The organism is Burkholderia sp. WSM2232 (assembly GCF_000472545.1).
GTDB lineage: Bacteria > Pseudomonadota > Gammaproteobacteria > Burkholderiales > Burkholderiaceae > Paraburkholderia.
Genome location: NZ_AWZV01000021.1, coordinates 1 through 111,103, shown reverse-complemented (window position 1 = coordinate 111,103; position 111,103 = coordinate 1). Strand labels below are relative to the sequence as shown.

The 111,103-nt window shown below is 63.9% G+C and carries 110 protein-coding genes, 1 tRNA gene and 1 riboswitch (1 of these 112 cut by a window edge); of the genes, 65 read left to right on the top strand and 46 right to left on the bottom strand.

The window, feature by feature from the left end; genetic code table 11:
* From F757_RS0120145 to F757_RS0120130, 4 genes are all read left to right on the top strand, one after another.
* Nucleotides 1–1,206, top strand: the 3' portion of a protein-coding gene (locus tag F757_RS0120145) for a type IV pilus secretin PilQ (protein ID WP_027212966.1). The gene continues 618 nt to the left of window position 1, outside the view; 1,206 of the gene's 1,824 nt are visible here — the last part of the coding sequence; the start codon falls outside the window, past its left edge; its stop codon occupies nt 1,204–1,206.
* A 106-nt stretch (nt 1,207–1,312) separates the two neighbouring features.
* Nucleotides 1,313–1,861 carry a shikimate kinase gene (locus F757_RS0120140; RefSeq protein WP_013340712.1) on the top strand — a complete coding sequence of 183 codons (549 nt, stop codon included), beginning with the start codon at nt 1,313–1,315 and terminating at the stop codon, nt 1,859–1,861.
* 11 nt (nt 1,862–1,872) lie between these two features.
* Nucleotides 1,873–2,949, top strand: a complete 1,077-nt coding sequence (gene aroB, locus F757_RS0120135) for a 3-dehydroquinate synthase (RefSeq protein WP_035467241.1) — start codon at nt 1,873–1,875, stop codon at nt 2,947–2,949.
* 67 nt (nt 2,950–3,016) lie between these two features.
* A complete protein-coding gene (locus F757_RS0120130; RefSeq protein WP_027212964.1) occupies nt 3,017–4,222 on the top strand; it encodes a deoxyguanosinetriphosphate triphosphohydrolase in 1,206 nt (401 codons plus the stop codon).
* Between the two features lie 366 nt (nt 4,223–4,588).
* On the opposite strand, the gene F757_RS0120125 is transcribed toward F757_RS0120130, so the two are convergent.
* Together F757_RS0120125 and F757_RS0120120 are read right to left on the bottom strand one after the other, a co-directional pair.
* On the bottom strand, nt 4,589–4,969 hold the full coding sequence (locus F757_RS0120125) for a DUF883 family protein (RefSeq protein WP_025601828.1): 381 nt from the start codon (nt 4,967–4,969) through the stop codon (nt 4,589–4,591).
* Between the two features lie 352 nt (nt 4,970–5,321).
* Nucleotides 5,322–6,047 (bottom strand): OmpW/AlkL family protein, encoded by a 726-nt coding sequence (locus F757_RS0120120; protein WP_027212963.1) that lies wholly within the window; start codon nt 6,045–6,047, stop codon nt 5,322–5,324.
* Between the two features lie 187 nt (nt 6,048–6,234).
* On the opposite strand from F757_RS0120120, the gene F757_RS0120115 reads away from it, so the two are divergent.
* From F757_RS0120115 to F757_RS0120105, 3 genes are all read left to right on the top strand, one after another.
* Nucleotides 6,235–6,942 (top strand): transposase, encoded by a 708-nt coding sequence (locus tag F757_RS0120115; RefSeq protein ID WP_013340707.1) that lies wholly within the window; start codon nt 6,235–6,237, stop codon nt 6,940–6,942.
* Between the two features lie 294 nt (nt 6,943–7,236).
* Complete coding sequence (locus F757_RS0120110) at nt 7,237–11,940, top strand: glutamate synthase-related protein (RefSeq protein WP_027212962.1); 4,704 nt, start codon at nt 7,237–7,239, stop codon at nt 11,938–11,940.
* 106 nt (nt 11,941–12,046) lie between these two features.
* A complete protein-coding gene (locus F757_RS0120105) occupies nt 12,047–13,516 on the top strand; it encodes a glutamate synthase subunit beta (RefSeq protein ID WP_027212961.1) in 1,470 nt (489 codons plus the stop codon).
* Nucleotides 13,517–13,690: 174 nt separating this feature from the next.
* On the opposite strand, the gene F757_RS0120100 is transcribed toward F757_RS0120105, so the two are convergent.
* Nucleotides 13,691–14,971 carry a D-amino acid dehydrogenase gene (locus tag F757_RS0120100; RefSeq protein WP_269660351.1) on the bottom strand — a complete coding sequence of 427 codons (1,281 nt, stop codon included), beginning with the start codon at nt 14,969–14,971 and terminating at the stop codon, nt 13,691–13,693.
* A gap of 399 nt (nt 14,972–15,370) precedes the next feature.
* Here F757_RS0120100 and F757_RS0120095 point away from each other — a divergent pair, with 399 nt between their 5' ends.
* Nucleotides 15,371–16,336 (top strand): tyrosine-protein phosphatase, encoded by a 966-nt coding sequence (locus F757_RS0120095; RefSeq protein ID WP_035467227.1) that lies wholly within the window; start codon nt 15,371–15,373, stop codon nt 16,334–16,336.
* Nucleotides 16,337–16,554: 218 nt separating this feature from the next.
* On the opposite strand, the gene F757_RS0120090 is transcribed toward F757_RS0120095, so the two are convergent.
* Nucleotides 16,555–17,979 carry an ATP-binding protein gene (locus F757_RS0120090; protein ID WP_027212958.1) on the bottom strand — a complete coding sequence of 475 codons (1,425 nt, stop codon included), beginning with the start codon at nt 17,977–17,979 and terminating at the stop codon, nt 16,555–16,557.
* Entirely contained in the window at nt 17,976–18,716 is a 741-nt protein-coding gene (locus F757_RS0120085; protein WP_027212957.1) for a response regulator, read from the bottom strand. The genes F757_RS0120090 and F757_RS0120085 overlap by 4 nt, the downstream gene beginning before the upstream one ends.
* A gap of 437 nt (nt 18,717–19,153) precedes the next feature.
* Here F757_RS0120085 and F757_RS35325 point away from each other — a divergent pair, with 437 nt between their 5' ends.
* From F757_RS35325 to F757_RS0120065, 4 genes are all read left to right on the top strand, one after another.
* Nucleotides 19,154–19,345 (top strand): hypothetical protein, encoded by a 192-nt coding sequence (locus F757_RS35325; protein ID WP_084530978.1) that lies wholly within the window; start codon nt 19,154–19,156, stop codon nt 19,343–19,345.
* A 45-nt stretch (nt 19,346–19,390) separates the two neighbouring features.
* Nucleotides 19,391–19,558 carry a DUF6726 family protein gene (locus tag F757_RS33885; RefSeq protein WP_332258136.1) on the top strand — a complete coding sequence of 56 codons (168 nt, stop codon included), beginning with the start codon at nt 19,391–19,393 and terminating at the stop codon, nt 19,556–19,558.
* Nucleotides 19,559–19,561: 3 nt separating this feature from the next.
* Entirely contained in the window at nt 19,562–20,281 is a 720-nt protein-coding gene (locus tag F757_RS0120070) for a hypothetical protein (RefSeq protein ID WP_027212956.1), read from the top strand.
* A gap of 77 nt (nt 20,282–20,358) precedes the next feature.
* Entirely contained in the window at nt 20,359–21,027 is a 669-nt protein-coding gene (locus F757_RS0120065) for a flagellar basal body L-ring protein FlgH (RefSeq protein ID WP_027212955.1), read from the top strand.
* Nucleotides 21,028–21,081: 54 nt separating this feature from the next.
* Here the strand turns inward: F757_RS0120065 and F757_RS0120060 are convergent, their stop codons facing one another.
* From F757_RS0120060 to F757_RS0120040, 4 genes are all read right to left on the bottom strand, one after another.
* The gene (locus F757_RS0120060; RefSeq protein WP_027212954.1) at nt 21,082–21,825 is read right to left on the bottom strand and encodes a response regulator; all 744 of its coding nucleotides are present in this window, start codon (nt 21,823–21,825) and stop codon (nt 21,082–21,084) included.
* Between the two features lie 89 nt (nt 21,826–21,914).
* Nucleotides 21,915–22,484 carry a hypothetical protein gene (locus F757_RS0120055; protein ID WP_232221432.1) on the bottom strand — a complete coding sequence of 190 codons (570 nt, stop codon included), beginning with the start codon at nt 22,482–22,484 and terminating at the stop codon, nt 21,915–21,917.
* A 164-nt stretch (nt 22,485–22,648) separates the two neighbouring features.
* Nucleotides 22,649–23,110: a hypothetical protein gene (locus F757_RS0120050; RefSeq protein WP_027212952.1), complete on the bottom strand. Its 462-nt coding sequence runs from the start codon at nt 23,108–23,110 to the stop codon at nt 22,649–22,651.
* A gap of 295 nt (nt 23,111–23,405) precedes the next feature.
* A complete protein-coding gene (locus F757_RS0120040; RefSeq protein ID WP_027212951.1) occupies nt 23,406–25,157 on the bottom strand; it encodes an ABC transporter ATP-binding protein/permease in 1,752 nt (583 codons plus the stop codon).
* A 386-nt stretch (nt 25,158–25,543) separates the two neighbouring features.
* Nucleotides 25,544–25,667, top strand: a riboswitch (TPP riboswitch).
* A 219-nt stretch (nt 25,668–25,886) separates the two neighbouring features.
* Between F757_RS0120040 and F757_RS0120035 the strand changes: the two genes are divergently transcribed.
* The 26 genes from F757_RS0120035 (at nt 25,887) to F757_RS0119910 (ending at nt 46,501) form a co-directional block, all read left to right on the top strand.
* Nucleotides 25,887–27,020: an FAD-dependent oxidoreductase gene (locus F757_RS0120035; protein WP_027212950.1), complete on the top strand. Its 1,134-nt coding sequence runs from the start codon at nt 25,887–25,889 to the stop codon at nt 27,018–27,020.
* 68 nt (nt 27,021–27,088) lie between these two features.
* Nucleotides 27,089–27,286 carry a sulfur carrier protein ThiS gene (gene thiS / locus F757_RS0120030; RefSeq protein WP_006052269.1) on the top strand — a complete coding sequence of 66 codons (198 nt, stop codon included), beginning with the start codon at nt 27,089–27,091 and terminating at the stop codon, nt 27,284–27,286.
* Nucleotides 27,287–27,460: 174 nt separating this feature from the next.
* Entirely contained in the window at nt 27,461–28,276 is an 816-nt protein-coding gene (locus F757_RS0120025; RefSeq protein ID WP_027212949.1) for a thiazole synthase, read from the top strand.
* Nucleotides 28,273–29,385 (top strand): thiamine phosphate synthase, encoded by a 1,113-nt coding sequence (gene thiE / locus F757_RS35320; RefSeq protein ID WP_084530976.1) that lies wholly within the window; start codon nt 28,273–28,275, stop codon nt 29,383–29,385. Before F757_RS0120025 ends, thiE begins: the two co-directional genes overlap by 4 nt.
* Before the next feature lie 92 nt (nt 29,386–29,477).
* Nucleotides 29,478–30,299: an ABC transporter ATP-binding protein gene (locus F757_RS0120015; RefSeq protein WP_027212947.1), complete on the top strand. Its 822-nt coding sequence runs from the start codon at nt 29,478–29,480 to the stop codon at nt 30,297–30,299.
* A gap of 8 nt (nt 30,300–30,307) precedes the next feature.
* Nucleotides 30,308–31,075, top strand: a complete 768-nt coding sequence (gene mlaE, locus F757_RS0120010) for a lipid asymmetry maintenance ABC transporter permease subunit MlaE (RefSeq protein ID WP_027212946.1) — start codon at nt 30,308–30,310, stop codon at nt 31,073–31,075.
* Nucleotides 31,076–31,169: 94 nt separating this feature from the next.
* Nucleotides 31,170–31,724, top strand: coding sequence for an outer membrane lipid asymmetry maintenance protein MlaD (gene mlaD, locus F757_RS0120005; RefSeq protein WP_027212945.1), 555 nt, complete (start codon nt 31,170–31,172; stop codon nt 31,722–31,724).
* 11 nt (nt 31,725–31,735) lie between these two features.
* Nucleotides 31,736–32,851 (top strand): MlaA family lipoprotein, encoded by a 1,116-nt coding sequence (locus tag F757_RS0120000; protein WP_027212944.1) that lies wholly within the window; start codon nt 31,736–31,738, stop codon nt 32,849–32,851.
* A gap of 120 nt (nt 32,852–32,971) precedes the next feature.
* A complete protein-coding gene (locus F757_RS0119995) occupies nt 32,972–33,604 on the top strand; it encodes an MlaC/ttg2D family ABC transporter substrate-binding protein (protein ID WP_013340684.1) in 633 nt (210 codons plus the stop codon).
* Entirely contained in the window at nt 33,601–33,912 is a 312-nt protein-coding gene (locus tag F757_RS0119990) for an STAS domain-containing protein (RefSeq protein ID WP_027212943.1), read from the top strand. The genes F757_RS0119995 and F757_RS0119990 overlap by 4 nt, the downstream gene beginning before the upstream one ends.
* A gap of 297 nt (nt 33,913–34,209) precedes the next feature.
* Entirely contained in the window at nt 34,210–35,142 is a 933-nt protein-coding gene (locus F757_RS0119985) for an ABC transporter ATP-binding protein (protein ID WP_027212942.1), read from the top strand.
* Nucleotides 35,139–35,903: an ABC transporter permease gene (locus tag F757_RS0119980; RefSeq protein ID WP_013340681.1), complete on the top strand. Its 765-nt coding sequence runs from the start codon at nt 35,139–35,141 to the stop codon at nt 35,901–35,903. The genes F757_RS0119985 and F757_RS0119980 overlap by 4 nt, the downstream gene beginning before the upstream one ends.
* A gap of 15 nt (nt 35,904–35,918) precedes the next feature.
* The gene (locus F757_RS0119975) at nt 35,919–36,158 is read left to right on the top strand and encodes a BolA family protein (protein WP_006052280.1); all 240 of its coding nucleotides are present in this window, start codon (nt 35,919–35,921) and stop codon (nt 36,156–36,158) included.
* Between the two features lie 111 nt (nt 36,159–36,269).
* On the top strand, nt 36,270–37,532 hold the full coding sequence (murA, locus tag F757_RS0119970) for a UDP-N-acetylglucosamine 1-carboxyvinyltransferase (protein ID WP_027212941.1): 1,263 nt from the start codon (nt 36,270–36,272) through the stop codon (nt 37,530–37,532).
* Nucleotides 37,529–38,227 carry an ATP phosphoribosyltransferase gene (hisG, locus tag F757_RS0119965; RefSeq protein WP_027212940.1) on the top strand — a complete coding sequence of 233 codons (699 nt, stop codon included), beginning with the start codon at nt 37,529–37,531 and terminating at the stop codon, nt 38,225–38,227. Before murA ends, hisG begins: the two co-directional genes overlap by 4 nt.
* 61 nt (nt 38,228–38,288) lie before the next feature.
* Entirely contained in the window at nt 38,289–39,611 is a 1,323-nt protein-coding gene (gene hisD / locus F757_RS0119960; protein ID WP_027212939.1) for a histidinol dehydrogenase, read from the top strand.
* A 149-nt stretch (nt 39,612–39,760) separates the two neighbouring features.
* A complete protein-coding gene (gene hisC, locus F757_RS0119955; protein WP_027212938.1) occupies nt 39,761–40,831 on the top strand; it encodes a histidinol-phosphate transaminase in 1,071 nt (356 codons plus the stop codon).
* A gap of 63 nt (nt 40,832–40,894) precedes the next feature.
* A complete protein-coding gene (hisB, locus tag F757_RS0119950) occupies nt 40,895–41,482 on the top strand; it encodes an imidazoleglycerol-phosphate dehydratase HisB (RefSeq protein ID WP_013340676.1) in 588 nt (195 codons plus the stop codon).
* A gap of 50 nt (nt 41,483–41,532) precedes the next feature.
* Nucleotides 41,533–42,153: a YchE family NAAT transporter gene (locus F757_RS0119945; RefSeq protein WP_027212937.1), complete on the top strand. Its 621-nt coding sequence runs from the start codon at nt 41,533–41,535 to the stop codon at nt 42,151–42,153.
* Entirely contained in the window at nt 42,150–42,791 is a 642-nt protein-coding gene (hisH, locus tag F757_RS0119940) for an imidazole glycerol phosphate synthase subunit HisH (protein WP_027212936.1), read from the top strand. Before F757_RS0119945 ends, hisH begins: the two co-directional genes overlap by 4 nt.
* A gap of 214 nt (nt 42,792–43,005) precedes the next feature.
* Nucleotides 43,006–43,758, top strand: a complete 753-nt coding sequence (gene hisA / locus F757_RS0119935) for a 1-(5-phosphoribosyl)-5-[(5-phosphoribosylamino)methylideneamino]imidazole-4-carboxamide isomerase (protein ID WP_027212935.1) — start codon at nt 43,006–43,008, stop codon at nt 43,756–43,758.
* 192 nt (nt 43,759–43,950) lie between these two features.
* Complete coding sequence (gene hisF / locus F757_RS0119930) at nt 43,951–44,724, top strand: imidazole glycerol phosphate synthase subunit HisF (RefSeq protein ID WP_027212934.1); 774 nt, start codon at nt 43,951–43,953, stop codon at nt 44,722–44,724.
* Between the two features lies 1 nt (nt 44,725).
* On the top strand, nt 44,726–45,136 hold the full coding sequence (hisI, locus tag F757_RS0119925) for a phosphoribosyl-AMP cyclohydrolase (protein WP_027212933.1): 411 nt from the start codon (nt 44,726–44,728) through the stop codon (nt 45,134–45,136).
* The gene (locus F757_RS0119920; protein ID WP_013340670.1) at nt 45,133–45,525 is read left to right on the top strand and encodes a phosphoribosyl-ATP diphosphatase; all 393 of its coding nucleotides are present in this window, start codon (nt 45,133–45,135) and stop codon (nt 45,523–45,525) included. The genes hisI and F757_RS0119920 overlap by 4 nt, the downstream gene beginning before the upstream one ends.
* 123 nt (nt 45,526–45,648) lie before the next feature.
* On the top strand, nt 45,649–46,044 hold the full coding sequence (locus F757_RS0119915; RefSeq protein WP_027212932.1) for a DUF4870 family protein: 396 nt from the start codon (nt 45,649–45,651) through the stop codon (nt 46,042–46,044).
* A gap of 91 nt (nt 46,045–46,135) precedes the next feature.
* On the top strand, nt 46,136–46,501 hold the full coding sequence (locus F757_RS0119910; RefSeq protein ID WP_027212931.1) for a histidine triad nucleotide-binding protein: 366 nt from the start codon (nt 46,136–46,138) through the stop codon (nt 46,499–46,501).
* A 42-nt stretch (nt 46,502–46,543) separates the two neighbouring features.
* Here the strand turns inward: F757_RS0119910 and F757_RS35870 are convergent, their stop codons facing one another.
* Nucleotides 46,544–46,765: a hypothetical protein gene (locus F757_RS35870; protein ID WP_156923680.1), complete on the bottom strand. Its 222-nt coding sequence runs from the start codon at nt 46,763–46,765 to the stop codon at nt 46,544–46,546.
* Between F757_RS35870 and tatA the strand changes: the two genes are divergently transcribed.
* From tatA to tatC, 3 genes are read left to right on the top strand one after another with little or no spacing between them, the layout of a single operon-like run.
* A complete protein-coding gene (gene tatA / locus F757_RS0119905; protein WP_013340667.1) occupies nt 46,764–47,003 on the top strand; it encodes a Sec-independent protein translocase subunit TatA in 240 nt (79 codons plus the stop codon). The two genes, F757_RS35870 and tatA, sit on opposite strands and share 2 nt — an antisense overlap.
* Before the next feature lie 39 nt (nt 47,004–47,042).
* On the top strand, nt 47,043–47,561 hold the full coding sequence (tatB, locus tag F757_RS0119900) for a Sec-independent protein translocase protein TatB (protein WP_027212930.1): 519 nt from the start codon (nt 47,043–47,045) through the stop codon (nt 47,559–47,561).
* 34 nt (nt 47,562–47,595) lie between these two features.
* Nucleotides 47,596–48,375 (top strand): twin-arginine translocase subunit TatC, encoded by a 780-nt coding sequence (gene tatC, locus F757_RS0119895; protein WP_027212929.1) that lies wholly within the window; start codon nt 47,596–47,598, stop codon nt 48,373–48,375.
* A gap of 167 nt (nt 48,376–48,542) precedes the next feature.
* Here tatC and F757_RS0119890 read toward each other — a convergent pair whose 3' ends face one another.
* A complete protein-coding gene (locus F757_RS0119890; protein ID WP_027212928.1) occupies nt 48,543–49,757 on the bottom strand; it encodes a Do family serine endopeptidase in 1,215 nt (404 codons plus the stop codon).
* A gap of 19 nt (nt 49,758–49,776) precedes the next feature.
* Here F757_RS0119890 and F757_RS0119885 point away from each other — a divergent pair, with 19 nt between their 5' ends.
* The 8 genes from F757_RS0119885 to F757_RS0119850 all read left to right on the top strand — a co-directional run bounded on the left by F757_RS0119885 (nt 49,777) and on the right by F757_RS0119850 (nt 56,268).
* Nucleotides 49,777–50,523 carry a Nif3-like dinuclear metal center hexameric protein gene (locus tag F757_RS0119885; RefSeq protein ID WP_027212927.1) on the top strand — a complete coding sequence of 249 codons (747 nt, stop codon included), beginning with the start codon at nt 49,777–49,779 and terminating at the stop codon, nt 50,521–50,523.
* A gap of 228 nt (nt 50,524–50,751) precedes the next feature.
* The gene (petA, locus tag F757_RS0119880) at nt 50,752–51,372 is read left to right on the top strand and encodes a ubiquinol-cytochrome c reductase iron-sulfur subunit (protein WP_027212926.1); all 621 of its coding nucleotides are present in this window, start codon (nt 50,752–50,754) and stop codon (nt 51,370–51,372) included.
* Nucleotides 51,372–52,751, top strand: coding sequence for a cytochrome b (locus F757_RS0119875; RefSeq protein WP_013340661.1), 1,380 nt, complete (start codon nt 51,372–51,374; stop codon nt 52,749–52,751). Before petA ends, F757_RS0119875 begins: the two co-directional genes overlap by 1 nt.
* A 23-nt stretch (nt 52,752–52,774) precedes the next feature.
* The gene (locus F757_RS0119870) at nt 52,775–53,530 is read left to right on the top strand and encodes a cytochrome c1 (protein WP_027212925.1); all 756 of its coding nucleotides are present in this window, start codon (nt 52,775–52,777) and stop codon (nt 53,528–53,530) included.
* Nucleotides 53,531–53,626: 96 nt separating this feature from the next.
* Nucleotides 53,627–54,238, top strand: a complete 612-nt coding sequence (locus tag F757_RS0119865) for a glutathione S-transferase N-terminal domain-containing protein (protein ID WP_006052302.1) — start codon at nt 53,627–53,629, stop codon at nt 54,236–54,238.
* A 69-nt stretch (nt 54,239–54,307) separates the two neighbouring features.
* Nucleotides 54,308–54,835 (top strand): ClpXP protease specificity-enhancing factor, encoded by a 528-nt coding sequence (locus tag F757_RS0119860; protein WP_027212924.1) that lies wholly within the window; start codon nt 54,308–54,310, stop codon nt 54,833–54,835.
* Between the two features lie 19 nt (nt 54,836–54,854).
* Nucleotides 54,855–54,930 (top strand) — tRNA-Thr (locus F757_RS0119855).
* Between the two features lie 210 nt (nt 54,931–55,140).
* Nucleotides 55,141–56,268, top strand: coding sequence for a methyltransferase (locus F757_RS0119850; RefSeq protein WP_027212923.1), 1,128 nt, complete (start codon nt 55,141–55,143; stop codon nt 56,266–56,268).
* Between the two features lie 383 nt (nt 56,269–56,651).
* Here F757_RS0119850 and F757_RS0119845 read toward each other — a convergent pair whose 3' ends face one another.
* Complete coding sequence (locus F757_RS0119845) at nt 56,652–57,944, bottom strand: TIGR03862 family flavoprotein (RefSeq protein WP_027212922.1); 1,293 nt, start codon at nt 57,942–57,944, stop codon at nt 56,652–56,654.
* A 404-nt stretch (nt 57,945–58,348) separates the two neighbouring features.
* Between F757_RS0119845 and F757_RS0119840 the strand changes: the two genes are divergently transcribed.
* Nucleotides 58,349–58,558 carry a DUF1059 domain-containing protein gene (locus tag F757_RS0119840; RefSeq protein WP_013340656.1) on the top strand — a complete coding sequence of 70 codons (210 nt, stop codon included), beginning with the start codon at nt 58,349–58,351 and terminating at the stop codon, nt 58,556–58,558.
* A 167-nt stretch (nt 58,559–58,725) separates the two neighbouring features.
* On the opposite strand, the gene F757_RS0119835 is transcribed toward F757_RS0119840, so the two are convergent.
* The gene (locus tag F757_RS0119835) at nt 58,726–59,046 is read right to left on the bottom strand and encodes a hypothetical protein (RefSeq protein ID WP_013340655.1); all 321 of its coding nucleotides are present in this window, start codon (nt 59,044–59,046) and stop codon (nt 58,726–58,728) included.
* A gap of 382 nt (nt 59,047–59,428) precedes the next feature.
* Between F757_RS0119835 and F757_RS0119830 the strand changes: the two genes are divergently transcribed.
* Nucleotides 59,429–60,271: a class I SAM-dependent methyltransferase gene (locus tag F757_RS0119830; protein ID WP_027212921.1), complete on the top strand. Its 843-nt coding sequence runs from the start codon at nt 59,429–59,431 to the stop codon at nt 60,269–60,271.
* A gap of 18 nt (nt 60,272–60,289) precedes the next feature.
* Here F757_RS0119830 and F757_RS0119825 read toward each other — a convergent pair whose 3' ends face one another.
* On the bottom strand, nt 60,290–60,844 hold the full coding sequence (locus tag F757_RS0119825; protein WP_027212920.1) for a DUF1415 domain-containing protein: 555 nt from the start codon (nt 60,842–60,844) through the stop codon (nt 60,290–60,292).
* A gap of 165 nt (nt 60,845–61,009) precedes the next feature.
* Nucleotides 61,010–61,681, bottom strand: a complete 672-nt coding sequence (locus F757_RS0119815; RefSeq protein WP_027212919.1) for a TetR/AcrR family transcriptional regulator — start codon at nt 61,679–61,681, stop codon at nt 61,010–61,012.
* 162 nt (nt 61,682–61,843) lie between these two features.
* On the opposite strand from F757_RS0119815, the gene F757_RS0119810 reads away from it, so the two are divergent.
* Both F757_RS0119810 and F757_RS0119805 read left to right on the top strand, forming a co-directional pair.
* Nucleotides 61,844–63,127 carry an MFS transporter gene (locus tag F757_RS0119810; RefSeq protein WP_027212918.1) on the top strand — a complete coding sequence of 428 codons (1,284 nt, stop codon included), beginning with the start codon at nt 61,844–61,846 and terminating at the stop codon, nt 63,125–63,127.
* A gap of 158 nt (nt 63,128–63,285) precedes the next feature.
* On the top strand, nt 63,286–63,879 hold the full coding sequence (locus F757_RS0119805) for a nitroreductase family protein (protein WP_027212917.1): 594 nt from the start codon (nt 63,286–63,288) through the stop codon (nt 63,877–63,879).
* A gap of 76 nt (nt 63,880–63,955) precedes the next feature.
* Here F757_RS0119805 and F757_RS0119800 read toward each other — a convergent pair whose 3' ends face one another.
* Entirely contained in the window at nt 63,956–65,434 is a 1,479-nt protein-coding gene (locus F757_RS0119800) for an MFS transporter (RefSeq protein WP_027212916.1), read from the bottom strand.
* A gap of 188 nt (nt 65,435–65,622) precedes the next feature.
* On the opposite strand from F757_RS0119800, the gene F757_RS0119795 reads away from it, so the two are divergent.
* Nucleotides 65,623–66,873: an Hsp70 family protein gene (locus F757_RS0119795; RefSeq protein WP_027212915.1), complete on the top strand. Its 1,251-nt coding sequence runs from the start codon at nt 65,623–65,625 to the stop codon at nt 66,871–66,873.
* Between the two features lie 112 nt (nt 66,874–66,985).
* On the opposite strand, the gene F757_RS0119790 is transcribed toward F757_RS0119795, so the two are convergent.
* Nucleotides 66,986–67,189 carry a cold-shock protein gene (locus F757_RS0119790; RefSeq protein WP_007180251.1) on the bottom strand — a complete coding sequence of 68 codons (204 nt, stop codon included), beginning with the start codon at nt 67,187–67,189 and terminating at the stop codon, nt 66,986–66,988.
* A gap of 428 nt (nt 67,190–67,617) precedes the next feature.
* On the opposite strand from F757_RS0119790, the gene F757_RS0119785 reads away from it, so the two are divergent.
* On the top strand, nt 67,618–69,213 hold the full coding sequence (locus tag F757_RS0119785) for an APC family permease (protein WP_027212914.1): 1,596 nt from the start codon (nt 67,618–67,620) through the stop codon (nt 69,211–69,213).
* A 108-nt stretch (nt 69,214–69,321) separates the two neighbouring features.
* On the opposite strand, the gene F757_RS0119780 is transcribed toward F757_RS0119785, so the two are convergent.
* From F757_RS0119780 to F757_RS0119750, 7 genes are all read right to left on the bottom strand, one after another.
* Nucleotides 69,322–70,107: a DODA-type extradiol aromatic ring-opening family dioxygenase gene (locus F757_RS0119780; protein ID WP_027212913.1), complete on the bottom strand. Its 786-nt coding sequence runs from the start codon at nt 70,105–70,107 to the stop codon at nt 69,322–69,324.
* Nucleotides 70,108–70,289: 182 nt separating this feature from the next.
* Nucleotides 70,290–70,889 carry a UbiX family flavin prenyltransferase gene (locus F757_RS0119775; RefSeq protein ID WP_027212912.1) on the bottom strand — a complete coding sequence of 200 codons (600 nt, stop codon included), beginning with the start codon at nt 70,887–70,889 and terminating at the stop codon, nt 70,290–70,292.
* Nucleotides 70,890–70,937: 48 nt separating this feature from the next.
* On the bottom strand, nt 70,938–71,249 hold the full coding sequence (gene grxD / locus F757_RS0119770; RefSeq protein WP_027212911.1) for a Grx4 family monothiol glutaredoxin: 312 nt from the start codon (nt 71,247–71,249) through the stop codon (nt 70,938–70,940).
* Between the two features lie 154 nt (nt 71,250–71,403).
* A complete protein-coding gene (prmC, locus tag F757_RS0119765) occupies nt 71,404–72,273 on the bottom strand; it encodes a peptide chain release factor N(5)-glutamine methyltransferase (protein ID WP_027212910.1) in 870 nt (289 codons plus the stop codon).
* 6 nt (nt 72,274–72,279) lie between these two features.
* Entirely contained in the window at nt 72,280–73,362 is a 1,083-nt protein-coding gene (gene prfA / locus F757_RS0119760) for a peptide chain release factor 1 (RefSeq protein ID WP_027212909.1), read from the bottom strand.
* A 129-nt stretch (nt 73,363–73,491) separates the two neighbouring features.
* On the bottom strand, nt 73,492–74,778 hold the full coding sequence (gene hemA, locus F757_RS0119755) for a glutamyl-tRNA reductase (RefSeq protein ID WP_027212908.1): 1,287 nt from the start codon (nt 74,776–74,778) through the stop codon (nt 73,492–73,494).
* An 87-nt stretch (nt 74,779–74,865) separates the two neighbouring features.
* Entirely contained in the window at nt 74,866–75,576 is a 711-nt protein-coding gene (locus tag F757_RS0119750; protein WP_027212907.1) for a response regulator transcription factor, read from the bottom strand.
* A 200-nt stretch (nt 75,577–75,776) separates the two neighbouring features.
* Between F757_RS0119750 and F757_RS0119745 the strand changes: the two genes are divergently transcribed.
* Genes F757_RS0119745 through F757_RS0119735 form a run of 3 tightly spaced genes read left to right on the top strand, consistent with a single transcriptional unit; the run spans nt 75,777 to nt 78,526 of the window.
* The gene (locus F757_RS0119745) at nt 75,777–76,040 is read left to right on the top strand and encodes a hypothetical protein (RefSeq protein ID WP_027212906.1); all 264 of its coding nucleotides are present in this window, start codon (nt 75,777–75,779) and stop codon (nt 76,038–76,040) included.
* Nucleotides 76,041–76,059: 19 nt separating this feature from the next.
* On the top strand, nt 76,060–77,874 hold the full coding sequence (locus F757_RS0119740) for an aminopeptidase P family protein (RefSeq protein ID WP_027212905.1): 1,815 nt from the start codon (nt 76,060–76,062) through the stop codon (nt 77,872–77,874).
* A gap of 28 nt (nt 77,875–77,902) precedes the next feature.
* Nucleotides 77,903–78,526, top strand: coding sequence for an HAD family hydrolase (locus F757_RS0119735; protein ID WP_027212904.1), 624 nt, complete (start codon nt 77,903–77,905; stop codon nt 78,524–78,526).
* A gap of 136 nt (nt 78,527–78,662) precedes the next feature.
* On the opposite strand, the gene F757_RS0119730 is transcribed toward F757_RS0119735, so the two are convergent.
* The 8 genes from F757_RS0119730 to ychF form a co-directional block, all read right to left on the bottom strand.
* Nucleotides 78,663–79,787 (bottom strand): DUF748 domain-containing protein, encoded by a 1,125-nt coding sequence (locus F757_RS0119730; protein ID WP_027212903.1) that lies wholly within the window; start codon nt 79,785–79,787, stop codon nt 78,663–78,665.
* Between the two features lie 382 nt (nt 79,788–80,169).
* Nucleotides 80,170–81,837 (bottom strand): energy-dependent translational throttle protein EttA, encoded by a 1,668-nt coding sequence (gene ettA / locus F757_RS0119725; RefSeq protein WP_027212902.1) that lies wholly within the window; start codon nt 81,835–81,837, stop codon nt 80,170–80,172.
* Nucleotides 81,838–82,074: 237 nt separating this feature from the next.
* Nucleotides 82,075–82,386, bottom strand: coding sequence for a DUF3761 domain-containing protein (locus F757_RS0119720; protein ID WP_027212901.1), 312 nt, complete (start codon nt 82,384–82,386; stop codon nt 82,075–82,077).
* Between the two features lie 60 nt (nt 82,387–82,446).
* Nucleotides 82,447–83,535, bottom strand: coding sequence for a sn-glycerol-3-phosphate import ATP-binding protein UgpC (locus tag F757_RS0119715; RefSeq protein WP_027212900.1), 1,089 nt, complete (start codon nt 83,533–83,535; stop codon nt 82,447–82,449).
* Between the two features lie 77 nt (nt 83,536–83,612).
* Nucleotides 83,613–84,458: a sn-glycerol-3-phosphate ABC transporter permease UgpE gene (gene ugpE, locus F757_RS0119710; protein ID WP_027212899.1), complete on the bottom strand. Its 846-nt coding sequence runs from the start codon at nt 84,456–84,458 to the stop codon at nt 83,613–83,615.
* The gene (ugpA, locus tag F757_RS0119705; protein WP_027212898.1) at nt 84,455–85,339 is read right to left on the bottom strand and encodes a sn-glycerol-3-phosphate ABC transporter permease UgpA; all 885 of its coding nucleotides are present in this window, start codon (nt 85,337–85,339) and stop codon (nt 84,455–84,457) included. Before ugpA ends, ugpE begins: the two co-directional genes overlap by 4 nt.
* A 104-nt stretch (nt 85,340–85,443) precedes the next feature.
* A complete protein-coding gene (gene ugpB, locus F757_RS0119700; protein ID WP_027212897.1) occupies nt 85,444–86,778 on the bottom strand; it encodes a sn-glycerol-3-phosphate ABC transporter substrate-binding protein UgpB in 1,335 nt (444 codons plus the stop codon).
* Between the two features lie 362 nt (nt 86,779–87,140).
* Nucleotides 87,141–88,235, bottom strand: coding sequence for a redox-regulated ATPase YchF (gene ychF / locus F757_RS0119690; protein ID WP_027212896.1), 1,095 nt, complete (start codon nt 88,233–88,235; stop codon nt 87,141–87,143).
* Between the two features lie 256 nt (nt 88,236–88,491).
* Here ychF and F757_RS0119685 point away from each other — a divergent pair, with 256 nt between their 5' ends.
* The 4 genes from F757_RS0119685 to F757_RS0119670 all read left to right on the top strand — a co-directional run bounded on the left by F757_RS0119685 (nt 88,492) and on the right by F757_RS0119670 (nt 93,188).
* Entirely contained in the window at nt 88,492–89,664 is a 1,173-nt protein-coding gene (locus F757_RS0119685; RefSeq protein WP_027212895.1) for a UbiH/UbiF family hydroxylase, read from the top strand.
* A gap of 163 nt (nt 89,665–89,827) precedes the next feature.
* Complete coding sequence (locus F757_RS0119680; protein ID WP_027212894.1) at nt 89,828–90,553, top strand: DsbC family protein; 726 nt, start codon at nt 89,828–89,830, stop codon at nt 90,551–90,553.
* Nucleotides 90,554–90,647: 94 nt separating this feature from the next.
* A complete protein-coding gene (locus tag F757_RS0119675; RefSeq protein ID WP_027212893.1) occupies nt 90,648–92,438 on the top strand; it encodes a M61 family metallopeptidase in 1,791 nt (596 codons plus the stop codon).
* A 153-nt stretch (nt 92,439–92,591) separates the two neighbouring features.
* Complete coding sequence (locus tag F757_RS0119670; RefSeq protein ID WP_027212892.1) at nt 92,592–93,188, top strand: FMN-dependent NADH-azoreductase; 597 nt, start codon at nt 92,592–92,594, stop codon at nt 93,186–93,188.
* A gap of 147 nt (nt 93,189–93,335) precedes the next feature.
* Here the strand turns inward: F757_RS0119670 and F757_RS0119665 are convergent, their stop codons facing one another.
* The 8 genes from F757_RS0119665 to rpe all read right to left on the bottom strand — a co-directional run bounded on the left by F757_RS0119665 (nt 93,336) and on the right by rpe (nt 101,141).
* On the bottom strand, nt 93,336–94,193 hold the full coding sequence (locus tag F757_RS0119665; protein ID WP_027212891.1) for a uracil-DNA glycosylase: 858 nt from the start codon (nt 94,191–94,193) through the stop codon (nt 93,336–93,338).
* 490 nt (nt 94,194–94,683) lie between these two features.
* Nucleotides 94,684–95,310 carry a CYTH domain-containing protein gene (locus F757_RS0119660; RefSeq protein ID WP_027212890.1) on the bottom strand — a complete coding sequence of 209 codons (627 nt, stop codon included), beginning with the start codon at nt 95,308–95,310 and terminating at the stop codon, nt 94,684–94,686.
* Between the two features lie 65 nt (nt 95,311–95,375).
* Nucleotides 95,376–96,173, bottom strand: coding sequence for an indole-3-glycerol phosphate synthase TrpC (trpC, locus tag F757_RS0119655; protein ID WP_027212889.1), 798 nt, complete (start codon nt 96,171–96,173; stop codon nt 95,376–95,378).
* A gap of 30 nt (nt 96,174–96,203) precedes the next feature.
* Nucleotides 96,204–97,235: an anthranilate phosphoribosyltransferase gene (trpD, locus tag F757_RS0119650; protein WP_027212888.1), complete on the bottom strand. Its 1,032-nt coding sequence runs from the start codon at nt 97,233–97,235 to the stop codon at nt 96,204–96,206.
* A gap of 16 nt (nt 97,236–97,251) precedes the next feature.
* Nucleotides 97,252–97,845 carry an aminodeoxychorismate/anthranilate synthase component II gene (locus F757_RS0119645; RefSeq protein ID WP_013340605.1) on the bottom strand — a complete coding sequence of 198 codons (594 nt, stop codon included), beginning with the start codon at nt 97,843–97,845 and terminating at the stop codon, nt 97,252–97,254.
* A gap of 13 nt (nt 97,846–97,858) precedes the next feature.
* Nucleotides 97,859–99,352: an anthranilate synthase component I gene (gene trpE / locus F757_RS0119640; protein ID WP_027212887.1), complete on the bottom strand. Its 1,494-nt coding sequence runs from the start codon at nt 99,350–99,352 to the stop codon at nt 97,859–97,861.
* Between the two features lie 375 nt (nt 99,353–99,727).
* Nucleotides 99,728–100,444 (bottom strand): phosphoglycolate phosphatase, encoded by a 717-nt coding sequence (locus tag F757_RS0119635; RefSeq protein WP_027212886.1) that lies wholly within the window; start codon nt 100,442–100,444, stop codon nt 99,728–99,730.
* A 13-nt stretch (nt 100,445–100,457) separates the two neighbouring features.
* A complete protein-coding gene (gene rpe, locus F757_RS0119630) occupies nt 100,458–101,141 on the bottom strand; it encodes a ribulose-phosphate 3-epimerase (RefSeq protein ID WP_013340602.1) in 684 nt (227 codons plus the stop codon).
* A 596-nt stretch (nt 101,142–101,737) separates the two neighbouring features.
* Between rpe and apaG the strand changes: the two genes are divergently transcribed.
* Nucleotides 101,738–102,112: a Co2+/Mg2+ efflux protein ApaG gene (gene apaG / locus F757_RS0119625; RefSeq protein WP_025601966.1), complete on the top strand. Its 375-nt coding sequence runs from the start codon at nt 101,738–101,740 to the stop codon at nt 102,110–102,112.
* A gap of 94 nt (nt 102,113–102,206) precedes the next feature.
* Here apaG and F757_RS0119620 read toward each other — a convergent pair whose 3' ends face one another.
* Nucleotides 102,207–102,395: a hypothetical protein gene (locus F757_RS0119620; protein ID WP_027212885.1), complete on the bottom strand. Its 189-nt coding sequence runs from the start codon at nt 102,393–102,395 to the stop codon at nt 102,207–102,209.
* On the opposite strand from F757_RS0119620, the gene mltA reads away from it, so the two are divergent.
* Entirely contained in the window at nt 102,316–103,548 is a 1,233-nt protein-coding gene (mltA, locus tag F757_RS0119615) for a murein transglycosylase A (protein WP_198021423.1), read from the top strand. The two genes, F757_RS0119620 and mltA, sit on opposite strands and share 80 nt — an antisense overlap.
* Before the next feature lie 267 nt (nt 103,549–103,815).
* Here the strand turns inward: mltA and paaK are convergent, their stop codons facing one another.
* The 5 genes from paaK to paaN form a co-directional block, all read right to left on the bottom strand.
* Nucleotides 103,816–105,120, bottom strand: coding sequence for a phenylacetate--CoA ligase PaaK (gene paaK, locus F757_RS0119610; protein WP_027212883.1), 1,305 nt, complete (start codon nt 105,118–105,120; stop codon nt 103,816–103,818).
* A 214-nt stretch (nt 105,121–105,334) separates the two neighbouring features.
* Nucleotides 105,335–105,823: a hydroxyphenylacetyl-CoA thioesterase PaaI gene (gene paaI, locus F757_RS0119605; protein WP_027212882.1), complete on the bottom strand. Its 489-nt coding sequence runs from the start codon at nt 105,821–105,823 to the stop codon at nt 105,335–105,337.
* A 1-nt stretch (nt 105,824) separates the two neighbouring features.
* Complete coding sequence (gene paaG, locus F757_RS0119600) at nt 105,825–106,616, bottom strand: 2-(1,2-epoxy-1,2-dihydrophenyl)acetyl-CoA isomerase PaaG (RefSeq protein ID WP_027212881.1); 792 nt, start codon at nt 106,614–106,616, stop codon at nt 105,825–105,827.
* Between the two features lie 58 nt (nt 106,617–106,674).
* Nucleotides 106,675–107,877: a 3-oxoadipyl-CoA thiolase gene (gene pcaF / locus F757_RS0119595; protein ID WP_027212880.1), complete on the bottom strand. Its 1,203-nt coding sequence runs from the start codon at nt 107,875–107,877 to the stop codon at nt 106,675–106,677.
* Nucleotides 107,878–108,007: 130 nt separating this feature from the next.
* Complete coding sequence (gene paaN / locus F757_RS0119590) at nt 108,008–109,708, bottom strand: phenylacetic acid degradation protein PaaN (RefSeq protein ID WP_027212879.1); 1,701 nt, start codon at nt 109,706–109,708, stop codon at nt 108,008–108,010.
* 131 nt (nt 109,709–109,839) lie between these two features.
* On the opposite strand from paaN, the gene F757_RS0119585 reads away from it, so the two are divergent.
* Nucleotides 109,840–110,616 carry an enoyl-CoA hydratase gene (locus tag F757_RS0119585; protein WP_027212878.1) on the top strand — a complete coding sequence of 259 codons (777 nt, stop codon included), beginning with the start codon at nt 109,840–109,842 and terminating at the stop codon, nt 110,614–110,616.
* Nucleotides 110,617–111,103: the final 487 nt, after the last annotated feature.

The following is a 111,103-nucleotide window of genomic DNA, read 5'->3' as shown; positions in this document are numbered from 1 at the left end:
GACAAGCCGATCTCGCTGAACTTCCAGCGCGCCGAACTGGGCGCCGTGCTCAATGCGTTCGCGCAATTCACGGGCTTGAACATCGTCGCGAGCGAGAGGGTGCGTGGCTCGGTGTCATTGCGGCTCGACAAGGTGCCGTGGCGCGTCGCCTTCGACACGCTGCTGGACGTTCACGGCCTTGCGATGGAACGCCACGGCAACGTCGTCTGGGTCGCGCCAATCGCGGATCTGGCGGCGCGCGAGCGGCAACGCTTTGAGGCGCACGCGCGGGCGGCCGATCTGGAGCCGCTCGCGAGCCGCACGTTTCAGTTGCACTATGCCCGTGCCGAGGACGTGCGGCGCCTGTTGACCGGCTCCGGCAACCAGCGCGTGCTGTCAAAGCGTGGCGCGGTGACCGCCGATCCGCGCACCAATCTGCTGTTCGTCACTGATCTGGAAGGCCGCCTCGCGCAGATCGCCGCGTTGCTCGATTCTGTCGACCGGCCGACGCGTCAGGTTCTGATCGAGGCGCGCATCGTCGAAGGCGAGCATGGTTTTTCGCGCAACCTCGGCGTGCGGCTTTCGATGGCGGGCACCAGCGCCGACGGCAGCACGCGCGGCCTGAGCGGCGGCAAGGACGGTCTCGTCTACGATCTGTCGGCCCGGCCGATCGCAGGATTCGACGCCGCAACGGCGGGCCTGACGCTGTTTGCGGCGGGCGCCACGCGCCTTCTGAATATCGAACTGAGCGCGCTGGAGGCCGAGGGGCGCGGGCAGGTGGTTTCCAGTCCGCGGGTGGTCACAGCGGACCGGATGAAGGCCGTGGTCGAACAGGGCACCGAGCTGCCGTATCAGGCAAAGGTGGGGCAGGGAGTGTCGGGTGTCCAGTTCCGGCGCGCCACGCTGAAGCTGGAGGTCGAGCCGCAGATCATGCCGGACGGCCGCGTCGTGCTGGATCTCGACGTGGCCAAGGACAGCGTCGGCGAACAGACCGACGCCGGGCCCGCTATCAACACCAAACATGTGCAAACGCGCGTCGAGGTGGAAGATGGTGGTACGGTGTCGATCGGCGGAATCTACGCGACGGACGGCCGCGACGATGTGACCCGGGTGCCGGTCTTAGGCAAAATACCGGTTCTGGGCGCACTTTTCCGCCATCGGGCTCATCGGGACCAGCGCAGCGAACTGGCTGTTTTCATCACGCCGCGCGTCGTTCAGACGAATTAGGGGCACGCTTGCGCGGCGTGAATGCGGCGGCGCGCAGGCTCGACAAGGCAGCCGCTTTGCCAGTAAGCTGCGGCACGAACCATACCGGATTAGCCAGAGGACACCGTTGCAAGCGCGGGACGCACACGCCAATGTATTTTTTGTAGGGCTCATGGGGGCAGGAAAGACCACCGTGGGCCGGGCCATTGCGCGCCGTCTCGACCGCCCGTTCTTCGATTCGGACCATGAAATCGAAGCGCGCACAGGCGCACGCATTCCGGTGATCTTCGAGCTGGAAGGCGAAGCGGGCTTTCGCGAGCGCGAGGCGAGTGTCATTTCGGAGCTGACCGGGCGCGACAATATCGTGCTTGCAACGGGCGGCGGCGCCGTGCTGCGGCCGGAAAACCGCGCGGCGCTGCAAAGCCGCGGTGTGGTGATCTACCTGCGCGCGAATCCGCACGATCTGTGGCTGCGCACCCGGCGCGACAAGAATCGTCCGCTTCTGCAAACCGAAGACCCCAAAGCGCGCCTCGAGGCGCTTTATGAAGTGCGCGACCCGCTCTACCGGGAGTGCGCGCATTTCGTCATAGAAACAGGCCGGCCTTCGGTCAACGGACTCGTCAACATGGTTCTGATGCAGCTCGAGATGGCCGGCGTCGCCAAACATCCTGCGTGATAATGGGTCGTATGATTACCGTCAACGTCGAACTGGGCGAACGCGCCTACCCCATCCATATCGGTGCCGACCTGATCGGCCAGACCGCTTTGTTCGCGCCGCACATCGCCGGCAATTCGGTCACGATCGTCACCAACACCACGGTCGAGCCGCTTTATGGCGACACGCTGCGCGCGGCGCTCGCGCCGCTCGGCAAGCAGGTGTCCACGGTCGTGCTGCCGGACGGCGAGGCCTACAAGAACCTCCAAACGCTGAATCTGATTTTCGACGCGCTGCTCGGCTCGCGCGCCGACCGCAAGACCACGCTGATTGCGCTGGGCGGCGGTGTGATCGGCGACATGACGGGGTTCGCGGCCGCCTGCTACATGCGCGGCGTGCCGTTCATCCAGGTGCCGACCACGCTGCTCTCGCAGGTGGATTCGTCGGTGGGCGGCAAGACCGGCATCAATCATCCGCTCGGCAAGAACATGATCGGCGCGTTCTACCAGCCGCAAGCGGTGATCGCCGACATTGGCGCGCTGCGCACGCTGCCCGCGCGCGAACGGGCGGCGGGCATTGCCGAAGTCATCAAGACCGGCGCGATTGCGGACGCTGGCTTTTTCCGTTGGATAGAAGAAAACGTCGAGGCGCTCAATCGCTGCGAACCTGCGGCGCTTGCGGAGGCCGTCAAGCGCTCGTGCGAGATCAAGGCGTCGGTGGTCGCGCAGGACGAGCGCGAGGGCGGCCTGCGCGCCATTCTCAACTTCGGCCACACGTTCGGCCACGCGATTGAAGCCGGGCTCGGTTACGGCGAGTGGCTGCACGGCGAAGCGGTGGGCTGCGGGATGGTCATGGCGGCGGATCTCTCCGTGCGCTTGGGCTACCTGGACGAAGCGTCGCGCAAGCGGCTCGTCGACGTGATCGCTGCCGCGCATTTGCCGACTCGCGCGCCGGCGCTCGGCGAATCGCGTTACGTCGAACTCATGCAGGTCGACAAGAAAGCGGAAGCCGGAGCAATCAAATTCATTCTGCTGAAGCGTTTCGGTGAGACGCTCATCACCCAGGCGCCCGACGCCGAGGTGCACGCCACGCTGGCCGCCGCCGTCTGACAGGCGGCCCCACCAGCAGGCGCCGCGCACGGCGTCGCGCGGCGCCGCCCATGTTTCGGAGAACCCGGTGACAGACAGGCGCAGCGACGATGTAAATCAGCAACCCGCGGCAGGCACGGCGGCGCTCGGCGTGCCGACCCAAGAAGCGCTCGAAGCGCACCTCGCGCCGTATGCCGCGCATTCGGCGCACTCGCGCGGTCGCCGCTATCCCGAAGCGCCGCCGAGCGCCCGCACCGAATTCCAGCGCGACCGCGACCGCATCGTTCATTCGACGGCGTTCCGTCGGCTCGAATATAAAACGCAGGTGTTCGTGAACCACGAAGGCGACCTGTTTCGCACGCGTCTCACGCATAGCCTGGAAGTCGCGCAGATCGCACGGTCCGTCGCGCGCAATCTGCGTGTGAACGAAGACCTCGTGGAAGCCATTTCGCTCGCTCACGACCTCGGCCATACGCCTTTCGGGCACGCCGGGCAGGACGCGCTGAACGAATGCATGCGCGAGCACGGCGGCTTCGAGCACAATCTGCAAAGCCTTGCGGTGGTTGACGACCTGGAGGAACACTACGGCGCGTACAACGGCCTGAACCTGTGTTTCGAAACGCGCGAAGGCATTCTCAAGCACTGCTCGCGCGAGAATGCGCGGCGGCTCGGCGCATTGGGCGAGCGGTTTCTGGAAGGACGGCAGCCGTCTATCGAAGCGCAGATCGCGAACGTGGCCGATGAAATTGCCTACAACAATCACGACGTGGACGACGGCCTGCGCTCCGGGCTGCTCACGGTCGAGCAACTCGCCGAAGTCGACCTGTGGCAAACACACTACGAAACGGCGCGCCGCGATTTTCCGCACATAGAAGGCCGCAGGCTGATCCACGAGACGGTGCGGCGCATCATCAACACGCTGATCGTCGATCTGATCGGCACCACGCAGGCGAATCTCGTGCGCCATGCGCCCGATTCGCTCGAGGCCGTCCGCGCCGCGCCGGCGCTCGTCGCCCACAGCGAGCCGATTGCGGCTCAGGCGGCGGCTCTGAAACGGTTTCTTTTCAAGAACCTGTACCGCCACTACTGCGTGATGCGCATGGCAAACAAGGCGCGCCGGGTCGTCGTCGGTCTGTTCGACGCGTTCACCGACGATCCGCGGCTATTGCCGCCCAGCTACCAGTCGACCGATCCCGCGCTGCAACCGCGGCTGATCGCGCATTACATCGCTGGCATGACGGACCGGTACGCGCTGAAGGAGTATCAGCGGCTGTTCGTGATCGCCGACAACTGAGCGGAGCGGGGCCCGGGGCACAGTACATGGCGACGCGCATGCGCACCGCCCGCCACGCGCCGAGGCCGACGAGCACCGCCAGCGCGACCCATACGCGAGGCGTCGGCGACGCGCGGCAGCCGCGCACTATGCGCGCCGGCTGTCGAGGTGTCAGGGCAGCCGCCGCGCGTCGAGGCCCAGGGACACGCGCAGAGCCGCCGCACAACAGCCCCGGCGGGCATCCGTCGCGGCGATCGGCAGGCCGCCCGGCGTCGCTACAGTCACGACGCCAGGCAGCCCGATCGAGCTCAGGCCGCGGCGGCCAAACCGCGGCGCATTTTCAGCGCGCGCAAGGCTTACCGCCGTTGCGAACGTCAGCGCATGCGGTCAGCGCATGCGCGAGGCAAACAGCGCGCCTGCGATCAGCGCGACACCGCCGACGATCGCGAGCGTCTGCCACGGATTTTCATGCACGTAATCGTCGGCATCGGAAAGCGCCACGTTGGCGCGCTCGCGCACCGCCTCGCGGGTGTCATTCAAACGGGCGCGCGCGCTGTCCAGCTGCTTGCGCAGCTTGCCGCGCAGCGCAACGGCGTCGGCCTGCGTGCCGTCCGCCAGGGTGGATTCGAGTTCCGCCATCAGCGTGCGCAACTCGCCCGCAATGTCTTCGGCCGCGTGGCGGCCGTGTCGGGCAATACGTCGCGCACGGCGGCTCGTGCTGGTCCAGGATTCGCCGAGGGCGTCTCGCGTGTTTGGAAGTGCTGTCATGGTCGCTCCGTCGATGAGGGTGAAAAGGCCCACGTTCACGGTTGCGTTAAACCCATCGCAACGCAGGAAACACCAGCAGAACGCAACTTCGGTGCCAAACCATGGAGGCCCGGCACACGGCGGTTCGCGCCGGTTTTCCTCAGCGCATATTTGCACGAAGCGCGCTGCGCGTGGGTCAAATTTACAAACGCAGTACGAGGCGGCGCGTCGCATCGGTAAAGCCGGCACGCCGCCGCGTGGCGCGCACAAAAGAAAAAACGCCGCCATTGGATGAATGACGGCGTTGTTCAAGCCACGGAAATTCGACTACCCTAATCGGACGGCATCATTCGATCGCGCACCGGCAAAGGTGTTAGAAGCGGTAACCGATGTTGACGTAGGTAACGATCGGGTTCAGCTTGATCTTGGTTTGCGATTGCACGTTCAGCGTACCCACCGGCGTTCTCGCCTGCGTGTTGAGTTTGGCCGTCGTGCTAAGCGGCAGGTACGAGACCGACACGCCCGCGAACCAGTGCTGGTTGAACGAGTAACTGAAGCCCGCATTAAACACAGGCTCCCACGAACTATCCGTAGTGACGCTGGTCGGACCATGCAGAACGTTAGCTTCGAATGTGCCGTTCGTGATCTTCTCGTCGGTGAACCAGATACGGCTCACGCCGATACCGAGATACGGGCGGAAGGCCGCAGTCGGAGCGTTGAAGTAATACTTGAACAGCAGAGTCGGGCTCCACTGTTTCGCCTGGCCAATCTTGCCGAATTGTTCGAGGCTGCCGGTGCCGTTCAGGTCGAACGAAGGCGGATAGCCAACCACCAGTTCGGCGGCAATATGATCGGTGACAAAGTAGCCCGCTGTGATGCCGATCGTATCGGCGGAACTCAGCGTCGCTCCGGTGTTGGGTTCTACGATGTTGGTCGGGCTTCCGCCGATGCTCGTCACTCGCAGAGGCTGGCTGCTCGATTGAGGCGCAAGATGGAACCAGCCTGTTGAGATGGTAAAGCTACCGGCCGATTGTGCGTATGCTGCCGTTGTCATGCCGGCTAGCATCGCGGTCCCCACGACGGCCTGTTTTAATTTCATATGTGCTCCTCCAGAAAAGGCCCGCTCATTATGACCACAACGTTTGAAACTCACCATACGCGGCGATTAGAGCTTTCTCCCTAAGCTGCGCGCGCTTTCTGGCCTGGCCGCGCCGCGCCGAACCTCCGGCGCATGCGGTTCTTCGGACCTTCGGGTATGTACCAACGCGACTATCGGATACTTCAGCATGGCACGGCTTGCACGTCTTTATGTTCCTGACCAGCCGCAGCACGTCATCCTCCGCGGACTCGATCAGCAGCCTGCGTTCGTCGACGATCAGGACTATGAATTGTTCATCGACTGTTTGAAAGCGGCTTCTCGCGACCATCACTTGTCGATCCACGCTTATGCGCTCATGCCCGGTGCGGTGCAACTGCTCGTCACTCCCACGGAGGAGTCCAGCTTGCCCAAGGCAATGCAGGCAGTGGGGCGCCGCTACGTAGCGCACTTCAACCGCCGCTATGCGCGGCGCGGCACGCTTTGGGAAGGGCGCTATCGCGCGACCGTGATCGAGGGCGAGCGGTATTTTCTGCTGGCAAGCCGCGTCGTCGAAATGTGCCCGGTGCGCATGCAGCTCGTGAGCGCGCCGGAAGACTACCGGTGGTCGAGCTACCGGCACCATATCGGTCTAACGCTCGACAGTCTCATCACCGACCATCCGCTTTACTGGTCGCTCGGCAACACGCCGTTCGAGCGACAGCGCGCTTACCGCGAACTGTGCGAGCAGCCGCTCGACGAACGCGAGGCAAGCCAGCTTCAGCAGGCCACGTTAAAGGGCTGGGTGCTTGGCAGCGACACGTACCGCGAATGGGCGGCGCGCGCGGCGAACCGCCGCGTGTCTCCGCTGCCGCGAGGACGGCCGCGCAAGGTACGCGAGACGCCGCAGGCGCAATAAGCGATTCGAATCAGGAGTTTGTATTTCAAACGGCATTCCGGCATGCCGTTTTATTTTGCCCTTTTATGATATGGAACCAATAAAATGAGGCTGCGATGCACCAAATTGATAATTGGGGATCGAACACAACGTTTTATTTGCTATTCCATTGATTCGTCGCGTATATTCCGGATTCCGGCGTTTTTGATATGCGCTGCTCGCGCATCGGAAAGCGCCTTCGCCGTGGCGGGTGTGCACGTGCGGCAACAAAAAACGGTTTAACGGCCTGTCCGGCCCCTCACAGACGGTGTCCCCATGAACGATCACCAGCAACCGGCTCACCCGGTCCCCGCCGCGCAAGGGTTGTACGACCCGCAAAACGAACATGACGCCTGCGGCGTCGGCTTCGTTGCTCACATCAAGGGCAAGAAGAGCCACGAGATCATCGAGCAGGGCCTGAAGATTCTCGAGAACCTCGACCACCGGGGCGCCGTCGGCGCCGATCCGTTGATGGGCGACGGCGCCGGCATCCTGATTCAGATTCCGGACGGTTTCTATCGCGAGGAAATGGCGAAGCAGGGCGTGACCCTGCCGCCGTTCGGCGAATACGGCGTCGGCATGGTGTTCCTGCCGAAGGAACACGCGTCGCGGCTCGCCTGCGAGCAGGAACTCGAGCGCACGGTGAAGGCCGAAGGCCAGGTCGTGCTCGGCTGGCGCGACGTGCCGGTCGACCACACCATGCCGATCTCGCCCACCGTCAAGGCGAGCGAGCCACTGATCCGGCAGATTTTCATTGGCCGCGGTAAGGACATCATGGTGACCGACGCGCTCGAGCGGAAGCTGTACGTGATCCGCAAGACCGCGAGCCACCGCATCCAGGCGCTCAAGCTGAAGCACGGCAAGGAATACTTCGTGCCGTCCATGTCGGCGCGCACCGTGGTCTACAAGGGGCTGCTGCTGGCGGGCCAGGTTGGCGTGTATTACCGCGATCTGCAGGACGAGCGCACCGTCTCCGCGCTCGCGCTCGTGCACCAGCGCTTCTCGACCAACACGTTCCCTGCATGGGAACTGGCTCACCCGTACCGGATGATCGCCCACAACGGCGAAATCAACACCGTGAAGGGCAACGTGAACTGGCTGAACGCGCGTACCGGCGCGATCGCCTCGCACGTGCTCGGCGACGACCTGCCGAAGCTGTGGCCGCTCATTTATCCGGGCCAATCGGACACTGCCTCGTTCGACAACTGTCTCGAACTGCTGGTGATGGCCGGCTACCCGCTCGTCCACGCAATGATGATGATGATCCCGGAAGCCTGGGAACAGCACACGCTGATGGACGACAACCGCCGCGCGTTCTACGAATACCACGCCGCGATGATGGAGCCGTGGGACGGCCCCGCTGCCATCGCCTTCACCGACGGCCGGCAGATCGGCGCGACGCTCGACCGTAACGGCCTGCGTCCGGCGCGCTACATCGTCACGGACGACGACCTCGTCATCATGGCGTCGGAAGCGGGCACGCTGCCCATTCCGGAGTCGAAGATCGTCAAGAAGTGGCGTCTCCAGCCGGGCAAGATGTTCCTGATCGACATGGAACACGGCCGCATCATCGACGACAAGGAACTGAAGGACAACCTCGCGAACGCCAAGCCGTACAAGAGCTGGATCGACGCCGTGCGCATCAAGCTCGACGAGATCGAGGCGAAGGCCGAAGACGTCGCGACCGAGCGCCGCGAAGCCGCAGCTCTGCTGGATCGTCAGCAGGCGTTCGGCTACACGCAGGAAGACCTCAAGTTCCTGATGGCGCCGATGGCGCAAGCCGGCGAAGAGGCGGTCGGCTCGATGGGCAACGACTCGCCGCTCGCGGTCATGTCCAACAAGAACAAGACGCTCTACCACTACTTCAAGCAGTTGTTCGCGCAGGTCACGAACCCGCCGATCGACCCGATCCGCGAAAACATGGTGATGTCGCTGGTGTCGTTCATCGGCCCGAAGCCGAACCTGCTCGACACCAACAACATCAACCCGCCGATGCGTCTCGAAGTGTCGCAGCCTGTGCTCGACTTCAAGGACATTGCGAAGATCCGCGCAATCGATCAGTACACGGGCGGCAAGTTCAGCTCGTATGAACTGAACATCTGCTATCCGGTCGCCTGGGGCAAGGAAGGCATCGAGGCGCGCCTTGCGTCGCTGTGCGCGGAAGCCGTCGACGCGGTGAAGTCCGGCTACAACATGCTGATCGTGTCGGACCGCAAGACCGACCGCGACAATGTTGCAATTCCGGCGCTGCTCGCCACCGCCGCCATTCACACGCACCTCGTGCAGCAGGGCTTGCGCACGAGCACGGGTCTCGTCGTCGAAACGGGTTCCGCGCGTGAGACGCACCACTTCGCGCTGCTCGCGGGCTACGGCGCGGAAGCCGTGCATCCGTACCTGGCAATGGAAACGCTCGGCCAGCTCGCGGCCGGCCTGAAGGGCGACCTGTCGGCGGAGAAGGCGGTCTACAACTTCACGAAGGCGGTCGGCAAGGGCCTGCAGAAGGTCATGTCGAAGATGGGCATTTCGACCTACATGTCGTACACCGGCGCGCAGATTTTCGAAGCGGTGGGCCTCGCGGAAGACCTCGTGCAGAAGTACTTCAAGGGCACGTCGTCGAAGGTGGGCGGCGTTGGTCTGTTCGACGTGGCGGAAGAAGCGATCCGTCTGCACCGCGACGCGTTCGGCGAGAACCCGATTCTCTCGAACATGCTCGACGCGGGCGGCGAGTACGCCTACCGCGTGCGCGGCGAAGAACACATGTGGACGCCGGACGCAATCGCCAAGCTGCAACACTCGGCGCGCAGCAACTCGTATCAGACCTACAAGGAATACGCGCATCTGATCAACGACCAGACAAAGCGCCACATGACGTTCCGCGGCCTGTTCGAGTTCAGGCTCGACCCGGCCAAAGCGATTCCGCTCGACGAAGTGGAACCGGCGAAGGAAATCGTCAAGCGCTTCGCGACCGGCGCAATGTCGCTCGGCTCGATCAGCACGGAAGCGCACGCCACGCTGGCTGTCGCGATGAACCGCATTGGCGGCAAGTCGAACACCGGCGAAGGCGGCGAGGACGAAAACCGCTATCGCAACGAACTGCGCGGCATTCCGATCAAGAACGGCGACACGATGAAGTCCGTGATCGGCGACGAAGTGATTGTCGACATTCCGTTGAAGGAAGGCGATTCGCTGCGCTCTAAGATCAAGCAGGTTGCGTCCGGCCGCTTCGGCGTGACGGCGGAATACCTCGCCTCGGCCGACCAGATCCAGATCAAGATGGCGCAGGGCGCGAAGCCGGGCGAAGGCGGTCAGTTGCCGGGCCACAAGGTGTCGGACTACATCGGCAAGCTGCGTTACTCGGTGCCGGGCGTCGGTCTGATTTCGCCGCCGCCGCACCACGACATCTACTCGATTGAAGACCTGGCGCAACTGATTCACGACCTGAAGAACGCCAACCCGTCGGCTAGCGTGTCGGTGAAGCTCGTGTCGGAATCGGGCGTCGGCACGGTTGCCGCTGGTGTGGCCAAGGCCAAGGCGGATCACGTGGTAATCGCGGGCCATGACGGCGGCACCGGCGCGTCGCCGCTGTCGTCGATCAAGCATGCCGGCACGCCGTGGGAACTGGGTCTCGCCGAAACACAGCAGACGCTCGTGCTCAACCGGTTGCGCGGCCGTATCCGCGTGCAGGCGGACGGTCAGATGAAGACTGGCCGCGACGTGGTGATCGGCGCGCTGCTCGGCGCGGACGAGTTCGGCTTCGCGACGGCGCCGCTCGTCGTGGAAGGCTGCATCATGATGCGCAAGTGCCACCTGAACACGTGCCCGGTCGGCGTCGCGACGCAAGACCCGGTGCTGCGCGCCAAGTTCAAGGGACAGCCGGAGCACGTGGTGAACTTCTTCTTCTTTGTCGCGGAAGAAGCGCGCGAAATCATGGCGCAACTGGGCATCCGCAAGTTCGACGACCTGATCGGTCACGCCGAACTGCTCGACATGAAGAAGGGCGTGGAGCACTGGAAGGCGAAGGGCCTCGACTTCTCGCGCGTGTTCTATCAGCCGCAAGTGCCGGCCGAAGTGGCGCGCAAGCACGTGGAAGAGCAGGACCACGGTCTGGACCGCGCGCTCGACCATACGTTGATCGAAAAGGCGAAGGCGGCTATCGAGAAGGGCGAGCACGTCTCGTTCATCCAGCCGGTGCGCAACGTCAATCGTACGGTCGGCGCGATGCTGTCCGGCACGATTGCGAAGAAGTACGGCCACGACGGCCTGCCCGACGACACTATCCACATTCAGTTGAAGGGCACGGCGGGCCAGAGCTTCGGCGCGTTCCTCGCGAAGGGCATCACGCTGGATCTGGTCGGCGACGGCAACGACTACGTCGGCAAGGGCCTCTCGGGCGGGCGCATCATCATTCGTCCCACGAACGATTTCCGCGGCAAGTCGGAAGAGAACATCATCTGCGGCAACACGGTAATGTACGGCGCGATCGAAGGCGAGTCGTTCTTCCGCGGCGTGGCAGGCGAGCGCTTCTGCGTGCGTAACTCCGGCGCGACGGCGGTGGTCGAAGGCACAGGCGATCACGGCTGCGAATATATGACGGGCGGCACGGTGGTCGTGCTCGGCGAAACCGGCCGCAACTTCGCGGCGGGCATGTCGGGCGGCGTCGCGTATGTGTACGACCCGGACAACACGTTCGCGGGCAAGTGCAACAAGTCGATGGTCGCACTGGAGCCCGTGCTGCAACAGGCCGAACAGGAACGCACCGTCGACCGTGGCCTGTGGCATACCGGCACCACCGACGAAGCACTGCTCAAGGGTCTCGTCGAACGTCACTTCCAGTTCACGGGTTCGCCGCGTGCGAAAGCGCTGCTCGAAAACTGGGACGCGTCGCGCCGTCAATTCGTGAAGGTGTTCCCGACCGAATACAAGCGCGCGCTGGGCGAAATGGCCGCGAAGAAGGCGAACAAGGAAGTTCTCGCCGCCTGAGCAGTCAGCACGACGCCGCCACCCTTAGCCGTACCCGCCGCCGCTCGGCAATCCGATGCGCGGCGGGTCCAGATCACCCCTAGATACAGATAGAGAAGAGAACCACATGGGCAAGGCAACCGGTTTTCTCGAGTTCGAGCGCCGCCACGAGGCGTACGAAGCTCCGCTCACGCGTGTGAAGCACTACAAGGAATTCGTCGCGGCCCTCACCGACGACGAAGCGAAGATTCAAGGCGCGCGTTGCATGGACTGCGGCATTCCGTTCTGCAACAACGGCTGCCCGGTGAACAACATCATCCCGGACTTCAACGACCTGGTGTTCCATCAGGACTGGAAGAACGCGATCGAAGTGCTGCATTCCACCAACAACTTCCCTGAGTTCACGGGCCGCATCTGCCCGGCGCCGTGCGAAGCGGCGTGTACGCTCGGCATCAATGACGACCCGGTCGGCATCAAGTCGATCGAGCACGCGATCATCGACAAAGCCTGGGCCGAAGGCTGGGTTGCGCCGCAACCGCCGAAGCACAAGACCGGCAAGAAGGTTGCCGTGGTCGGGTCGGGCCCGGCGGGTCTCGCAGTCGCGCAGCAGCTCGCGCGCGCGGGCCACGAGGTGACGGTATTCGAAAAGAACGACCGCATTGGCGGCCTGCTGCGTTACGGTATTCCCGACTTCAAGCTGGAGAAGTGGCTGATCGACCGCCGCATGCGCCAGATGGAAGCGGAAGGCGTGACGTTCCGCGCCAACGTGTTCGTCGGCAAGGCTGATTCGCTGCCGCCCTATATCGGCAACACCGCGAAGGAAACTGTCTCGCCCGAGCAGTTGAAGGAAGATTTCGACGCGGTGGTGATTGCGGGCGGTTCGGAAACGCCGCGCGATCTGCCGGTGCCGGGCCGCGAACTGGAAGGCATCCATTACGCGATGGAATTCCTGCCGCAGCAGAACAAGGTCAATGCCGGCGACAAGGTCCCGCACCAGTTGCTCGCGAAGGGCAAGCACGTGGTGGTGATCGGCGGCGGCGATACCGGCTCGGACTGCGTGGGCACGTCCAACCGTCATGGCGCGAAAAGCGTTACGCAGTTTGAACTGCTGCCGCAGCCGCCCGAAGAAGAAAACAAGCCGCTCGTGTGGCCGTACTGGCCGATCAAGCTGCGCACGTCGTCGTCGCATGAAGAAGGCTGCTCGCGCGATTGGGCGGTCGCCACCAAGCGCCTCGAAGGCAAGAACGGCAAGGTCGAGAAGCTGATCGCGGCGCGCGTCGAATGGAAAGACGGCAAGATGCAGGAAGTGCCGGGCTCCGAATTCGAAATGAAGGCCGACCTCGTGCTGCTCGCCATGGGCTTCACACAGCCGGTGTCGCCGGTACTGGAAGCATTCGGCGTCGACAAGGACGCGCGCGGCAACGTGCGCGCGTCGACGGAAGGCGACAAGGCGTACTACACGTCGGTGGACAAGGTGTTCACCGCCGGCGATATGCGCCGTGGCCAGTCGCTCGTCGTGTGGGCGATTCGCGAAGGCCGCCAGTGCGCGCGTTCGGTGGACGCGTTCCTGATGGGCCATTCGGAGTTGCCGCGCTAACGTCGTCGGCTGCGGGTCAGAGCTTGCAGGAAGAGGTGGAGACGACACGGTGCCGGTCCGGAGCGATATCGGGCGGCACCGTCAAAGCGGTAAGAAGCAGCGGTAAGAAACAGAGCCGGGCACCTCAACAAGGTGACCCGGCTTTTTTGCGCGGGTCGCTATGCGGCGGCGCTGTCACTTGCCGTAACGCGCGAGGGTGAGCCCTTCGAGATCGATCTCGGGCTTGCGCTGTGCGATCAGATCGGCGACCACGCGCGCCGAGCCCATCGACATCGCCCAGCCGGTCGAACCGTGGCCGAGATTGAGCCACAGATTGCCGATGCCCGACGGTCCAAGCAAGGGCGCGCCGTCCGGCGTCATCGGCCGGCGGCCTACCCAGAAGTGCGCGGACGTGGGCGTCGCCGCGTGCGGAAACCAGTCGGCCAGCACTTTCATCAGCGTCTGCAAGGCCTGCTCGCGCAGTGTCGCTTCGCGGTTGCCGAGCTCCGCCGTGCCCGCTACCCGCAGGTTGTCGCCGAAGCGCGTAATGGCTGTCTTTAGCGATTCGTCCATGAGTGCGGCGCGCGGGGCTTTTTCATCGTCGATGATGGGCAGCGTTGCCGAATAGCCTTTGACCGGATAGAGCGGCACCTTCACGCCGAGCGGCGCCAGCAGCGCGGCGCTGTCGACGCCCAGCGCCACCACCACGGTGTCGGCCGGCTCGACCTGCGTGCCGCGCTCGCTTTCGACACGCACGCCGCGCACCGCACCGCCTTCCACGTCGAGCGACGTCACGCGCGTGTCGAAGCAAAAGCGTACCCCGTGGCGCTCGCAGATTGCGCGCAGTTCGCGCGTGAAGCGGGCGCAGTCGCCGGCTTCGTCGTCGGGAAGATGGACGCCCGACACGGGCGTCGCACGCGCCCAGCGCAGGCCCGGCTCGATGTCCACGCATTGCGCGGCGCTCACTTCCCGATACGCGATGCCCGCGTCGCGCAGCACCGTGAGCGCCGGCTGTGCGAGCTCAACGTCGTACTCGCTGCGAAAGAGTTGCAGATAGCCCTGGCTGCGGCCGTAATCGAACGGATGGCGGCTGCGGAATTCGCGCAGGCACTCGCGGCTGTAGTAGGCGATTCGCTGCATACGCTGCTTGTTGACGCGAAAGCGTTCGAGCTCGCATTCGCGCAGCCATTGCGCGATCCAGCGCCATTGAGCCGGGTCCAGCGTCGGGCGAAAAATAAGCGGTGAAGCCTGCTGAAACACGTGTTTGAGAATCTTCCCCGGCATGCCGGGCGCGGCCCACGGCGTCACATAGCTCGGCGCGATCACCCCCGCGTTGCCGAAGCTCGTGCCAAGCGCCACGTCCGGCTCCCGTTCGATCAGCGTGACCTGGCAGCCCTGCTGGCGCAGATAAAAGGCCGTGGCGACACCGATCACGCCGCCTCCGAGAACAATCGTTTTCATGTGCTTTTCTGACAAATCAGCGGCAACGTGGGGTCGCGGTCTCAGGTCGCAATGTGATGCGGGAGGCTGGCGATGCCGCCGAATACCTTGCGCTGCGTTTCATGCAAAAGTGTGGACAGGACTGATGTGCCGGCGGCGCGTGGGACCGTTTTCCATTCTACGGGGACTACGGGTCGTGCGGCCACATCGGGTCAAGTTTGGCAGCAAACGGTAAGCCGGAGATAAGAGAGAGAAAAGGGCTGTTGCAACCCGCATACTGTTAACCCGCGCCCGACAGAGAAGGCAACGTGCAAACATTTGCTTACGAACTAATACGCCGTAACCAGAAGAATTAATGGAAACGTTAAACTGCGCCCGCAGCGTCACGGCTGCACTTATCTACTCAGGCTTGCGCCTGCTACGTCGAATCGCCTGATGCCCACCACCGCCAAAACCTGCCCGCCACGTCGCCGCTATGTTGTGCCCACGGCCACGCCCGCGCACCCGCTTGCCGCGAGCCCGTCGCGACGGTTTTTCCTGAAGCGCTCGGCCAGCGCGCTGCTTGCGTCCGGCATGAGCAGCACGCTGCTCAGCGCATGCGGCGGCAGTCTGGACGACGGGCAGGGCGAGACCCCGCGGCTCGCATCGGTGGACAATTTTCGCGACGTCGCGGGCACTGCTGCCGGCTATCCGACTGTCGACGGCAAGACGATGCGCCGCGGCGCCTTTTTCCGCTCGAATGTGTTGACGCTCAGTGTGGTCGACCAGACCGCGATGGAAAGGCTCGGCATTGTCGGCGTCTTCGATTTGCGCACGCCGGGCGAGATCGAGCGGACGTTGGACGTCCTGCCGCGCGGCGCGGTTTCGCAGGCGCTAAATGTATTGGGCGTGCGCGACTTTGTCCCACCGGCTTTCAACTCGGAGGCGGACGCGGCCGCGTTCATGGAATCGCAGGCGCGCGGCTACGTGACCGGCGCCGCGCAGCGGGCCGGCTTCGGCGCTCTCTTGCGCGAACTCGTGGACGGCACCGGCGCGCAACTGTTCCATTCGACCGCGGGTAAGGATCGAGCCGGCTGGGTCGCGGCGCTTCTGCAGAGCATTGCGAACGTGCCGCTCGACGTGATCATGCAGGACTATCTGCTCAGCAACGTCTACCGCGCGCAGGCCATCAGGTCGATGAAGGAAACGTTGCGTGCGCAGGACGGCGACGCGCTCGCCGCGATTCACGAGCCTTTGCTCGGCGTTCGGGAGAGTTTTCTGCAGGCCGGCTTCGATCAGGTGCAGGCAAGCTACGGGACGATGACGCGCTACCTCACCGAGGGCCTTGGCGTTTCCGATTCGACTATCGACAGCTTGCGCAGCAGGCTCGTGGTTTCAACCACGGAGCGCAGCGGCGTGTAACACACACGCCCGCAAAAAAACGCAGTCAAGAGACCTCTGCACGAGCCGTCGGTCAAACGCGGGCAAAAAAAATCCGCCCCGGATGAGCGGGCGGACTGAGAAGGGCGGCATCGAGGTTGCCAGGGCCAACTATAAGGCCCGCCGCCATCCGACACCCGATCCGGTAAGGCGACGTAAGCACAGGCGCCGCGCCGTCCCGTTGCGGTCTGGCCCGCACGTCACGCCGACGCCGCTGCCGCCAGCGCCGGCACCGGCACCGGCACAACCGGCAACTCGACACATACTTCCAGACCACCTTTCGCATGATTGCGCACGTGGCAAGAGCCACCGCGATCGTGCGCGAGCCGCGCGACGATCGCGAGACCCAGCCCGCAATGGCCTTCGCCGCCGCGCGCGGCATCGAGCCTCACGAAGGGTTTCATCGCGGCGGCAATGCGGTCGTCCGGAATACCGCCGCCGTGGTCGCGCACGCTGATGAGCCAGCGCCCGCCGCGTCGCGCGGTGGAGATTTCGACAGGCGGCGCGCCGTGCTCGAGCGCGTTTTCGACGAGGTTGGTCACGAGCCGGTCAAGCAGCGTGCGTGGCAGCGTGAAAGACGGGCCGGCACGTAGATCGAGTCTGAACAGGCGGGCTTCGTCGGGGTTGTCGCGGGCGCCGTCGTCTGGGGTGGCGCTCGCGCTGTTCGCGCTGTCGCTGTCGGGGTCTTCGGTCTTGTCGCTGTTGCTGGCGTGCGCGCTCTCCTTAGCGCTATCGCTATCGCTGTCCTTGCCGCTGTCGGAAAACTGCTCGCGCAAGAATTCGTCGACTACCACGGGCGGCCCCGCGTCGGCGGATTGACCGGCGAATTCCAGAAACTGCTGGACGATGTTGGTGAGGGAATCCACATCGCGGATCAGCCCGGCCCGCTCGCTTTCCGCCACCAGCACGCTTGCACGCAGCTTCAGCCGGGTGAGCGGCGCTTTCAGGTCATGCGCGACGCCGGCCAGCATGACCGCCTGGTCGTCGCCGGCTTCGTTCAGGCGTCGCATCATGTCGTTGAACGAGCCGATCAGATCGCGCAATTCACGCGGGCCTTGCACCGTCACAGGCTCGGGCCGTCCGCCCGAACCGAAGGCGCGCGCGGCGTCGGCGACGCGCGAGAGCGGGCGCTGCATTTGCCACACCGCGAACAGCGACAGAATGAGTGCCGCGACCAGCATCGAAATGGCTTCGATCAGAAAACGCGGCGGCGGCGGCAGGTGCACCGGCAGCACCACCCAGTTCGACTTGCCCGGAAACAGCACCCACAGTTGCGGCGGCCGCAGATCGTCGACGGCGATCTGGGTGCCTGGCGGCAGCGTCTCGCGCAGATGCCGGGTCAACTGAACGACCAGATGGTCCGTCGGTTCACGCAGGTGAACGCTCGGCGGCATGTTCCAGGTCGGAACGAGATGCACGCGCATGGCGGGAGCGAGCGCCGCGCCCTTGATCGGCTCGCCGTTGACGGCCTGCAAGGCCAGCACGACGCCGCGCGCGAAGCCGTCGATCTCATGACGCGGCGGCTGCATGACAATGAGCACGAACCAACCCGCCTGAATCGCGAGGAGCACCGCTGTGGAAAGCAACGCCATTCGGCCGAATAGCGTGTTGAGCGGGTTTCTCATGCGTCAGGGGCGGCCCCGTCGGCAAACGGTGTGCCGTCGGCGTCGGGCACGAACACGTAGCCCTTGCCGCGCACCGTCTGCACGTAGCGCGGATTGGACGGGTCGTCCTCGATCACGCGGCGCAGACGCCAGATCGGCACGTCCAGGCTGCGGTCGCGAAAGGCAAGGTTGTCGCGGTGCACGAGGTCGTGAATCAGCACGCGCGACAACACCTTGTACGGGTTGTTGACGAAGATTTTCAGTAGTGCGAACTCGCTGTCGCGCAACGGCAGCTTCGCGTCCGCACGCGACAGCGAGCGCGTGGCGAAGTCCAGTTCAAACGGACCGAACCTGTACGGCTTGCGGGCTTCCGGCGCGCTCGTGGTGGGCGGGCCACGGCGGCGCAGCACCGTGTGGATGCGCGCGAGCAGTTCCCGCGGATCGAAGGGCTTGGTCAGATAGTCGTCCGCCCCGAGCGAGAGCCCGACGATGCGGTCGGCCACCGTGCCGCGCGCCGTCACGAAGATCACTGGAATGTCGTCGCCGGCGGCGCGCAACGCGGTGAGCGCCCGTAGGCCGTCGGTGTTCGGCATCATGATGTCGAGCACGACGACCGACGGCCGTTCGCGCTCGAGCCGTCGCTGGAGATGGGTGCCGTCGTGCAGCACCGAAGCGTCGAAGCCGTTCGACTGCAAGAACTTGCAAAGCAGATCGCGTACGACCGGATCGTCGTCGACGATAAGGACCTGTGGATTCATGGCGAAATTCTAGACCGACGCGCCCAACGCGCGGCCGACAGTTTTCTTACCAACGCTTACGTGTTGCGCTGCCGCTTCCACGCGGACCCGGCAGATGAGCGCCTGAAGCCCGTCGCCCAAGGCTCACGGCATATTTCGGCAGGGCGCGGTCTGACAGCGCGCAGCCCGCTGCCAAAGCGCATTCGCATCGCTTCGGGCCGGTGTGGCGGAAACAATTCCGGTGCAGCGGCAACCGCTGGGAACCCCTTGAAACCAGTCGTAAGAACCGCCGGAAAGCGCGCTTTTCTTCGTGCATCGGCGAGGCTGCGGCAGCGGGATGATTCGTCCTGCGATATGTCGCGCCGCAAGCCGGCGGAGCCCCGAGCCGCCATGCAGTCGTGCAGCCCGCGCGGCGCGCGGCCGACATCCAGCCAACCCAGCACTATGCGAGGCTCATCATGACCGTTCCAGGCAAGCTCAATTCCACCCACTTTTCGTCGATCGCGCCAGCCAGGCCCGCGGAAAAGCCGGCGTCTACAGGCAGCGCTGCGAATTCCGCCAGCACCACGCAAGCCAAAGGCTCCGCGACCCAACAGCAGCCGTCGCTGCCTGCGGGCCTCGTGGGTCATCACGTCAACACCACCGCCTGACGTACCGAGGTTCGTGTGTCGACTCCGAAACTATCCAGGCGCCTGATACGCGCCGCTGCGTGGCTCGCGCTCGGCGCGGCGCTCGTGCCGCTCGACGGCTGCGCCGTGGCCGCGCTGCCATGCCGGCTCACGTCGGCCACGTTGAAAATCATCCCGGTGGTCGGTCATGCGGCGGCCACCCCGTTCGACATGTGTTCATCAGCTATTGACTGAATCATGACAGCCAAACGGATTGCCTGCGCGCTGGCGCTGCTGTGCTGCATGTTCCCGCTCACCGTGGCCGCGCGCGAAGCGGGCGGGACGGCCGCGCCGCCCGCTTCGAAAGACACGTTGGCCGACGCGCGACGGCGCGCGCAGGACACGCCGTTCGCGTTCCGCGGCATCGCGCTTGGCATCACGCTCGACGAGTTTCGTGCCGGTTCAAAGGTGCGGGCGACGCCGCTCGGCAGCGTGCCGATCTGCGAGACGGACGTGCAGGCGGGCGCGCTCGGCATGCGGCTGAAGTCGCATGAGAGCCTGACGGTCGCGTGCCACTGGGCGCATCGCGGCGATAAGGGTTGGGCGCTTTCGCAAGCGGTGGTCGACGGCGCCCCGGCGGCCGAGCACGTGCTGCGCTTCGCGCGCATGGGAGCTGAGAGCGATGGTCAAAGCGCGCTGCGCCTCTACGAGATGTCCTTCGTGATCGACGAAGTCACCGCCGAGGATCTGCGCGATGCGCTGATGGAGCGCTACGGCCCGCCGCGCCACGCGACGCAGAACGTGTCGTCGCCAGGCGCGCTGCCCGTGTACGTGTGGGAGAACGCGGTCAGCTCCATCACGCTGTGTTTCCTGCCCGGAACGCGCAACGGCACGCTCACGTACCTGTTGAAGGGCTCGGACGCGTGGGTCAAGTCTGTCGTGAGGCAGTGGCAGGCGAGCGATGCGGAAGCCGGTTGATGTGCGCCGCGGCTCATGCGGCCACTACAGTTGAAGAGTCGGCCGAAGTCACATTCATTGAGGCCAGGAGTCAAACAATGCTTACGCTACGTGTTTCCGTCGCGCTGTGCGCGGCGGCGGTTCTGTCCGCTTGCGCAAGCGGACAGAGATCGATTGTCGAAACGCCGATGGCGCCGCCGCTCGTCTCGGCGCCGCTGAACGTCAACACGCAGGGTGCGATCTATCAGGCCGGCACGCTGATGGTGCTGTACGAGACGCCGCGCGCGCAGCATATCGGCGACGTGCTGACGATCCGGCTTTCGGAGTCGTATAGCGGCAACAATAGTTCGACCGCGGCCGCGAGCCGCGCGAGCAGCATTACCGCCGACGCCGCCGACAAATCGACGGGCGCGGCCGCGCGGCTTGCGAGGCTGTTCAATATCGGTTCCGCAAGCACGGATTTCAAAGGGCAGGGCAGCCTGACCGACGTGAGCGGCATGACCGGCACGCTCGCCGTGACCGTGATCGGCACCATGCCCACCGGCAATCTTGTGGTATCGGGCGAGAAGGTGATTTCGATGAGCGGTAACCGCGACCGTCTGCGGCTGTCGGGTGTCGTCAATCCTAAGGATATCGAAGCAGGTAACTACGTCGCTTCGAGCAAGGTCGCAAATGCGCGCATCGAACAGGCCGGCACCGGCATGGTCTCAGACGCGACGACCATGGGCTGGCTGCAGAGAATGTTCCTGAGTGTGCTGACGTTCTAGCGCCGACCGTGGCGCGCTGCTGCGCGGTCCCTCCGGGCTGCAACGGTGCCGCGCCTACTCTGCAAGCGGGGCCGGTCCGCGCTCGGCAGCGCCTATCTCGCCGTCGGGCACGAACACGTAGCCGCGTCCCCAGACCGTCTGGACATAGCGCGGCTCGGAAGGATCGACCTCGATTAGCCGGCGCAAACGCCAGATCGACACATCGAGACTGCGGTTGCGATGCGCCTCGCTGTTGCCGTGCAGTTTTTCCAGCAGTTGCGCGCGCGTAAGCACCGTCATCGCATGCGTGACGAACACTTTCAGCATCGCGAATTCGCTCGAGCGCAGCGCGATGCGCTCGCCGTCGCGGCGCAATTCGCGCGCCGGGAAATTCACTTCGAAGCGGCCGAACCGGTAAGGCGCGCGCTGTTCGGGCGCGCTCGGCGCAATCGAGCCGCGCCGCCGCAGCACCGTGCGGATTCGCGCGACCAGTTCGCTCGGCTCGAACGGCTTGCCAAGATAATCGTCGGCACCGAGTTCAAGACCGATGACACGGTCGATAGGATCGGCGCGCGCGGTAAGCAGAATCACGGGAATATCGTCGCCCGCCACGCGCAACGCGCGCAGCGCACTGATGCCGTCGAGCTCCGGCATCATGATGTCGAGCACGACCAGCGCGGGACGTTCGTCGCGCAGCTTGCTTTGCAGCGCCATGCCGTGTTCCAGCGTGGCGACCTTGAAACCGCGCCCTTCGAGATACTGGCTGACCAGATTGCGGACAACGGGGTCGTCGTCGACGACCAGAATGGATGGGTTCATCAGATCATCTTAGTGTCCCGCGCGGGCGCGGCAAAGCCGGCAACGCTTTCCAATCCTTTCTCGCGTAAGGGAAAGCAAGCGGCGTATGTCTAATTGATCTGCGAGGTTTGCAGCGTCTGCCGGCCGAAATCGGTCCGGTCGATCACCATCCTGTCGATCAGCCCATTGAGCTTGGTGGACGCGGAGGAAAAGCGGTCGGTGTTCAGGCCGCCTGTCTGATAGCGCGCGGTGACGAGAATGCGGCCGTTCTGCACGAGCGTCAGGTCGATGATCGACAGATACTGGATCGTGTCGTCGCTGAACGAACGCCGGCCATAGTCGATCGCGGCGTTGTACACGAGGCGCGCTTCGCAGCCCGCAGGCGAGGTGCCGGGATTGTAGACGTCCGAACGAATGCCGCGGCGCTCGAGCGCGAGTTGCAGCGCCGGCACGAAATCGCCGACCGACACTGCAGTATTCACCTCGATGCAAACATGGCTCACGTCGGCGGGACGGCCGCTCACGAAGGTCGGCGACGAATAGTTCGCGGCGATCGCGTAGCCTGCCTGAATCACCGAGCCGGTGGCGTCGGCAGCCTGGATGAGTGTCCACGCGCAGCCGTTCAATCCGAGCGTCAGCGCCGTGCACGCGGCAAGCCGCGCGCCGGGCCGCCGCAACATGACCCGCACCGCCCAGGGAACTCGCGTGAAAGCGTATGCACGGGTGCCAGGCGGGAAGGTCATGATGCGAAGCCGGTGCGATAAACATAAACAACCGAGAAGCGCTGAGCGAGGCGAAAACGCAGTGGGCGATGCAGCATGTCCATCGTCGCGCGGGACACGATCTAGCGCGCGACGCGCAGGCGCAATTCGTTTTGGCCTTGCACGCTCGCCGTCACGTTCACGCGGCGCCCGGCAGCGGTCACGATGAAATGCTGGCGCGTCGGTGTATTGACGTCATGCACGACAGCCGGGAAGCAGGCGGCGATGTCGGCGCCGATCTCCTCGAGCGGATCGTTGACGAAACCGTCGGCCTGCCAGTGCGCGCGCCAGTGGCAATCATAGGTATGCGCGCTGGCGCGGCAGTCTTCGGTGCTTTGGATGCCCGGCAGTTGCGGGGCCTGCGCCGCGCGCAACTGCGCGAAGTCCGATGCTTCGACGATGTGCTTGAGCGCAGGGCACACGTCGGCGGGTTCGTTCGGCGGCGTGGTTTGCGCTGCTTGGGCGGCGCCTGCGATCAGCAAGGCTGCGCCCAAAGCAAGCGCGAGACGGTGAATCGAAGAACAGGCGGGGCGATCGAGTGACATGAGCGAGAGTCCGTGAACAGTGGATGGCGTGCGGGCCGCGGGGACGGCGCGCACGACTATCGTCGCTGTTTCGGCCTCGTTTCAAAGGGCGGAAAAGCTTGCTTGCTTCGCAAATGCTTTCTAACTGTTCGCGCGTGTTTCCGGATCTTGCCGCAAATCGGACGTGTTGCCGACTTGCACGGGCGCGAACGCTGCGCTCAGAGGCGCGCCGCACCCGCAGCGGAACCCGCGCCGGTGAGCAGTACGACGCGCTCCAGACCCGCGCGGGCTTCGGCGGCGATCTCGCTTTCCATGTTCATGCAGCGACCGCTTCCGCCGCGCGTTCGACCTCGAGCGTTTCATTGTGGAACGCCGCCAGCGACTCGCGATGTGCGACGCTGACAATCGCCGCCTTCGGCAGCCGCTCGGTAAAGAGGCGGTACAGACGCGCTTCGTTGTCCGCGTCGAGCGCACTCGTCGCTTCGTCGAGGAACAGATAGTCCGGCTTGTGCAGCAGTACGCGCGCGGCGGCGAGCCGCTGTTGCTCGCCGGGCGAGAGAATTCGCGTCCAGTGGCCGGATTCCTGCAGACGGTCCGCGTATTGCGACAGATGGCAGGTGACGAGCGCCTCGCGGCATTCGTCGTCGGTGAAAGTGTCTGCCGCCGACGGGTACGCGAGCGCCGCCTTTAGCGAGCCGATCGGCATGTAGCTCACTTGCGGGACGAACATCATGCGCGCGTTGACGGGCGCGTCGATCGCGCCGTCGCCGAACGGCCACAGTCCGGCGAGCGCGCGCATCAGCGTGCTCTTGCCCGAGCCGGACGGGCCGCGCACGAGCCAGCGCGAGCCCGGGCGAATCACGATGTCGCGGATGCGCGAGAGCGGGTTGCCGTTCGGCAGTGCGAGCTTGAGTCCGTCGGTGGCGAGCTTGTCGGCGTCCACGAAATGCAGGTTGATGCCGCCATGCGCGGTGGCCGGCGAGACGGACTCCTTCAGACGCGGCGCGTGCACGACGCGCTTGAATTCGCGCAGACGGTTGACCGTGGCGCGCCACTCGACGAGCGTGGAGTAACTGTTGATGAACCACGAAAACGAATCGCTGACGGTGCCGAACGCGCTGGAAATCTGCATCAGCACGCCGAACGTGAAGGCGCCTGCGAAGTAGCGCGGTGCGGCGACGACCAGCGGAAAGATGATCGCGATCTGGCCGTAGAAGCTCAGCACGAAGGTGAGTCGCTTCGTGTACTTCATGACCTGCCACCAGTTGTCGCGGATGCGGCCGAACAGCGAATACGCGTTGTTCCTCTCCGTGTCCATGCCGTTGTAGAAGGCAATCTGCTCAGCGTTTTCGCGCAGGCGGATCAGGCCGAAACGGAAATCCGCCTCGACTTTCTGCGCCTGATAGTTGATCGGCACGAGCGGGTGGCCGACCTTCTGGATAACGAGCGATCCGACTACCGCGTAAAGCGCGGCCGCCCACACCATGTAGCCCGGAATATGCAGCGGCACGCCGCCGAGCGTGATGGTCAGCGCGCCGGCAAGCGTCCACAGGATCGTCATGAACGATACCAGGGTGACGACGGTGGACAGCAGGTCGAGCGTAAGCGAAAGCGTCGTGGTGGCGAACGACTGGAGGTCGTCGCTGATACGCTGGTCGGGGTTGTCGGCGAGACGGTCGCGCTCGATCCGGTAGAACGCGCTGTCGTGCAGCCATTCGTTCAGATAGCGCCTGGTTAGCCACTGGCGCCAGCGAAAGCCGAGCATCTGCCGCAAATAGCGCCCGTACACGGCGAGAATGATGTAGCCGAACGCAAGCCCCGAAAAGATCATCAGGAGATGCGGGAAGTCGCGCACGTTCTTGGTTTGCAGCGCGTTGTAGAAGTCCGCGCTCCAGCGGTTCAGGCGGACGTTGATCCACACGACCATCAGGTTCATCGCGATGATGGCGAGAAGGAGCGCCCACGCCGTCTTTTTCTCTTCCGACACCCAGTAGGGCTTGATCAGGCTCCATGCGGAGACCTTGTCGTCGGGCGGCAGAGCAGGGCTGGCAGAAATATCTGTTCTCATGTGCGTCCTGAGGAGTGCTGTTTTATTCGGACCAACGTGGCCGACCAGCCAGTCACGAGTGCTGGGATCGTCCGGGCGCCGCGTCTGACGACCACCCGCCGCGGCGACGCCAATTCTGGCGCGCCGCGCTTAAGCGAAGATTAAGTGTCGGCGCGGCGCTGGCCGCAAGCCGGCGGCGCTACGCCTCACTGCGCGCCTCGCGCCAATGCCGCATACGCCGGGCCATCTGCTGCATTGTGCCAGAGCGCCGGGCGCTTACCCGAGATACCGCCCGGTCGCCTGTCGCAGAAGATGAACGACGCAAAAACATAGTGCCGGATCAAGCCGTGTGCGCGGCGATGCGCCGCTCGTTTGCGAGCGCCGCGCCTTTTATGGTCTAATGACCTTTGACGAAACAGGGGTGCTTCGCACTTGAGCGGCGTGGTCTTCACGCTGCGGCAGCGAGGCTGAGAGAGACCCTTTGCACCCGATCCGGGTAATACCGGCGCGGGAAGTTTCCGGAAGCAGCCAGTCTTCCATTCCCCGCCGGGCGGCGTACTTGAGAAGAGCACGCCTGTTGCCCGGCCGGCCTTGCCCGCCGGTTTCGTCCTGGGTACGCGCTTCTTGTTGGCCGTACGGAAAGGACTCGATGACCGCCTATTGTTCAGTTATGTGTTTTGCTCCTTGTCGCGTCGCCAATGACGCGCGCTGCATCGCTTTTGCGCAGCGCATTGAATCGGAGCTTGCCCGATGAGCCGCGCCGCGCAACATTCCGATTTCGCCGTGCTCGGTGGCGGCCTGTGCGGGCGCCTCGTCGCGTGGCGGCTTGCCGGCGAGGGCCATCGCGTGGCGCTCTATGAACGCGGCGACGCCGCCGGTTCGCAGGCCGCCGCGTGGGTCGCCGCGGCCATGCTGGCGCCGCTCGCCGAAGCCGCCAGCGCCGAATTGCTGATCACGCGTCTGGGCGCGGCATCGCTCGACACCTGGCCGCAAGTGCTGGCCGAACTGCCGGAGCCGGTGTTCTTCCAGCGCAATGGCACGCTCGTGGTCTGGCATCACGCGGATCGAACCGAGGCGCCGTTGTTCGAAAGACGCGTGCGCTCGAACGCCCCGGCCGAATTGCTCGACGGCGGCTTTGTCACGCTCGCCGGCGCGCAACTCGGCGCGGCCGAGCCCGCGCTCGCAGGGCGCTTCAACCAGGGCTGGCTGTTGCCGCGTGAGGGACAACTGGACAACCGCCAGGTGCTGCGCGCTCTTGCGGCGGGGCTCGCGCAGCGCGGCGTGCGAACCCATTGGAATTCGCCGGTGCGCGACGACGCGCTGCCGCCGGCGCGCGTGACGATCGACTGCCGCGGTCTCGGCGCCAAATCCGTGCTGCCGACGCTGCGCGGCATACGCGGCGAAGTGGCGCGCGTGCATGCGCCTGGCATCCGGCTGACCCGGCCGGTGCGGCTGCTGCATCCGCGCTATCCGCTCTATATCGCGCCGAAGCAGGACGACCTTTACGTGATCGGCGCGACAGAAGTGGAAGGCGAGGACATGTCGCCTGTCAGCGTGCGTTCCGCGCTGGAACTGCTGAGTGCGGCGTTTTCGGTGCATCCGGGCTTTGGCGAGGCGCGCATTCTCGAGCTGAATTCGCAGTGCCGTCCGACCTTGCCGGACCATCGGCCGGCCTTGCTGTGGGACGGCAGCCAGACGCTGCGTGTGAACGGGCTGTACCGGCACGGCTACATGATCGTGCCCGAAGTCGCCGACGAAGCCGCGCGCTTTGCGGCGGCGCTGCTGGACGGACGCATCGGCGACGCCGACGCGTTCGCGGACTGGCAGCGCGGCGCGCGCTGGAGCGAGCTGTTCCAGCAGGACCGCGCGCGGGAGCCGGCATGAGCGCCGGCTCGCGGTGCGGCGCTGCGGGCGCTCGCGCATTGGCCATCGACTGAACGTAATTGAACGCCATGGACATTCATATCAATCAGAAGCCGTTGTCGCTGCCCGAAGGCGCGACTGTCGCGGATGCGCTCGCCGCGTACGGTGCGCGGCCGCCGTTTGCCGTTGCGCTGAACGGCGATTTTGTCGCGCGTACGCAGCATGCTGCGCGTGCGTTGCAGCCGGGCGACAAGCTCGATGTGGTGCAGCCGGTGGCCGGCGGTTGAGCACGGTTGGCGCGCCAGGTGTGATGAACGTGAGGCAGGCGCCGCGCAAGACCCAGGCGACGCCCTCGCACCGATCACGCACCGACGCACCGACCACGCACCGACTACGAACCAAACCGCCCACGCTAATCCACGCAATCGCCGCCCTGCATTGCCGGAGACCAGATGATGCAAATGACTTCCCCCCAAACCGCCGACACCCTCACGCTGTACGGCCAGACCTTCGCAAGTCGCGTGCTGCTCGGCACGTCGCGCTATCCGTCGCTGCAGGCGCTGTCCGATTCGATCGACGCCGCGCGACCCGGCATGGTGACTGTCGCGCTGCGTCGGCAGATGAACGAAGGCGGCGCCGAAGCCGGCTTCTTCGATCTGCTCAAACGCCACGGCGTGCCGCTGCTGCCTAACACGGCCGGCTGCCTGACCGTCGGCGAGGCGGTGACCACCGCGCACATGGCCCGGGAAATTTTCGAAACCGAGTGGATCAAGCTGGAACTGATCGGCGACGACTACACGCTGCAGCCCGATCCGGTCGGCCTGATCGAGGCGGCCGCGAAGCTCGTCAAGGACGGCTTCAAGGTGCTGCCGTATTGCACCGAAGATCTGGTGATAGGCCGCCGTCTGCTCGACGCGGGCTGCGAGGCGCTCATGCCGTGGGGCGCGCCTATCGGCACCGGCAAGGGCGTGATCAATCCGTATGGCTTGCGGGTGTTGCGCGAACGGCTGCCCGACGTACCGCTGATCGTCGACGCGGGGCTTGGCGTGCCGTCGCATGCGGCGCAGGTGATGGAATGGGGCTTCGACGGCGTCCTGCTCAACACGGCGGTGTCGCAGGCCACCCATCCCGAGGCCATGGCGCGCGCGTTTGCGCTGGGCGTCGAAGCGGGTCGCGAAGCGTTCCTCGCCGGGCCCATGGCCGAGCGCGAAAGCGCGCACGCGAGCACGCCGGTGGTCGGCATGCCGTTCTGGCATCAGGATGGGAGCGCCGCATGACGCAGACATTGGCTTTGAAAGACCGCGACCTGTTCTGGCCGCCCGCCGACGAACTCACCGAAGCCACCGAGCGCATCCGCGCCCGGCTCGGCGACTGGCCGCCCACGCACGCGCCGTGGCGCATCTGCCTGACTGCCCCGGACGAGCCGAACGGCGGCGATCTGATCGTCGTCGCCGACGCCGCCCGGCATGGCGAGCAGATGGCGCGCTGGCTCGTGCAGGGCGCGGCCGTGGTCGAAGCCGCCGAGCACAAGGCGACGCTGCACCTGGGCGGCGAAAAGTACCGGCTGGAAGGGCATCTGGCGGAAGACTGGATTGCCGCGCTCGCCGCGTTTCTGGATTGCGGTTTCGATCCCCACGACGCGCTCGTGCTGGCGCTGGCCTGGCGCGACGGCGACGAAACCCGCACCCATGCCTGCGGTGACTCGTTCCCTTGCGATCTCGCGACGTTTCCGCGCGTCGCCGGTCTGCCGCAGGCGCCGGCCGAGGCATTCGCGCGCTGCCCCGAACGGCTCGGGCTGTATCCGGTCCTGCCGAGCGCGGAGTGGGTCGAGCGAGTGCTTGGCTTTGGCGTGAAGACGGTCCAACTGCGCCGCAAGTCGGCCCATCCCGCCGACGAACTCGAGCGCGAAATAGCCCGCTGCGTGGCGGCTGGCCGGCGCCACGACGCGCAGGTTTTCATCAACGATCACTGGCAGGCTGCGCTCGAGGCGGGCGCCTACGGCGTACACCTCGGCCAGGAGGACGTGCACACGGCGGACCTCGCCGCGCTGGCGACGGCGGGCATCCGTCTCGGCTTGTCGACGCACGGCTTTTACGAAATTCTGAAGGCGCTGCATTTCCGCCCCAGCTATATTGCGCTCGGCGCCGTGTTCCCGACCACCACGAAAGTCATGCCGACCGCGCCGCAAGGGCTCAAGCGCCTTGCTCGCTACGTCCGCCTGCTCGAGGGTGTGGTGCCGCTCGTGGCGATCGGCGGAATCGACCTGCAGGTGCTGCCTGCGGTGCTGGAAACCGGCGTCGGTTGCGCGGCCGTGGTGCGCGCGGTGACAGAAGCGGCCGATCCCGCAGCCGCCGTTGCCGCGCTGCAACAAGCGTTTACGCAATAATCGTTACGTTTCGTTAAGGAGAGGGCACCTCACGGCAACTTTTGCATGATGGCCCTATAATTCGGCCTTCCCTGTAAAAGGACTGTCAGTCAGTGTTTTCCTCTTCCGAGACCCTTCTCGAACTGCGCGACGTCGACTTCGGTTACGGCGACCGGCTCGTACTGTCGAACCTGAATCTGCGCTTTCAGCGCGGGCAGGTGGTCGCGGTCATGGGCGGCTCGGGCTGCGGCAAGACCACCGTGCTGCGGTTGATCGGCGGTCTGGTGCGCGCGCAGCGCGGCGAGATCCTTTTTCACGGCCAGAACGTCGGCGCGCAGACCCGCGGGGGCCTGTACGCGCTGCGCCGCAAAATGGGCATGCTGTTCCAGTTCGGCGCGCTGTTCACGGACATGTCGGTATTCGAGAACGTGGCGTTTGCGCTGCGCGAGCACACCGATCTTCCCGAGGAACTGATCCGCGACCTGGTGCTGATGAAGCTCAACGCTGTCGGCCTGCGCGGCGCGCGCGACCTGCTGCCTTCGGAAATTTCCGGCGGTATGGCGCGGCGCGTGGCGCTCGCGCGCGCCATCGCCCTCGATCCCGAACTGATGATGTACGACGAGCCGTTCGCCGGCCTCGACCCGATCTCGCTCGGCATCACCGCGAACCTGATCCGCGCGCTCAATCAGGCGCTCGGCGCGACGTCCATTCTGGTTACGCACGACGTGCCGGAATCGTTCGCCATTGCCGACTACGTCTACTTCCTCGCTAACGGCGGCGTGCATGCCGAGGGCACGCCCGCGCAATTGCGCGAGTCGACCGATCCGACCGTGCGGCAGTTCATCGACGGCGCGCCCGACGGCCCGTTCAAATTTCACTATCCGACGAAGACGCCGCTCGCGGCCGACTTCGGCGTGGGCGGAGGTCGGGCATGATCGGCTCGTTGATCAGCACAGTCGGCCGTTCGGTGCTCGACGGCCTCGGCACGGCCGGCTACGCCACGCGCTTCTTCTTCCGGTTGTTGTTCGAATTCTTCCCGCTGCTGCGCCGTCCGCGCCTTGTCACGAAGCAGATCCACTTCGTGGGTAATTATTCGCTCGTGATCATTGCGGTGTCGGGGCTGTTCGTCGGCTTCGTACTCGGTTTGCAAGGCTATTACACGTTGAACCGCTACGGTTCGGAACAGGCGCTCGGGCTGCTGGTCGCCCTGTCGCTCGTGCGCGAACTCGGGCCGGTGGTCACGGCGCTGCTGTTCGCCGGGCGCGCCGGCACCTCGCTGACCGCCGAAATCGGCCTGATGAAGGCCGGCGAGCAATTGACCGCAATGGAAATGATGGCGGTCGACCCGGTCAAGGTCGTGGTGGCGCCGCGTCTGTGGGCCGGGATCATTTCCATGCCGATCCTCGCCGCGATCTTCAGCGCCGTCGGCGTGCTGGGCGGCTATGTGGTCGGCGTGTTGCTGATCGGCGTGGACGCCGGCGCGTTCTGGTCGCAGATGCAAGGCGGCGTGGACGTCTGGCGCGACGTGGGCGCGGGCGTCGTCAAAAGCGTGGTGTTCGGCCTTGCCGTGACGTTCGTGGCGCTCTTCCAGGGCTATGAAGCGCGGCCCACGCCGGAAGGCGTGTCGCGCGCCACGACCAAAACGGTCGTGTACGCGTCGCTCGCGGTGCTCGGCCTCGATTTTCTGCTGACCGCGCTGATGTTCAGCTAAGGCTGTGTTGCCTGCCGGACGCTGCGGCGCTGGGCGCGCGCGGCGTAACCACGGCGAGGCGACGACGGCGCGGCGGATTCACTTTGGGATGACAATGAAAAAGACTGCTCTCGACTTCTGGGTCGGCCTGTTCGTGGTGTTGGGTTTCGTGGCGTTGCTGTTTCTCGCGCTGAAGGCCGGCAACATGAGTTCGCTGTCGTTCCAGGCGACCTATCCGGTCAAGCTGAAGTTCGACAATATCGGCGGCTTGAAGGCACGCGCGCCTGTGAAGAGCGCGGGCGTGACGGTCGGGCGGGTCGCCTCGATCGGTTTCGACAGCAATGCCTATCAGGCGCTCGTCACCATCGACATCGACAGGCAATACCAGTTTCCGAAAGATACGTCGGCGAAGATTCTGACTTCGGGGCTGCTCGGCGAGCAATACATCGGGCTCGAGCCGGGCGGCGATTCCGAAATGCTCAAAGCCGGCGACACGATTTCCATGACTCAATCGGCAATCGTGCTGGAAAACCTGATCGGACAGTTCCTCTACAGCAAAGCGGCCGATTCGGGCGCATCCAGGCCGGGCGCGGCGCCTGCGGCACCGGCGGCAGCACCCGCGGCGGCGCCCACGGCGGCTGTGCCCGCTTCCGGCTCGGCCGGTCAATAAGGAGAACAACAATGCAGACCTCACAGGCCGGAGGCGCGCGCGTCTTCCGGGTGGCCAGACTGGCCGTCGCGGCCGCGGCGCTCGCGGGTTGTACCACGGTGCAGACGCCCACCAAGGGCGATCCGCTCGAGGGGCTCAACCGCACCATCTTCACCGTCAACGACAAACTCGATCAGTACGCGCTGAAGCCGGTCGCCAAGGGCTATGTGTTCATCACGCCGCAGCCGGTGCGCGACAGCGTGACGAACTTCTTCTCGAATATCGGCGACGTCTATATTGCGGCGAACAACCTGCTGCAATTGAAGATCACCGACGGTGTTCAGGACATCATGCGGATCGTGATCAACACGGTCTTCGGGGTCGGCGGCCTGTTCGACGTGGCGACGCTCGCGAAGCTGCCCAAGCACGACAACGACCTCGGGCTGACGCTCGGCCACTACGGCGTGCCGGCGGGCCCGTATCTGGTCCTGCCGCTGTTTGGCCCGAGCACCGTGCGCGACGCGGTCGGCTCGATCGGCAATTACTATGTCAACCCGCTCAGCTATGTCGATCCTGCAGGCTTGAGCTGGGCGCTGTACGGCCTGAACATCGTCAACACGCGCGCGAATCTGCTGAACGCGAGCGACGTGCTGGAAGGCGCCGCGCTCGATAAGTATTCGTTCGTGCGTAGTGCGTATCTGCAGCGCCGCCAGTATCTGCTGTCGGACGGCAAGCAGTCGCAGGCGCTGCCGAATTACGGCGATGAAGCGCCGCTGCCCAAGTACGACGACGTCGACGGCACGGCTGCCGGCGCGCCGGCCGGCGCAGTGACGGGAACCGCGGGAGCGGCGGGAACGGGCAGTGCTGGCGCTAAGGCGCCGGCCGCTTCCGGCGCGAGCGCCGCCACGGCGCCGCAGGCGGCTTCGGGCGCCGCGGGGGCGGAGAATGCGGCTAACGGCGCGACCAACAGTGCGACCAACAGCGCGACCAATGGCGGTGCCAACAGCGCAGCTGCGCCGCAAACTGCTTCGGGTAGCGCGGAGACGCCCCCGCTCGACATCAACGGCGGTCCGGAAACCACGCAGATCCCCGCGGGGCAACTGGTGCCGCCCACGCGCTTTAACTTCCCGTCGTTCAAGCTGCGTTGACGCGGGCGGTGCGGCCGTAACAGATCGATACGACTCTCGCAGTTTGCGCATGGATTGCCGCTGAACTCGCGTGTTAATGTCCGCTCAAACGGTTGCACTATTTTTTTTGCAAGGCTCGATATGAAAAAATTCTTCCTCTTTCCGTTGTTTGCCGCGCTGTTCTCGTTCATGAGTGCCGCGGCGTCGGCACAAGCTGTGGACAGCAGCGCGCCGGACGTGCTCGTCAAGACGGTCACCGCGCAGGTGATCGACGCAGTGCGCGCCGACAAGTCGATCCAGCAGGGCGACATTTCGCATATCACGCGTCTCGTCAACGAAAAGATCCTGCCGTACACGGACTTCCGCCGCACCACGCAACTGGCGATGGGCCGCAACTGGCGCAGCGCGACGCCTGAGCAGCAATCTCAGGTGGTCGAGCAGTTCAAGATGCTGCTGATCCGCACGTATTCGGGCGCACTCGCGCAGGTGCGCGACCAGCAGATCCAGTACAAGCCGTTCCGCATGAACCCGGACGACACCGACACGGTGGTGCGCTCGGTGGTCATGAACAACGGTTCGCCGATCGAGCTCGACTATCGTCTCTACAAGACGCCGCAAGGCTGGCGCGTGTATGACATCAATGTGCTCGGCGCGTGGCTCATTCAGGCTTATCAGCAGCAGTTCAACGAGCAGATCCAGCAGAAGGGCGTCGACGGACTGATCCAGTTCCTCACGCAGCGCAACCAGCAACTCGCCGCGGGCAAGCAGTCGTGAGCGAAGTGCTGAGCCCGGTCGCCAATCGCTTCGCGAGCGGCACGACGCTGACCCACGCGAGCGCGAGCGCCGCGCTCGCGGCGGGCCTCGAGCGGATCGCCGCAGGCGCGCGCGGTGTCGACTGCGCGCCGCTCACGCAGTTCGATTCGTCGGCGCTCGCTGTGCTTCTCGCGTGGCGGCGGGCCGGCGAGGCGCGCGGCGGTGCGTTCGAAGTGCACAATCTGCCGGCTGGCTTGGCGAGCCTCGCGCAAGCCTACGGCGTGGACACGCTGATCGCCGGCGCCGGCCAAGGCGTGAGCCCGGACTGAGCGGTCTTGCGCCTACCGGCGTTTCTCTTTGCACTTCCGTTGCTGTCAGGTGCTATCAGCTTTACCAAACACGGTGTCGCCGGGTTGCCGCCGGCACCGTGTTCGCACCGCCCGGCGCGCTGATTGCGCGACCTCCAATCCCCCCAACTGAGATAGGGCCGTCAGGTTTTGCCCTATAATCAACCGTTTTTTGGGGCATGCTTCGGGCCACCGAACCCGCCTCAACTCCGTTCTTTCCAGCATTTTTGCGCCCGCCCAGGGCTCTTTTAAGCGCCGCGACGCACGTGGCGCACTGTCATGTCAGCCATCGAAATTCGTAACGTCAAGAAGCGCTACAAGGACTTGCAGGCGCTCAAGGGCGTCAGCCTCACGGTAGAAGAAGGCGAGTTCTTCGGGCTGCTCGGTCCGAACGGCGCGGGCAAGACAACGCTCATCAGCATTCTTGCGGGCCTCGCGCGCGCGGACGAAGGCAGCATCGCCGTGCGCGGCCACGACGTGGTGGACGACTTTCGCTTGGCCCGTCGCGCGTTGGGCGTGGTGCCGCAGGAACTCGTGTTCGATCCGTTCTTCACCGTGCGCGAAACCTTGCGCATCCAGTCGGGCTACTACGGGCTGCGCAACAACGACGCGTGGATCGACGAGATCATGGCCAACCTCGATCTCACGGACAAAGCCGACGCCAACATGCGCGCGCTGTCGGGTGGCATGAAGCGCCGCGTGCTGGTCGCGCAGGCGCTGGTGCACCGGCCGCCCGTCATCGTACTGGACGAGCCGACCGCCGGCGTGGACGTCGAGCTGCGCCAGACGCTGTGGAAGTTCATTTCGCGTCTGAATCGCGAAGGGCATACGATCGTGCTGACCACGCACTATCTGGAAGAGGCGGAATCGCTGTGCGACCGCATCGCGATGCTGCGCCGCGGCGAGGTTGTGGCGCTCGATCGCACGAGCACGCTGCTGCAACGCTTTGCCGGCATGCAGCTATTCGTGCGCTTCGCGCAGGGCGTCTTGCCCGCCGAGTTGCGGCCGCTGGAAGCGGAAGGCGGCGCAGGCAACGGCAATGGCCGCCAGCATCTGCTGCGCCTCGCGAGCTATGACGACGTCGAGAAAATTCTCGCGCAATGCCGTGCGGCAGGCTGCACGTTCGAGGAAATCGAGGTCCGCAAGGCGGACCTCGAAGACGTATTCGTTCAGATCATGAACGGTCCGGAAGTGATCGAGGGGCTCGCATGAGCGGCTATAGCGGTTTCGGCACGCTGTTCTACAAGGAAATACTGCGCTTCTGGAAGGTGTCGTTTCAGACGGTGCTTGCGCCCATCATCACGGCGCTGCTGTATCTCACCATTTTCGGCCACGCGCTGCGCAATCACGTGCAGGTTTATCCGGGCGTCGAATACACAAGCTTTCTCGTGCCGGGCCTCGTGATGATGAGCGTGTTGCAGAATGCGTTTGCGAACAGTTCGTCGTCGCTGATCCAGTCGAAAATCACCGGAAATCTGGTGTTCGTGCTGCTGCCGCCGCTGTCGCACTACGAGATGTTCGCTGCCTACGTGCTGGCGGCGGTCGCGCGTGGTCTCGCGGTCGGCTTCGGGGTGTTCATCGTGACGATCTGGTTCGTGCCGGTCAGCTTCACGGCGCCGCTCTACATCATTCTGTTTGCGATTTGCGGCGCGGCGATTCTCGGCACGCTCGGCCTGATCGCGGGCATCTGGGCCGAAAAGTTCGATCAGCTCGCCGCGTTCCAGAATTTCCTGATCATGCCGCTCACGTTTCTCTCGGGCGTGTTCTACTCGACGCATACACTGCCGCCAGTGTGGCGCGAGGTGTCGCGGCTCAATCCCTTTTTCTACATGATCGACGGCTTTCGCTACGGTTTCTTCGGGATGTCGGATATCAATCCGCTCGAGAGCCTTGCGATTGTCGCCGGTTTCTTCGTGGTGCTGGCCGTGGTGGCGATGCGCATGCTCGCGTCCGGCTACAAGCTGCGCCACTGACGAGGAGCTTCTCTCATGTTGCCGACTCCTGAACAGGTCAAGCAATACATCGCCGCTGGACTCGCCTGCCAGCATCTCGAAGTCGAAGGCGACGGTCAGCATTTCTTTGCGACCATCGTTTCCCCGAGCTTCGAGGGCAAGCGGCTGATTCAGCGTCATCAACTCGTGTACGCGGCGCTCGGCGACCGCATGCGCGAAGAAATTCACGCGCTCAGCATGAAAACGCTGACGCCCGCCGAATGGCAGAACGCGTAATCTGGAAATTTAGTGCGAATTACTCAGGAAGGGCGCGACGCGGGCAGCGGCGCGCCGAACACAATTCAAGCAGTCCCGGCTCAGGGCCGGGTCGATCAGGAACAGACAGGCATGGACAAACTCGTCATTGAAGGTGGCTACCCGCTGTCGGGTGAGGTCGTTGTCTCGGGTGCGAAGAACGCGGCGTTGCCTATTCTATGCGCGAGTTTGCTGAGCGCAGAGCCGGTGCAGCTCGAGAACGTGCCCGATCTGCAGGACGTGCGCACCATGCTCAAGCTGCTCGCGCAGATGGGCGTGCGCATCGAAAGCGGCGAGGGCCGCGTGTCGCTCGACGCGTCGAAAGTCGACAACCTCGTCGCGCCGTACGAAATGGTGAAGACCATGCGCGCGTCGATCCTCGTGCTCGGGCCGCTCGTCGCGCGCTTCGGCCACGCGCGCGTGTCGCTGCCTGGCGGCTGTGCAATCGGCGCACGTCCGGTGGATCAGCACATCAAGGGCCTGCAGGCAATGGGCGCCGAAATCACGATCGAGCACGGCTTCATCGAAGCGCGCGCAAAGCGTCTGAAGGGCGCGCGCATCATCACCGACATGATCACGGTCACGGGCACCGAAAATCTGCTGATGGCGGCGGTGCTCGCGGAAGGCGAGACGGTCATCGAGAACGCGGCGCGGGAACCCGAAGTGGGCGATCTGGCGCATCTGCTGGTGCAGATGGGCGCGAAAATCGAAGGCATCGGCACAGATCGTCTGGTCATTCAGGGCGTGGACAAGCTGCATGGCGCGAAGCACACGGTGATTCCGGACCGCATCGAAGCCGGCACGTTCCTGTGCGCGGTGGCGGCTGCGGGCGGCGACGTCACGCTGCGCCACGTGCGCCCGCAGATTCTGGAAGCGGTGACCGCGAAGCTGCGCGAAGCGGGCGTCACGATCGAGGAAGGCGAGGACTGGATGCGCGTTCGCATGGACACGCGCCCGAGCGCGGTGTCGTTTCGCACGTCCGAATATCCGGCGTTCCCCACCGACATGCAGGCGCAATTCATGGCGCTGAACGCGGTCGCGCAAGGCAAGGCGCAGGTCGTCGAAACGATCTTCGAAAACCGCTTCATGCACGTGCAGGAACTCAACCGGCTCGGCGCCAACATCACCACGGACGGCAAGACTGCGCTTGTCACGGGCGTCGACAAGCTGTCGGGCGCGAAAGTCATGGCGACGGATCTGCGCGCGTCGGCGAGTCTCGTGATCGCGGCGTTGCGCGCGGAAGGCGAAACGCTGATCGACCGCATCTACCATCTGGACCGCGGTTACGACCGGATGGAAAGCAAGCTGAACGCGATCGGCGCGAAGGTGCGCCGCATCTCCGGGAGCGAGGCATGAGCTCGACGCCGCAAACCTCGAGCTCTCCCGCGGTGAGCGCGCCGCTCACGCTGGCTTTGTCGAAGGGGCGTATCTTTGAGGAAACGCTGCCGCTTCTCGCCGCGGCCGGTATTGAAGTGGCCGAAGATCCGGAAAGCTCGCGCAAGCTGATCCTGCCGACCACCGACGCGAATCTGCGCGTGATCATCGTGCGCGCGACCGACGTGCCGACCTACGTGGAGTACGGCGCGGCCGACTTCGGCGTGGCGGGCAGGGACGTGCTGCTCGAACACGGCGGCAGCGGCCTGTATCAGCCGGTGGATCTGGACATTGCGCGCTGCCGCATGTCGGTCGCGGTGGCCGAGGATTTCGATTATGCGAACGTGGTGCGCCAGGGCGCCCGCTTGCGCGTTGCGACCAAATACGTGAAGACGGCGCGCGAGCATTTTGCGGGCAAGGGCGTACACGTCGACCTGATCAAGCTGTACGGTTCGATGGAACTGGCGCCGCTCGTCGGCCTGGCGGATGCGATCGTCGACCTGGTCAGCTCTGGCAATACCCTGCGCGCGAACCATCTCGTGGAGGTGGAGGAAATCATGCAGATTTCGTCGCGCCTCGTTGTGAACCAGGCAGCGCTGAAGCTCAAGCGCGCCGCATTGCGGCCGATTCTCGACGCGTTCGAACGCGCGTCGAAAGCCGGCCTTGCCGCCGCCTGACATCTGGACGGAACCAGTCTGAGCTTGCTTTAAAGCGCGCCTAACCGAAACGGATACCCGTATGTCTATCAAGATTCGCAAACTCGATTCCGCCGCTTCCGACTTCAGGAAGTCGTTGCACGCGGTGCTCGCGTTCGAGGCGAGCGAAGACGAAGCAATCGAGCGCTCGGTCGCGCAGATCCTGAGCGATGTGAAGGCGCGCGGCGATGCGGCGGTGCTCGAGTACACGAACCGCTTCGACCGTCTGAACGCACAGAACGTCGCGGCGCTGGAGCTGCCGATCGCAGAACTGGAAGCGGCGCTCGAAGGTCTGGAGCCGAAGCGCCGGGCCTCGCTCGAAGCCGCGGCAGCGCGTGTGCGCGGCTATCACGAGAAGCAGAAGATCGAATGCGGCAGCCATAGCTGGCAATACACGGAAGCCGACGGCACGGTGCTCGGGCAGAAGGTAACGCCGCTCGACCGCGCGGGCATCTACGTGCCGGGCGGCAAGGCGGCGTATCCGTCGTCGGTACTGATGAATGCGATCCCGGCGCGGGTGGCGGGCGTGCGCGAAATCATCATGGTCGTGCCCACGCCGGACGGCGTGAAAAATCCGCTGGTGCTGGCGGCTGCCTTGCTCGGCGGCGTGGACCGGGTGTTTACCATCGGCGGCGCGCAAGCCGTGGCCGCGCTCGCGTACGGCACCGAAACGGTGCCCGCAGTCGACAAGATCTGCGGCCCGGGCAACGCTTATGTGGCGTCGGCCAAGCGCCGCGTATTCGGCACGGTGGGCATCGACATGATTGCCGGGCCGTCCGAAATTCTGGTGCTGTGCGACGGCACCACTGATCCGCGCTGGGTCGCAATGGACCTGTTCTCGCAGGCCGAGCACGACGAACTCGCGCAGTCCATTCTGCTGTGTCCGGACGACGCGTTCATTGGCCGCGTGCACGATGCGATCGACGAACTGCTGCCCACCATGCCGCGCCGCGACGTGATTCAGGCGTCGCTGGAAGGCCGCGGCGCGCTCGTGAAGGTGCGCGACATGGCCGAAGCCTGCGCGATTGCCAACGACATCGCGCCCGAGCACCTGGAAATTTCGGCGCTGGAGCCGCATCAGTGGGGCCAACTCATCCGCCATGCGGGCGCGATTTTCCTTGGCCGCTACACGAGCGAGAGTCTCGGCGACTATTGCGCCGGGCCGAACCACGTCCTGCCTACGTCGCGCACCGCACGGTTTTCGTCGCCGCTCGGGGTCTATGATTTCTTCAAGCGCTCGAGCCTGATCGAGGTGAGCGCGGAAGGCGCGCAGACGCTCGGCGAGATCGCTGCCGAGCTGGCTTACGGCGAAGGCTTGCAGGCGCACGCCCGCAGCGCGGAATACCGGATGCGCCAAGGTAGCTGAGCGGCGCAGTGCGGACGCGCAGCAAGGCGCCGACGATAACGACAACACAGACCAACCCGGCGCGGCAGGCCTGCCGCGCAACGAGGCATGTCCGAAGCGTTCCCTGCTCCCGATTTGGGGCACCGCGCACGGCACCGGCCGACTGAATTATGACGACACCTCAAGACATCATTCGCCAAGACGTGCTCGCGATGACGAGCTATCCCGTAGCGGACGCCACGGGCTACATCAAGCTCGACGCGATGGAAAATCCGTTTCCGCTGCCGCCGGTGCTGGCCGCGCATCTCGGCGAGCATCTGGCCGGCGTCGCGCTGAACCGTTACCCGGCGCCGCGCCCGGAAGCACTCATCGACAAGATCAAGCGCGTGATGGGCGTGCCGGCCGGTTGCGACGTGCTGCTCGGCAACGGTTCAGACGAGATCATCAGCATGCTGTCTATGGCGTGCGCGAAGCCGGGCGCCAAAGTGCTCGCGCCGGTGCCGGGTTTCGTCATGTACCAGATGTCGGCGAAGCTCGCGAATCTCGAGTTCGTCGGCGTGCCGCTGAACGCCGATTTCACGCTCGACACCGACGCCATGCTCGCGGCAATCGCAGAGCACGAGCCCGCGGTCATCTATCTGGCATACCCGAACAATCCGACCGGCACCTTGTTCGACGACGCGGACATGGAGCGCATCATCGCCGCCGCGACGAAGAGCCTCGTGGTGATCGACGAGGCTTATCAACCGTTCGCGCAGCAAAGCTGGCTGCCGCGCGCCGACGCGTTCGACAACGTCGTGGTGATGCGCACGGTCTCGAAGCTCGGCCTCGCCGGTATCCGCCTCGGCTATCTGGTCGGCAAGCCCGTGTGGCTCACGGAATTCGACAAGGTGCGCCCGCCGTACAACACCAACGTGCTGACGCAGGCGGCGGCGGATTTCCTGCTGGACCACGTCGACGTGCTCGACTCGCAGGCGGAGAAATTGCGCGAGGAACGTGCGAAACTGGCAGCCGCTGTGGCTGAACTGCCGGGCGCCGAAGTATTTCCGAGCGCCGGCAACTTCCTGCTGGTGCGCGTGCCCGACGCCTCCATTCTGTTCGAAACCCTGCTCACGGCGCGGGTTTTGATCAAAAACGTGAGTAAAATGCATCCATTGCTGGCCAATTGCGTGCGTTTGACCGTTGGTTCTCCCGACGAAAACGCCCAGTTGCTCGCCGCCCTGAAGCTCGTATTGCAATAAGCGGCGGCGTGCCGCTTTCCACCCACACTACTGTCGCTTTCTAGCTCGATTCGAGGAATTACCATGCGCCTTGCGGAAGTCGTTCGCAACACCAGCGAAACGCAGATCCGTGTCAAGATCAATCTGGACGGCACCGGTCAGCAGAAGCTGGCCACCGGCGTGCCGTTTCTGGACCACATGCTCGACCAGATCGCGCGGCATGGCCTGTTCGACCTCGACATTGAAGCGCATGGCGACCTGCATATCGACGACCATCATACGGTCGAGGACACCGGCATCACGCTTGGCCAGGCGGTCGCCAAGGCAATCGGCGAGCGCAAGGGCATTCGCCGCTACGGCCATTCCTACGTGCCGCTCGACGAGGCGCTGTCGCGCGTCGTGATCGATTTCTCGGGCCGTCCGGGCCTGGAGTTCCATGTGCCGTTCACGCGCGCGCGCATCGGCACGTTCGACGTCGACCTGTCGATCGAATTCTTCCGCGGCTTCGTGAACCACGCGGGCGTGACGCTGCATATCGACAATCTGCGCGGTATCAACGCTCACCATCAGCTGGAAACGGTGTTCAAGGCCTTCGGCCGCGCGCTGCGCATGGCGGTGGAACTGGACGAGCGCGCGGCGGGGCAGATTCCGTCGACCAAGGGCAGCCTCTAAGCCACTTATTTACCCGGACCGCGACGCGGTGCACGCGCGCCCGATGTTCAATGGATATTCTGAAGTCGTTTATTTCGCTGCTTGCGCTGATCAATCCGATCGGCGCGATTCCGTTCTTCATGAGTCTGACGGCGCATCAGCACGACGCCGAACGGCGAAGAACGATCCGCGTCGCGGCTATTTCCGTGTTCTGCGTGATTTCGGTGACCACGCTGCTGGGACAGCAGATCATCAGCTTCTTTGGCATTTCGGTCGGTTCGCTCGAAGTGGGCGGCGGAATCATCATGTTGCTGATGGCAATCAACATGCTGAATGCGCAGATCGGCAACAGTCGTTCGACACCCGAAGAGCGCGACGAGGCCGAGCAGAAGGACAACATCGCCGTCGTGCCGCTGGCCATTCCGCTGTTGACCGGCCCCGGCGCGATCAGCACCACGATCGTCTACGCGGCGAACTCGCCGCACTGGTACGACCGGATTGCTCTGATCGTGATAGGCGCCGTGCTGGCGGCGATCTGCTTTTTTTCGCTGCGTCTTGCCGAACCGATTGCCCGCTGGGTGGGTCGCACCGGTATCAACATCGGCACGCGGCTGATGGGTTTGATGTTGTCGGCGCTGGCGGTGGAGTTCATCGTCGACGGATTGAAGGCTTTGCTGCCTAACTTCAAATGAAAACTTCGATAGCGATTGTGGATTACGGCATGGGCAACCTGCGCTCGGTGGCGCAGGCGCTGCGCAAGGCCGCGCCGGAAGCGGACGTGGCGATCGTCGACCAGCCGGAAGCGATCCGCGCGGCCGACCGCGTGGTGCTGCCCGGCCAGGGCGCGATGCCTGACTGCATGCGCAGTCTCGCCGAATCGGGCCTGCAGGAAGCCGTGGTGGAAGCGTCGCGCGAGAAGCCGCTGATGGGCGTGTGCGTCGGCGAGCAGATGCTGTTCGACTGGAGCGCGGAAGGCGACACGCCGGGCTTGGGCCTTCTGCCGGGCAAAGTGCTGCGCTTCGATCTGCAAGGCCAGGTGCAGGACGACGGCTCGCGCTTCAAGGTCCCGCAAATGGGCTGGAACCGCGTGCGTCAGACACAGCCTCACCCACTGTGGGACGGCGTGACGGACAACGCGTTCTTCTACTTCGTGCATAGCTACTACGTAGTGCCGGACAATGCAGCGCATACGTCCGGCGAGACGGTGTACGGCGTGCCCTTTACCTCGGCGGTGGCGCGGGATAACATCTTCGCCACCCAATTTCACCCGGAAAAGAGCGCCGAAGCGGGACTGCGCGTGTATCGCAACTTCGTGCACTGGAACCCGTGAGCCCTTTTATTCCGTCTGCCGCCGCGCCTTGTCCCGCCACCCGCGGGGCCCTCGCCGCGCGCCGCAGCCGCGGCGCCCCGATTGCGCCTTGCGCCGCCTGTGCGCAAGGGCGTAGAAAGAGTTGTACTAAACTAGCGGGACGGCGTTCTGGCGGGCTGGCCGACCAGCCACCGTCGCCGACCTTCAACCCCTTCCCAGACAACACCCGATTGCTATGCTGCTGATCCCCGCCATCGACCTGAAAGATGGTCAGTGTGTACGCCTCAAACAGGGCGATATGGACCAGGCGACGATATTCTCCGAGGAACCGGCGGCGATGGCCCGACACTGGGTCGAACGCGGCGCGCGTCGTCTGCACCTCGTCGACCTGAACGGCGCGTTCGCCGGCAAGCCGAGGAATGAAGACGCAATTCGCGCGATCATCGAGGAAGTGGGCGGCGAGATTCCCGTGCAGCTCGGCGGCGGTATCCGCGACCTGAACACGATCGAGCGCTATCTGGACGACGGTCTCGAGTATGTGATCATCGGCACGGCCGCCGTGAAGAATCCGGGCTTCCTGCAGGACGCGTGCACGGCATTCGGCGGCCATATCATCGTCGGGCTGGATGCGAAAGACGGCAAGGTCGCAACCGACGGCTGGAGCAAGCTGACCGGCCACGAAGTGGCGGACCTCGCGCGCAAGTTCGAGGACTACGGCTGCGAGTCGATCATCTACACCGACATCGGCCGCGACGGCATGCTTCAGGGCATCAATATCGAGGCGACGGTGCGCCTCGCGCGCGCCGTGAAGATTCCGGTGATCGCAAGCGGCGGCCTGTCGAATCTGACGGACATCGAATCGCTGTGCGAAGTCGAGGACGAAGGCATTGAAGGCGTGATTTGCGGCCGGGCCATTTATTCGGGCGACCTGGATTTCACAGCGGCGCAGACTCTCGCCGACCGGTTGCGCGAATCGGACGACGCCTGAACGCGAGGAGCGCGCGTATCCCGCCTGTTCGCATGCTGCGCAATCTCGGCACATCGGGCGGCGAGTGAGCCGCGTCTGCCTGCCACGCGTCGCACCCGCCGGCCGCGACGCGGCTCGCCATCCGGCACATCACCGCTCGCCTGCACCTGGAGCGAGCGGCCTCATCAGCGGTACTGGCAGAATTGCAAGATCATGGCTCTAGCTAAACGCATCATCCCCTGTCTCGACGTTACCGCCGGCCGCGTGGTCAAGGGCGTCAATTTCGTAGAACTGCGCGACGCGGGCGACCCCGTGGAAATCGCGCGCCGTTACGACGATCAGGGCGCGGACGAACTCACCTTCCTCGACATTACCGCCACCTCGGACCAGCGCGATCTGATCCTGCCGATCATCGAAGCAGTGGCCTCGCAGGTCTTCATTCCGTTGACGGTCGGCGGCGGCGTGCGTGCCGTCGAAGACGTGCGGCGCCTGCTCAATGCGGGCGCGGACAAGATCAGCATGAACTCGTCGGCGGTCGCCAATCCGCAACTGGTGAAAGACGCCACCGACAAATACGGCTCGCAGTGCATCGTCGTCGCGATCGACGCGAAGCGCGTGTCAGCAGATGGCGAGCCGCCGCGCTGGGAAGTCTTTACGCATGGCGGGCGCAAGGCCACCGGCCTCGAAGCCGTCGAATGGGCGCGCAAGATGGCCGAACTGGGCGCCGGTGAAATTCTCCTCACCAGCATGGACCGCGACGGCACCAAAAGCGGCTTCGACCTCGCGCTCACGCGCGCGGTGTCCGACGCGGTGCCGGTTCCCGTCATCGCCTCGGGCGGCGTGGGCAATCTGCAGCACCTCGCGGACGGCATCAAGAGCGGCCACGCAGACGCGGTGCTTGCCGCCAGCATCTTTCACTACGGTGAACACACGGTCGGCGAGGCCAAGCGTTTCATGGCAGAGCAGGGCATTTCGGTGAGGTTGTGACGTGGTGAATCCGGCAGCAGTCAATTGGCTCGACAAAGTGAAGTGGGACGCGAACGGCCTCGTGCCGGTCATCGCGCAAGAAGCGTCGACCAACGACGTGCTGATGTTCGCGTGGATGAACCGCGAGGCATTGGCGAAAACCATCGAACTGGGCCGCGCGGTGTATTTTTCGCGCTCGCGTCAGCGCCTGTGGTTCAAAGGCGAGGAGTCGGGCCACGTACAGCATGTACATGAAGTGCGGCTCGATTGCGACGAAGACGTCGTGTTGCTGAAAGTCGAGCAGGTGTCCGGCATTGCGTGCCACACCGGCCGCCACTCGTGCTTTTTCCAGAAATTCGAAGGTACCGCGGACGACGGCGACTGGGTCGCCGTCGACCCGGTGCTGAAAGACCCCGAACACATCTACAAATGACGCAGACCACCCAAGCCGCATCCGCCGCGCCCACGACGACCGACACGCTGATGCGCCTCGCGGCGATCATCGACAGCCGCAAGGGCGGCGATCCGGACGTGTCGTATGTGTCGCGCCTTTTCCACAAGGGCGACGACGCGGTGCTCAAGAAGATCGGCGAAGAGGCCACCGAAGTCGTGCTGGCGGCCAAGGACACGCGCCACGGCGGCGAGACTCGCGCGCTGGTCGGCGAGGTCGCGGACCTATGGTTCCATTGCCTCGTGATGCTGTCGCATTACGACCTGAGCCCGGCCGACGTGCTCGCCGAGCTGGAGCGCCGCGAAGGCATGTCGGGCATCGAGGAAAAGGCGCTGCGCAAGAGCCGCGAACGCGAGCAGAACGGCGACTGAGCGCGCCGTGTGCTCCGGTGCGCTGGAGTTGAGTATTTGGACGCTCCGCCTTGAAGTGGCAAGCGCCGGTACCCACATTGCAGTGAACGCATCCGCACAACCCACCCTCGGGAGGACGCAGCAATGGAACAGTCGCACGAGAGTTACCCGGCGCCGGCTTATCGCCACGCTATCGAGCCGGAGCGGGAACGCAGCCTGCGCACGCTCACACATGTGCTGTACGCGCTGTATGCGGTCCACTGGCTGACGGGCGGGCTGACCATTCTGATCGCGATCATCATCAATTATGTGAAGCGCGGCGACGCGGCGGGCACGGCGTATGAACCCCACTTCGAATGGCAGATCCGCACATTCTGGATCGGCCTCCTGGGCTACGCGATTGGCGCGATGCTGATTTTCGTCGTGATCGGCATTCCGCTGCTGTGGGCCGTCAGCATCTGGATGTTGTACCGTATTATCAAGGGCTGGCTGTATCTGTACGATAACAAGCCGCTAGTCAATCCGCGGGCGTGGTTTTGAATTCGTCCGATGTTTTGCCGGACAGCGGCGCGGCCCGCCGCGCCGTCGGAGATCACGTCTTGCGCTTTAGCCATACCGCTTCAGGAATGCGATGAGTCACGACCCGAATTGCCTCTTCTGCAAGATCGCCGCTGGCGAGATCCCCTCCACCAAAGTGCATGAAGACGAAGAGTTTCTTGCCTTCCGCGACATCCGTCCGGCGGCCGAAACCCATGTGCTGGTCATTCCGCGCAAACACATCGCCACGCTGAGCGATTGCAGCGAAAGCGATGCGCCGCTGCTTGGTAGAATGCTTGTTTTGACCGCGCGTCTGGCCGAGCAATTGGGCGTGGCCTACACCGGCGGCGAAACCGGCTTTCGCACGGTCATCAATACCGGTCCGGGCGGCGGGCAAGAGGTGTATCACCTGCACGCGCACATTCTCGCGGGACCGCGCCCCTGGCAGCGCATGGGCTGACGCGGCAGGCGCGCGAAAGCCGGCAGTGCCGACGGTCGCGGGTTACGCAAGCATTATTTTTGCCGGGCTGTAATTTTGGCGACGCGATTGTCTGGTCACAATACGCGCCGGATCATGGCGGTTCGGCGGCAAGTGCAGCGAATCGGCAAGCGTTGCAATGCTGCTGTAAGGTATAGATGAAGCGCGTTCGCTTCGATTCACGCCGCAAGGCTGACGAATTTTTGCCGCACCGTGGGCGGCGTCGGGGTTAAGGAGAGTAGTCATGGGTTCATTGAGCATTTGGCATTGGTTGATCGTGTTGTTGATCGTGGCGCTCGTGTTCGGCACGAAGAAGCTGCGCAACATTGGCGGGGATCTGGGTGGCGCCGTGAAGGGCTTCAAGGAAGGCATGCGGGAAAACGAAACCCCGTCGGCGGACGCGCAGCAGCGTGAACTGCCGCGCAACGGCGCGGTGGACGTGGAAGCCAAGGAAAAGACCCCGCGTTCGGGCGACTACCGCTAAGCCGCGGGCCAACCGCGTTACTGACGGACATTTCCCTCCATGCTGGACCTCGGTCTAACCAAGATGGCGCTGATCGGCGTCGTCGCTCTGGTCGTGCTCGGCCCTGAGCGGCTGCCGCGCGTCGCCCGCACGGCCGGCGCGCTGTTTGGACGCGCGCAGCGCTACATCAACGACGTGAAGGCGGAAGTCACGCGGGAAATCGAACTCGACGAATTGCGTCGCATGAAAACCGAGTTCGAGACGGCGGCGAGCAATGTAGAAACCGCCGTCCAGGAAAATCTACGCAAGCACGAAACCGAGTTGAACGACGCGTGGAACAGCGGCACGTCGGTGTCGCCCAGCATTGCGGGCGGCGCGGTCGAAGACGCCGGCAACGCTTCGTGGCCGACCAGCACGCCCGCCGCGACGACGAGGCGCAAGAACTGGCGCGTCAAGCAAACCGCCATGCCCACCTGGTACAAGCGCGCTACCACGCGCCGCACGCGCGTGCAGTCGGGCGCGGCGCGCGTGGCGCGGCATACGCCTGCCAGCATGCGTCGTCCGACGCGGTTTTTCTGATGACCAGAACGACAATCTCTAACCGAGGGCCGGTGTGAGCGACCCCCAGAAAAGCCAGGAAGAAGGCACTGAAGAGACCTTCATTTCGCACCTCGTCGAATTGCGGGACCGCATCATCCGCGCGGGCCTTGCCGTCATCGTGGTGTTTGTCGGGCTGGTGTACTGGGCGCCGGATATATTCCGGCTGCTGGCGCGCCCGCTCATGAACAACCTGCCGAAAGACGGCAAGATGATCGTGACCGACGTCACCGGCTCGTTCTTCGTGCCGATGAAAGTGACCATGCTGGTCGCCTTCGTAATCGCGTTGCCTTTCGTGCTGTACCAGATCTGGGCGTTCGTCGCGCCGGGTCTTTATCAGCACGAGAAAAAGCTCGTGGGGCCGCTGGTCGGCAGCAGCTACACGCTGTTCCTGTGCGGCATGGCGTTCGCGTATTTTGTCGTGTTTCCCACCATTTTCCGTGTAATGGCGCATTACAACGCGCCGCTCGGCGCGGAGATGACGACGGATATCGACAACTACCTGAGCTTCGTGCTCACCATGTTCATTGCATTTGGCGTGACGTTTGAAGTGCCGATTGTGGTCGTCCTGCTGGTGCGAATGAACGTGGTGACGCTCAAGAAGCTCAAGGAAGTGCGGCCGTACGTGATTGTCGGCGCGTTCGTGATTTCGGCGGTGGTTACGCCGCCCGACGTGTTCTCGCAGTTGATCCTCGCCATTCCGCTCGTCGTGCTATACGAGGCAGGTATCATCGCGGCGCGGCTGATTGTCGGCAAGCAACCCGCTGTAGTCGAGGACGCGAGTCCGCCCGGTTGATGCATGCGGCGTGGGGATCGATCAGGTCTCTCCATTAACTGAACAGCAAGCAAAAAGGGCAGTCCGCAACGGACTGCCCTTTTTGTTTGCCTGCCGGCGTTCGACTGGTCCACCGTTCCACCGCTCGACACGCGATAGAGCGGCCCGGTTCGCCGCGCGGCTTGCGCTTAACCGCCTTCGTCGTCCTGCTGGTCGCTGTCTTCGACCGGCTGCTTCGGCGGCGGCGGGCGCTTGCCGATGATCACGTCCACATCCAGTTCGCGGTTCTTGCGCACCAGATGCACCTTCGCGGCCGTACCCGGCTTGATCTGTGCGATCACATTCAGCAAGCGCGTCGTGTCGGTGATTTCCTGACCGTTCACGTTCATCAGAATATCGCCCGGCTTGATGCCTGCACGGTCGGCCGGGCCGTTCTTGAGCACGCCCGCCACGATTGCCCCTGACTTCTGGTCCAGTCCAAACGACTCGGCAATCTCCGGCGTGACGTCTTGCGGCTCCACGCCGATCCAGCCGCGCGTGACCGAGCCGGTGGTGATGATGCTCTCCAGCACGCTGCGCGCGGTCGACACGGGAATCGCAAAGCCAATGCCGAGCGAGCCGCCCGAGCGCGAGTAAATGGCCGTGTTGATGCCCAGCAGATTGCCGTTCACGTCGACAAGGGCGCCACCCGAGTTGCCGGGATTGATCGCCGCATCCGTCTGGATGAAGTTTTCGAAGGTGTTGATGCCGAGGTGATTGCGGCCAAGCGCGCTCACGATACCCATGGTGACCGTCTGCCCTACGCCGAACGGATTGCCGATGGCCAGCACCACGTCGCCTACGCGCGTCTGCTCCATGCGGCCGAGCGTGATGGTGGGCAGGTTCGTCATGTTGACCTTGAGCACGGCGAGATCCGTTTCGGGATCGATGCCGATCACCTTCGCATTCGTGGTGCGGCCGTCGGCCAGGGCGATTTCGATCTGATCTGCGCCGTCGACAACGTGCTGGTTCGTTAGAATGTACCCTTCCGAACTCACTATCACCCCGGAGCCCAGGTTCGCGGCCGGTTGCTCGCGCTGCTTGCGATTGTTCTTGTCGCCGAAGAAGTAGCGGAACAGTGGGTCTTTGGCACGCGGATCCGGCGGCAGTGAGCCATCTTTGCTGGAAAACACATTGACGACCGCGGGCATGGCCTTTTGAGCGGCGTCCGCGTAGGACGTCGTTGCAGGCCCGCTGCCAATGCCCGGCGCCACTTCGCGCAGCGCGACGATCGGTTCGGCAAGCTGCTTGCCGAATTGCCCTTGACGCTGGAGCCACTGCGGTTTCAGGGTCGCGATGATGAACATCAGCGCCAACAGCACAGTCACCGCTTGGGCGAAGAACAGCCAGAAGCGTCTAAGCATCTGAAGACTAGAGGTTTATATGGATCGGATCGAACTTGAATTGTACTTGAACAATCTCCTTGAAACCGCGCGCTTCAAGGACTATTGCCCGAACGGCCTGCAAGTGGAGGGGCGCCGTAAGATCGGCAAACTCGCGACCGGCGTGACGGCCTCCGTGGCCTTTCTCGAAGCGGCGCTCGATTGGGGCGCGGACGCCGTGCTGGTTCATCATGGCTACTTCTGGCGCAACGAGGCGCCGCAGATCACCGGTCGCAAATACGCGCGCCTGAAACTGCTGCTCGGCAACGACCTGAACCTCTTCGCCTATCACCTGCCGCTCGACGATCATCCGGAATTCGGCAACAACGCGCAGATCGCCGCGAAAATGGGTTGGATCAGCGACGCGCGCTTCGGCGAGAACGACCTCGGCTGGCTCGCCACCTTTGCGATGCCGATTACGCTCGCGCACTTTACCGCGGAGATCGAGCAGACGCTCGGCCGCACGCCACTCGTGTTCGGCGATCAGGACCGCATGTTGCGCCGGGTCGCGTGGTGCACCGGCGCCGCGCAAGGCATGTTCGACGCGGCGATCAACGCCGGCGCAGATGTCTATCTGACGGGCGAGGTGTCGGAGTCGGTCATGCACACGTCGGCGGAAAGCGGCGTCGCGTTTCTCGCCGCAGGGCATCACGCAACGGAGCGCTTCGGCGTGCAGGCGGTGGGCAAGCACCTCTCCGAGCAGTTCGATATCGAGCACCTCTTTATCGATATCCCGAACCCCGTTTAAGCGCCGAAATATCAAATACGCATTAGCAAAGAAAAAAGCTCGAATAACGGAGGGGGCACTTAAAAGGAGGTGTGAAAAAGTTTGCGATACGTACGGAGAAACCCTGAGTTATCAAGGGCTTCGCACGGTTTTTGGCAATCGGCCCTTGTAAATGGCGACTCCATTCGAGCAAACTAGCGGCGGTAGAAGCGACCTGAAGGAAAATCCAACTCAGAAGTGGGGCGTGTGATGCGAGACAAGGAAGATGAACGCGTCGACGGCAGCCGCCGTACCTGGCTGATAGCGACGACCGTAGCAGGTGGCATTGGAGGCGTTGCCACTGTCGTACCCTTTGTTAGTTCGTTTGCACCATCTGAAAAAGCCAAGGCAGCCGGAGCGCCGGTCGAAGTGGATATCAGTGATCTCAAACCGGGGGACATGAAAACCGTCGCGTGGCGCGGCAAACCGGTGTGGATCATTAACCGCACGGAGAAGATGCTCGCCGACGTCAAGAAGGCGGATAACGAGTTAGCCGACCCCGCGAGCAAGAATCCCTTTTCGATGCCGTTGCCGGAGTACTGCAACAACGAATTCCGTTCGCGCACCGACCACAAGAATATTTTTGTCGCCGTCGCCGTATGCACGCATCTCGGCTGCACGCCGACGCCGCGCTTCCAGGAGGGCGCGCAGCCCAATCTGCCGGACGACTGGCCAGGCGGTTTCCTCTGCCCTTGCCACGGTTCGACCTATGACATGGCCGGCCGCGTCTTCAAGAACAAACCTGCGCCGCAGAACCTCGACATCCCGCCTTACATGTTCACCTCGGCCAACGGCCTCGTGATCGGCAAGGACGAGAAAGGAGAAGCGTAATGGCGATCGAACACGAAGTAGAGACGACCGGGCTCGTCGGCTGGCTCGACCGGCGCTTTCCGTTCACGTCCACGTGGAAAAAGCACGTTTCCGAGTACTACGCGCCGAAGAACTTCAACTTCTGGTACTTTTTCGGCTCGCTTGCGCTGCTGGTGCTGGTCAACCAGATCGTCACGGGCATCTTCCTCACGATGAACTACAAGCCCGACGCAACGCTCGCGTTCGCGTCGGTCGAGTACATCATGCGCGAAGTGCCGTGGGGCTGGCTGATCCGCTATATGCATTCCACGGGCGCCTCGATGTTCTTCGTGGTCGTTTATCTGCACATGTTCCGCGGGCTCATGTACGGCTCATACCGCAAGCCGCGCGAACTGGTGTGGATTTTCGGCTGCGCGATCTTTCTCTGCTTGATGGCGGAGGCGTTTTTCGGCTACCTGCTGCCGTGGGGCCAGATGTCGTTCTGGGGCGCGCAGGTGATCGTGAATCTGTTCTCGGCCATTCCTTTCATCGGCCCTGACCTGTCGCTGTGGATTCGCGGCGACTACGTGGTGTCGGACGTCACGCTGAACCGCTTTTTCGCGTTTCACGTGATCGCGATACCTCTCGTGCTGCTTGGGCTGGTGGTCGCGCATCTCGTCGCGCTGCACGAAGTGGGCTCGAACAATCCGGACGGCATTGAGATCAAGGCCAAGAAGGGCCCGGACGGCATTCCGCTCGACGGCATTCCGTTCCACCCGTACTACTCGGTGCACGATTTCATGGGGGTGTCCGTGTTCCTCATGATCTTCGCGGCAATCATTTTCTTCGCACCGGAGATGGGCGGGTACTTCCTCGAGGCGAACAACTTCGTGCCGGCCAATCCGCTGCAAACGCCGCCCGAAATCGCGCCGGTCTGGTACTTCACAGCGTTTTACGCGATGCTGCGCGCCACCACCGACCCGTTCAAGATCGTCCTGATGATCGTCATCGCGTTGCTCGGCCTGCTCGCGCTGGTGCGCGCGCGCGGCAAATGGAGGCTCGGCTTGCCGGTGCTCGCGGTGCTGGTGATTCTCGCCATGGCGTTTACCGAGTCGAAGTTCTGGGGCGTGGTGGTGATGGGCGGCGCGGTAATTTCGCTGTTCTTCCTGCCTTGGCTCGACCGCTCGCCGGTCAAGTCGATCCGTTACCGGCCGTTCTTCCACAAAGTGTTCTACGGAATTTTCGTGGTCGCCTTCCTGACGCTGGGCTTCCTCGGCACGAAACCGCCGTCGCCGACCGCCACGTTGATTGCGCAGGTTTGCGCGCTGATCTACTTCGCGTTTTTCCTCGGCATGCCGTTCTGGACGCGGCTTGGCACCTTCAGGCAACCGCCTGAGCGTGTGCGCTACAAGCCCCACTAACCGCGAGCGAGGAGAACACGAAGATGAGAAAGCTGCTTTCGACGTGCGCGCTGATCGGCGCGACACTGCTCGCGCTTGTGGCCGGCCCGGCGTACGCGGACGAGAACGTTCATCTCGACCGCGCGCCGGATAACGCGGACAATTTCGCTTCTTTGCAGCACGGCGCGCAATTGTTTGTAAACTACTGCCTGAATTGCCACAGCGCGAACCTGGTGCGCTACAACCGGCTGACCGACCTCGGCATCACACCGAGCGAAATTCAGTCCAATCTGCTCTTCACGACCGACAAGATCGGCAACACGATGACGGTGGCCATGCGCCCGGACGACGCGAAGGCGTGGTTCGGCGCGAGTCCGCCGGATTTGTCGGTGGAAGCGCGGGCGCGCGGCAAGGACTGGCTTTACACGTATTTGCGCAGTTTTTATCGCGACAATACGCGGCCGACGGGCTGGAACAACCTGGTGTATGAAAACGTGAGCATGCCTCACGTGCTGTGGCAGCTTCAGGGGCAACGTACCGCGAAATTCGGTGACGAAGTCGACGAAAGAACAGGCGAGACGGTGCACAAATTTGTGGGCTTCCAGCAGGTCACGCCGGGGACGATGTCGCCGGTAGATTATGATTCTGCTGTGGCCGACCTTGTGTCGTACCTGTCCTGGATGTCCGAGCCGACGCAGAAAACCCGCAAGCAACTGGGCGTGTGGGTGCTGCTGTTCCTCGGTATTCTGAGCTTTTTCGCCTGGCGACTGAACGCCGCGTACTGGAAACATATCAAATAATCACGCCGCTACACGGCGTGGGGCCGGCGCCAGGAAAAACCTGTTGAACGGTTTTTCCGCGCGCTGGCCCTTCAGCTTTTTGAGGAAACGTAAATCATGATGGTTCTGTATTCCGGCACTACTTGCCCGTTCTCCCAGCGTTGCCGGCTGGTGTTGTTCGAAAAGGGCATGGACTTCGAGATCCGCGACGTCGACCTGTTTAACAAGCCGGAAGACATCGCCGTGATGAATCCGTATGGTCAAGTGCCGATTCTCGTCGAACGGGACCTGATTCTGTACGAATCGAACATCATCAACGAGTATATCGACGAGCGCTTTCCGCACCCGCAGCTGATGCCGGCCGACCCGGTGCAGCGGGCGCGCGCGCGCCTGTTCCTGCTGAACTTCGAAAAGGAACTGTTTGTCCACGTCGGCACGCTCGAGAACGAAAAGGGCAAGGCCGCGGAGAAAAATCACGAGAAAGCGCGCCTGGCTATTCGCGACCGCCTGACGCAACTCGCGCCGATCTTCCTGAAGAACAAGTACATGCTCGGCGAAGAGTTCTCCATGCTCGACGTCGCCATTGCGCCGCTGCTGTGGCGTCTGGATCACTACGGCATCGAGCTGTCGAAGAACGCCGCGCCGCTGATGAAGTACGCCGAGCGCATTTTTAGCCGTCCGGCTTACATCGAGGCGCTCACGCCTTCGGAAAAGGTAATGCGTCGTTGAGTTGGGCTTTGGGTTCGGGCGCCGCGCGGTTGAGTGCGCGCCTGCCCGCGCCCGGTAAAAGGACTGCTGATGCAAGAGATTTCCACCAAGCCTTATCTGCTGCGCGCGCTGTACGAGTGGTGCACGGATAACGGCTACACGCCGCACATCGCCGTGCGCGTCGACAATCACACGCGGGTGCCGCGCCAGTTCGTGCGCGACAACGAGATCGTGTTGAACATCAGCTTCGAGGCCACAAGCCAGCTGCAGATGGGCAACGAATGGATTGAGTTCAGCGCCCGATTCTCCGGTAAATCGCACAAGATCGAGGTGCCGGTCGGCAACGTTCTCGCGATCTACGCGCGCGAAAACGGACAGGGCATGGCGTTCCAGGTCGAGTCCGCGGGCGGCGAGGCGCGCGATTCGGGTGCGGACGCTGAAGCCGTGGAGCCGGCTGCGTCACCGGCTACACCGGCTGCGCCGGCAACGCCGCGTGCGCTCGACAGTCCGTCCGCCGCCGATGCCCCCGTCGACGCTGAGCGCGCCCCGGAAGGCGAGCCGCCCGACGACGACGGTTCGAAAGGTGGCGGGAGGGCTCGCCTCAAGCTCGTAAAATGAAGTAGAATCACGGCCTCATGCCGGCTTAGCTCATCAGGTAGAGCGCTTGACTTGTAATCATGAGGTGGCGGGTTCGAGTCCTGCAGCCGGCACCAGTAGTGCGAAACGGGGTTTCTGTTCAGTCAGGAACCCCGTTTTTTATTGGCCGAACAGCGCCTGCAGCGTATGCGGTGAGCACGGGCGAGGGCTAAAATCGCCATATCTCTTTCACCTTGTCGATTGTGGACGAAACTGTCTACGTTCGCGAAGCCCGACCACTGAAAGTGCGCCGTGACGCGCCCGCGCTTTCGTCAAACGACCTCACCATGACCAGCCCCGCAAGCATCACCTGGCCCGAAGCCGACGGCCCCCGCACCGCGCGTTGGCGCTCCGAAGCGGCGGTGCCGCCGCCCAAGCGCGTGATTGTCGCCGACGACCGGACCACCGCAGATTCCGCCTACCGGCTCGCGTGCGAAGGCACCGCGCTTCTATGGAGCGGCGACTTCCAGAACGCGCGGCAATTGCTGCAGGCGGTCACGCGGCGCCTTGAACGCAAGCCGCGCAAGCAGGGGGCGACGCCTCTCGAAGCGTTCAACCTGCACCGCCAGACGCAGTCGCAGCGCGCGCGCACCCTCGGCATGATCCTGATTCCGCTCGACGCCGGCTACGCAATTCCGCTGCGCCGCGCGCCCGAGGTGCGGCAGGCATGCATGGAAACTTACGGCCCGCCGACCGGCGAGGCATCGGTCGTGTCGTTGCGCGAGTTGCTCGGCCTGATCGGCGCACACGAATGGCGCAAGAAGGGCGTGGAGATTCCCGCGCTCGGCGAGCGGATTCATCCGCATTACGGCGTGTTTTCGCCGGTGCGCGGCGAGTACGTGGATCTCGTCGCGCGCACGGCGCTGCCTTCGCTGAACAAGGCGTTTGACATCGGCACTGGCACCGGCGTGCTGGCCGCGCTGCTCGCCAAACGCGGAGTCAAGAAGATCGTCGCGACTGACCAGGACACACGGGCGCTTGCGTGTGCACGCGAGAATCTCGCGCGCCTCGGCTACGGGCAGCAGGTCGACGTCGTGCAGGCTGATCTGTTTCCGGAAGGACGCGCCCCGCTAGTCGTCTGCAATCCGCCGTGGGTACCCGCGCGGCCCGCTTCGCCGATTGAGCATGCGGTTTTCGATCCCGACAGCCGCATGCTGCTCGGCTTCCTCAATGGCCTCCCGGATCACCTGTCGCCGGGCGGCGAAGGCTGGCTCATTCTTTCGGACTTTGCGGAGCATCTCGGGCTGCGTACACGCGAGTGGCTGCTCGCCGCCATCGAGAACGCGGGGTTGACGGTGGCCGGGCGCGAGGACATTCGCCCACGGCACCCGAAGTCGACCGACGAGACCGATCCGCTGCACAAGGCGCGGGTGGCGGAACTTACTTCGCTGTGGCGGTTGAAGGTGCGTTCCTGATCCGGGTTGAAAGGCGGCGGGAACTGCGAAGCGGTAGTCGGTGAAGGAGGGGAGCGGGTGGTGCCAGGGCGGCGTTGAAGGGGTTGTGAGCGGTTCGCACACAGCCATGCCGCGGTGCCGGCGCTGCGGCAGGCTACGTCGTGCGGCGTCAGCGTATGTCGCGTCGCGTTAGGCCGCGCCGTGCAGTGCCGCGCTGCGTCAGCCATTCCGCGCCACGCGACGCGACGCCGCGTGAGGGGATGAGCCGGGTCGCGCCGCGTTAGGCCGCGCCGTGCAGGGTCGCGCTTCGTCCGCCATCCCGCACCGCGCCAGGGGCACTGCGTCAGGCTACCTCGCGTCGCGTCGCATGAGGCCACGCCGCACCGAACTGCCCGCGCGCCCCATCACAGCGTTGCCCCGCCCGCCCTGGCGAACGCCGCCGCACCGCGGCCTGCCGCCAGACCACTGGCGAAGCAGGCCGTCAACAGATAGCCGCCCGTGGGCGCTTCCCAGTCCAGCATCTCCCCGGCGCAGAAAACGCCCGGCAAACGCTCGATCATGAGGTGCGGATTCAGCGCCTCGAAAGGAATGCCGCCAGCACTGCTGATCGCTTCGGCAATCGGCCGGGCGCGTAACAGCCGTACCGGCAGCGCCTTGATCGCGTGCGCAAGACGCGCCGAATCGGCGAAAACATCTTTCGGCAGGACTTCGTGCAGAAGTGCCAATTTCACACCGCTAATGCCGACCCTTCCATGCAGGTGACTCGATATCGAACGCGAGCCGCGCGGTCTGGCAACTTCCGCGACCACCCGCTCCAGCGCCAGGCCTGGCGCCAGGTCTAGCGAAATGGTGAGCTCGCCGTCAGCGAGAATCCGCTCGCGAATCGGCGCCGAAAGTGCATAGATCAGACTGCCTTCAAGACCCGTTTCGGTCAGAATTATTTCACCTTGTCGATTGTGGACTTTTCCGTCTACGCCGGTCAGTGAAATGGCGACAGACTTCACCGGTTCGCCCGCAAAACGCTCGCGCAGATAGGGGCTCCACTCTGCATCGAAGCCGCAGTTCGCCGGTTGCAGCGGACAAACCGGCACGCCACGCGAGGCGATCAGCGGCACCCAACTCGCGTCGGAACCGAGCCGCGGCCAGCTTGCGCCGCCGAGTGCGAGCACGACGGCGTCGCCAGCGACGAGCCGTTCGCCATCCGGTGTCGCGAAACGCAGGAACTGCGCGCCGCGAGTGGATGCGCCGGCCGCTTTGTCCTGCCCCGCGCTGCTCCAGCCGTGCCACTTGTGCCGCATATGAAAGCGCACTCCGCCTTCCCTCAGCCGATGCAGCCATGCGCGCAGCATGGGCGCGGCCTTCATGTCGGTTGGAAACACGCGTCCGGAACTGCCGACAAAGGTTTCCACACCGAGCCCGCGCAACCAGGCGCGCAACGCGTCCGGCCCAAATGCTTCGACAAGCGGCGCCAGCGCTTCGCGACGCGAACCGTAACGGTCGAGAAACGGCTCGAGCGGCTCGGAATGCGTGATGTTCATGCCGCCCTTGCCCGCCATCAGGAATTTGCGGCCGACGGAAGGCATGGCGTCGTAGACGTCGACCTGCACGCCTTGCAGACAAAGCGCCTCGGCGGCCATCAGGCCGGCGGGTCCGCCGCCGATGACGGCGACGCGGGCGGAATCAAACGAAGATGACATGCGGGCCTGTGGATGAGCGAAAAGGCGGGGCGCGCCGCCGCGACTGGCGGCCAACCGGCGCGGAACGCGGACAAGGGCTGAACGGAGCGGAGCCGGCGCTGCGAAGCGCCGCTATTTTCACACCGCACGAAGCGCGGAGCAAACCGCCGTGCGCCGCCGCCGACGCAAGAACCCCAAGTTTCGGCGCCTTCAGCCGCGCGGCGGTAGCGGCTTGCCGCTGGGTTAGTCAGCATGGCGAACTATAATTTTTGCACACCGTCCATCGGGCGCATCTCGCGTCGTCCCCGCCTCGATCCGACTTGCCAACTCTTTGTTGTACCGCGTGCGCTGGCACGGCGGACGAGCCACAGGCTCGCGCATGATGTCGCGCGAGGACGGCCCCGCATACGATCAAGGAGACTGCCATGACCCGCCATTACATTGACTGCCGCGAGTTCCCGAGCGAGATGAACTGCACGGTCGCGCTATCTGCCGACAGCGAGGACGAACTGCTCGACGCAGCCGTTCAGCATGCGGTAAGTGTGCACAAACATGAGGATTCGCCGGAATTGCGCTCGCAATTGCGCACGCTCTTTCACGAAGGCACCCCGCCGGTGGAAGCGCCGCGCATGTGAGTCGGGATTCCAGCCCTGAACGCGAGTCTGCGAGCCAAGCTCCGGCTCCAGACAGCGGTACGCCGGGACAAAAGCCACCGCGCGGACTCGCGAGGACGACGAGCGGCGCTTGACCGCTCGCGCGCGTGGCGGCGTGAGGTGGACGTCTGGCCGCGTGGCCCGCAGTCTCAGGTTGGATACGCTTCGTCGACCTTCAGGCCGGCGAGCTTGAAGATGACGCGCAGCGTTTGTGGTTTGATGTCGCGCCGCGAGGCCAGCGTGGTCATCACGAAGTCCAGCACCTTGGCGTATTTGAGCAGCGTCAGGCAGGTTTCCATGTCGACGCTGCCGTCGCGCATGACCTCGGCAAGACGAAGCATTTCCGTGGAGATGTCGCGGGCCATCTCCAGTTCCAGTTGCTGCTTTTCGGTCCAGGCGGGCATGGCGGTGAGCTTGGCCATCATTTCCTGGAACTTCTGTTCGACGTTTCCGTTGGGTACCGTATCCATTGCTGCCTCTTCTATTGTCCGGGCGCGCATCCAGTAGAAATCGCGGCGCGCTGCCGGTTACGTAACGTTCGGCTCGTGTTACGGAGCCGTCCTCCCCACATGCATCGGGGCCGTGCGTGTCGAGCACGGCCGACAGCCTGTTGTTATGGGCACCCTGTCTACGCTCTTGGGACCCTGGCGGCGCGAAACGGTTCTCTCGCGCGCGCCGAGCTCCTCGTCGTGCCTGGAAACAGCAGGAAGTGTTCCAGGAATACGCCGCTTCTTGCCGGTTTTCGCGGTCTCTTCGGTGAGCGGGCCGCCGTTTGGGTAAACTGGCAGCAACTTTTGTTTTTATCCGTCACCTGACGCACGTTCGCGCTGCAAATGCCGACGGCTCCCCACGATGTCCAGCAAAACTCACGAAATCCGTCCGAACCAGTCCATCGAGTTGCTCAAGGAACTGCACATCCTGACACGCGACGGCAAGATGAACCAGGATAGCCGCCGCAAGCTGAAGCAGGTCTACCATCTGTTCCAGTTCATCGAGCCCCTGCTCAAGGACCTGAAGGACGAGAAGGGCGCGGTGACCCTCGTCGACCACGGCGCGGGCAAGTCATATCTAGGTTTTATCCTGTACGACCTGTTCTTCAAGGAGTTTCAGGATGCCGCGGGTGGGGCGTCGCACATTTACGGCATTGAAACACGCGAAGAACTGGTGGCCCGCTCGCAGGAGCTGGCGGCGCGGCTTGGCTTCAAGGGAATGTCGTTTCTGAATCTCTCGGTAGCGGATTCGATTACGTCGGAGCGCCTGCCCGCGCAGATTGATATTGTTACCGCGCTGCACGCGTGCAACACCGCCACCGACGACGCCATCCGCTTCGCTCTTGAGAAGAAGGCGAAATACATTGTGGTCGTGCCATGTTGCCAGGCGGAAGTGGCGGGCGTTTTACGTCAAAACAAAAGTAAATCGCTGAGTAATGCGTTGACGGAAATCTGGCGGCATCCGTTGCACACGCGCGAATTCGGCAGCCAGATCACGAATGTGCTGCGCTGTCTGCAATTGGAAGCGCACGGTTATCAGGTGAGCGTAACGGAGCTCGTCGGCTGGGAGCATTCGATGAAAAACGAGCTCATCATCGCGCAGTTCAAGGACTTGCCGCGCAGGCGCCCTGCTGAGCGGCTCAACGAAGTGATGCACACACTGGGTATCGAGGAACTGAAAGAGCGGTTTTTCGTTTCCGCGTAATGGTAGGAATTGCGTGAACTAGCCCTTCATTAGTTTGTTCCAGCCGGCAAGGCCGATTTTGCGCAGCGTTTCCTGATTGCGCTCATAAATCGCCTCGGCGTCGGGAAAAGCCTGAACCGCGCGTTCAATGCTGTCTTCCCTGAGTAAATGCAATATCGGATACGGCGCGCGATTCGTGTAATTTTCGATGTCGTCGGGTTCTGTGCCTTCGAACTGATACGACGGGTGAAAGCTCGCAATCTGAATAATGCCTTCCAGGCGAAGCTGTTTCAGCATTCGCTCCGCGAAAAAGAGCGCGTCGTTATAGTCGAGAAAATCAGGCAGCGCTTGCGGCAGGATTAGCAGCGTCGTGTCCACGGCGGCCGGGTCCGCGGCGACCAAGGCGTTCAGCTCCGTTTCAAGATCGGCGAGCACGCCTTCCAGATCAGTCGCTTCGCTAACCGCGTAGCGAATTTGCCCCTTCACGTGGACGGCTTTCGCGAACGGACACAGATTGAGCCCGATCACGGCTTCAGTCAGCCAGTGACGGGTGGCGGCAACGACAGCATCGTGCAATTGGGCGGACAACGGCATGGCAGGCGGCGCGACAGGCAAATCGTCATTGTAACAGCGGGTGCGGGAGTGCCGGCTGCGGCGGAACGGCCGGCTGCACTCGCGCCGGCGCGCCGAAAAAGCCGGCACGCCGAAAAAACCGGCACGCCGACAAAGCCGACAAAGCCGCGGCCAAGCCGAAAAACACTAACGCTCCACCTTCCCCCCACACGCGGCCGCGATCAGTTGGGCAGCCACCTTCGGCGCGGCGAGCACGGGCCCTGAACCGGCGCGGTAAGTCTGACTCGCCGCGTACACGCCCTCTATCAACAGCGCCAGCGAATTGGCAAGCATCTCGGGATCGTCGGCAGCGGCTGCCGTCGCGAGTTCTGTCAGACGGGCCAGCAGCCGCTCCTTGTTGCGAAACACGAATTGCCGGGCGGCGTGTTCGGTGTCGGCGAACTCCACCGCGACATTCACAAAGGGACAGCCCCGGTAGCCTTCCAGCGATGCCCGCGCGGCCAGGTCGTCGAAATATTGCTGCAGTTGACGCTTCGGGTCGGCGGGATGTTTGGCGAAACTTTTCTCGACGTAGCCAAAAAACTGCGCGTCCTTGTGCTCCAGATACGCCATGACCAGATCGTCTTTCGACGAAAACTGGCGGTACAGGCTCATTTTATTGACGCCGGCGCGCTCGACCACCGCATCCACGCCGACCGCGCGCACCCCTTCGCGGTAGAACAGCTCGGCCGCGGCGCGCAGCAGATGCTGCTGCGCTTCCGGCCCGGATGTATGCGCGCCGCGCGCGCGCCGGCTGGCCGGTGCGGACCTTGACGCAGCCCGCGAGCCGGCGCGCCTGGACGTTTCGCTTTCAGACATTAACAACCCCTGATTTCCATCGAATCTGATCGACGTCTTGACATGTTACCGATCGGTAACTAGCATCGCAACACTCATTGTGACTGATCTGTCACAAGTCCTTTACGGAAACGGTAATAGTATGAACGGCACGGGTGCTCGCATCCAACAAGAGGAGAGCCGATGAACTGGGCAGCAAAATTGATAGGCAGGCGCTTTCACTACGGCTGGTTGACGGTCGCCGTCGTGTTTCTGGTGTTGCTTGCGGCGGCCGGCACGCGCGCCACGCCGAGTGTGATGATGGTGCCGCTCGAGCACCAGTTCGGCTGGAGCCGGGCGACCATTTCTCTCGCAATCTCGGTGAACATCGCCCTTTACGGTCTGATGGGGCCGTTCGCGGCGGCGGCCATGCAGCGTTTCGGCGTGCGGCCGACGTTGCTCGTCGCGTTGGGCACCATGGCGGCGGGCGTCGCGCTGTCGTCGCTGATGACGCAGCCTTGGCAGATGATCCTCGTCTGGGGCGTGATGGTTGGCGGCGCAACGGGCGTCGCGGCGCTGTCCTTGTCGGCGACCGTGGTAACGCGCTGGTTCACCACGCATCGCGGGCTCGTCATGGGCATTCTCACGGCGAGTTCGGCGACCGGCCAGCTGGTGTTTCTGCCAATGCTCGCGGCCATCGCCGAGCATTACGGCTGGCGTCAGGTGGTATGGGTGGTTGCGGCGGCCGCTGCGGTCGTCCTGCCGCTGGTGGCGTTCCTGCTGCCCGAGCGCCCGGCGGACGTGCAACTGCGTCCGTACGGCGAAGCGCACGACGCGCCCCTGGCGCCCACCGCCACGAAGCAGAATCCACTTGCCATTGCATTCGGTACGCTCGCCATGGCGAGCAAGACGCGCGATTTCTGGCTGCTGTTCTTCAGCTTCTTTATCTGCGGCGCGAGCACGAACGGTTACGTGGGCACCCATCTGATAGCGATGTGCGGCGACTACGGCATGACGGAAGTGCAGGGCGCGTCGCTGCTCGCGGCGATGGGTATCTTCGATCTGTTCGGCACGACGCTCTCCGGCTGGCTGTCGGACCGCTTCAACAGCCGCGTGCTGCTGTTCTGGTATTACGGATTGCGCGGCCTGTCGCTGATGTATCTGCCGCACGCGTTCGGCATCGACTTCTTCGGGCTGCCGCTGTTCGCCGTGTTCTATGGGCTCGACTGGATCGCCACGGTGCCGCCGACCGTGCGTCTTGCCACGGACGTCTACGGCAAGGAGTCCGCGCCGGTCGTGTTCGGCTGGGTGGTGGCCGGGCACCAACTGGGTGCCGCGTTCGCGGCGCTTGGCGCGGGCATGCTGCGCGCGAGCCTCGGCACCTACACGGTGGCGTCGATGATTTCTGGCGGCCTGTGCCTCGTTGCGGCGGTGATCGTTCTGCGGATCAACCGGCCCGCCAAGGTGCCGGAGCCGCAAGCCATCTAGCGCGAGGCCGGGAAAGACGCGCAGCAATAGCGCTCGCGTCTTTCCACACTACGCACAAATGAACCGCGGGCTTCGCACAGCAGGCACGCCGAACCTTGGGTATGCTATGTGACCCCGGGCAGTCGCCCGCGATCACGAATTTCCACCGAGAGAAGAGCATGACCCAGAAACCTGCCCCAACCGAAGTTGCCATTCACGATCTGATTGCCGGCCGCTGGAGCCCGCGCGCCTATTCGAGCGAGCCGGTTAGCCGCGAGAATCTGCACGCCGTGCTGGAGGCGGCACGCTGGGCGCCGTCGTCGTATAACGCACAGCCGTGGCGCTTTATCGTGTTTGACCGCAGCGTCGATGAAGTCGCATTCAAGCAGGCGTTCGCTACCCTCGTGCCGTTCAACCAGGGCTGGAATGCGCCCGCGCCCGTGCTGATCGCCGTGACTACCCAAACGCGCACGGCCAAGGGCGAAGTGAACCGCTGTGCGCAATACGACGCCGGCGCCGCCGCGATGGCGCTGGTGTTGCAGGCGCATGCACTCGGCCTCGCCGCGCATCAGATGAGCGGTTTCGACCAGAACGCGTTGCGCACGGCTTTCGACCTGCCGAACGACGTCGAACCCATCGCAATGATTTCGCTCGGTCATTACGGCGACGTCGACAAGCTCGACCCGGTTCTGCGCGAGCGCGAGAAGTCGGCGCGCCAGCGTCTGCCGCTGGCGGAAATTGCATACGGCGGGGGCTGGAAGAAGGCGTTGTAAGCGGCTTCGAGCTGGCGCATGCCGGCAGCAGGACGCGCGGCGCAGCGAAGCGGCCGCGCGTTTTTGTTTGGGCGCGTCAAAGCAGGTCGTCGTCGGCCACGCTCGAAAGCGGTGCGGCCACATGCTCCAGGGACTTGCGCTCCGCGTCCACGCCCCAGATCGCCGCGATCACCGCTGCCGCGAGCATCAGCGCGGAGCCGACCAGATAGCCCGAAAACACCTCGCTGCGCTGATGCGTGTCAATCAGCCGTCCGAAGAATGCGGGTCCGGCGATTCCGCCCAGCGCCGTGCCGAACGCGTAGAACACGGCGATGGCGAGCGCGCGGATTTCGAGCGGAAACGATTCGCTCACCGTGAGGTAAGCCGAACTCGCCGCGGCTGACGCGAAGAAGAAAATCACCATCCACGCGACCGTCTGCGTAACAACGGTCAACATGTGCTGCTGGAACAGATAGCCGCTTGCCGTCAGCAGGATGGCCGACATGCCGTAAGTCGACGCGATCATCTTGCGCCGCCCGATCACGTCGAAAAGACGGCCCAGTAAGAGCGGACCCAGAAAATTGCCGAGCGCGAAAGGCAGCAGATACCAGCCGATGTGCTCGCCAGGCACGCCATAAAAATCCGTCAGCACCAGCGCGTAGGTAAAGAAAATCGCGTTGTAGAAAAACGCCTGCGCGGTCATCAGCGAAAGGCCTACCAGCGCGCGCCGCCGGTGCAGATTGAAAAGCGTATGGAACACCTCGCGCAGCGGCGTGTGTTCGCGCGCCCGCAGACGCAGACGCGTGAGGCCGTCGGCAGATAGCACGTGGCCTTCGCTGCGAAAGCGCGTTTCGATTCCTTCAACTATTGCCCGTGCGTCGCGCTCGCCGCCGTGAGTGAGCAGCCAGCGCGGGCTTTCAGGCACCCAGATGCGCATGGGCAGCACGGTCAAGGCGAGCACCGCGCCAATGAAAAAGCACGCGCGCCAGCCCCAGTCGCCCGGCAGCAGATTCGGATTGAGCAGGATGAGCGAGCCCGCCGCGCCCAGCCCCGCGCCGACCCAGAACGTGCCGTTGATCGCGAGGTCGATCCAGCCGCGCACGCGAGGCGGCGTGAACTCCTGGATCGTCGAGTTGATCGCCGTGTATTCGCCGCCGATGCCCGCGCCGGTCAGAAAGCGGAACAATAGAAAGCTGGCCAGATTCCACGACGCGGCGGTCGCGGCGGTGGCGGCCAGATAGAGCGCGAGCGTGATGAAGAAGAGCTTGCGCCGGCCGAGCCGGTCGGTGAGCCAGCCGAAACCGAGCGCGCCGAGCACCGCACCGGCAATGTAGGCGCTGCCGGCGAGCCCCACCTCCGCGTTGGTGAACCGCAGCGTCGGGCTCGACTTCAACGCGCTCGCGACCGCACCGGCGAGCGTCACTTCCAGTCCGTCGAGCAGCCAGGTCACGCCCAGCGCGACGACAATCAGCGTGTGAAAGCGTCCCCAAGGCAGGCGGTCGAGCCGCGACGGCAAGTCGGTTTCGACGATCCCGGCAGTGTTTCGCTCGACGTCGGCGGCAGGCGGCGCGCTCATTGCTGGTGGTCTCCTGAGTCGTTGGAATGCGGGGCTCGAATAGCCCACGCCAGCAAGTTGCGTACCGCAGCGGCAGCGCTTCCTTTGCGTTCCGCCGCTCGATTGGCAAGTTGATGCTGGTCCGGCTTTCGTGATACAAAGCCGCTCCCCCTACCTGAGCGCGCCAGCCGTGAGCGGCGATTCCTGCCATGACCTATTGCGCGATTGACTTCGGTACTTCCAACTCCGCCGTCGCCGTTCCAGACGGCGTGGCGCTCAAGCTCGCACCGGTCGAAGGTGCCTACACGACGCTGCCGACGTCGGTGTTTTTCAACACCGACGAAGACACCCGCGAGTTCGGGCGCGCGGCGCTCGCCGCCTATATCGACGGTTTCGACGGCCGGCTGATGCGTTCGATGAAAAGCATTCTCGGCTCGCCGCTCGCCGAAAATTCGACCGATCTCGGCGACGGCACCGCAATCAGGTACACAGACGTCATCGCGATTTTCCTAGACCATCTGAAGCGTTCCGCCGAAAAAAGCGCGGGGGCGCCGATTGAGCGGGCGGTGCTGGGTCGCCCGGTTTTTTTCGTCGACGACGACCCGCGCGCCGATCAGATGGCGCAAAAACAGCTTGAAACAGCGGCGCGCGCGGTGGGATTGCGCGACGTTCGCTTCCAGTACGAGCCGATCGCGGCCGCTTTCGACTACGAATCGCGCCTGACGCAGGAGGGGCTCGTGCTGGTTGCCGACATCGGCGGCGGCACGTCGGACTTCTCGCTGGTGCGAGTCGGGCCCGAGCGGATGCAGCGCGTCGAGCGCAAGGACGACGTGCTGGCTCATCACGGCGTGCACGTCGCCGGAACCGACTTCGACCGCCGCGTAGAACTCGCGACCATCCTGCGCGAACTCGGTTATCAGTCGCTCGATCCCGAAGGCCGTGAAATTCCCAACCGGGTGTATTTCGACCTCGCGACCTGGCATCTGATCAACACCGTCTATGCGCCGAAGCGCGTGAGTGAACTCGCCTTGATGCGCCATTTGTTCACCGAGGTCAAGCACCACGACCGGCTGATGCGCGTGGTCGAGCGACGCCTCGGCCATGCGCTCGCGGCGCACGCGGAAGAGGCGAAGATTGGCGTCGCCGCGGGCGGCGAGACGGTGATCGATCTTGACGAAGTGGAAGACGATCTGCGCCTTGCATTCGACGAGGCGCAGCTCGTCGAGGCGGGACAGGAAGAGACGCGCCGCATCGTGGCCGCCGCGCGCGACACGGTGCGCGCAGCCGGCGTTCCAATTGGCGACGTGAGCGCGATTTACTTCACGGGCGGCTCGACCGGCCTCGCGTTTCTCTCTGGCGCGCTGGCAGCGGCATTTCCGGATGCGGAAGCGGTTTTCGGCGATCGGCTCGCCAGTGTGGCGACGGGACTCGGCATTCACGCGCGGCGCGTATTCGGATAAGTGCCACTTATCGCTCGCGTACTGCGAAGTTAATCACGGCGCGCAGTGTCAACGGATAAAAAAACCCCGCCGAGGCGGGGTTTTTTGCGTCCAGAAGGAAGCAGCGTAGCGCTTACACCGGCTTGATGTTAGCTGCTTGCTTGCCCTTCGGGCCCGTCTTCACTTCAAACGTGACCTTTTGGTTCTCTTGCAGCGTCTTGAAGCCTTCCGTACGGATTTCCGAGAAATGCGCGAACAGATCTTCGCCGCCGCCGTCCGGGGTGATGAAGCCAAAGCCCTTTGCGTCATTGAACCACTTGACGGTACCGGTTTCCATATTACTTGTTCCTAAAGATGGTGAATAAGGCCGAAGCCCAATGGGTGCATGAAAATCAAGGAAGGGGGTAATGGGACCAACCGGAGTACCGTTGATGGGCGAACTACGAAAGACCAATTCACTCGCCGCTTGAAATCCTGCCCGAACGTTATACGGCGATTTCAGGAGAAGGTCAACACTCGACCCTCAACTTTACAAAAATTCGCGATAGCGCCCCAAAAAGTTGCTTACAAAGCTTGCGGAGAGAGCTGTTTTTTTGCTAGGGAGAACCCTTATTTCGCCGCAGGGGGCGGGTGCAACCGTTAAACTACGCGCCCGCGGCGGTTGCACCAGCAGCGCTAACCGCCGCGCATGCATGCGCGTCACCCGTTTTAGCGCCGTAAGCGCACGTCCCGGGGTCTCGCATGGGTTCTGAAACAGGAGAAGACGTGAAAAGTTCTATACAACGGAACATCGGGCCGTTCGCACTTATGCTGACCGGCCTAGGTTCGATTATCGGCTCCGGCTGGCTGTTCGGCGCGTGGAAGGCCGCGAAAATCGCGGGTCCGGCGTCGATCTGCGCGTGGATCATCGGTGCGGTGGTGATTCTCGCCATTGCGCTGACCTACGCGGAGCTGGGCGCGATGTTCCCGGAATCGGGCGGCATGGTGCGCTACGCGCGCTATTCGCACGGCGCACTGGTGGGCTTCATCAGCGCATGGGCCAACTGGATCGCCATCGTTTCCGTGATTCCGATCGAGGCTGAGGCATCCATTCAATACATGAGCACGTGGGAGTATCCTTGGGCGCATGAGTTGTTTGTCCACGAAGCGCTAACCACCAACGGGCTGCTCCTCGCAGCGGCCCTCGTGATCATTTACTTCCTGCTGAACTATTGGGGCGTGAAGCTGTTCGCGCGCGCTAATTCGGCGATCACGATCTTCAAGTTCCTGATTCCGGGCGCGACGATCCTGGGCCTGATGCTGACCGGTTTTCACAAGGAAAACTTCGGCGAAGTGAGCACCTTCGCACCGTACGGCTGGTCGGCTGTGCTGACTGCGGTCGCGACGAGCGGCATCGTGTTTGCGTTCAACGGCTTCCAGAGCCCGATCAACCTGGCCGGCGAGGCACGCAATCCGGCGAAGAGCGTGCCGTTCGCGGTAATCGGCTCGATTCTGCTCGCGCTCGTCATCTACGTGCTGCTGCAGGTCGCGTACATCGGCGCGGTGAGCCCGAGCGACGTGATGAAGGGCTGGAGCCACTTCAACTTCGCTTCGCCGTTCGCAGAACTGGCCGTCGCGCTGAACCTGAACTGGCTGGCAATTCTGCTTTACATCGACGCCTTCGTGAGCCCGAGCGGCACCGGCACGACCTACATGGCGACCACCACGCGCATGATCTACGCAATGGAGCGCAACAACACCATGCCGAAGATTTTCGGCAGCGTGCATCCGTTCTACGGCGTGCCGCGCCCGGCCATGTGGTTCAACCTGCTGGTTTCGTTCATCTTCCTGTTCTTTTTCCGCGGATGGAGCTCGCTCGCAGCCGTTATTTCGGTCGCGACCGTGATCTCGTATTTGACCGGCCCGATCAGTCTGATGGCGCTGCGCCGCGCGGCGACGGACCTCGAGCGTCCGCTGCATATTCCGGGCATGCAGGTGATCGCGCCGTTCGCGTTCGTGTGCGCGTCGCTTATCCTGTATTGGGCCAAATGGCCGCTGACAGGTGAAATCATTCTGCTGATGGTTGTCGCGCTGCCGGTGTACTTCTACTTCCAGGCCAAGTCGGGCTTCGGCGGCTGGGGCCGCGACCTGAAGGCCGCATGGTGGCTGGTCGCCTATCTGCCGGTGATGGCGCTCCTGTCGCTGATCGGCAGCAAGGAATTCGGCGGCCACGGGCTGCTGCCGTACGGCTGGGACATGCTGGTGGTGATCGCGTTCTCGCTCGTCTTCTATTACTGGGGTGTTCATAGCGGCTACCGCTCCGAGTATCTGGACGAGCGTCAGACGCACGACGAAGTTCTCGAGGGTATGGGCGCGCATTGAGGCGCCCGCGGGCCGGGTCATGACACCTGGCCGCATGCTGAAAAGCCCGCCTGAGCGCTTGCTCAGGCGGGCTTTTTGTTTGCGATTGAGCAGAATGCCGGTCGGCGCTCAGGCGTTGCCGAACACGTAGTTGGTCATCGCGAGCGCACGCTGATAAGTGCCTAGCGATTGAATTGCCAGCGAGTAATCGTCGTCGGCGGCGCCGAGGGCCGCGAAGACCGGCAGCAGATGCTCGTCGGTTGGGTGCATCAGCACCGCATGCGGCGCCTGGCGGCGATAGTCGAGCAGCGCGTCGATGTCGCGCGCGGCAAGCTTTGCTTCAAACCAGTCGGTGAATTCGGCGACGCGCGGATCGGCATCTTCGGGCCGCGCGGAAAAATCCGCGGCGCGCAGGTTGTGCGTGATCTGGCCCGAGCCGATTACCATCACGCCTTCGTCACTTAACGAGCGCAGCGCGCGGCCGACGCGAAAATGATGCTCCGCGTCGAGGTGAGGCTGAATCGACAACTGTGCGACGGGCACGTCGGCATCGGGAAACATCAGCAGCATCGGCACCCACGCGCCGTGATCGAGCCCGTGCGGCTGCGCGTCTGCGTGCAGGCCGCTGTCACGGAGCAGCACGGCTGCACGCCGCGCGACATCGGGCGCGCCCGGCGCTGGATACCGGATCTCATAGAGCTGACGCGGAAACCCGTAAAAGTCGTGGATGGTCTCGGGCTCCGCGGATGTGCTGGCGACAGGCTGAGCGGTGCCCCAATGTGCCGAAAGCATGAGGACGGCCTCGGGACGCGGCAAGTTCGCGCTCAGCGCCGCGAATTCGGCGGACGGCAGCGACGGGTCAATCGGCAGCGTCGGCGCGCCGTGGGAAAGGAAAAGCGAAGGCAAGCGGTTCATGGCAGCGACGCGCCCGTGAGGCACGATCGGAAGTTCGGTTGCTGCCACTATAGAGTCGCACCGCTGTTTGATAAACGGGCTAAAGCGGAATTGATTGTCTTCCGACAGTTGGTAATCTCGGCCGTGGGGCGGACTCGTTCAGCGCTGCCAGTGGCGCTGCCCACAGGCTCGCACGGCCACCGCTAGCCTTCCGCACCGCGCAGCCCGGACCACGCCGGGGACAGTGCCGGGCCGAGCGCGAACAGATCGAGCACGCGCGCGACCGTGTGGTCGACCATCTCGTCGATGCTGGTCGGCTGGTTGTAAAAAGCAGGCAGAGGCGGAAAAATCACGCCGCCCATTTCGGTCACCGCTGTCATATTGCGCAAATGCGCGAGGTTCAGCGGCGTTTCGCGCACGAGCAGCACGAGCCGGCGGCGCTCCTTGAGCGTGACATCGGCGGCCCGGGTGATGAGGTTGTCGGCGAAACCGTGCGCAATGCTGGCGAGCGTCTTCATCGAACACGGCGCGACGATCATGCCGTCGGTCGCGAAGGAACCCGATGCGATGCTCGCGCCGACGTCGCGCACCGAATGCACGACGTCCGCGAGCGGATGCACGTCTTCTTTACCGAGCTTGAGTTCGTGCTGGATGTTGAGCCAGCCGGCGCTGGAAATCAGCAGGTGACTTTCGACGCCGCCCAGCTTGCGCAGCGTCTGCAGCAAACGGATGCCGTAAATGGCGCCGGTCGCGCCTGTTATCGCGACAATCAGACGGCGTGGCGCCGCAGCGCGTGTTTCCATGGCGGGCGGCGCCTTACGGTGTTCAGCAAGCAGCTATGCGGGGGACGATCAGGCCGCAGCAAACAGCTGCTGAAGTTCGCCGGATTCGTACATTTCCATCATGATGTCCGAGCCGCCGACGAATTCGCCCTTCACATAAAGCTGCGGAATGGTCGGCCAGTTCGAGAACTGCTTGATGCCCTGGCGGACTTCGTCGTCTTCCAGCACGTTGACCGTCTTGAAGTCCGACACGTTGCAGGCCTTCAGGATCTGGATGGCGCGGCCCGAGAAGCCGCACATCGGGAACTGGGCGTTGCCCTTCATGAAGAGCACGACGTTGTTTTCGTCGACGATTTGCTTGATGCGTTGTTGCGTATCCATGACTGACCTTGCGGTTCCGTATGTGTAGGGAATAAGCTGAAATGATAGCGGATTTCGCTCGCATCGGCCGGCGGACGGTTTGTTGATCCGCTAGCTTGGACTGTTGCCGGGCGGGCGGGTGTCTGGCAGCCAGGTGGCGTGTCGGCGCGCGTGCTCAGCCGGCGAGCCGCCCGCCGCTGATGCGTTCTATGCCGGCAAGGTCGCGCTTGGATCCGACGTCAGCGAAACCTTGCGCTGTCAGAAGTGCGCGGACCGCTTGCGCCTGATCGTAGCCGTGCTCCATCCACAGCACGCCCTGAGGGGCAAGTCGCGCAGGCGCGCCGGCCACGATCGCACGGATTGCGCTGAGGCCGTCGGCTTCGTCGGTGAGGGCGCCGCGCGGCTCATAGCGCAAATCGCCTTGCGTGAGATGCGGATCGCCGCTCGCAATGTACGGCGGGTTGCTGACTATTACGTCAAAGCGCAGCGTGCTCTCCAGCGAGCCGTACCAGTCGCTTTGCATGAACGTCACGGCGTCGCCGGGCCGCTTCGCGTCGAGCAGGCGGGCGGCGTTGCGCGCGGCGACGTCGAGTGCTTCCGCCGAACGGTCCAGTGCGCTGACTCGCGCGTCCGGTCGCATGGCCGCGATGGCCACCGCAATCGCGCCCGTGCCGGTGCCCAGATCGAGCACGCGCGGGCGCGCGAGATTTTCCATTGCCGCGAGTGCCGTTTCGACCAGCAATTCGGTCTCCGGCCGCGGAATCAGCACATGCGGCGTGACCTCGAATTCAAGCCCGAAGAACTCGCGCACGCCCACCAGTTGCGCCACCGGCTCGCCTGCCACGCGCCTTGCCTGCAACGCGAGATAGCGCTCGACACAGGCGCTCTCGAGCGCTTCGTCCGCGCGCGTAATCAACTGCGTTTGCCGCCAGCCGAGCACATGCGTGAGCAGAATCCGCGCTTCGAGCGGCGGCAGCGGCGACGCGCGCAACAATGCGGCGGGCGTGGCCGCCTGGTCGCGATCGGCCGGCGTGGACGGGGTCATCGGCGCTTAATCCGCGTCGCCGAGCGACGCCAGCAACTCGGCCTGATGTTCGGTGACGAGCGCCCCGATCAGCTCGTCGAGGTCGCCGTCCATAATGGCGTCGAGACGATACAGCGTCAGATTGATCCGGTGGTCTGTCAGACGCCCTTGCGGGAAGTTGTAGGTGCGAATCCGCTCCGAGCGGTCGCCGGAGCCGATCAGACTCTTGCGCGTCGCGGCTTCCTTCGCCTGTTGCTCGTGCGACTGCTTGTCCTTGATGCGCGCTGCGAGCACCTTCAGCGCACGGTCCTTGTTCTTGTGCTGCGAGCGGTCGTCCTGACATTCGACGACAATGCCCGTCGGCAAATGCGTCACCCGCACCGCCGAATCCGTCTTGTTGATGTGCTGGCCGCCCGCGCCCGATGCGCGGAACGTGTCGATGCGCAGATCGGCCGGATTGATTTCGACTTCGCCGATTTCGTCGGCCTCCGGCATGACCGCCACCGTGCAGGCGGACGTGTGAATGCGGCCTTGCGTTTCGGTTGCCGGCACTCGCTGCACGCGATGTCCGCCGGACTCGAACTTCAGCTTCGAATACGCGGCTTCGCCGGCGATTCGCACGATCACTTCCTTATAGCCGCCCAGGTCCGATTCGCTCGCCGACATCATCTCGACTTGCCAGCGGTTGCGCTCGGCATAGCGCAGGTACATGCGCAGCAGGTCGCCGGCAAAGAGGGCGGACTCGTCGCCGCCCGTGCCGGCGCGAATTTCGAGGAAGATGTTGCGGTCGTCGTTGGGATCTTTCGGCAGCAGCATGGTCTGCAGTTCGCCGCCGAGCTGTTCCATGCGCTCACGCGCGGCGCGAATTTCCTCTTCCGCGAACTCGCGCATGGACGCGTCCGCCAGCAGTTCCTGCGCGGTCGCGGCGTCGTGCATGGCCTGACGCCAAAGCGCGTATTGTTCGACTACGGGGCCGAGCTCGGCGTGTTCACGCGTGAGCTTGCGATATTGGTCGCGGTTCGACGTGATGTCCTCTCGGCTCAGCAGGTCGTTCAGTTCGGCCAGCCGCGTAGTCAGCTGGTCGAGCTTGTGTTGCATGCTCGTTTTCATCGGGCGGGTATCGGAGCGGACTCCGGCAAGGACGGCAACCAGAAAAATGGGCGGATGCCCGGGACAGAAGCATGTGGCGGACCACTGCGCGGCCGCGGCGGGCGGCGCAAACAGGCGGCGCGGGCGCCGCTAACGCTCCGTGGAACCGGAGTGTTTATAGAAGCCGCCCAGCAGTTCGATGAGCGTGTCACGGTTCTCGCCGCTCGCGCGGTTCAGCGCATGGGTGGGACCGTGGATCAGCTTGTTGGTGAGCGCTTGCGAGAGCGCTTCGATGACGGCGGCCGGATCGTCGCCGCGCGCGAGCATTTTCTGCGCGCGTTCGACCTCGGCCCGGCGTAGCACGTCGGCTTGCGTGTGCATATGGCGGATCACGGGCACGATGCTGCGCGCATCGAGCCACTGCATGAAATTCTGCACGCGCGTTTCGATAATCGCTTCGGCCTGCGCCACCGCGGCCTGGCGCGACGCATTGCCTTCGCGGACAATCGCGCCGAGGTCGTCGACGGTATACAGAAACACGTCTTCCAGCTTGCCGACTTCAGGTTCGATGTCGCGCGGCACGGCCAGGTCGACCATGAATATGGGCCGATGGCGGCGCGCCTTGACCGCGCGCTCGACCGCGCCCAGACCGATGATCGGCAACGTGGACGCCGTGCACGACACGATGATGTCGAACTCGTGCATGCGCGCGGGCAGCTCCGACAGCGGAATGGCGCGACCGTTGAACCGTTCGGCGAGGCGCATGCCGCGCTCCGCGGTGCGGTTGGCGACCACCAGTTCGCGCGGTTGCTGCGCGGCGAAGTGGGTGGCGCAGAGTTCGATCATTTCGCCCGCGCCGATGAACAGCACGCGCTGGTTCGATACCTTGTCGAAAATTCGCTGCGCGAGCCGCACGGCGGCGGCTGCCATGGAAACGGACTGGGCGCCGATTTCGGTCGTGCTGCGCACTTCTTTCGCGACGGCGAAAGTGCGCTGGAACAACTGGTTCAGATAGGTGCCGAGGGCGCCTGCTTCCGACGCGGTGCGCACCGCGTCCTTCATTTGTCCGACGATTTGCGTCTCGCCCAGCACCATCGAATCCAGACCGGAGGCGACGCGAAACGCGTGGCGCACGGCCTCGGACTGCGGCAGCGCATAGACGTGCGGCGCGAGTTCGCCGACCGGCAGGTTGTGGTACCGCGAAAACCACTGGATGGCGGCTTCGCGCGCGGCGTCTTCATCTGTCGCGCAATAGAGTTCCGTGCGGTTGCAGGTGGAAAGAATCGCCGCTTCAGGCGCCGAGCGGGCGGTGGTGCCGAGCCAGACGCTTTTGAAGGTGTCCAGTGCAGGCTTGATCTGTTCGAGCGGAAACGCCACGCGTTCGCGCAAGGCGACAGGCGCAGTGTGGTGATTGATTCCGATCGTTAGAAGCTGCATGCTGAGGGGCTATGGTTTAGCCCCATATTATAGCGTTTCCTCGATTCTTACATTGCCGCGCTCGCGCAACTGCGCTTATGCCGGGCATCAGGCCGAGGAGACGGCAGCTTCCGTGGAGAATGCGTCCAGGCGATATCCGTACCCGTACAACGGTGCAAGCGAATAGCCGTTCTCCGGACGCAATTCGAGCTTGGAGCGCACGCGCGACGCGTGAGTGTCCACGGTGCGCGACCTTACGTCGCGGCGGCGCGCCCACACCGTTTCCATGATGTGCGCGCGGGACACCGGCCGCGAGAGGTTGCTGAACAGCAGCAGCGCGAAGCGGAATTCCTTTGGCGTGAGCGCGACCGTTCGGTCCCGGAACGTGACGGCGAAGTTCGCGGCGTCGAATGCATAGCCGCGGATCACGTCGTGCCGGCGGTTGGCCGGCCGGCGCAGGGCGGCGCGCCGCAGCAGCGCGTCCACTCGGGCGAGCATCTCGGGGCCGCGCACCGGTTTGGTCAGACAGTCGTCGGCGCCCGCGTGAAGCGCCGTGACGATCTGGCTTTCGCGCGGCTCGGACATCATCACGATGACAGGCAGGCTCGGCAGCACGGCGCGGGCGCGCGCGATCACGTCTTCGGCAGAATGGTCGCCGGCCCAGTTTTCGGTAATCAGCAGATCGAAGAATTGGTCTGCGGCCTGCGCGAGGAACGGCGCGCTGGTGGTGAAGTGCTGGCAGACGTGGCCGCCGGCAAAAATCAGCCGCGTGACCAGTTTGGCGTGACCCGAGTCCGGCTCGATAAGGGCGATTCGCATGCGCGCGTTCCACTTGACGACGGCCAGGAACCAGGCTTTTCCGTAAGGCTTCCAGCTTGCCTAACCTTACCCCGACCCCTAAACTCAACCGCTGTGCGGAAAGCGCCGTGCTGATCTTTTAAGAAAGAGACAAAAATGCTAGCTGTCGTTGAGCCTCGCGCCCATGAGACAAATCCGAAATTGCGCGAGGCCACCCGCTGATGGGCTGGCCCGGAATCGTTGTGCTGGGCGCGGCAATTGGTCTTGTGGGGTGGTGGTTGCATCCGCTGCGCCGTATGAACCGCTCGGGCCGCGCCCGCTTATGGGTGGCGCTCGGGGCCGGTGTGCTGGGCGCCAGCGTGGCCCACATGGCCGGCAATGTGCTGGGTCTTTTCCACGACGGCGAAACGCTCGAATGGCCTGTATGCACGGCCGTCGCGACAATCGCCGTCGCCGTGACGGTCGGCTTGCTTTCCCGTCGATGAATACTTGCAGGTGACTTCCATGAATGCCCGACTTCCCCAAACCTCATCCATTCCCGAACGGCTGGCCAGTTTGCGCAGCGCGATGGCGCGCGCAGGCGTCGCTGCTTACCTGGTGCCCTCCGCGGATCCGCACTTGTCCGAATATTTGCCGGGGCGCTGGCAAGGGCGGGAATGGCTTTCCGGTTTCACCGGCTCGGCGGGCACGCTCGTCGTCACCGCCGACTTCGCGGGCGTCTGGACAGACAGCCGCTACTGGGAGCAGGCCAACGCGCAACTGGCCGGCAGCGGCGTTCAGCTGATGAAAATGACCGGAGGCCAGCAAACCGCCCCGCATTTCGATTGGCTCGCCGCGAACGTGGCGCCTGGCGGAACTGTCGGCGTGGACGGCGCGGTGCTCGGCGTCGCAGCGGCGCGCGCCCTGACGCAGGCGCTCACGGCGCACGGCGTGAATCTGCGCACCGACCTCGATCTGTTCGAGGCCGTCTGGCCGCAGCGTCCGTCGCTGCCGGATGCCCAGGTGTTCGAACATGCCGCGCCGCATGCAAGCGTCGCGCGTGCGGAAAAGCTTGCGCAGGTTCGCCGGATCATGGCGGAAAAGGGCGCCCAATGGCACTTCATTTCCACGCTCGACGACCTCGCGTGGCTGCTCAATCTGCGCGGTGCCGACGTGAGTTTCAACCCGGTGTTCGTCGCACATGCGCTGATTGGCGAGAGCAGCGCGTCGCTTTTCATTGCCGACGGCAAGGTGCCGCCCGCGCTCGCCGAGGCGCTTGCGCGCGACGGCGTGAGCGTGAAGCCGTATGCGCAGGCAGCGGATGCGCTCGCCGCGTTGCCCGCCGCCAGCACACTGCTGATCGACCCGCGCCGCATCACGTACGGCTCATTGCAGTCGGTGCCGTCGACGGTGAAGGTGGTCGAGGCGGTGAATCCGTCCACTTTCTTCAAGTCGCGCAAGACTGAAGCCGAAGCGCAGCAGGTGCGCGCAACCATGGAGCAGGACGGCGCGGCGCTGGCCGAATTTTTCGCCTGGTTCGAGCATGCTCTAGGCCGCGAAACGATTACCGAGCTGACTGTCGACGAACGTTTGACGGCCGCGCGCGCGCGCCGTCCGGGGTTCGTGTCGCTGAGCTTTGCGACCATTGCCGGCTTCAATGCGAACGGCGCGATGCCGCACTACCGCGCGACTGTTGAATCGCATGCGGTCATCGAAGGCAACGGCCTGTTGCTGATTGACTCCGGCGCACAATATCTCAGCGGCACGACCGACATCACGCGGGTAGTGCCTATCGGCACGATCAGCGATGCGCAGCGGCGCGATTTCACTATCGTGCTGAAGGGCACCATGGCGCTGTCGCGCGCGACGTTTCCGCGCGGCATCCGCTCGCCGATGCTCGACGCGATCGCCCGCGCGCCGATCTGGGAAGCCGGCGCCGATTACGGCCACGGCACCGGCCACGGAGTCGGCTATTTCCTCAACGTGCACGAAGGCCCGCAAGTGATCTCGCACTACGCGCCGGCGGAACCTTGGACGGCAATGGAAGAGGGCATGATCACGTCGGTCGAACCGGGCATCTATCGGCCGGGCAAGTGGGGCGTGCGCATCGAGAATCTGGTGCTGAACGTGCCTGCCGGGCAGACCGAATTCGGCGACTTCCTGAGGTTCGAAACGCTCACGCTGTGCCCGATCGACACGCGCTGCCTCGACCTGTCGCTGCTGCGCGAGGACGAGCGCGCGTGGCTGAACGACTATCACCAGACGGTGCGCACGCGGCTTGCGCCGCATGTTTCCGGCGACGCCCTGGCGTGGCTCGAGCAACGCACACAGCCGGTCTGAGTCCTAACCGCATAACGACGGAGAGCGCATGGCCATCAAGGCAGTCGTGTTCGATTTCGGCGGCGTGCTGATCGACTGGAGTCCCGAGTACCTGTACCGGCAACTCATCCCGGACGAAGCCGAGCGCCGCTGGTTTCTCACCCACGTGTGCTCGATGGATTGGGTCGTGCGCCAGGACGGCGGCCAGCCGATCGTCGAGGCAACCGCCGAACTCGTCGCGCAGTTTCCCGACCACGAAGCCCTGATCCGCGCGTTCTATGAGCGCTGGCACGAAATGGTGGCCGGCGTGCTCGAAGACGGCGTGGCGATCATGGAGAAGCTCGAGGCCGCGCAAGTGCCGCTCTTCGGTCTGACGAACTGGTCGGCCGAGACGTTCCCGTACGCGTGGGAGAACTATCCGGTGCTGCGGCGCTTTCGCGACATTGTCGTCTCCGGGCGCGTGGGCCTCGTGAAGCCCGATCCGGCAATCTTCGCAGCCATGCGCGAGCGGATCGACGCGCACCTGCCGGGCACCCAGCCGTCCGAACTCGTCTTTATCGACGACAACCCGAAGAACGCCGCAGCCGCCACGGCCTTGGGGTGGCACGGCGTGCACCACACGAGCGCCGCTCAAACCGCAGCGCAATTGCGCGCGCTGGGCCTGCCGGTTTGACGCGAAGCGCGCCAGTCGCGCGGTAGCGAGGGGTTCGCGCGAGGTCGTGCAAGTTTGCGCTAACTTGCGCGAGCGGCGTGCACGCGTAGGCTCCACGCATGACGGCTCGCCAGCGGACGCCTGACGCCGCTTGCGCTCACTGTCCAAGCAAATTCTTCAAGGCATTGCCGAGCCCTTTGACGGTCTCGCCCGCGCCTTTCGCCACGCCTTCTACGCTGACACCCAGCGCTTTCGCGAACCCCGCGGCAATGCGCGTCGTCAGCCCCTCCTGCACGGAAAACTTCGGGTCCCGCAAGTTGCCGTCGAGTACGAAGTGCAGCGTGAGATCGCCGTTGCGCGTCTTCAGCGCGGCAACCGCGGCTTTGGTCGGAATGGACATGAACGTGTCGAGCGGATTGCCGGAGTCCGCTAGCTGAAGATGGTGGACCGTTATCCAGCCGGGCGCGTGCAACTGGTAATTGCTCACCGTCGACTGGATGTTCATGTCGAGCGTGCCGCCTGTCACTTGCGCCTTGGCGCCGGCCTTTTTCACCAGGTAAGGATCGAGCATCACCACGTCCACGCCGCGCAGCGTACTGGTGGTCTGCGAGTCCTTGCTGGCAATCCTGATCCATCCGCTGAAGGTGACGGTGCCCGTGTGCGACGGTCCCTTGATCGAGCCTTTCACGTCGACGTTGGTCGGCTCCGTGAGCGCTGGCAGACGGATGTTGTCGACACTCGCGCTGGCGTCGCTCACCGTCACCTTGTAAGCGGGCGGGCCGACCGTCATGTCGTAGAAATGAAAGCGCCCCTGCTCGAAGCTGATGTGGTCGACCTGCTTGTCGCGCGGCATGGAGTTCGCGGATGCGTCGCGCACGTCGTCGTTGGCGCTGCTCACCGATTGACGCAGATTTGGCAACAAACGGATCGTGCCGTTCTGCGTGCGCAGCACTGCCATGTCGAAGCCGCGCACCACCACGCTGCGAATGTGCATACGGTGCGCGAGCAGATCGCGAATGTCCGGCGTGAGAATGATCTCGTCGGCCTTCAATGGATCGCCGGCGGGCCAGCCGGGCGGCGGCTTGAGCAGAACGTTGGTGAGATGGACGGAGGTCAAACCGACGTCGATGCTTTGCGCGCTGCCGAGCGGCCCGAGCGCAGCCACCACGCGCGCTTTCACTTCGCGCTGCGCGTAGAGCAGCAGACCGAAGGCAATGACGACGAGCACCACCAGCACGCTGCCTGCGGCAACGACCCAGCGTTGGCTTCTCGACATCGCCATGCTTGTCACCTTGTCGTCTTGTCGCCGCCATGCGCGGCGTGGCTGTGATGAGTTGCGCGCCGCACGCGCGCCGTGCGGACGACGTATAGCACGCGCAGGACAGCAATGCGTGTGCCGTGTCGCGATGGCGCCGTCCTCTGGCGGTTAGGGAGGGTATGACGTGGCCGTGAAGAGTGGCTGCGCATCTCGCGAAGTCAAGGCGGCCGCCTGAGATGCGTGAAAAGAATGACTGGATGGCAAACAGCCCGTTCGTCTTGCGGCGAGCGGGCTGTTTCGGAGGCTGCCTTCGAGGCCAGCTTGCAGGGCGAATTCTAAGCGTGCTTCTGCGATGGCTTCCAAGCCTGCTTCCAGGCCCGCTTCTGTGCTGCCGAAGCCGCGAACCTTACCGGGTAATCGGCTTGTACCGCAGACGCTTCGGTCGTGCAGCTTCCTCGCCAAGGCGAGCGCGCTTGTCCGCTTCGTACTCCTGGTAATTGCCGTCGAAGAACGTGACTTGTGAATCGCCTTCAAAGGCGAGAATGTGCGTCGCGATCCGGTCGAGGAACCAGCGGTCGTGCGAGATCACCATGACCGAGCCGGCGAACTCGAGCAGTGCGTCTTCGAGCGCGCGCAGCGTTTCCACGTCGAGGTCGTTCGACGGTTCGTCGAGCAGCAGCACGTTGCCGCCCGCAATCAGCGTTTTCGCCAGATGCAGGCGCCCGCGCTCGCCGCCGGACAGATTGCCGACGATCTTCTGCTGGTCGCCGCCCTTGAAGTTGAAGCGCCCAATGTACGCACGCGACGGCGTCTCGTACTTGCCGACCGTCAGCACGTCCGCACCGCCGGAAATTTCCTCGAACACGGTCTTGGACGGGTCGAGCGCATCGCGGCTCTGGTCGACGTAAGCGAGCTTCACCGTCGGTCCGATTACGATCTCGCCCGAATCAGGCTGTTCGCGGCCGGTCAGCATGCGGAACAGCGTCGACTTACCCGCGCCGTTCGGACCGATGATGCCGACAATCGCGCCGGCCGGCACCTTGAAGCTGACGTTGTCGAGCAGCAGCCGGTCGCCATAAGATTTGCTGACGTTCTTGAACTCGATCACTTCATTGCCGAGGCGGTCGCCGACCGGAATGAAGATTTCCTGAGTTTCGTTGCGCTTCTGGTAGTCCTGGCTGTTCAGTTCCTCGAAACGCGCGATACGCGCTTTCGACTTCGCCTGACGGCCCTTGGGGTTCTGGCGCACCCATTCCAGTTCTTTCTTGATCGCCTTCTGACGCGCCGACTCGGACGCTTCCTCCTGCTTCAAACGCTCTTCTTTCTGATCGAGCCAACTGCTGTAATTGCCCTTCCAGGGAATGCCGTGGCCGCGGTCCAGTTCGAGAATCCACTCGGCGGCGTTATCGAGGAAATAGCGGTCGTGAGTTACCGCGACGACGGTGCCCGGAAAGCGCGTGAGGAACTGCTCGAGCCAGTCGACCGACTCCGCGTCCAGGTGGTTGGTCGGCTCATCCAGCAGCAACATGTCGGGCTTTTCGAGCAGCAGCTTGCACAGGGCGACGCGGCGCTTTTCGCCGCCCGACAGATGCTCGATCTTCGCGTCCCAGGCGGGCAGGCGCAGCGCGTCGGCGGCAATTTCGATCTGCTGTTCGGCGCTGCCGCCGTCGGTCGTCGCGAGAATCGCTTCGTACTTGGCCTGCTCCGCGGCGAGCGCGTCGAAGTCGGCGTCCGGTTCTGCGTAGGCCGCATAGATTTCGTCGAGCTTCTTCTGCGCGTTGAACACGTCGCCAAGACCTTCCGCGACGGTTTCGCGCACCGTCTTGTTCGGGTCGAGTTGCGGCTCCTGCGGCAGATAGCCGATGTTCAGATTGGGCATCGGCGTGGCTTCGCCTTCGATGTCCTTGTCCACCCCCGCCATGATGCGGATCAGCGTGGACTTGCCCGAGCCGTTCAGGCCGAGCAGGCCGATCTTCGCGCCGGGGAAAAACGACAGCGAGATGTCCTTCAGGATTTGACGCTTGGGCGGCACGATCTTGCCGACCCGGTTCATGGTGAAGACGTATTGGGCCATTTTGCTGTGTGCTTGGTAGACGTTGACGACGCCGGCCGCGTTGGGGCGGGCAGTCGTGGGTGGATGGGTAAGCGGTGTCATGCCGGGGCGAAGTGCCCGGCGCCGGCCGGCGCGGCGTGGAACGCGGTTTGGCGCGACGACGCCCGCGCGGGCCGGGTGCAGATTGCATTGTACTTCGACGTGACCGCGCCGCGGCAGGGCGCGCGCGGTGTCAGCTTGCGCGCGGAACTCGCGACATTACAGCCAACTCGCTACGCCGCCATGCCGCGAGCACGTTCCGCCATGGTGCCGGCTGAAACTGTAGGTGCCGTCCCGGCAACGGGCCGTCGCGCCTTCGGGCGCTTTGCCTGACGTCGAGCGGGCCGGTGCATGCACCGTGTTGCCGTCGCGATTGGTATAGGTGTTGTGATTGCTCAAGTCGGCCTCGTCGGGCGTCGTGCCAGGCGCGACGTAGGCGAACGCCGACGACGCACTGAACGTCAGCGCGAGCAACAGCGTTACTGCAACGCGGGCTCCGCTGCGCAAGGTTCCAAGGCCAGGGCTGTGCATGGTGTCGGTACGTCGTTGTGGTTGTTTTTGTCGTTGTCGTTCTTGTTCGTAAGCCGGCGTTCAGTTCACCCGCTGCCCGCTCGCCGGATCGAAGAAGTGCAGATGGCGCGCGGGCAGCGCGACCTGCAACGCGTCGCCGGCCGCCGGCCGGTGCGCGTGCGGTAGACGCACTGTCACATCGTGATTGCCCCAGCGCCCGTGCGCGAGATTGTCCGCGCCGAGCAGCTCGCACGAATCGACGCTGAGGGTGGCGTGCGGCGCATTGGTCTCGCCGGGGCTCATGTGCTCGGGGCGAATGCCGAGCGTCCACTCGCGGCCCCTGGCCACTTCGCGGCCAATCGACGCTACGCCCGCGAGCGGCAGTTGCGGACCGTTGCCGGCCACGTCGAAGGTGGAACCGTCGTCGGACACACGGCCTTGCAGCAGATTCATGCCCGGCGAGCCGATGAAGCCCGCGACGAACACGGTCGCCGGCCGCTCGTACACTTCGGTCGGGGCGCCGATCTGCTCCGCGTGGCCCTTGTTCATCACGATCACGCGCTGCGCCAGCGTCATGGCTTCGATCTGATCGTGCGTCACATACAGGCTCGTGGTGGCGAGGCGCGCATGCAGGCGCTGAATCTCGAGTCGCATTTGCACGCGCAGACGCGCGTCGAGGTTGGAGAGCGGTTCGTCAAACAGAAACACGGCCGGTTCGCGCACGATTGCACGGCCCATTGCCACGCGCTGACGCTGTCCGCCGGACAGCTCGCGCGGTTTGCGCTGCAACAGTGCCTGCAATTCGAGAATCTGCGCGGCGGCGTTCACGCGCTGCGCGATCTGAGCCCGGTCCACGCCCGCGATTTTCAGCGCGTAGCCCATGTTTTCGGCCACGCTCATGTGCGGATAGAGCGCGTAGTTCTGAAACACCATCGCGATGTTGCGGTCCTTCGGCTCGAGTTCGTTCACCACCTTGCCCGCAATCGAAATGCTGCCCTCGGAAATGCGCTCGAGCCCCGCGACCATTCGCAGCAACGTGGATTTGCCGCAACCCGAGGGCCCGACCATGACGACGAACTCGCCGTCGTTCACGTCGACGTCGATGCCGTGCAACACGAACTGTTTGCCGTCGTAGGTTTTTTTAACGCCTTGCAGTGTCAGTGCAGCCATGCGGTTGTAGCCCTTCGTTTGCGTGTCTTTTTACGATTGGTATGCGCTCTGTTCGCGCGTGCTGCGCGCGGCGCGGATTATTTCTCTGCGTCGACGAGGCCGCGCACGAACCAGCGTTGCATCGTGAGCACGACCGCGAGCGGCGGCAGCATCGCGAGCAGCGTCGCGGTCATGACCAGGTGCCATTGCGTTGCCGTATCGCCCGAGGCAATCATGCTCTTGATACCGACCACCGCTGTTGTCAGCGACTGCTGGCTCGTAATCAGAATCGGCCACAAATACTGATTCCAGCCGTAGATAAAGGTGATGACGAAGAGCGCCGCCATGTTCGTCTTCGAGAGCGGCAAGACCACGTCCCAGAAAAAACGCATTGGACCCGCGCCGTCGATGCGCGCCGCTTCCATCAATTCGTCGGGCAGCGTCATGAAGAACTGGCGAAACAGGAACGTGGCGGTGGCCGAAGCAATCAGCGGCAACGTCAATCCGCTATATGTATTGCTCAAATGCATCGACGACACCACTTGCACGGTCGGGAAAATCCGCACTTCGACCGGCAGCATAAGCGTGATGAAGATGAGCCAGAACGACAGGTTGCGAAACGGAAAGCGGAAGAACACGATCGCGTAAGCCGAGATCATCGACACCGCAATCTTGCCGATCGAGATGGCAAGCGCCATGACGAGGCTGTTGACCAGCATGCGGCCGAACGGTGCAGCCGCGTTGCCGCTGCCTTGTGTCCACACGGTCGCGATGTTGTCGAACAGATGCGAAGCGGGCACGAGCGAAAGCGGCACGGTGAACACCTCACGCTCGCTCATGGTGGCCGCGCAGAACGCGACGTACACGGGAAACACCACCAGCGCGACGCCCAGAATCAGCACTGCGTGGCAGAAAAGGTCGAAACCGCGGCGGTTCTCGATCATGAGTATTGAACCCTGCGTTCGATGAAGCGGAATTGCACGACCGTCAACGCAACGACGATCACCATCAGAACCACGGATTGCGCGCCCGAGCTGCCGATGTCCAGCCCCTGGAAACCTTCGGCGAAAATCTTGTAGATCAGTGTGCGGGTCGATTGCGCGGGTCCGCCGCCGGTCGCGGCGTCGATTACCGGGAAGGTGTCGAAAAACGCATACGTGATGTTGATGACGAGCAGAAAGAAGCTGGTCGGCGACAGCAATGGCAGCGCAATGCCAAAGAAGCGGCGCACGGGACCGGCGCCGTCGATGGCCGCCGCTTCGATCAGCGAGCGCGGAATGGCCTGCAGGCCCGCGTAGAAGAACAGGAAGTTATAGCTGACCTGCTTCCACACCGAGGCGAGCACGACGAGAAACATCGCCTGTCCCGCATTCAACGCGTGATTCCACACCACGCCGTACTTGGCGAGCGCAAACGTGACGAGCCCGATGCTCGGGTTGAACAGAAACGACCACAGCACGGCGGCAATGGCGGGCGCGACCGCATACGGCCAGATGAGGAGCGTCTGATAAGCCTTCGCGCCGCGCGTCACGCGGTCTGCGCAAACGGCGAGCAGCAGCGAGATCGCGAGGCCAGACACGGTGACGAGCGCGCAGAAAACAATCGTCGTGGTGAACGACGACAGATAGAGCGGATCGGCGAATAGTTGCCTGAAGTTCGCGAGCCCGACAAATTCACTCGACGTGCCGAACGCGTCCTGGGTTTGCGTGGATTGCCACAGCGCTTCGCCGGCGGGCCACAGGAAGAACAGCGCTGTGATCGCCAGTTGGGGCGCGACGAGCAGATAGGGCAGCAGGCTGGTGCCGAAGCGGGAGCGCTTTTCCATCGAGCAATCTCAAGAGTGTGGCTGCAAACAGGATGCTGCGCGAGAGGTTGCCGCGCGAGTGCGCCGCAACCTGCCGGCTTGCGCTTGCCGTTGTAATGCGGCGTTCAACTGCCGGCTTTCTCGAAGCGTCGCAGCAGCTCGTCGCCACGCGAGACCGCCGAGTCGAGCGCCTGTTGCGGCGTCTTCTTTTCGGCCCACACCTGCTCGAGTTCTTCGTCGATGATCGTGCGGATCTGCGGCATGTTGCCCAGGCGCAAGCCCTTTGTGTACGTGAGGGGCGGCTTGTTGAGCATCTGCTTGATGGCTGTGTCGCTGCCCGGGTTCTTCTCGTAGAAGCCCTGTTGCTGCGTCAATTGATATGCGGCGGTCGTGACCGGCAGATAGCCCGTATCCTGATGCCACTTCGCCGCGACTTCCGGCGAGCTCAGATACGCGAGGAACTTCGCCACGCCCTTGTAGACAGCCGGGTCCTTGCCCGCCAGTACCCACAAGCTCGCTCCGCCGATAATCGCGTTCTGCGGCGCGCCCTTCACGTTTGCGTCGTAGGGCATCATGCCGGTGCCGAAGTTGAACTTCGCGTACTTCTTGATGGTGGCGAGCGAGCCGGACGAGTTCGTAATGATTCCGCAGTCGCCGCTATAGAACTTCGAAACCGGTTCGTCCTTGCGGCCGACGTAGCTGAACGTGCCTTCCTTCTGCATGTTCTGCAGGAACTGGATGTGCGCGACCTGTAGCGGCTTGTTGAATTCGAGCTGCGCGTCGGCGCCGTCGAAACCATTGCTCTTCGACGCAAAGGGTGCACCGTGCCACGCGCTGTAGTTCTCCAACTGGATCCAGCTTTGCCAGCCCGACGAATAGCCGCACGCCATGCCCGACGCTTTCAGCTTCTGCGCGTCGGCCTGCAGCTCGGCCCACGTTTTCGGCGGCTGGTTCGGATCGAGCCCGGCCTTCTTGAACGCGTCCTTGTTGTAGTAAAGGACCGGCGTTGAGCTGTTGAACGGCATCGAGATCAGGTGGCCAGTCTTTGCGTCGCTGTAGTAGCTTGCGATGGTCGGCACGAACGCTTTTTCGTCGAGCGGCACGCCCGCTTGCCTGAACACCTCGGAGACCGGCACGACGGCTTTCTTCGCCTGCATCATGGTCGCGGTGCCGACTTCGTAGACCTGCAGGATGGCCGGCGCGTTGCCGCTGCGATAACCGGCGATGCCCGCCGCCAACGTCTGGTCGTAGGTGCCCTTGAACACGGGCACGATCTTGTAGTCGGACTGCGACGCGTTGAACGCGTTGGCGATGTCGTTCAGACGCTCGCCGAGCGCGGCTTCCATCGCATGCCAGAACTGGATTTCAGTGGCAGCCTGAGCCGGCTGGCTGGCGCCGAGAACACCCGCGCTCAGCACGGCGGCAACGGAAAGCGAACGGAACAGCGGCTTCAAACTCATCGATTTGTCTCCTGACGGAAGGTGCGCGAATACGAATCGCGCGATTCTATTTGTGTTCGATGACAGTCCGGCGTCGGCCGGCGGGGCGGCGCGCATTCTGCGCTTTGCACGCGTTGTACGCTTTCGAGACGCGCCGAATGCCGCAATTTAACATCGTGTGTCATGAAACTGAAATAGTCGGTTTGTTCAGCTTCGGCAAGCGAATGAAGGTGCTCTGACGGGCAGGTGGATGGTACAAGGCCTTTGGCAAGGCGATGCCCGAGGTTGCGCCCGCCCGCAAAAAAGCCCGCACGAGGCGGGCTTCGAGACCAGGCGGCGCGAGCCGACAGGCGGTGTCAGGGAGCGCGCGGCTCCAGACGTGGTCACACGTTGAACAGAAAATTCATCACATCGCCGTCGTGAACCACATATTCCTTGCCTTCCGCGCGCATCTTGCCGGCTTCCTTCGCGCCTTGCTCACCCTTGTAGGTGATGTAGTCGTTAAACGAAATGGTTTGCGCACGAATGAAGCCGCGCTCGAAGTCGGTGTGAATCGCGCCCGCAGCCTGCGGCGCCGTGTCGCCGATGTGAATGGTCCACGCGCGCACTTCCTTCACGCCCGCCGTGAAGTAGGTCTGCAGGCCCAGCAGCTTGAAGCCGGCGCGAATCACGCGGTTCAGACCCGGCTCTTCCATGCCCATGTCGGCGAGGAACACTTCCATGTCCGCTTCATCGAGATCGGCGATTTCCGCTTCAATTGCTGCACAGACGGCAACCACCGGCGCGTTTTCCGACGCCGCGAACTTCGTCACAGCGTCAAGGTGCGGATTGTTCTCAAAGCCGTCTTCCTTGACGTTGGCGACGTACATGGTCGGCTTGGCGGTAATCAGGCAGAACGGCTTGAGCGTCGCCTTTTCCTCGTCGGACAGATCCAGCGCACGCACGGGCTTCGCCTGGTCCAGTTGAGCGCGCACCTTCTCCAGCACGGCGGCGTTTTTCACGGCTTCCTTGTCGTTGCCCGATTTGGCTGCCTTCGAATAGCGCGCGAGTGCCTTTTCGACCGTTGCCAGGTCGGCGAGCGCCAGTTCGGTATTGATGACCTCGATGTCCGACAGCGGATCGATCTTGTTGGCGACGTGAATGACGTTCTCGTCTTCGAAACAGCGCACGACGTGCGTGATGGCGTCCGTTTCGCGAATGTTCGCGAGGAACTGGTTGCCGAGGCCTTCGCCCTTGCTCGCACCCGCCACCAGACCGGCGATGTCGACGAATTCCACGACTGCCGGCAGGATGCGCTCGGGCTTGACGATTTCCGCGAGCGCTTTGAGGCGCACGTCCGGCACTTCGACAATGCCGACGTTCGGCTCGATCGTGCAGAACGGATAATTTTCCGCGGCGATGCCCGCCTTGGTCAGCGCGTTGAACAGGGTGGACTTGCCGACGTTGGGCAGGCCGACGATGCCGCATTTGAGGCTCATGGAAATCCTTCAGTGATTCAGTAAATTGCGTGATGCGCTCGACGCTGTGTGCGGGATTCGGGAGCCTTCGCGTTGGGCTGGCGAGGAAAACGCAGCGGAGCGGGACACGACACCAGCGCGGGCATTGCCTCGACGATTCTGGGCGGTTTTGTCACGGAAAGCGTAATTGTAACCCGTTCCAACCGGCTTCTTGACATGGCTTCAGAATGCTGCACGCGCGCTCCGCCGCCCGCGACCCCGCCGCTATAATGCGCGGATGAACGCAAACCATCAGACTTTCGACGCAGCCGTGATCGGCGGCGGGCTGGTCGGCAAGACCGCGGCGCTTGCGCTCACGCAAGCCGGGCTGCGCGTCGCGCTGCTCGCACAGGCGTGCGCGCCGCTGCCCGCTGGCGCTTCGTTCGACTCGCGGGTGTACGCGTTGTCGTCGAGTTCGCAGGCGCTGCTCGAGCGTTTGCGCGTCTGGCAGGCGCTCGACCTGTCGCGGCTCGGTCCCGTGTACGACATGCGTGTCTACGGCGACGCGCATGCGGAACTGCATTTCTCCGCGTTTCAGGCTTCCGTGCCGCAACTTGCGTGGATCGTGGAGTCGTCGGTGATCGAGCGCGCGCTCGACGCGGCGCTGCGTTTTCAGCCTAACCTCACGTGGATCGACAGCCGCGCCCAGGCGCTCGACTTTACCGCCGACAGCGCAAGCGTCGGTCTCGCGAACGGCAGCGTGCTCGTGGCCGATCTCGTGGTCGGCGCAGACGGCGCGCACTCGTGGGTGCGCGCGCAAATCGGCTCGAAAATGAACCGGCGCGACTACCGGCAAACAGGCATGGTCGCCAACTTCAAAGCGGAGAAGCCACACGGCGAGACCGCTTTCCAGTGGTTCAGGGAAGGCGAAATCATCGCGCTGCTGCCTATGCCGGACGGCCACGTGTCGCTCGTCTGGTCGGCGCGTACCGAGCACGCCGAGCAACTGATCGCGCTCGATCCGGCGCAGCTCGCGGCGGAAGTGGAGCGCGTGACAGGCGGCCAGCTTGGCGCGCTCGACTGTGTGACGCCTGCGCAGGGCTTTCCGCTCGCGCTGCAAACCGTCGAGCGCCTCGTCGCACCGCGCGTCGCGCTGGTGGGCGACGCCGCGCATCTGATCCATCCGCTCGCGGGGCAGGGCATGAACCTCGGTCTGCGCGACGTCGCCGCGCTGGCCGAGACGGTCGCCGGCAAGGAGTCGTTCCGCGACCTCGGCGACATGGTGCTGCTGCGGCGCTACGAACGAGCGCGGCGCGAAGACATTCGCGCGCTGATGATCGCCACCGACGGTCTGCAGAAACTGTTCTCCGTGCCTGGTCCGCTCGCGAAAATCGTGCGCAATAGCGGCATGGCTTTCGTCGGCGCGCAGCCGTTCATCAAGCGTTGGCTGGTGTCGGCCGCGCTCGGCTGAGACGGCCGGCGAACGCTCGCGCGGCGCGGCCGGCCGGTGACACAGGTATCATGAACGCCAACAGGCGGTTGCCGATGAACGCCGACAGAGCGTTCTCGTCTAACCGGCAACCTTGCAAACGCCAACGCGTGTGAAGAGCACGCGTCCGAATCAGGAATTTCGCATGAAAAAGATCTTTCGCATCGCGGCTGCGGTGCTCGCGATTGCTGCCGTCGCGATCGGCTGCTCCGCGCAGGCTGACCAGTCCGCCGACAAGCTCAAGGCCACGCTGCAATCCCGCCTTGCCGATGTGACGATCAAGAGCATCACCAAGTCGCCGGTTGCCGGCCTTTACGAAGTGAACCTCGGCAACCAGATCGTCTACAGCGACGCCAACGGCGACTATCTGCTGCTCGGCGACATGGTCGACACGAAAACGCGCAAGAATCTGACGGACGCCCGTCTGGCGGAAACCAACCGTATCGACTTTGCGAGCCTGCCGTTTGCAAACGCCGTGAAGGTCGTGAAGGGCAACGGCTCGCGCAAGATCGCCGTGTTCTCTGATCCGAACTGCCCGTACTGCAAGCAACTCGAAACCACGCTGAAGTCTATCGACAACGTGACGGTCTACACCTTCCTGTACCCGGTCCTGTCACCGGACTCGACCGCCAAGTCCAAGTCCATCTGGTGCTCGCCGGACCGCGCAAAGGCGTGGGAATCGTGGATGCAGAACCATCAGGCGCCCACGGCCGCCGGCACCTGCGATACCGCTGCGATCGACAAGAACCTCGCGCTCGGCCACGCGATGAACGTGGAGGGCACCCCAACCGTATTCCTCGCCGACGGCCGCCGCTTGCCGGGCGCGGTGCCGGCCGACCGGCTGGACAAGGAAATGGCCTCGGTGCACTGAGCACACGGCTGACACGAGTGAAAGGAGGCGCAAGGGCGCCTCCTTTCGCATCCAGCTCCCAAACAAACATTCACACAAAAACCACGCGCCGCCGATGAAGCCGATCCGCTACACCATCGTTCCCAAGCAACCCGCCGCCCATCTCTTCGAAGTCACCGTGACCGTCGCCGACCCGGACCCGGCCGGCCAGCGTTTCATGCTGCCTGTGTGGATTCCGGGCAGCTACATGGTGCGCGAATTCGCCCGCAACATCGTCACGCTGCGCGCGTTCAACGACGCAGGCCGCAAGGTGCGCGTCGAGAAAACCGACAAGCACACATGGCAGGCCGCGCCGGTCAAAGGCGCGCTCACGCTGCGCTACGAGGTGTACGCGTGGGATCTGTCGGTGCGCGCCGCGCATCTGGACGACACCACGGGCTTCTTCAACGGCACCAGCGTGTTTCTGTCGCCGCTCGGTCACGAAGAGGCGCCGTGTGTGGTCGATATTCAGAAGCCGGACGGGGCGGCGTATCGCGGCTGGCGCGTCGCCACCGCATTGCCCGAAGCGCGCGGCACGAGGCGCTACGGCTTTGGCGAGTATCGCGCGCAGAACTACGATGAGCTGATCGACCATCCCGTGACGCTCGGCGAATTCGAGCTCGCGACCTTCAAGGCGCACGGCGTGCCGCACGACGTGGTGATCGCGGGGCGCGTGATCGCGCTCGACATGGCGCGGCTGTGTGCCGACCTCAAGCGCATCTGCGAAGCGCAGATCGCGCTGTTCGAGCCGAAGTCGAGGAAAGCGCCCGTGGACCGCTACGTCTTCATGACGCAAGCCGTCACCGACGGTTACGGCGGACTCGAGCACCGCGCATCGACGGCGCTCATCTGCAATCGCGCGGATCTGCCGGTGCAAGGCCGGGAAGCGCTCACCGAAGGCTACCGTACCTACCTCGGCTTGTGCAGCCACGAATATTTCCACACATGGAACGTAAAGCGGATCAAGCCCGCGGTGTTCGCGCCGTACGACCTTGCCGTGGAAAACTACACGTCGCTGTTGTGGCTGTTCGAAGGCTTCACGTCTTATTACGACGATCTGATTCTCGTGCGCACCGGCCTGATCTCGCAGGACGATTATCTGGGCATGCTCGGCAAGGTGATGGGCGGCGTGCTGCGCGGCAGCGGCCGCACCAGACAGAGCGTCGCGGAAAGCTCGTTCGACGCGTGGGTCAAATACTACCGGCAGGACGAGAACGCGCCGAACGCAATTGTCAGCTACTACACGAAGGGCTCGCTGGTCGCGCTTTCGTTTGACCTGGCGATTCGCGCGCAAACCAGTCACCGCAAGTCGCTTGACGACGTGATGCGTCTGCTGTGGCAGCGCTTTGGCCGCGATTTCTACCGCGGCAAGCCGGTCGGCGTGGAGGAAGGTGAAATCGAGGCGCTCTTCACCGAGGCCACCGGCGTGGCACTGGGAGACCTGTTCGCGCAGGCCGTGCACGGCACCCGCGACCTGCCGCTCGAGACGCTGCTCGCGCCGTTCGGCGTTGCCGTCGCGCCGGAGCCGGACAAGAATGGAAAACCGTCGCTTGGCGCACGCGTGCGCGGCGGCGCCGATTGCACGCTGGCGGCGGTTCACGAGGGCAGCGCCGCGCAAAAGGCCGGGCTCTCGGCCGGCGACGTGCTGATCGCGCTCGACGGCCTGCGCGTGACGGGCTCGAACCTCGACGCGCTGCTCGCGCGCTATCAGCCGGGCGCCAAAGTGGAAGTTCACGCGTTCCGCCGCGACGAACTGCGCACCGCGCAACTCAGGCTCGACGGGCCGGAAGTGTCACGCTACAAGCTCACCGCCGACGACAAGCGGCCCGCCACCCGCAAGGCGCGCGAACGCTGGCTGGCAGGCTGACTGTAATTTGCAGTGGCCGCAATGAGCTTTACCGGTGGTGGATTGTTCTACCAGTGCAACAATCCGTCGCCGCCGGGTGGCTTTTTCCGGCGTCGGTAAATAAACACAATGACTCCACTCGCGCAACACTGCGCGCCCCCACTGGAGTCAACCATGACCACGATCCTGCAAATCAACTCGGCAGCCCGCTCGCAAGGCGCGAATTCCACGCTGCTGGTGAATGAACTGACCGAAAAGCTGCAACAGTCGAATCCGGGCGCGCAAGTCGTCGTCCGCAATCTGCAAGCTGAACCGCTGCCACACCTGGACGACGCCGTTCTCGGCGCGTTCTTCACGCCGGCTGACCAGCGCACCGCCGAGCAGGCCGCGATTGCCGCCCGCAGCGAAGCGCTGATCGCCGAGCTGCAAGCCGCCGACATCGTCGTGATCGGCGCGCCGATGTACAACTTCGGCATCTCGTCGCAACTGAAGACGTACTTCGACTTCATTGCGCGTGCCGGCATCACGTTCCGCTATACCGCGAACGGTCCGGAAGGTCTCGTGACGGGCAAGAAGGTTTATGTCGTGTCTGCACGCGGCGGCAAGTATCTCGGTACGCCGAACGACAGCCAGACGCCGTATCTGAAGAGCTTCCTGGGCTTCCTCGGTATGACCGACGTGAACTTTATCTACGCGGAAGGTCTGAACATGGGCCCGGACGCAGCGAGCGCCGCGCTGGCCACCGCACGCGAAGCGATCGCCGCTGCTTGAGGTGCGTCTTCGGCAAGTGCCTGAACCGGCCGCCGGGTTGATTAGTGCGTGAGCGCCGCTTCACGGCGGTGCTCTACAGCGTGCAATCGAAAACGCCACGTGACATTGGTCCACGTGGCGTTTTTGCTTTGGGGCCTTCGGTCTGGCCTACGCGAGCATTTGCGCGTCGTCGGGCAGACGCCAGTCGATTGGCGTGCGGCCGTGCTGGACCAGATACTCGTTCGCCTTCGCAAAATGCCCGCAGCCAAGAAAGCCGCGATGCGCCGACAACGGCGATGGGTGCGGCGCTTCCAGCACGTAATGCGATTTGCCGCCGAGCAGCGCGCGCTTGGCTTGCGCGTGCGCGCCCCATAGCATGAAGACGAGACGGTCGTGGCGCATCGCCAGTTCATGGATCAGCGTGTCCGTGCACTTCTCCCAGCCGCGTTTTGCGTGGCTGGCCGCCGAGTCCCGTTCGACCGTCAGCACCGTGTTCAGCAGCAGCACGCCTTGCTTGGCCCACGTGTCGAGGCAGCCGTGACGGGGCGGTTCGTGGCCGAGGCTCGCGGCGATTTCCTTGAAGATATTGCGCAGCGACGGCGGCGTGCGCACGTTCGGTGCCACTGAAAATGCAAGCCCGTGAGCTTGCGGCGTGCCGCGGTCTTCACCGTGATACGGATCTTGCCCGAGAATCACGACTTTCACTTCGTCGGGGCTCGTCAGGCGCAACGCGCGGAATACGTCGGCGGGGTAAACGGTTTTGCCGGCTGCGCGCTCACCGTCCACGAAACGGCACAGCGGGGCGTACGCGTCGCTCTCGATGAAGGGCTTCAGATGCGCGCGCCATGCAGCGGGCAGCGCGGCGAACTGCGCTTCGAGCGTGAGCGGGGTGCCGGTGGCGCTTTGCGGCTGTGGTGCGGCGGATGCGGCCGATCCGGCAGATGCGGCGCTGGTCGGTGCGGCGGCGTTGTCGAATAGCGACGCCTGCGAGGGTGCCCGGCGGCGGGTACGGGATGAGGAAGTCATGGCGCAGAAGTGTCGCAGCAAACGCGGAGTGACTCAAGTTTGGGGCGGCGCGGTGCGCGCAAAGGCGCAGCGCTGGAACCGGGCGGCTCTCTTTCTGGCCGCACTGGGTCGGCGTGTTCCGTTTGACGCTCAACTCGGCCGCGACGGGTAGCCGTTCTGCGCTGCAGTCTCAGCCGGGCCGCAACGGTCAGCCGCACGGCGCTTGACTCTCAACCCGGCCGCAACGGGTAGCCGCGCTGCGCTCCAGTCTCAACCTGGCCGCAACGGTCAGCCGCACTGCGCTTGCTCTCAGCCCGGCCGCAACGGTTAACCGCACTGCGCTTGACCCTCAACCCGGCCGCAACGGTTAGCCGCGCCGCGCGTGACTCTCAACACGGCCGCAACAGGTAGCCGCGCTGCGCTTGATTCTCAGCCCGCCTGGAACTTGCAGTCGCACTGCGCTTGACTCTCATCCCGCCCGCAACAGGTAGCCGCGCCACGTCCCTCGGTCTCAGCCCGCCCGCAACTGATAGCCGCGTTGCGCCTTGCTGACGTTTTCCGGCGCAAGGCCGGCGATCTGCTTGCTGAGTTCGCCACAAAGCGTGTGCAGCGCGGCTTCGTCGCCGGACTTCAGCTCCAGCTCGATCTCCGAGATTGGCGCGCGGCGCAGCTCGCTGTTCACTTCGGCGAGCACGTTGCCCTGATCGATCGCGGCTTCGACTTCGGAGCCGTCGACGCTCACCTGCCACAGCGTGCGCGTGAAGTCCGTGCGAAACAGCTCGGTCAACTGCGGTGCCGCGTCGCGCAGTGCCTGAGCCGCGGCCGGCTCGTCACACTCGCGCAGCAATGCGTCGATTTCGAGCGCCTCGCCCGCGACAGGCATTTCCCATTCGTGACGGCTATGCAAACCGTTTGTCGCACTGCCCACTGTTTTGAACGTCTGCAGCCAGCCGTGCGGCGTGTGGCGCAAGCGCAGCGCGCTCTTCGACGCTGCGAGCGCAAGTTGCGGCGTGTCGAAGTAAATGTTCGACAGCTTGATCGGGCGGCCTTCGTCGCCGGTACGGGCGACGAACCACGCCGAGGCCGCCTTGACCTGGTCGGCCGGCAGCAGCAATTTGATCTCGCGTTCCATGCCCATTGCTGCTCTCCTGTCCGCGCGGCTGTTTTGTCCTCAGTTTCCTCGCTACTCGCCTGGCGCCTGCTTCACGCGGCGCCAGGAAAGAACATGCGGGCAAGTTCGACGCCCGGCTCCGCGGCACGCATGAACGCCTCGCCGACGAGAAACGTGTTCACGTCCTTTGCGCGCAGCCGCTCGACATCCGCACGCGACAGAATGCCCGATTCGGTAACCACGATGCGGTCGTCGGGAATCGCTTCGAGCATGCCGATTGTCGTTTCGATCGAGGTCTCGAAGGTGCGCAAATTGCGATTGTTGATGCCGATCAGCGGCGTTTTCAATGTGAGCGCCTGCTGGAGTTCGTCGTTGTCGTGCACTTCGACGAGCACGGCGAGCCCCAGCGAATGCGCGAGTGCTTCGAGGTCCTGCATCTGCGAAGTGTCGAGCGCGGCCGCGATCAGCAGGATTGCGTCGGCGCCCATCGCGCGAGCTTCGACGATCTGATACGGGTCGACGATGAAGTCCTTGCGCAGCACCGGCAACTGGCAGGCGGCGCGCGCCTGTTCGAGATACGCGACGCTGCCCTGAAAGAACTGCACATCGGTCAGCACGGAGAGGCAGGCCGCGCCGTGCTTTTCATAAGAACGCGCGATTTGCGCAGGCACGAAGTCTTCCCGCAACACGCCCTTGGACGGGCTTGCCTTCTTCACTTCGGCGATCACCGCGGCGAGCCCCGCCGCGTGTTTGGCGCGCAACGCGCCGACGAAATCGCGAATATCGCGCGACGACGCTTCGAGGCGCAGTTCTTCGAGCGGCGCGCTTTGTTCGGCCGCGCGGACTTCTTCGCGTTTGACCGCGATGATACGGTCGAGGATGTCGCTCATAAATGTCTCGCTACGTTGGGTGCTGCTTGATCAGTGCTTGAACTGCTGGCTGAAGCGAACGAGTTCGTCGACCTTCGCGCGCGCCTTGCCGCTTGCAATGGCTTCACGCGCAAGCTGAATGCCGTCCGCAATCGAGCCCGCCACATTCGCCGAATAGAGCGCGGTGCCCGCGTTCAGCGTAACGATCTCGCGCGCGACGCCCGGCTTGTTGTCGAGCGCTTCGAGCAGCATTGCTTTCGATTCGGTGGCGTTCGCCACTTTCAGCGTGCGGTTCGACACCATCTGCATGCCGAAGTCTTCGGGGTGAATCTCGTATTCGTGGACTTCGCCGTCGCGCAGTTCGCCGACCTGCGTGGCGGCGCCGAGCGAAACCTCGTCCATGCCGTCCATACCGTACACCACCAGCACGTGCTTTGCGCCGAGGCGCTGCATCACGCGAACCTGAATGCCGACGAGGTCCGCGTGGAACACGCCCATCAGTTGATTCGGCGCGCCGGCCGGATTCGTGAGCGGACCCAGAATGTTGAAGATGGTCCGCACACCGAGTTCGCGGCGCACCGGCGCAATGTTTTTCATGGCGGGGTGATGGTTCGGCGCGAACATGAAGCCCATGCCGGTTTCGGCAATCGAGGCGGCCACTTGTTCCGGCTGCAGATCGATATTCACGCCGAGCGCTTCGAGCACGTCCGCGCTGCCCGATTTGCTCGACACGCCGCGATTGCCGTGCTTTGCGACCTTGGCGCCGGCCGCGGCGGACACGAACATGGTGGCCGTCGAGATATTGAAGGTGTGCGAACCGTCGCCGCCGGTACCGACGATATCGACGAAGTTCGAGTTGTCCTGCACGTTCACGTGCCGGGCAAATTCACGCATCACCGTGGCGGCGGCGGTGATTTCGCCGATGGTCTCTTTTTTGACGCGCAAGCCGGTAATGATCGCGGCAGCCATGACGGGCGAAAGTTCGCCGCGCATGATGAGCCGCATCAGGTGCAGCATTTCGTCGTGGAAAATCTCGCGGTGCTCGATGGTCCGCTGCAACGCTTCCTGGGGCGTGATGGTCATGATGTCGTCTCGCTCGTCAGGCGGTGCGTTGGGCGGTCTTCGCTTGCGACTGCTTCACGAAGTTCTCGAGCAGCGCGTGACCGTGCTCGGAAAGAATCGATTCCGGATGGAATTGCACACCTTCAACAGCCAGTTCCTTGTGACGCACGCCCATGATTTCGCCGTCTTCCGTCCATGCGGAGACTTCGAGGCAATCGGGCAGCGACTCGCGCTCGATCGCGAGCGAGTGATAGCGCGTGACGACGAAATGCCTGGGCAGGTCGGCGAACACGCCTTTGCAGTCGGTTTCGATCGTGCTGACCTTGCCGTGCATGATGGTCTGCGCGCGCACTACGCGTCCGCCAAACGCTTCGCCGATGGCCTGGTGACCGAGGCACACGCCGAGAATCGGCGTCTTGCCGGAGAACTCGCGCAGCACGTCGAGCGTAATGCCTGCGTGTTGCGGATTGCTGGGGCCGGGCGACAGGCAAATGCGCTCGGGGTTGAGCTTCGCGATTTCGTCCAGCGTGATTTCGTCGTTCCGATAGGTGCGCACGTCTTCGCCGAGTTCGCCGAAGTACTGCACCAGGTTGTAGGTGAACGAGTCGTAGTTGTCGATCATGAGCAGCATGGTGAGTCTCCGGTCAGAAGTCGCTATCGAGGCCGTCTTGAACCTGTTCGGCCGCGCGCAACACCGCGCGCGCCTTGTTCTCGGTCTCTTGCCATTCGGATTCGGGCACCGAATCCGCGACGACACCCGCTGCCGCCTGCACATACAGATTGCCGTTTGCGATCACGCCAGTGCGGATGGTGATGGCGAGGTCCATCTCGCCGGTGAACGACAGATAGCCGACCGCGCCGCCATAGAGGCCGCGCTTGACTGGCTCCAGCTCGTCGATCAGTTCCATTGCGCGGACCTTCGGCGCGCCCGAGAGCGTGCCGGCCGGGAAGGTGGCGCGCAATACGTCGAAATTGGTCGTGCCGGGCTTGAGCTTGCCTTCCACCGAACTCACGATGTGCTGCACGTGCGAGTACTTCTCGATCACCATCTTGTCCGTGACGACCACCGAGCCGATTTGCGCGATGCGGCCCACGTCGTTGCGCGCGAGGTCGATCAACATGACGTGCTCGGCGATTTCCTTCGGGTCGTTCAGCAGTTCGGTGGCGAGTTCGGCGTCGCGTTCGGGCGTGTTGCCGCGCGGGCGCGTGCCGGCGAGCGGGCGGATCGTGACGATGCGGTCTTCGCCGCGCTTTTCCTGGCGCACCAGAATTTCCGGCGACGCACCGACCACATGGAACTCGCCGAAGTTGTAGTAATACATATACGGCGACGGGTTCAGCGAGCGCAGCGCGCGATACAACGACAGCGGATTGTCGCGGTAGGGCTTCGTCAGACGCTGGCCGACCTGCACCTGCATCAGTTCGCCGGCCGCGATGTATTCCTTGGCTTTGCGCACGGCGGCCAGATAATCGTCTTTAGCGAACTCGCGGTAGGTTTCGGTGCGTACGCTCGCCGACGTGACCGGCGGCTCGACCGTCGCGCGCAGGCGCTGACGCAGTTCGCGCAGACGCTGCCTCGCTTTCGTGTACGCCTCCGGCTGCGTCGGATCGGCGTAGATCACGAGGTACAGCTTGCCCGCGAGGTTGTCGATTACCGCGACTTCCTCGGTCAGCAGCAACTGGATGTCCGGCAGATTCAGATCGTCTTTCGGGGCCGTGTGTGCGAGCTTTTTCTCGATGTAGCGCACCGCGTCGTAGCCGAAATAGCCGGCGAGGCCGCCGGCGAAGCGCGGCAAACCAGGGCGTTGCGCGACCTTGAAACGGCTCTGGAATTGCTGGATGAACTCGAGCGGATCGCCTTCGTGCGTCTCGACGACCTTGCCGTCGCGCACCACTTCCGACACACCGTTGCGGGTGCGCACCAGCGTGCGCGCCGGCAGGCCGATGAACGAATAGCGGCCAAAGCGCTCGCCGCCCACCACTGACTCGAGCAGGAACGAGTTTGCGCCGTTGCGCTCCGTCTGCGCGAGCTTCAGATACAGCGAAAGCGGCGTTTCCAGGTCGGCGAGCGCTTCAGCGATCAGCGGGATGCGGTTGAAACCCTCGTTGGCGAGGGACTGGAATTCGAGTTCGGTCATGTTCCGATCCTGTTCATAGGTCCGGCGGCAGCGTGCGTCGGACAAAGCGGGGCATGGCGCAGCCGGTCAGGCGTTCGTTCGACTTTTGCGATGATGAACCGACCGGCGCAATTTTCCCATCGACGCAAGCACGGAGTTCCGGCGCACAGTTGTACTTTGCCAGTGCACGCAGGCCGAACCAACCGATGCCGCTGAACGAGCGGTGCGAACGATGAAAAAACGCGAGAGCGCAGCGAAGTAAAAAACGGTTGCCGAAGACGTGCTTCAGCGTACCTCGGGTGAGGTTAGTGCGACCAGCGACGCCAGGGCCAGGCTCCCCGGTCGATGCTAATCAGACTCCGTTTTTTATTCAGAAACATGAGGATGAAGGACTTTTCAAGTCGTGGAATGGTGCGCTGCGATCGCCTTGGCGGCGTCCAGCAGCGAGGCAACTATACCATCGGATTTTATTGTTTGTATAGCTTGGCCATGGTTGTAGCCGTACGGCACGGTGAGCGTCGACATGCCCGCCGCGCGGCCTGCCAGCGCGTCGTTTTCCGAATCGCCGATCGCCACGGTGGCGCGCGGCTCGACGCCCAGTTGCGCCGCCGCGCTCAGCATGGGCAGTGGGTCCGGCTTCTTTTTCGGCAGGCTGTCGCCGCCCAGCACGACGCTGAAGTACTGCGCGAGCCCGTATTGCTGCAACAGCTGCACAGCGAAGCGATGCGGCTTGTTGGTCACGCACGCGAGCTTCAGGCCGGCCTCGCGCATGGCGGCGAGCCCGGCTTCCACGTCGGGATAAAGACGCGTGTGCAGGCCGTTGATCTTCGCGTACTCCGCCTGATAGATGGCGAGCGCTTCGTCGAAACGGTCTTGCGCGTGTTCCGCTTCGAAGCGCGGTGCGAGCACGCTGCGGATCAGGTGCTCGGAGCCCTTGCCGACATAGCCGGCCACTTCTTCGCGCGAGGTTTCCTCTGCGTCGAGCTGCGCGAGCATGCCGTTCAGGCCGGCGGTGAAGTCGTCGGCGGTGTCGATCATCGTGCCGTCGAGGTCGATGATGGCGGCTTGCAGACGCGGGCCGGTGAAAGTCGGGGCGGGGAACGAAGCGGTCATGTGGCGCGTGGTGTCAGTGCTGGATGTTGGCAAGCGCGGCGCGCATCTTGTCGATCACTACCTTGTGGTCCGGCTGGCCGAAGATCGCCGAACCTGCCACGAACGTGTCGGCACCCGCTGCGGCAATTTCCGCGATGTTATCGACCTTCACGCCGCCGTCCACTTCCAGATGAATCTCGCGGCCCGTGCGCTCCTTATAGGCGTCGATCCGCTTACGGGCTTCACGCAGCTTGTTGAGCGCCTCGGGAATGAACGACTGGCCGCCGAAGCCCGGATTCACAGACATGATGAGCACCAGGTCGAGCTTGTCCATCACGTGATCCAGATAGTTGAGCGAGGTGGCCGGGTTGAACACCAGGCCTGCCTTGCAGCCGTGATCGCGAATCAGCGACAGCGTGCGGTCGATGTGGTCGGAGCCTTCGGGGTGAAAGCTGATCAGATTCGCGCCCGCCTTCGCGAAGTCCGGCACGATGCGATCGACCGGGCGCACCATCAGATGCACGTCGATAGGCACGTCCACATGCGGACGAATCGCTTCGCACACGAGCGGGCCGATGGTGAGGTTCGGCACGTAATGGTTGTCCATCACGTCGAAATGGATCCAGTCGGCGCCGGCGGCAACGACATTGCGGACTTCTTCGCCGAGGCGGGCGAAGTCGGCGGACAGAATGCTGGGGGCGATGCGGAATTGCGTCATGGCGGCGGGCTGATGCAAGCGGGAAAACGGTATTTTACCTTTTGTGTGCGGGGGCGGCGGGTGCTGGGCGCGAGCGGCCCGGGGGCGGTGGGGTGGATGCGCGGTGCCGTGGCGACGGTGCGCGGGATGCGGTGGGCGGTGAGAGGTGACCTGGCGGTGGTGTGCGCGATGCGGTGGGCGGAGAGCAGCCGGTTGGCGGGGATGCGGGGGATTCGCGGGATGCGGTGCGCAGCGGGCCGGCGGCGATGCGCAGGTTGCTGCGAGCGGTGTGCGGCAGCTTGGCGCCCGTGCGCGAGATGCGATGCATAACGAGCAGCGGGGCGCCCGGCGACGGTCGGCGCAAACGCCGTCGCAGTTGTTCAGCGTGGAAAGCCGCGGACCTCATTGGCGTCGTGTCGTGAAGCCCGCTGGAAGGGGGCCGTGCGCGTATGCAGAGCCATACGCGCGCTTGCCCAAAGCTTATGTCCGGTTGCGGGCGCCTCGCTCATGACGCAGAATGCCAAACCATGGCGCTGCGGCGTCAATGGGCCCGAAGCCGTTGGCGCTCGGGCTTTCCGGCGATCTTCTCGCACCCGCATCAGCAGATTGGAATCAGGATGAGCCAGTACGAATTCAGCGTGTCGGCGCAGGTGCAGTTCCTGCCCGAGGAGTCGGACCCGGAGCGCCGTCAGTATGCGTTCGCTTATACGCTGACCATCCGCAATACCGGTCAGGTGCCGGCGCAGTTGATCGCGCGGCATTGGGTGATTACGGACAGCGAAAAGGCCGTGCAGGAAGTGAAGGGCCTGGGCGTAGTCGGCCATCAGCCGCTGCTCAAGCCGGGCGAGCAGTTCGAATATACGAGCTGGGCGGTCATTGCCACGCCGGTCGGCACGATGAGAGGCGAGTATTTTTGCGTGGCCGAGGACGGCGAGCGTTTCGATGCGCCGGTGCCCGAGTTCATTTTGCGCATGCCGCGTACGCTGCATTGAACCGTGGACGCGGTCTGCGGTCGTTAACGGGAATTAGCGTGCAATTCGGGCAATGCGGAGGCAATGCGCGCCTTTGAATGCGCGCGGCGCTGCGTCAGAGCGGCTCTTGCGGCTTCTGCGGGCTTTGCGGGTTGTGCGGCTTTGGTGTCTGGTGACCGTTGGCGCGCGCCGCTTTCTTTTTACCGGACGACGTCCACACCACGATGAACACGAGCAGGAACAGCGCGAGAAGCGATTCCAGCGCGAAGATGAGCATTGGGTATTCGTCGAACAGATCAGACATGGCGGTTTCCATCAATAACGAACATTGTATGCGTTTTGTCCGCGCGACCGGAGCCTGGCTCGGCGCGCTTTCGGTGGCGGCAATACTCGCCGCCTGTGGTGGCGGCGGCGCGGTGCGGCCGGTGGCTTCGCCGCCCACCGGCGCCGCGATCATTCCCGGCCAGATCGCGGCGACGCGTCTCACGGCCGTGCCGTGGCAGCAGGTTCCCGGCTGGCAGGACGATTCGCTGATCGGCGCGACGGCCGCGTTGCGGCAGAACTGCGTGAGGCTCGCGCGCCAGCCGAACTGGGCGCGGGCATGCGCGGCAGCGGCGCAACTGGACGATCTCGACGGCACTAGTGCACGAGCTTTTTTTGAAGCGTATTTCACGCCTTTCCAGCTAGCCAATAACGACGGCACGCTCGACGGCCTCGTCACGGGTTACTACGAGCCGTTGTTGCGCGGCTCGCGTACGCGGCATGGCGTGTATCAGACCGCGCTGTATCGCTGGCCGTCGAGCTATCGCCCGGGCGCGCCGATGCCGCCGCGGGCGCAGCTTGAACGCATGGGCGTGCTGAACGGCAACGAGCTTGTCTGGGTGGACGATCCGATCGAAGCGTTCTTCCTGCAAGTGCAGGGCTCCGGGCGGATCATCATGGAAGACGGCAGCGTGATGCGCGTAGGCTTTGGCGGCACGAACAACCAGCCGTATAAGTCCATTGGACGGTGGCTGCTGGATCGCGGCGAGCTGACTCCCGCGCAAGCCACCATGCAAGGCATCAAGGCGTGGGCGCGCGCAAACCCGAATAGAGTGGATGCGCTGCTCGATACGAATCCGCGTTTTGTGTTCTTCCGCGAGATGCCGTCGGCGGAAGCTGTGCCTAAGGGCGGCGGAGACGGTCCGATCGGCGCGCTTGGCGTGCCATTGACGCCGGAACGTTCGATCGCCGTCGATCCGGCCTCGATTCCGCTCGGCACTCCCGTGTTTCTGCAGACCACCCGCCCGCTGACCAACTCGCCGATGAACCGTCTGGTGTTTGCACAGGACACTGGCTCGGCAATCAAGGGCGGAGTGCGCGCCGACTACTTCTGGGGTCTCGGCGACGACGCGGGCGACCTTGCCGGGAAGATGAAGCAGGGCGGCCGGATGTGGCTGCTGCTGCCGAACTCGTGAAAGGCCGCTGTGCCGCGCGTAGCAGGGTTGCGGGGGCCGTTGTATGCGGTGGCTGCGGCGTGTGGTCGGAACGCCGCAGCTAGCAACCAGGTACACGGCTGAGCCGGCTATGAGGCCGGTGCGGACCACGGCGGGCCGCACGGCGCGGACCACGGTGGCCCCCCGGCGCGGACCACGGCGGGCACCACGGCGAGGGCCACGGCTTAAGCATGCGCAACGGCCGTGGAGTCTGCCGCGAGCCCTCTGAACGTGCCCGCGGTTGTCTTTCTACTGCCCGGTTTTGCGCTTGTCGACTACGCGCCGCGCCTTGCCCACCGAACGTTCAATCCCGTTCACCGCCAGCACATTGACTACTGCGCTCACGCCGATCAGCGCCTTGATGTCATAGGCGAGAGCCTGCTTCGCCGCGCTCAGGACGGCAACGTCCGGCGCCGTTTCCGGACACGGCTCGACGTTCAGCGTCATCACATCCAGCGGCCCTTCCTTGGTCAGCACGATCTGATAGTGAGGAGCGAGTGCGTGTTGCTTGAGCAGCAGTTCCTCGATTTGCGTGGGAAACACGTTGACGCCCCGCACGATCATCATGTCGTCGGAGCGGCCGGTGATTTTTTCCATGCGGCGCATCGTGCGGGCGCTGCCCGGCAAGAGACGCGTGAGGTCGCGTGTGCGGTAACGGATGATCGGCAACGCTTCCTTGGTGAGCGAAGTGAACACCAGTTCGCCGAGTTCTCCGTCCGGAAGAACCTCGCCGGTTTCGGGGTCGATGATCTCAGGATAAAAATGATCTTCCCAGATGGTCGGCCCGTCTTTCGTCTCGACGCATTCCGACGCTACGCCAGGCCCCATTACTTCCGACAAACCATAAATGTCGACCGCGTCGATGCCCATGCGCTTTTCGATCGCGTGACGCATGTCGTTGGTCCACGGCTCGGCGCCGAAGATGCCGATGCGCAGCGAGCAATCGGCTGGATCCACGCCCTGGCGTTCCAGTTCGTCCGCGATTGAAAGCATGTAGCTCGGCGTCACCATGATGATGTCGGGCCGGAAGTCCTGGATCAGCTGCACCTGCTTTTCCGTCTGACCGCCGCCGAACGGAATAACGGTCAGACCCGCGCGCTCCGCACCGTAGTGCGCGCCCAGACCGCCCGTGAACAGGCCGTAACCGTAGCTCACATGCACCTTGTCGCCGGGTTTGGCGCCCGCGGCGCGAATGGAGCGCGCGACGAGGTTCGACCATGTGTCGATATCGCGAGCGGTGTAGCCGACTACGGTCGGCTTGCCGGTCGTCCCCGAGGAAGCATGAATGCGCGAGATCCGCTCCTGCGGCACAGCGAACATCCCGAAGGGATAGCTGTCGCGCAAATCTTTCTTTGTCGTGAAAGGGAAGCGCGCGAGGTCTGCCAGCGTCTTCAGTTCGCTCGGATGAACCCCCGCTTCGTCGAACTTTCGACGATAGACGGGTGAATTTTCATACGCGTGGCTGAGCGACCATTTGAGCCGTTCAAGCTGAAGCGCGGCCAGTTCGTCGCGGCTGGCGGTCTCGATGGGATCGAGCGGAAGGGCGGGGCTCATTGATTGTCTCCTTGCTGCCTGAATACTGTACTGGGTCTGATATGAGGCGCGCTTGCGCGCAAAACTTCTATCGGCGGCGCTGGAACTTTGGGCGGCCGCCATGCGGTGAGTCGTTCACCGACGCGCCGCTCACGACTGCCACGGACTGGCGACTCTCGCGTGGAGCGCTTGCCGTGCGCATTCTGCGTGCGCTGTGGACGCCGCTGCCTTTGTCTTAGTCCGGTTCTTCCGGTTTTGCACTCGCCGGTGCGAGAGGAATCACGCTGCCCTTGATTTGCGCAGATTTGCCGCGAAACATCGCGACTATCTCATCGGCGCGATTGGTGACGCGAATATCGTAGATCCCTGTGCGGCCGTTCAGAGTCTGCTCGACAGCCTCTGCGGTGAGCACATCGCCGCCGTGCACCGGACGGAGGAACTCGATCGAGCAACCGGACGCCACCGTGTTGACGTTGCGCGAATTGCAAGCGAACGCGAAGCTCGAGTCGGCGAGCGTGAATATCAGCCCGCCGTGACAGATCTGATGGCCATTGAGAAAGTCGTCACGCACTGGCATTCGCAGACGCGCATAGCCCGCGCGCACTTCCACGATCTCAAGTCCAAGCGCACGGCTGCACGCGTCGTTCTCGTACATGGCGGCGGCGGTTGCACGGGCGAGTTCGTCCGGCTCCATGTCCGCGGGATAGAGGGCTTGCGTCGACATATCAGCGCCCTTCGAAGCGCGGCGCGCGCTTCTCGACAAAAGCCTGCACGCCCTCTGCATAGTCGTGCGATGCACCCAGCTCGCGTTGCAGGTCGCGCTCGAGGTCGAGTTGCTGGTCGAGCGTTTGCGTCGTGCCGGCGCGCATGGCCTGCTTGATCGCAGCGATGGCGCGCGTGGGTTGCTGTGCGAGCTGTGCGGCCAGTGCGGCCGCGGCTTGCGCGAGTTCCTGATCGTCGACTGTCTTCCAGATGAGCCCCCAGCTTTCGGCTTTCTCGGCGCTGAGCTTGTCGCCGGTAATGGCGAGTCCCAATGCGCGCGCCATGCCGACGCGCTGCGGCAGGAACCACGTGCCGCCGGAATCCGGCACAAGGCCAATCTTCACGAAAGCCTGGATAAAGCTCGCCGAACGTCCCGCCAGCACGATGTCGCAAGCGAGCGCGAGATTCGCGCCGGCGCCCGCTGCCGTGCCGTTGACTGCTGCTATCACAGGTAACGGCAATGCCTGCAGCCGGCGAATCAACGGATTGAAATGCGCGTCGATCAACTCGCCAAGGTCCGTCATGGCGCCCGGAGTGAAATCCAGGTCGGCGAGATCCTGTCCCGCACAGAAGCCGCGGCCGGAGCCGGTCAGGACGAGGGCGCGAGCGCCGCTCGTCTCTACTTCGCCGAGCGCCGCCGCCAGCTCCTCATGCATCGCGCGCGTGAAGCTGTTCAGCTTGTCGGGACGGTTCAGCGTGATGGTTGCTACGCGGCTCGATGCGTCGGACTCCAGGCGGATCGCTTTGTATGGCATGGGGTGTCTCCTCAAAGTCTCTTTCGCGAAACTTTTCGCGCAACTGCGGCGCTTTATCTCAAAGCCGTTCAATGACAAGCGCGATGCCCTGGCCGACGCCAATGCACATCGTGCAAAGCGCGAAGCGGCCATTGCAGCGTTCGAGCTGGTACAGCGCGGTCGTGACGAGGCGCGCCCCCGATGCACCGAGCGGATGCCCGAGCGCGATTGCTCCGCCATTCGGATTGACGCGCGGGTCATCGTCGCGCAATCCGAGTGTGCGTAGAACCGCGAGCCCTTGCGACGCGAACGCCTCGTTCAACTCGATCACATCGAACTGCTCGAGCTTCATGCCGAGCTGCCGGAGCAACTTTTGCGTGGCTGGCGCCGGGCCAATGCCCATGATGCGCGGCTCGACACCGGCTGTCGCCATGCCCACCACGCGGGCACGGCGGCGCAGGCCGTACTGGTCGGCCGCTTGTTGATTTGCGAGCAGCAGCGCGCAAGCGCCGTCGTTGACGCCGGATGCGTTGCCGGCCGTGACGCTGCCGTCGGGACGAACGACGCCCTTCAGCTTTGCTAGGCTTTCGAGCGAGGTCTCGCGCGGATGCTCGTCGAGGGTGACGCGAACGGGATCTCCCTTTTTCTGCGCAATTTCGACGCCGACGATTTCCTGCGCCAGCGTGCCGTCACGCTGTGCCCGCGCTGCCTTCTGCTGGCTGGCCAGCGCGAATGCGTCCTGATCGGCGCGGCTGATGCTGAACTCGACGGCTACGTTTTCCGCCGTCTCCGGCATCGAATCGACGCCGTACCGGCTCTTCATGAGCGGATTGACGAAGCGCCAGCCAATCGTCGTATCGTAGATGTCCGCGTGCCGGGAGAACGCGCTCGCCGCTTTGCTCATCACGAACGGCGCGCGAGTCATGCTTTCCACTCCGCCGGCAATTATCAGCCGCGCTTCGCCGGCCTTGATGGTCCGCGCTGCGGTGCCGACGGCGTCCATGCCAGAGCCGCACAGACGGTTGATGGTCGCGCCCGGCACGTCCGTGGGAAGACCGGCGAGCAACCCCGACATGCGGGCCACGTTGCGATTGTCTTCGCCGGCCTGATTCGCGCAGCCGTAGATCACGTCGTCCACGGCGCGCCAGTCCACGCCGGGATTACGCTCGATCAATGCCTTGATCGGCACCGCGCCGAGGTCGTCGGCTCGGACGTCTCTGAGGGCGCCGCCGTAACGGCCAATGGGAGTGCGAATCGCATCGCAGATGAAGGCGTCGTTCATACCGTTCCAGTTGAAGCGGACCGGCGTTGCATGCCGATCCGATGTCTCATGTTAGTTGGCGCGCACGGCGGGGTCTATTCGGCCAGAGGACATGGGACAAACCGAACACCGCGCGTCCGTCTTATGACGTTTAGCTGACTACCGCCGGCGCCGCTTTCGGTTCAACATGAACGCGGCTTTGGATTACGCGGAAGCGATTCGCGACGAACGCGGCGTCTGTGAGCGCAGCGTTTGCCGCGGGGTTCGCGCCGGTGCCGTGGAAATCCGAGAAGGCCGCCGACTGGTTGACGAATACACCCTCCGTCAGGTTGATTGAGAGCGCGACGCCGCCGCGCAGTGAAGCTTCATGCGCCTGTTCGAGGACGGCTTCGTCTGTGCTGTACACCGAAAGAGTGAGGGCGCCATGCTCGGCCGCTATCGCGCCGGCGAGTTCGAGCGACTGCGCGGTCGAGTCGGTAGCAATGATGAACGAGATCGGGCCGAACCATTCCCGCGTGAATTGCGCGCGATCGGTTGCGGCATCCAGCTGAACCACGAGCGGCGTGCGCACGCGGGCACCGGCAAACGCGGGGTGCTCCATTGTCTGGCTCGCGGCGAGAACAGGGCCAAGCTTGCTGGCTTCGGCGACGCGTTGGCTAATGCCTTCGTTCTGGATCGCGCCAAGCAGCTCGACGGCACGCGCCGGCTCGGCCACCAGCTTTTGCACGGCGCCGGCAATGGCCTGCGCGACTTCGTCGAACGTCAGTGCGCCGTCTGTAGTGCGGATGCCGCCGCGCGGTACATAGATGTTTTGCGGCGCGGTGCACATCTGGCCGGAGTAAAGCGCGAGCGAGAAGGCGATGTTACGGGCGGCGGCTTTGATGTCGTCAACGGAGTCGATCACGATCTGATTCACGCCGGCTTTCTCAGTGTAGACCTGAGCCTGGTGCGCATTGCGCTCGAGCCAGGTACCGTTTTGCGTGCTGCCTGTGAAGTCGATCAACTTGATTTCCGGGCGCACGGCCAAGCTTTGGACGATTGCGCCGTCGTTCGGCTCGGTGGCGAGCAGTGTGACAACGTTCGGATCAAAACCGGCCTCGCGCAGTACCTCGCGCGCAATTCGCACCGTTATGGCGAGCGGCAGAATGGCGCCGGGGTGCGGTTTGACGATCACAGCGTTGCCGGTGGCGAGGTCGGCGAAAAGGCCGGGATAGCCGTTCCATGTCGGGAACGTGCAGCACCCGAGCACGAGGCCGGTGCCGCGCGGCACTGCCGTGTAGCGTTTCTTCATGGCGAGCGGCGGATTCTTGCCCTGCGGTTTTTCCCAATGTGCTTCGGTGGGAATGCGGCGCAACTGGTCCCATGCATACACGACGGCTTCCAGCGCCCGGTCTTGCGCATGCGGGCCGCCTGCCTGGAACGCCATCATGAAGGCCTGGCCGGTTGTGTGCATCACGCTATAACCGACTTCGAAGCTCGCGCGATTGAGCCGCGCGATGATTTCCAGCGATACGCCGACCCACGCCTGCGGGCCGGCGGCGCGCCAGTCGCTTTGAGCGGTTGCGGCTGCCGCAATGAGCGCATCGGGCGCCGATTTCGGATAGCGAATGCCAAGCGGGAAACCGAACGGAGACACTTCCGCGCCAACAGTCTCTCCAGTCGACGGTTGATCCAGCTCGAACGACGTATTCAGGTGCGCCTTGAAGGCTGCTTCGCCGTCCGCGTTGGCGGTTTCCCCGTACACTTTCGGACTGGGCATTTCGGCGAACGGGCTCCAGTAACCACGGGTTTCGGCAGCGGCGAGCGCCTTTTGCAACATATCTTCGTGCTTGGTGAAAAACGGATGTGTCATGGCAGAGGCTTGGCTGTGCGTTGGGAGAAGCCCGTCGAATAATTGACCGACCGGTTGGTTGGGGAATGTTAGCATTATTAGGATGGCCGCGCGAAGCGTTTTTCGCGCTCGATTAACCACAAGGAGGCGGCATGGTTTACGAGAACATTCTGGTTGAGACGCGCGGGCGGGTTGGGCTCGTCACGTTGAATCGTCCTAAGGCGCTTAACGCGCTGAACGATGCGTTGATGGACGAACTAGGGGCGGCGCTGCGCGAGTTCGACGCCGACGACGGCATCGGCGCGATTGTCCTGACGGGAAGCGAGAAGGCGTTCGCCGCCGGTGCAGACATCGGGATGATGGCCACCTATTCCTATATGGATGTGTACAAGGGGGACTACATCACGCGCAACTGGGAGACGGTTCGCTCGATTCGCAAGCCGATTATTGCGGCGGTAGCGGGCTTCACGCTGGGCGGCGGCTGCGAACTGGCCATGATGTGCGACATGATCTTCGCGGCGGACACGGCCAAGTTCGGGCAGCCGGAAATCAAACTCGGCATCATGCCTGGCGCCGGCGGAACACAGCGACTGCCGCGCGCTGTGTCGAAGGCAAAGGCAATGGATCTGTGCCTGACAGCGCGCTTTATGGATGCGACGGAGGCCGAGCGCGCCGGGTTGGTGTCGCGCGTTATTCCTGCCGCGTCCTTGCTTGAGGAAGCGGTCGCGGCAGCCGCGACGATCGCCGAATTTCCGCTGCCTGCCGTCATGATGGTGAAGGAGTCGGTCAATCGCGCTTACGAAACGACGCTGGCGGAGGGCGTCCATTTCGAACGTCGCCTGTTCCATTCGCTGTTTGCAACCGAAGATCAAAAGGAAGGGATGGCGGCGTTCGTCGAGAAGCGCAAACCGGTTTTCAAGCATCGTTAATTGGCTCGTCGAAATAACGCTTGCAAGGCGTCGCGGGGCTCGCTAGAATCTCGCTCTTTCGTGCTCCGGACGCCGGGGCACGGGAAGCGGGAAAGCCAGCCGTGGCAAGGCTTCCAGCGGCGGCAGCAGGTTCAGGCGGTAGCAAAAACCTGTTGACGGCNCAGCGGAAGTTCTTCATAATCTCGTTTCTCTGCTGCTGATGCAGCAACGCAGAACGAAGTGGTGCCGGGTAGTTGAAGCAGGCGCTGCGGAGTGAGCGGACCGATCTTTAAAAACTAGCAGCCGATAAGTGTGGGCGCTTGATGCGCGANGCGAGCCGGGTTNTTCGGNATCTGGCGNNAAGCGAAAGTATCAAGTCTCACACAGTAATGAAAGGAAGGTTTTTCTGTCGAGAGATGGAAAGATCATTCGTCAGTACGTTGAGTGAGCGACCGGGTTCGAAAGAGCCCGAAAACAGTAACAGGTTTGAACTGAAGAGTTTGATCCT

What these genes read in the sequence shown, in the direction of transcription:
- F757_RS0120095 (WP_035467227.1), top strand. Translation starts at nt 15,371, where the DNA reads ATGCCCACCACCGCCAAAACCTGCCCGCCACGTCGCCGCTATGTTGTG.
- F757_RS0119915 (WP_027212932.1), top strand. Translation starts at nt 45,649, where the DNA reads ATGGAACAGTCGCACGAGAGTTACCCGGCGCCGGCTTATCGCCACGCT.
- F757_RS0120070 (WP_027212956.1), top strand. Translation starts at nt 19,562, where the DNA reads ATGACAGCCAAACGGATTGCCTGCGCGCTGGCGCTGCTGTGCTGCATG.
- F757_RS0120125 (WP_025601828.1), bottom strand. Translation starts at nt 4,969, where the DNA reads ATGACAGCACTTCCAAACACGCGAGACGCCCTCGGCGAATCCTGGACC.
- F757_RS0120090 (WP_027212958.1), bottom strand. Translation starts at nt 17,979, where the DNA reads ATGAGAAACCCGCTCAACACGCTATTCGGCCGAATGGCGTTGCTTTCC.
- ugpB (WP_027212897.1), bottom strand. Translation starts at nt 86,778, where the DNA reads ATGAGTTTGAAGCCGCTGTTCCGTTCGCTTTCCGTTGCCGCCGTGCTG.
- paaK (WP_027212883.1), bottom strand. Translation starts at nt 105,120, where the DNA reads ATGAGCCCCGCCCTTCCGCTCGATCCCATCGAGACCGCCAGCCGCGAC.
- hisD (WP_027212939.1), top strand. Translation starts at nt 38,289, where the DNA reads ATGTCTATCAAGATTCGCAAACTCGATTCCGCCGCTTCCGACTTCAGG.
- ugpA (WP_027212898.1), bottom strand. Translation starts at nt 85,339, where the DNA reads ATGGAAAAGCGCTCCCGCTTCGGCACCAGCCTGCTGCCCTATCTGCTC.
- F757_RS0120105 (WP_027212961.1), top strand. Translation starts at nt 12,047, where the DNA reads ATGGGCAAGGCAACCGGTTTTCTCGAGTTCGAGCGCCGCCACGAGGCG.
- hisG (WP_027212940.1), top strand. Translation starts at nt 37,529, where the DNA reads ATGAGCTCGACGCCGCAAACCTCGAGCTCTCCCGCGGTGAGCGCGCCG.
- F757_RS0120120 (WP_027212963.1), bottom strand. Translation starts at nt 6,047, where the DNA reads ATGAAATTAAAACAGGCCGTCGTGGGGACCGCGATGCTAGCCGGCATG.
- pcaF (WP_027212880.1), bottom strand. Translation starts at nt 107,877, where the DNA reads ATGAACGACGCCTTCATCTGCGATGCGATTCGCACTCCCATTGGCCGT.
- F757_RS0119945 (WP_027212937.1), top strand. Translation starts at nt 41,533, where the DNA reads ATGGATATTCTGAAGTCGTTTATTTCGCTGCTTGCGCTGATCAATCCG.
- petA (WP_027212926.1), top strand. Translation starts at nt 50,752, where the DNA reads ATGCGAGACAAGGAAGATGAACGCGTCGACGGCAGCCGCCGTACCTGG.
- F757_RS0119835 (WP_013340655.1), bottom strand. Translation starts at nt 59,046, where the DNA reads ATGGATACGGTACCCAACGGAAACGTCGAACAGAAGTTCCAGGAAATG.
- F757_RS0119845 (WP_027212922.1), bottom strand. Translation starts at nt 57,944, where the DNA reads ATGTCATCTTCGTTTGATTCCGCCCGCGTCGCCGTCATCGGCGGCGGA.
- F757_RS0119980 (WP_013340681.1), top strand. Translation starts at nt 35,139, where the DNA reads ATGAGCGGCTATAGCGGTTTCGGCACGCTGTTCTACAAGGAAATACTG.
- ettA (WP_027212902.1), bottom strand. Translation starts at nt 81,837, where the DNA reads ATGGCCCAATACGTCTTCACCATGAACCGGGTCGGCAAGATCGTGCCG.
- trpC (WP_027212889.1), bottom strand. Translation starts at nt 96,173, where the DNA reads ATGAGCGACATCCTCGACCGTATCATCGCGGTCAAACGCGAAGAAGTC.
- F757_RS0119745 (WP_027212906.1), top strand. Translation starts at nt 75,777, where the DNA reads ATGGGCTGGCCCGGAATCGTTGTGCTGGGCGCGGCAATTGGTCTTGTG.
- ychF (WP_027212896.1), bottom strand. Translation starts at nt 88,235, where the DNA reads ATGAGCCTCAAATGCGGCATCGTCGGCCTGCCCAACGTCGGCAAGTCC.
- F757_RS0119805 (WP_027212917.1), top strand. Translation starts at nt 63,286, where the DNA reads ATGACCCAGAAACCTGCCCCAACCGAAGTTGCCATTCACGATCTGATT.
- F757_RS0119795 (WP_027212915.1), top strand. Translation starts at nt 65,623, where the DNA reads ATGACCTATTGCGCGATTGACTTCGGTACTTCCAACTCCGCCGTCGCC.
- F757_RS0120085 (WP_027212957.1), bottom strand. Translation starts at nt 18,716, where the DNA reads ATGAATCCACAGGTCCTTATCGTCGACGACGATCCGGTCGTACGCGAT.
- F757_RS0119730 (WP_027212903.1), bottom strand. Translation starts at nt 79,787, where the DNA reads ATGGCGATGTCGAGAAGCCAACGCTGGGTCGTTGCCGCAGGCAGCGTG.
- F757_RS0120040 (WP_027212951.1), bottom strand. Translation starts at nt 25,157, where the DNA reads ATGAGAACAGATATTTCTGCCAGCCCTGCTCTGCCGCCCGACGACAAG.
- paaI (WP_027212882.1), bottom strand. Translation starts at nt 105,823, where the DNA reads ATGTCGACGCAAGCCCTCTATCCCGCGGACATGGAGCCGGACGAACTC.
- F757_RS0119890 (WP_027212928.1), bottom strand. Translation starts at nt 49,757, where the DNA reads ATGCTTAGACGCTTCTGGCTGTTCTTCGCCCAAGCGGTGACTGTGCTG.
- F757_RS0119825 (WP_027212920.1), bottom strand. Translation starts at nt 60,844, where the DNA reads ATGCCGTTGTCCGCCCAATTGCACGATGCTGTCGTTGCCGCCACCCGT.
- F757_RS0119800 (WP_027212916.1), bottom strand. Translation starts at nt 65,434, where the DNA reads ATGAGCGCGCCGCCTGCCGCCGACGTCGAGCGAAACACTGCCGGGATC.
- F757_RS35870 (WP_156923680.1), bottom strand. Translation starts at nt 46,765, where the DNA reads ATGACTACTCTCCTTAACCCCGACGCCGCCCACGGTGCGGCAAAAATT.
- hisF (WP_027212934.1), top strand. Translation starts at nt 43,951, where the DNA reads ATGGCTCTAGCTAAACGCATCATCCCCTGTCTCGACGTTACCGCCGGC.
- F757_RS0119810 (WP_027212918.1), top strand. Translation starts at nt 61,844, where the DNA reads ATGAACTGGGCAGCAAAATTGATAGGCAGGCGCTTTCACTACGGCTGG.
- F757_RS0119840 (WP_013340656.1), top strand. Translation starts at nt 58,349, where the DNA reads ATGACCCGCCATTACATTGACTGCCGCGAGTTCCCGAGCGAGATGAAC.
- F757_RS0119685 (WP_027212895.1), top strand. Translation starts at nt 88,492, where the DNA reads ATGAACGCAAACCATCAGACTTTCGACGCAGCCGTGATCGGCGGCGGG.
- F757_RS0119830 (WP_027212921.1), top strand. Translation starts at nt 59,429, where the DNA reads ATGTCCAGCAAAACTCACGAAATCCGTCCGAACCAGTCCATCGAGTTG.
- F757_RS0120110 (WP_027212962.1), top strand. Translation starts at nt 7,237, where the DNA reads ATGAACGATCACCAGCAACCGGCTCACCCGGTCCCCGCCGCGCAAGGG.
- F757_RS0120025 (WP_027212949.1), top strand. Translation starts at nt 27,461, where the DNA reads ATGACTTCCCCCCAAACCGCCGACACCCTCACGCTGTACGGCCAGACC.
- tatA (WP_013340667.1), top strand. Translation starts at nt 46,764, where the DNA reads ATGGGTTCATTGAGCATTTGGCATTGGTTGATCGTGTTGTTGATCGTG.
- F757_RS0119790 (WP_007180251.1), bottom strand. Translation starts at nt 67,189, where the DNA reads ATGGAAACCGGTACCGTCAAGTGGTTCAATGACGCAAAGGGCTTTGGC.
- ugpE (WP_027212899.1), bottom strand. Translation starts at nt 84,458, where the DNA reads ATGATCGAGAACCGCCGCGGTTTCGACCTTTTCTGCCACGCAGTGCTG.
- F757_RS0119870 (WP_027212925.1), top strand. Translation starts at nt 52,775, where the DNA reads ATGAGAAAGCTGCTTTCGACGTGCGCGCTGATCGGCGCGACACTGCTC.
- F757_RS0119920 (WP_013340670.1), top strand. Translation starts at nt 45,133, where the DNA reads ATGACGCAGACCACCCAAGCCGCATCCGCCGCGCCCACGACGACCGAC.
- hisA (WP_027212935.1), top strand. Translation starts at nt 43,006, where the DNA reads ATGCTGCTGATCCCCGCCATCGACCTGAAAGATGGTCAGTGTGTACGC.
- F757_RS0119715 (WP_027212900.1), bottom strand. Translation starts at nt 83,535, where the DNA reads ATGGCTGCACTGACACTGCAAGGCGTTAAAAAAACCTACGACGGCAAA.
- paaG (WP_027212881.1), bottom strand. Translation starts at nt 106,616, where the DNA reads ATGCCATACAAAGCGATCCGCCTGGAGTCCGACGCATCGAGCCGCGTA.
- F757_RS0119585 (WP_027212878.1), top strand. Translation starts at nt 109,840, where the DNA reads ATGGTTTACGAGAACATTCTGGTTGAGACGCGCGGGCGGGTTGGGCTC.
- F757_RS0119995 (WP_013340684.1), top strand. Translation starts at nt 32,972, where the DNA reads ATGAAAAAATTCTTCCTCTTTCCGTTGTTTGCCGCGCTGTTCTCGTTC.
- F757_RS0119865 (WP_006052302.1), top strand. Translation starts at nt 53,627, where the DNA reads ATGATGGTTCTGTATTCCGGCACTACTTGCCCGTTCTCCCAGCGTTGC.
- apaG (WP_025601966.1), top strand. Translation starts at nt 101,738, where the DNA reads ATGAGCCAGTACGAATTCAGCGTGTCGGCGCAGGTGCAGTTCCTGCCC.
- F757_RS0119750 (WP_027212907.1), bottom strand. Translation starts at nt 75,576, where the DNA reads ATGCGAATCGCCCTTATCGAGCCGGACTCGGGTCACGCCAAACTGGTC.
- hemA (WP_027212908.1), bottom strand. Translation starts at nt 74,778, where the DNA reads ATGCAGCTTCTAACGATCGGAATCAATCACCACACTGCGCCTGTCGCC.
- F757_RS0120065 (WP_027212955.1), top strand. Translation starts at nt 20,359, where the DNA reads ATGCTTACGCTACGTGTTTCCGTCGCGCTGTGCGCGGCGGCGGTTCTG.
- F757_RS0119670 (WP_027212892.1), top strand. Translation starts at nt 92,592, where the DNA reads ATGACCACGATCCTGCAAATCAACTCGGCAGCCCGCTCGCAAGGCGCG.
- aroB (WP_035467241.1), top strand. Translation starts at nt 1,873, where the DNA reads ATGATTACCGTCAACGTCGAACTGGGCGAACGCGCCTACCCCATCCAT.
- paaN (WP_027212879.1), bottom strand. Translation starts at nt 109,708, where the DNA reads ATGACACATCCGTTTTTCACCAAGCACGAAGATATGTTGCAAAAGGCG.
- F757_RS0119620 (WP_027212885.1), bottom strand. Translation starts at nt 102,395, where the DNA reads ATGTCTGATCTGTTCGACGAATACCCAATGCTCATCTTCGCGCTGGAA.
- tatB (WP_027212930.1), top strand. Translation starts at nt 47,043, where the DNA reads ATGCTGGACCTCGGTCTAACCAAGATGGCGCTGATCGGCGTCGTCGCT.
- F757_RS0119735 (WP_027212904.1), top strand. Translation starts at nt 77,903, where the DNA reads ATGGCCATCAAGGCAGTCGTGTTCGATTTCGGCGGCGTGCTGATCGAC.
- rpe (WP_013340602.1), bottom strand. Translation starts at nt 101,141, where the DNA reads ATGACGCAATTCCGCATCGCCCCCAGCATTCTGTCCGCCGACTTCGCC.
- F757_RS0120000 (WP_027212944.1), top strand. Translation starts at nt 31,736, where the DNA reads ATGCAGACCTCACAGGCCGGAGGCGCGCGCGTCTTCCGGGTGGCCAGA.
- F757_RS0119885 (WP_027212927.1), top strand. Translation starts at nt 49,777, where the DNA reads ATGGATCGGATCGAACTTGAATTGTACTTGAACAATCTCCTTGAAACC.
- F757_RS0119635 (WP_027212886.1), bottom strand. Translation starts at nt 100,444, where the DNA reads ATGACCGCTTCGTTCCCCGCCCCGACTTTCACCGGCCCGCGTCTGCAA.
- hisC (WP_027212938.1), top strand. Translation starts at nt 39,761, where the DNA reads ATGACGACACCTCAAGACATCATTCGCCAAGACGTGCTCGCGATGACG.
- F757_RS0119740 (WP_027212905.1), top strand. Translation starts at nt 76,060, where the DNA reads ATGAATGCCCGACTTCCCCAAACCTCATCCATTCCCGAACGGCTGGCC.
- F757_RS0119975 (WP_006052280.1), top strand. Translation starts at nt 35,919, where the DNA reads ATGTTGCCGACTCCTGAACAGGTCAAGCAATACATCGCCGCTGGACTC.
- mltA (WP_198021423.1), top strand. Translation starts at nt 102,316, where the DNA reads ATGAACACGAGCAGGAACAGCGCGAGAAGCGATTCCAGCGCGAAGATG.
- F757_RS0120035 (WP_027212950.1), top strand. Translation starts at nt 25,887, where the DNA reads ATGAGCCGCGCCGCGCAACATTCCGATTTCGCCGTGCTCGGTGGCGGC.
- hisH (WP_027212936.1), top strand. Translation starts at nt 42,150, where the DNA reads ATGAAAACTTCGATAGCGATTGTGGATTACGGCATGGGCAACCTGCGC.
- mlaD (WP_027212945.1), top strand. Translation starts at nt 31,170, where the DNA reads ATGAAAAAGACTGCTCTCGACTTCTGGGTCGGCCTGTTCGTGGTGTTG.
- thiE (WP_084530976.1), top strand. Translation starts at nt 28,273, where the DNA reads ATGACGCAGACATTGGCTTTGAAAGACCGCGACCTGTTCTGGCCGCCC.
- trpD (WP_027212888.1), bottom strand. Translation starts at nt 97,235, where the DNA reads ATGACCATCACGCCCCAGGAAGCGTTGCAGCGGACCATCGAGCACCGC.
- F757_RS0119660 (WP_027212890.1), bottom strand. Translation starts at nt 95,310, where the DNA reads ATGGGCATGGAACGCGAGATCAAATTGCTGCTGCCGGCCGACCAGGTC.
- F757_RS0119680 (WP_027212894.1), top strand. Translation starts at nt 89,828, where the DNA reads ATGAAAAAGATCTTTCGCATCGCGGCTGCGGTGCTCGCGATTGCTGCC.
- murA (WP_027212941.1), top strand. Translation starts at nt 36,270, where the DNA reads ATGGACAAACTCGTCATTGAAGGTGGCTACCCGCTGTCGGGTGAGGTC.
- F757_RS0120050 (WP_027212952.1), bottom strand. Translation starts at nt 23,110, where the DNA reads ATGTCACTCGATCGCCCCGCCTGTTCTTCGATTCACCGTCTCGCGCTT.
- grxD (WP_027212911.1), bottom strand. Translation starts at nt 71,249, where the DNA reads ATGGATACGCAACAACGCATCAAGCAAATCGTCGACGAAAACAACGTC.
- trpE (WP_027212887.1), bottom strand. Translation starts at nt 99,352, where the DNA reads ATGACCGAACTCGAATTCCAGTCCCTCGCCAACGAGGGTTTCAACCGC.
- F757_RS0119850 (WP_027212923.1), top strand. Translation starts at nt 55,141, where the DNA reads ATGACCAGCCCCGCAAGCATCACCTGGCCCGAAGCCGACGGCCCCCGC.
- prmC (WP_027212910.1), bottom strand. Translation starts at nt 72,273, where the DNA reads ATGACCCCGTCCACGCCGGCCGATCGCGACCAGGCGGCCACGCCCGCC.
- hisB (WP_013340676.1), top strand. Translation starts at nt 40,895, where the DNA reads ATGCGCCTTGCGGAAGTCGTTCGCAACACCAGCGAAACGCAGATCCGT.
- F757_RS35325 (WP_084530978.1), top strand. Translation starts at nt 19,154, where the DNA reads ATGACCGTTCCAGGCAAGCTCAATTCCACCCACTTTTCGTCGATCGCG.
- F757_RS0119910 (WP_027212931.1), top strand. Translation starts at nt 46,136, where the DNA reads ATGAGTCACGACCCGAATTGCCTCTTCTGCAAGATCGCCGCTGGCGAG.
- prfA (WP_027212909.1), bottom strand. Translation starts at nt 73,362, where the DNA reads ATGAAAACGAGCATGCAACACAAGCTCGACCAGCTGACTACGCGGCTG.
- F757_RS0119645 (WP_013340605.1), bottom strand. Translation starts at nt 97,845, where the DNA reads ATGCTGCTCATGATCGACAACTACGACTCGTTCACCTACAACCTGGTG.
- F757_RS0119985 (WP_027212942.1), top strand. Translation starts at nt 34,210, where the DNA reads ATGTCAGCCATCGAAATTCGTAACGTCAAGAAGCGCTACAAGGACTTG.
- F757_RS0119780 (WP_027212913.1), bottom strand. Translation starts at nt 70,107, where the DNA reads ATGAACCGCTTGCCTTCGCTTTTCCTTTCCCACGGCGCGCCGACGCTG.
- F757_RS0120055 (WP_232221432.1), bottom strand. Translation starts at nt 22,484, where the DNA reads ATGTTGCGGCGGCCCGGCGCGCGGCTTGCCGCGTGCACGGCGCTGACG.
- F757_RS0119720 (WP_027212901.1), bottom strand. Translation starts at nt 82,386, where the DNA reads ATGCACAGCCCTGGCCTTGGAACCTTGCGCAGCGGAGCCCGCGTTGCA.
- F757_RS0119815 (WP_027212919.1), bottom strand. Translation starts at nt 61,681, where the DNA reads ATGTCTGAAAGCGAAACGTCCAGGCGCGCCGGCTCGCGGGCTGCGTCA.
- F757_RS0119875 (WP_013340661.1), top strand. Translation starts at nt 51,372, where the DNA reads ATGGCGATCGAACACGAAGTAGAGACGACCGGGCTCGTCGGCTGGCTC.
- F757_RS0119665 (WP_027212891.1), bottom strand. Translation starts at nt 94,193, where the DNA reads ATGACTTCCTCATCCCGTACCCGCCGCCGGGCACCCTCGCAGGCGTCG.
- F757_RS0120060 (WP_027212954.1), bottom strand. Translation starts at nt 21,825, where the DNA reads ATGAACCCATCCATTCTGGTCGTCGACGACGACCCCGTTGTCCGCAAT.
- F757_RS0119775 (WP_027212912.1), bottom strand. Translation starts at nt 70,889, where the DNA reads ATGGAAACACGCGCTGCGGCGCCACGCCGTCTGATTGTCGCGATAACA.
- thiS (WP_006052269.1), top strand. Translation starts at nt 27,089, where the DNA reads ATGGACATTCATATCAATCAGAAGCCGTTGTCGCTGCCCGAAGGCGCG.
- F757_RS0120115 (WP_013340707.1), top strand. Translation starts at nt 6,235, where the DNA reads ATGGCACGGCTTGCACGTCTTTATGTTCCTGACCAGCCGCAGCACGTC.
- F757_RS0119860 (WP_027212924.1), top strand. Translation starts at nt 54,308, where the DNA reads ATGCAAGAGATTTCCACCAAGCCTTATCTGCTGCGCGCGCTGTACGAG.
- F757_RS0119675 (WP_027212893.1), top strand. Translation starts at nt 90,648, where the DNA reads ATGAAGCCGATCCGCTACACCATCGTTCCCAAGCAACCCGCCGCCCAT.